This is a genomic window from Moraxella oblonga NBRC 102422, from assembly GCF_001598275.1.
GTDB lineage: Bacteria > Pseudomonadota > Gammaproteobacteria > Pseudomonadales > Moraxellaceae > Moraxella > Moraxella oblonga.
This window is the reverse complement of sequence record NZ_BCYQ01000007.1, coordinates 1-96,980: the sequence shown is the minus strand read 5'-3', so window position 1 is coordinate 96,980 and position 96,980 is coordinate 1. Positions and strand designations below refer to the sequence as shown.

Annotated in this window: 100 protein-coding genes, 1 tRNA gene and 1 pseudogene; 40 read left to right on the top strand and 62 right to left on the bottom strand. The window is 42.2% G+C overall.

From position 1 onward, the window contains the following. Positions 1 to 80 precede the first annotated feature (80 nt). Together MOB01S_RS02445 and rpsU are read left to right on the top strand one after the other, a co-directional pair. Positions 81 to 995 carry a DUF808 domain-containing protein gene (locus MOB01S_RS02445; RefSeq protein ID WP_066801043.1) on the top strand — a complete coding sequence of 305 codons (915 nt, stop codon included), beginning with the start codon at positions 81 to 83 and terminating at the stop codon, positions 993 to 995. A gap of 143 nt (positions 996 to 1,138) precedes the next feature. Beyond that, positions 1,139 to 1,354: a 30S ribosomal protein S21 gene (gene rpsU / locus MOB01S_RS02440; RefSeq protein ID WP_066801040.1), complete on the top strand. Its 216-nt coding sequence runs from the start codon at positions 1,139 to 1,141 to the stop codon at positions 1,352 to 1,354. A gap of 100 nt (positions 1,355 to 1,454) precedes the next feature. Here rpsU and MOB01S_RS02435 read toward each other — a convergent pair whose 3' ends face one another. Then, on the bottom strand, positions 1,455 to 2,636 hold the full coding sequence (locus tag MOB01S_RS02435) for a D-alanyl-D-alanine carboxypeptidase family protein (protein WP_245639983.1): 1,182 nt from the start codon (positions 2,634 to 2,636) through the stop codon (positions 1,455 to 1,457). 437 nt (positions 2,637 to 3,073) lie between these two features. Between MOB01S_RS02435 and MOB01S_RS02430 the strand changes: the two genes are divergently transcribed. Continuing rightward, positions 3,074 to 3,712 (top strand): response regulator, encoded by a 639-nt coding sequence (locus MOB01S_RS02430; RefSeq protein ID WP_066801037.1) that lies wholly within the window; start codon positions 3,074 to 3,076, stop codon positions 3,710 to 3,712. Positions 3,713 to 3,717: 5 nt separating this feature from the next. Continuing rightward, complete coding sequence (locus MOB01S_RS02425; protein ID WP_066801034.1) at positions 3,718 to 5,379, top strand: sensor histidine kinase; 1,662 nt, start codon at positions 3,718 to 3,720, stop codon at positions 5,377 to 5,379. A 23-nt stretch (positions 5,380 to 5,402) separates the two neighbouring features. Here MOB01S_RS02425 and MOB01S_RS02420 read toward each other — a convergent pair whose 3' ends face one another. Together MOB01S_RS02420 and MOB01S_RS02415 are read right to left on the bottom strand one after the other, a co-directional pair. Next, positions 5,403 to 5,594, bottom strand: coding sequence for a hypothetical protein (locus tag MOB01S_RS02420; protein WP_066801029.1), 192 nt, complete (start codon positions 5,592 to 5,594; stop codon positions 5,403 to 5,405). Continuing rightward, positions 5,587 to 6,570 carry a DUF4062 domain-containing protein gene (locus tag MOB01S_RS02415; RefSeq protein WP_066801026.1) on the bottom strand — a complete coding sequence of 328 codons (984 nt, stop codon included), beginning with the start codon at positions 6,568 to 6,570 and terminating at the stop codon, positions 5,587 to 5,589. Before MOB01S_RS02415 ends, MOB01S_RS02420 begins: the two co-directional genes overlap by 8 nt. Before the next feature lie 282 nt (positions 6,571 to 6,852). Between MOB01S_RS02415 and trhP the strand changes: the two genes are divergently transcribed. From trhP to MOB01S_RS02380, 7 genes are all read left to right on the top strand, one after another. Beyond that, positions 6,853 to 8,295: a prephenate-dependent tRNA uridine(34) hydroxylase TrhP gene (trhP, locus tag MOB01S_RS02410; RefSeq protein WP_066801023.1), complete on the top strand. Its 1,443-nt coding sequence runs from the start codon at positions 6,853 to 6,855 to the stop codon at positions 8,293 to 8,295. Positions 8,296 to 8,311: 16 nt separating this feature from the next. After that, on the top strand, positions 8,312 to 9,478 hold the full coding sequence (locus tag MOB01S_RS02405; RefSeq protein WP_066801020.1) for a hypothetical protein: 1,167 nt from the start codon (positions 8,312 to 8,314) through the stop codon (positions 9,476 to 9,478). Between the two features lie 19 nt (positions 9,479 to 9,497). Beyond that, a complete protein-coding gene (locus tag MOB01S_RS02400; protein WP_066801018.1) occupies positions 9,498 to 9,797 on the top strand; it encodes a hypothetical protein in 300 nt (99 codons plus the stop codon). Continuing rightward, positions 9,787 to 10,116 carry a hypothetical protein gene (locus MOB01S_RS02395; RefSeq protein WP_157073870.1) on the top strand — a complete coding sequence of 110 codons (330 nt, stop codon included), beginning with the start codon at positions 9,787 to 9,789 and terminating at the stop codon, positions 10,114 to 10,116. Before MOB01S_RS02400 ends, MOB01S_RS02395 begins: the two co-directional genes overlap by 11 nt. 138 nt (positions 10,117 to 10,254) lie before the next feature. Next, positions 10,255 to 10,596, top strand: a complete 342-nt coding sequence (locus MOB01S_RS02390; RefSeq protein ID WP_066801014.1) for a tetratricopeptide repeat protein — start codon at positions 10,255 to 10,257, stop codon at positions 10,594 to 10,596. Further along, positions 10,568 to 11,368, top strand: a complete 801-nt coding sequence (locus tag MOB01S_RS02385) for a hypothetical protein (RefSeq protein WP_066801012.1) — start codon at positions 10,568 to 10,570, stop codon at positions 11,366 to 11,368. The genes MOB01S_RS02390 and MOB01S_RS02385 overlap by 29 nt, the downstream gene beginning before the upstream one ends. A 78-nt stretch (positions 11,369 to 11,446) precedes the next feature. Next, entirely contained in the window at positions 11,447 to 12,217 is a 771-nt protein-coding gene (locus MOB01S_RS02380) for a TrmH family RNA methyltransferase (RefSeq protein ID WP_066801004.1), read from the top strand. Between the two features lie 46 nt (positions 12,218 to 12,263). On the opposite strand, the gene MOB01S_RS02375 is transcribed toward MOB01S_RS02380, so the two are convergent. Further along, the gene (locus tag MOB01S_RS02375; RefSeq protein WP_066801002.1) at positions 12,264 to 12,749 is read right to left on the bottom strand and encodes a hypothetical protein; all 486 of its coding nucleotides are present in this window, start codon (positions 12,747 to 12,749) and stop codon (positions 12,264 to 12,266) included. Positions 12,750 to 12,869: 120 nt separating this feature from the next. Between MOB01S_RS02375 and MOB01S_RS02370 the strand changes: the two genes are divergently transcribed. Then, entirely contained in the window at positions 12,870 to 13,271 is a 402-nt protein-coding gene (locus tag MOB01S_RS02370; RefSeq protein ID WP_066801000.1) for a helix-turn-helix domain-containing protein, read from the top strand. 8 nt (positions 13,272 to 13,279) lie between these two features. On the opposite strand, the gene uvrC is transcribed toward MOB01S_RS02370, so the two are convergent. From uvrC to rpsP, 5 genes are all read right to left on the bottom strand, one after another. Then, on the bottom strand, positions 13,280 to 15,106 hold the full coding sequence (uvrC, locus tag MOB01S_RS02365; RefSeq protein WP_066800998.1) for an excinuclease ABC subunit UvrC: 1,827 nt from the start codon (positions 15,104 to 15,106) through the stop codon (positions 13,280 to 13,282). A 262-nt stretch (positions 15,107 to 15,368) separates the two neighbouring features. Beyond that, complete coding sequence (rplS, locus tag MOB01S_RS02360) at positions 15,369 to 15,737, bottom strand: 50S ribosomal protein L19 (RefSeq protein WP_066800996.1); 369 nt, start codon at positions 15,735 to 15,737, stop codon at positions 15,369 to 15,371. 146 nt (positions 15,738 to 15,883) lie between these two features. Beyond that, a complete protein-coding gene (trmD, locus tag MOB01S_RS02355) occupies positions 15,884 to 16,639 on the bottom strand; it encodes a tRNA (guanosine(37)-N1)-methyltransferase TrmD (RefSeq protein ID WP_066800988.1) in 756 nt (251 codons plus the stop codon). Then, on the bottom strand, positions 16,639 to 17,166 hold the full coding sequence (rimM, locus tag MOB01S_RS02350; RefSeq protein WP_066801067.1) for a ribosome maturation factor RimM: 528 nt from the start codon (positions 17,164 to 17,166) through the stop codon (positions 16,639 to 16,641). Before rimM ends, trmD begins: the two co-directional genes overlap by 1 nt. 78 nt (positions 17,167 to 17,244) lie before the next feature. Continuing rightward, positions 17,245 to 17,487 carry a 30S ribosomal protein S16 gene (gene rpsP, locus MOB01S_RS02345; RefSeq protein ID WP_066801065.1) on the bottom strand — a complete coding sequence of 81 codons (243 nt, stop codon included), beginning with the start codon at positions 17,485 to 17,487 and terminating at the stop codon, positions 17,245 to 17,247. Between the two features lie 177 nt (positions 17,488 to 17,664). Between rpsP and MOB01S_RS02340 the strand changes: the two genes are divergently transcribed. Next, entirely contained in the window at positions 17,665 to 19,050 is a 1,386-nt protein-coding gene (locus tag MOB01S_RS02340; protein WP_066800986.1) for an ATP-binding protein, read from the top strand. Between the two features lie 8 nt (positions 19,051 to 19,058). Here MOB01S_RS02340 and MOB01S_RS02335 read toward each other — a convergent pair whose 3' ends face one another. From MOB01S_RS02335 to MOB01S_RS02275, 13 genes are all read right to left on the bottom strand, one after another. Then, on the bottom strand, positions 19,059 to 19,241 hold the full coding sequence (locus tag MOB01S_RS02335) for a hypothetical protein (protein WP_066800984.1): 183 nt from the start codon (positions 19,239 to 19,241) through the stop codon (positions 19,059 to 19,061). 84 nt (positions 19,242 to 19,325) lie between these two features. Then, positions 19,326 to 21,008, bottom strand: a complete 1,683-nt coding sequence (locus MOB01S_RS02330; protein WP_066800982.1) for an ATP-binding protein — start codon at positions 21,006 to 21,008, stop codon at positions 19,326 to 19,328. 90 nt (positions 21,009 to 21,098) lie between these two features. Further along, positions 21,099 to 21,818, bottom strand: a complete 720-nt coding sequence (locus tag MOB01S_RS02325; protein WP_066800979.1) for a response regulator — start codon at positions 21,816 to 21,818, stop codon at positions 21,099 to 21,101. A 34-nt stretch (positions 21,819 to 21,852) separates the two neighbouring features. After that, the gene (locus tag MOB01S_RS02320) at positions 21,853 to 22,269 is read right to left on the bottom strand and encodes a F0F1 ATP synthase subunit epsilon (RefSeq protein WP_066800976.1); all 417 of its coding nucleotides are present in this window, start codon (positions 22,267 to 22,269) and stop codon (positions 21,853 to 21,855) included. A gap of 95 nt (positions 22,270 to 22,364) precedes the next feature. Continuing rightward, entirely contained in the window at positions 22,365 to 23,789 is a 1,425-nt protein-coding gene (gene atpD, locus MOB01S_RS02315) for a F0F1 ATP synthase subunit beta (RefSeq protein WP_066800974.1), read from the bottom strand. 37 nt (positions 23,790 to 23,826) lie between these two features. Further along, on the bottom strand, positions 23,827 to 24,699 hold the full coding sequence (atpG, locus tag MOB01S_RS02310; protein WP_066800972.1) for a F0F1 ATP synthase subunit gamma: 873 nt from the start codon (positions 24,697 to 24,699) through the stop codon (positions 23,827 to 23,829). A gap of 70 nt (positions 24,700 to 24,769) precedes the next feature. After that, positions 24,770 to 26,314 (bottom strand): F0F1 ATP synthase subunit alpha, encoded by a 1,545-nt coding sequence (atpA, locus tag MOB01S_RS02305; protein WP_066800970.1) that lies wholly within the window; start codon positions 26,312 to 26,314, stop codon positions 24,770 to 24,772. Between the two features lie 32 nt (positions 26,315 to 26,346). Continuing rightward, a complete protein-coding gene (locus MOB01S_RS02300; RefSeq protein WP_066800967.1) occupies positions 26,347 to 26,895 on the bottom strand; it encodes a F0F1 ATP synthase subunit delta in 549 nt (182 codons plus the stop codon). 12 nt (positions 26,896 to 26,907) lie between these two features. Continuing rightward, complete coding sequence (locus tag MOB01S_RS02295; RefSeq protein ID WP_066800965.1) at positions 26,908 to 27,378, bottom strand: F0F1 ATP synthase subunit B; 471 nt, start codon at positions 27,376 to 27,378, stop codon at positions 26,908 to 26,910. 90 nt (positions 27,379 to 27,468) lie between these two features. After that, on the bottom strand, positions 27,469 to 27,717 hold the full coding sequence (gene atpE, locus MOB01S_RS02290; RefSeq protein WP_066800963.1) for a F0F1 ATP synthase subunit C: 249 nt from the start codon (positions 27,715 to 27,717) through the stop codon (positions 27,469 to 27,471). Positions 27,718 to 27,774: 57 nt separating this feature from the next. Next, entirely contained in the window at positions 27,775 to 28,644 is an 870-nt protein-coding gene (gene atpB / locus MOB01S_RS02285) for a F0F1 ATP synthase subunit A (RefSeq protein WP_066800960.1), read from the bottom strand. A 265-nt stretch (positions 28,645 to 28,909) separates the two neighbouring features. After that, the gene (locus MOB01S_RS02280; RefSeq protein ID WP_066800957.1) at positions 28,910 to 29,305 is read right to left on the bottom strand and encodes an ATP synthase subunit I; all 396 of its coding nucleotides are present in this window, start codon (positions 29,303 to 29,305) and stop codon (positions 28,910 to 28,912) included. Between the two features lie 166 nt (positions 29,306 to 29,471). Next, the gene (locus MOB01S_RS02275; RefSeq protein WP_245639982.1) at positions 29,472 to 30,320 is read right to left on the bottom strand and encodes a metal ABC transporter solute-binding protein, Zn/Mn family; all 849 of its coding nucleotides are present in this window, start codon (positions 30,318 to 30,320) and stop codon (positions 29,472 to 29,474) included. Between the two features lie 131 nt (positions 30,321 to 30,451). Between MOB01S_RS02275 and MOB01S_RS02270 the strand changes: the two genes are divergently transcribed. From MOB01S_RS02270 to gluQRS, 8 genes are all read left to right on the top strand, one after another. Next, complete coding sequence (locus MOB01S_RS02270) at positions 30,452 to 30,958, top strand: Fur family transcriptional regulator (protein WP_066800952.1); 507 nt, start codon at positions 30,452 to 30,454, stop codon at positions 30,956 to 30,958. Then, entirely contained in the window at positions 30,945 to 31,691 is a 747-nt protein-coding gene (locus MOB01S_RS02265; protein WP_066800950.1) for a metal ABC transporter ATP-binding protein, read from the top strand. The genes MOB01S_RS02270 and MOB01S_RS02265 overlap by 14 nt, the downstream gene beginning before the upstream one ends. Positions 31,692 to 31,701: 10 nt before the next feature. Next, positions 31,702 to 32,502 carry a metal ABC transporter permease gene (locus MOB01S_RS02260; RefSeq protein ID WP_066800948.1) on the top strand — a complete coding sequence of 267 codons (801 nt, stop codon included), beginning with the start codon at positions 31,702 to 31,704 and terminating at the stop codon, positions 32,500 to 32,502. A 41-nt stretch (positions 32,503 to 32,543) separates the two neighbouring features. After that, complete coding sequence (locus tag MOB01S_RS02255; RefSeq protein ID WP_066800945.1) at positions 32,544 to 33,134, top strand: SMI1/KNR4 family protein; 591 nt, start codon at positions 32,544 to 32,546, stop codon at positions 33,132 to 33,134. A gap of 50 nt (positions 33,135 to 33,184) precedes the next feature. Further along, positions 33,185 to 33,712: a hypothetical protein gene (locus tag MOB01S_RS02250; RefSeq protein WP_066800942.1), complete on the top strand. Its 528-nt coding sequence runs from the start codon at positions 33,185 to 33,187 to the stop codon at positions 33,710 to 33,712. Between the two features lie 67 nt (positions 33,713 to 33,779). Further along, positions 33,780 to 34,580: a metallophosphoesterase gene (locus tag MOB01S_RS02245; RefSeq protein WP_066801063.1), complete on the top strand. Its 801-nt coding sequence runs from the start codon at positions 33,780 to 33,782 to the stop codon at positions 34,578 to 34,580. Between the two features lie 85 nt (positions 34,581 to 34,665). After that, positions 34,666 to 35,082 (top strand): RNA polymerase-binding protein DksA, encoded by a 417-nt coding sequence (gene dksA / locus MOB01S_RS02240; protein ID WP_066800939.1) that lies wholly within the window; start codon positions 34,666 to 34,668, stop codon positions 35,080 to 35,082. After that, on the top strand, positions 35,083 to 36,009 hold the full coding sequence (gene gluQRS, locus MOB01S_RS02235; RefSeq protein WP_066800936.1) for a tRNA glutamyl-Q(34) synthetase GluQRS: 927 nt from the start codon (positions 35,083 to 35,085) through the stop codon (positions 36,007 to 36,009). Positions 36,010 to 36,039: 30 nt separating this feature from the next. Here the strand turns inward: gluQRS and MOB01S_RS02230 are convergent, their stop codons facing one another. From MOB01S_RS02230 to murD, 4 genes are all read right to left on the bottom strand, one after another. Next, entirely contained in the window at positions 36,040 to 36,303 is a 264-nt protein-coding gene (locus tag MOB01S_RS02230) for a type II toxin-antitoxin system RelE/ParE family toxin (protein WP_157073869.1), read from the bottom strand. A 47-nt stretch (positions 36,304 to 36,350) separates the two neighbouring features. Continuing rightward, a complete protein-coding gene (locus MOB01S_RS02225; protein ID WP_066800930.1) occupies positions 36,351 to 36,659 on the bottom strand; it encodes a hypothetical protein in 309 nt (102 codons plus the stop codon). 87 nt (positions 36,660 to 36,746) lie between these two features. Then, a complete protein-coding gene (locus MOB01S_RS02220) occupies positions 36,747 to 37,916 on the bottom strand; it encodes an FtsW/RodA/SpoVE family cell cycle protein (RefSeq protein ID WP_084349577.1) in 1,170 nt (389 codons plus the stop codon). Between the two features lie 132 nt (positions 37,917 to 38,048). Next, positions 38,049 to 39,437 carry a UDP-N-acetylmuramoyl-L-alanine--D-glutamate ligase gene (gene murD / locus MOB01S_RS02215; protein ID WP_066800927.1) on the bottom strand — a complete coding sequence of 463 codons (1,389 nt, stop codon included), beginning with the start codon at positions 39,435 to 39,437 and terminating at the stop codon, positions 38,049 to 38,051. Positions 39,438 to 39,554: 117 nt separating this feature from the next. On the opposite strand from murD, the gene glnK reads away from it, so the two are divergent. Next, positions 39,555 to 39,893: a P-II family nitrogen regulator gene (gene glnK / locus MOB01S_RS02210; protein WP_066800925.1), complete on the top strand. Its 339-nt coding sequence runs from the start codon at positions 39,555 to 39,557 to the stop codon at positions 39,891 to 39,893. 43 nt (positions 39,894 to 39,936) lie between these two features. On the opposite strand, the gene MOB01S_RS02205 is transcribed toward glnK, so the two are convergent. Beyond that, the gene (locus tag MOB01S_RS02205; RefSeq protein WP_066800923.1) at positions 39,937 to 40,581 is read right to left on the bottom strand and encodes a hypothetical protein; all 645 of its coding nucleotides are present in this window, start codon (positions 40,579 to 40,581) and stop codon (positions 39,937 to 39,939) included. A gap of 148 nt (positions 40,582 to 40,729) precedes the next feature. Here MOB01S_RS02205 and MOB01S_RS02200 point away from each other — a divergent pair, with 148 nt between their 5' ends. Further along, positions 40,730 to 40,951 (top strand): DUF2788 domain-containing protein, encoded by a 222-nt coding sequence (locus MOB01S_RS02200; protein ID WP_066800921.1) that lies wholly within the window; start codon positions 40,730 to 40,732, stop codon positions 40,949 to 40,951. Positions 40,952 to 40,998: 47 nt separating this feature from the next. Here the strand turns inward: MOB01S_RS02200 and cmoB are convergent, their stop codons facing one another. The 14 genes and pseudogenes from cmoB to MOB01S_RS02130 all read right to left on the bottom strand — a co-directional run bounded on the left by cmoB (position 40,999) and on the right by MOB01S_RS02130 (position 52,581). Beyond that, the gene (gene cmoB / locus MOB01S_RS02195) at positions 40,999 to 42,021 is read right to left on the bottom strand and encodes a tRNA 5-methoxyuridine(34)/uridine 5-oxyacetic acid(34) synthase CmoB (RefSeq protein WP_066800918.1); all 1,023 of its coding nucleotides are present in this window, start codon (positions 42,019 to 42,021) and stop codon (positions 40,999 to 41,001) included. Positions 42,022 to 42,034: 13 nt separating this feature from the next. Next, positions 42,035 to 42,463 carry a type II toxin-antitoxin system VapC family toxin gene (locus MOB01S_RS02190; protein WP_066800915.1) on the bottom strand — a complete coding sequence of 143 codons (429 nt, stop codon included), beginning with the start codon at positions 42,461 to 42,463 and terminating at the stop codon, positions 42,035 to 42,037. Next, positions 42,464 to 42,712, bottom strand: a complete 249-nt coding sequence (locus MOB01S_RS02185; protein ID WP_066800912.1) for a hypothetical protein — start codon at positions 42,710 to 42,712, stop codon at positions 42,464 to 42,466. A gap of 23 nt (positions 42,713 to 42,735) precedes the next feature. Continuing rightward, positions 42,736 to 43,290 carry a TIGR00645 family protein gene (locus MOB01S_RS02180; protein WP_066800909.1) on the bottom strand — a complete coding sequence of 185 codons (555 nt, stop codon included), beginning with the start codon at positions 43,288 to 43,290 and terminating at the stop codon, positions 42,736 to 42,738. A 29-nt stretch (positions 43,291 to 43,319) separates the two neighbouring features. Further along, positions 43,320 to 44,177, bottom strand: coding sequence for a metallophosphoesterase family protein (locus MOB01S_RS02175; RefSeq protein WP_066800906.1), 858 nt, complete (start codon positions 44,175 to 44,177; stop codon positions 43,320 to 43,322). 10 nt (positions 44,178 to 44,187) lie between these two features. After that, a pseudogene (locus MOB01S_RS02170) lies at positions 44,188 to 44,340 on the bottom strand (carboxy-S-adenosyl-L-methionine synthase CmoA); the annotation flags it as partial. Between the two features lie 60 nt (positions 44,341 to 44,400). Further along, positions 44,401 to 45,846 carry a DUF58 domain-containing protein gene (locus MOB01S_RS02165; protein ID WP_066800899.1) on the bottom strand — a complete coding sequence of 482 codons (1,446 nt, stop codon included), beginning with the start codon at positions 45,844 to 45,846 and terminating at the stop codon, positions 44,401 to 44,403. 2 nt (positions 45,847 to 45,848) lie between these two features. After that, positions 45,849 to 46,823 (bottom strand): AAA family ATPase, encoded by a 975-nt coding sequence (locus tag MOB01S_RS02160; RefSeq protein WP_066800896.1) that lies wholly within the window; start codon positions 46,821 to 46,823, stop codon positions 45,849 to 45,851. Positions 46,824 to 46,952: 129 nt separating this feature from the next. Next, positions 46,953 to 48,437 (bottom strand): hypothetical protein, encoded by a 1,485-nt coding sequence (locus MOB01S_RS02155; protein WP_218016062.1) that lies wholly within the window; start codon positions 48,435 to 48,437, stop codon positions 46,953 to 46,955. Beyond that, positions 48,437 to 49,300, bottom strand: a complete 864-nt coding sequence (locus MOB01S_RS02150) for a DUF4129 domain-containing protein (protein WP_066800892.1) — start codon at positions 49,298 to 49,300, stop codon at positions 48,437 to 48,439. The genes MOB01S_RS02155 and MOB01S_RS02150 overlap by 1 nt, the downstream gene beginning before the upstream one ends. Beyond that, positions 49,293 to 50,219: a hypothetical protein gene (locus MOB01S_RS02145; protein WP_066800890.1), complete on the bottom strand. Its 927-nt coding sequence runs from the start codon at positions 50,217 to 50,219 to the stop codon at positions 49,293 to 49,295. Before MOB01S_RS02145 ends, MOB01S_RS02150 begins: the two co-directional genes overlap by 8 nt. Then, complete coding sequence (locus tag MOB01S_RS02140) at positions 50,206 to 51,270, bottom strand: stage II sporulation protein M (protein ID WP_066800883.1); 1,065 nt, start codon at positions 51,268 to 51,270, stop codon at positions 50,206 to 50,208. The genes MOB01S_RS02145 and MOB01S_RS02140 overlap by 14 nt, the downstream gene beginning before the upstream one ends. A gap of 7 nt (positions 51,271 to 51,277) precedes the next feature. Continuing rightward, on the bottom strand, positions 51,278 to 51,961 hold the full coding sequence (locus MOB01S_RS02135) for an RDD family protein (protein WP_066800881.1): 684 nt from the start codon (positions 51,959 to 51,961) through the stop codon (positions 51,278 to 51,280). Beyond that, positions 51,958 to 52,581 (bottom strand): DUF805 domain-containing protein, encoded by a 624-nt coding sequence (locus MOB01S_RS02130; RefSeq protein WP_066800879.1) that lies wholly within the window; start codon positions 52,579 to 52,581, stop codon positions 51,958 to 51,960. The genes MOB01S_RS02135 and MOB01S_RS02130 overlap by 4 nt, the downstream gene beginning before the upstream one ends. Before the next feature lie 184 nt (positions 52,582 to 52,765). On the opposite strand from MOB01S_RS02130, the gene mutY reads away from it, so the two are divergent. Next, on the top strand, positions 52,766 to 53,914 hold the full coding sequence (gene mutY / locus MOB01S_RS02125; protein WP_066800877.1) for an A/G-specific adenine glycosylase: 1,149 nt from the start codon (positions 52,766 to 52,768) through the stop codon (positions 53,912 to 53,914). An 8-nt stretch (positions 53,915 to 53,922) separates the two neighbouring features. On the opposite strand, the gene MOB01S_RS02120 is transcribed toward mutY, so the two are convergent. Further along, positions 53,923 to 54,819, bottom strand: a complete 897-nt coding sequence (locus MOB01S_RS02120; RefSeq protein WP_066800875.1) for a polyprenyl synthetase family protein — start codon at positions 54,817 to 54,819, stop codon at positions 53,923 to 53,925. A gap of 187 nt (positions 54,820 to 55,006) precedes the next feature. Here MOB01S_RS02120 and MOB01S_RS02115 point away from each other — a divergent pair. After that, a tRNA-Phe gene (locus MOB01S_RS02115) sits at positions 55,007 to 55,082 on the top strand. A 424-nt stretch (positions 55,083 to 55,506) separates the two neighbouring features. Here the strand turns inward: MOB01S_RS02115 and MOB01S_RS02105 are convergent. The 6 genes from MOB01S_RS02105 to MOB01S_RS02075 all read right to left on the bottom strand — a co-directional run bounded on the left by MOB01S_RS02105 (position 55,507) and on the right by MOB01S_RS02075 (position 62,039). Then, a complete protein-coding gene (locus MOB01S_RS02105; RefSeq protein ID WP_066800871.1) occupies positions 55,507 to 55,833 on the bottom strand; it encodes a hypothetical protein in 327 nt (108 codons plus the stop codon). Positions 55,834 to 56,070: 237 nt separating this feature from the next. Beyond that, a complete protein-coding gene (gene rho, locus MOB01S_RS02100) occupies positions 56,071 to 57,342 on the bottom strand; it encodes a transcription termination factor Rho (protein ID WP_066800869.1) in 1,272 nt (423 codons plus the stop codon). A gap of 205 nt (positions 57,343 to 57,547) precedes the next feature. Beyond that, the gene (locus MOB01S_RS02095) at positions 57,548 to 58,357 is read right to left on the bottom strand and encodes an acetyl-CoA carboxylase carboxyltransferase subunit alpha (RefSeq protein WP_439646411.1); all 810 of its coding nucleotides are present in this window, start codon (positions 58,355 to 58,357) and stop codon (positions 57,548 to 57,550) included. Between the two features lie 515 nt (positions 58,358 to 58,872). Next, positions 58,873 to 60,417 (bottom strand): exopolyphosphatase, encoded by a 1,545-nt coding sequence (ppx, locus tag MOB01S_RS02085; protein ID WP_439646413.1) that lies wholly within the window; start codon positions 60,415 to 60,417, stop codon positions 58,873 to 58,875. A 126-nt stretch (positions 60,418 to 60,543) separates the two neighbouring features. Continuing rightward, on the bottom strand, positions 60,544 to 61,050 hold the full coding sequence (locus MOB01S_RS02080) for a hypothetical protein (protein ID WP_157073868.1): 507 nt from the start codon (positions 61,048 to 61,050) through the stop codon (positions 60,544 to 60,546). Further along, positions 61,047 to 62,039, bottom strand: coding sequence for an RluA family pseudouridine synthase (locus MOB01S_RS02075; protein ID WP_066800862.1), 993 nt, complete (start codon positions 62,037 to 62,039; stop codon positions 61,047 to 61,049). The genes MOB01S_RS02080 and MOB01S_RS02075 overlap by 4 nt, the downstream gene beginning before the upstream one ends. A gap of 504 nt (positions 62,040 to 62,543) precedes the next feature. Between MOB01S_RS02075 and MOB01S_RS02070 the strand changes: the two genes are divergently transcribed. Then, complete coding sequence (locus MOB01S_RS02070) at positions 62,544 to 66,125, top strand: Rne/Rng family ribonuclease (protein WP_066800859.1); 3,582 nt, start codon at positions 62,544 to 62,546, stop codon at positions 66,123 to 66,125. Between the two features lie 226 nt (positions 66,126 to 66,351). On the opposite strand, the gene MOB01S_RS02065 is transcribed toward MOB01S_RS02070, so the two are convergent. The 10 genes from MOB01S_RS02065 to MOB01S_RS02020 all read right to left on the bottom strand — a co-directional run bounded on the left by MOB01S_RS02065 (position 66,352) and on the right by MOB01S_RS02020 (position 80,033). Then, complete coding sequence (locus MOB01S_RS02065; RefSeq protein ID WP_066800856.1) at positions 66,352 to 66,573, bottom strand: HP1242/YdcH family protein; 222 nt, start codon at positions 66,571 to 66,573, stop codon at positions 66,352 to 66,354. A gap of 171 nt (positions 66,574 to 66,744) precedes the next feature. Continuing rightward, positions 66,745 to 67,263, bottom strand: coding sequence for a cytochrome b (locus MOB01S_RS02060; protein WP_066800853.1), 519 nt, complete (start codon positions 67,261 to 67,263; stop codon positions 66,745 to 66,747). Between the two features lie 104 nt (positions 67,264 to 67,367). Beyond that, positions 67,368 to 67,880 carry a hypothetical protein gene (locus tag MOB01S_RS02055; protein WP_066800851.1) on the bottom strand — a complete coding sequence of 171 codons (513 nt, stop codon included), beginning with the start codon at positions 67,878 to 67,880 and terminating at the stop codon, positions 67,368 to 67,370. A 55-nt stretch (positions 67,881 to 67,935) separates the two neighbouring features. Further along, the gene (locus MOB01S_RS02050; protein WP_245639980.1) at positions 67,936 to 68,901 is read right to left on the bottom strand and encodes a chemotaxis protein CheB; all 966 of its coding nucleotides are present in this window, start codon (positions 68,899 to 68,901) and stop codon (positions 67,936 to 67,938) included. 3 nt (positions 68,902 to 68,904) lie between these two features. Then, positions 68,905 to 75,585 (bottom strand): Hpt domain-containing protein, encoded by a 6,681-nt coding sequence (locus MOB01S_RS02045; protein ID WP_066800841.1) that lies wholly within the window; start codon positions 75,583 to 75,585, stop codon positions 68,905 to 68,907. A 74-nt stretch (positions 75,586 to 75,659) separates the two neighbouring features. Continuing rightward, positions 75,660 to 76,508, bottom strand: a complete 849-nt coding sequence (locus tag MOB01S_RS02040) for a CheR family methyltransferase (RefSeq protein ID WP_066800838.1) — start codon at positions 76,506 to 76,508, stop codon at positions 75,660 to 75,662. 69 nt (positions 76,509 to 76,577) lie between these two features. Beyond that, the gene (locus MOB01S_RS02035) at positions 76,578 to 78,629 is read right to left on the bottom strand and encodes a methyl-accepting chemotaxis protein (RefSeq protein ID WP_245639979.1); all 2,052 of its coding nucleotides are present in this window, start codon (positions 78,627 to 78,629) and stop codon (positions 76,578 to 76,580) included. Positions 78,630 to 78,733: 104 nt separating this feature from the next. Beyond that, positions 78,734 to 79,264, bottom strand: coding sequence for a chemotaxis protein CheW (locus MOB01S_RS02030; RefSeq protein ID WP_066800835.1), 531 nt, complete (start codon positions 79,262 to 79,264; stop codon positions 78,734 to 78,736). 3 nt (positions 79,265 to 79,267) lie between these two features. Continuing rightward, a complete protein-coding gene (locus tag MOB01S_RS02025; RefSeq protein WP_066800832.1) occupies positions 79,268 to 79,630 on the bottom strand; it encodes a response regulator in 363 nt (120 codons plus the stop codon). 55 nt (positions 79,631 to 79,685) lie between these two features. Then, positions 79,686 to 80,033 (bottom strand): response regulator, encoded by a 348-nt coding sequence (locus MOB01S_RS02020; protein ID WP_439646412.1) that lies wholly within the window; start codon positions 80,031 to 80,033, stop codon positions 79,686 to 79,688. Between the two features lie 299 nt (positions 80,034 to 80,332). On the opposite strand from MOB01S_RS02020, the gene MOB01S_RS02015 reads away from it, so the two are divergent. The 8 genes from MOB01S_RS02015 (at position 80,333) to MOB01S_RS01980 (ending at position 88,670) form a co-directional block, all read left to right on the top strand. Next, entirely contained in the window at positions 80,333 to 81,454 is a 1,122-nt protein-coding gene (locus MOB01S_RS02015; RefSeq protein WP_066800828.1) for an efflux RND transporter periplasmic adaptor subunit, read from the top strand. Positions 81,455 to 81,622: 168 nt separating this feature from the next. Further along, a complete protein-coding gene (locus MOB01S_RS02010; RefSeq protein WP_066800826.1) occupies positions 81,623 to 82,345 on the top strand; it encodes a response regulator transcription factor in 723 nt (240 codons plus the stop codon). Between the two features lie 56 nt (positions 82,346 to 82,401). After that, entirely contained in the window at positions 82,402 to 84,000 is a 1,599-nt protein-coding gene (locus MOB01S_RS02005; protein WP_066800824.1) for a sensor histidine kinase, read from the top strand. A 54-nt stretch (positions 84,001 to 84,054) separates the two neighbouring features. Beyond that, positions 84,055 to 85,098, top strand: a complete 1,044-nt coding sequence (gene metN / locus MOB01S_RS02000) for a methionine ABC transporter ATP-binding protein MetN (RefSeq protein ID WP_066800821.1) — start codon at positions 84,055 to 84,057, stop codon at positions 85,096 to 85,098. Further along, positions 85,091 to 85,777: a methionine ABC transporter permease gene (locus tag MOB01S_RS01995; protein ID WP_218016061.1), complete on the top strand. Its 687-nt coding sequence runs from the start codon at positions 85,091 to 85,093 to the stop codon at positions 85,775 to 85,777. The genes metN and MOB01S_RS01995 overlap by 8 nt, the downstream gene beginning before the upstream one ends. Before the next feature lie 88 nt (positions 85,778 to 85,865). Next, positions 85,866 to 86,321 (top strand): inner membrane protein YiaA, encoded by a 456-nt coding sequence (yiaA, locus tag MOB01S_RS01990; RefSeq protein WP_066800820.1) that lies wholly within the window; start codon positions 85,866 to 85,868, stop codon positions 86,319 to 86,321. A 58-nt stretch (positions 86,322 to 86,379) separates the two neighbouring features. After that, complete coding sequence (locus tag MOB01S_RS01985) at positions 86,380 to 87,252, top strand: MetQ/NlpA family lipoprotein (protein ID WP_066800818.1); 873 nt, start codon at positions 86,380 to 86,382, stop codon at positions 87,250 to 87,252. A 77-nt stretch (positions 87,253 to 87,329) separates the two neighbouring features. Beyond that, positions 87,330 to 88,670, top strand: coding sequence for an FAD-dependent oxidoreductase (locus MOB01S_RS01980; RefSeq protein WP_066800816.1), 1,341 nt, complete (start codon positions 87,330 to 87,332; stop codon positions 88,668 to 88,670). Positions 88,671 to 88,721: 51 nt separating this feature from the next. Here MOB01S_RS01980 and MOB01S_RS01975 read toward each other — a convergent pair whose 3' ends face one another. From MOB01S_RS01975 to serB, 4 genes are all read right to left on the bottom strand, one after another. Then, positions 88,722 to 88,901 (bottom strand): hypothetical protein, encoded by a 180-nt coding sequence (locus MOB01S_RS01975; RefSeq protein ID WP_066800814.1) that lies wholly within the window; start codon positions 88,899 to 88,901, stop codon positions 88,722 to 88,724. Between the two features lie 141 nt (positions 88,902 to 89,042). Then, entirely contained in the window at positions 89,043 to 90,158 is a 1,116-nt protein-coding gene (locus MOB01S_RS01970) for an acyl-CoA dehydrogenase family protein (protein WP_066800811.1), read from the bottom strand. A gap of 31 nt (positions 90,159 to 90,189) precedes the next feature. Continuing rightward, positions 90,190 to 90,681, bottom strand: coding sequence for a hypothetical protein (locus tag MOB01S_RS01965; protein WP_066800809.1), 492 nt, complete (start codon positions 90,679 to 90,681; stop codon positions 90,190 to 90,192). A 16-nt stretch (positions 90,682 to 90,697) separates the two neighbouring features. Beyond that, the gene (gene serB / locus MOB01S_RS01960) at positions 90,698 to 91,873 is read right to left on the bottom strand and encodes a phosphoserine phosphatase SerB (protein WP_066800805.1); all 1,176 of its coding nucleotides are present in this window, start codon (positions 91,871 to 91,873) and stop codon (positions 90,698 to 90,700) included. A gap of 222 nt (positions 91,874 to 92,095) precedes the next feature. Here serB and MOB01S_RS01955 point away from each other — a divergent pair, with 222 nt between their 5' ends. The 6 genes from MOB01S_RS01955 (at position 92,096) to bioB (ending at position 96,909) form a co-directional block, all read left to right on the top strand. Continuing rightward, a complete protein-coding gene (locus MOB01S_RS01955; RefSeq protein WP_157073867.1) occupies positions 92,096 to 93,358 on the top strand; it encodes a hypothetical protein in 1,263 nt (420 codons plus the stop codon). Positions 93,359 to 93,439: 81 nt separating this feature from the next. Continuing rightward, the gene (locus MOB01S_RS01950) at positions 93,440 to 93,655 is read left to right on the top strand and encodes a PA3496 family putative envelope integrity protein (protein WP_066800798.1); all 216 of its coding nucleotides are present in this window, start codon (positions 93,440 to 93,442) and stop codon (positions 93,653 to 93,655) included. Between the two features lie 94 nt (positions 93,656 to 93,749). Continuing rightward, a complete protein-coding gene (locus tag MOB01S_RS01945; protein ID WP_066800795.1) occupies positions 93,750 to 94,271 on the top strand; it encodes a YecA/YgfB family protein in 522 nt (173 codons plus the stop codon). Positions 94,272 to 94,397: 126 nt separating this feature from the next. Beyond that, complete coding sequence (locus MOB01S_RS01940; RefSeq protein ID WP_066800792.1) at positions 94,398 to 95,000, top strand: OmpW/AlkL family protein; 603 nt, start codon at positions 94,398 to 94,400, stop codon at positions 94,998 to 95,000. 398 nt (positions 95,001 to 95,398) lie between these two features. After that, the gene (locus MOB01S_RS01935) at positions 95,399 to 95,776 is read left to right on the top strand and encodes a roadblock/LC7 domain-containing protein (RefSeq protein WP_066800788.1); all 378 of its coding nucleotides are present in this window, start codon (positions 95,399 to 95,401) and stop codon (positions 95,774 to 95,776) included. Positions 95,777 to 95,889: 113 nt separating this feature from the next. After that, the gene (gene bioB / locus MOB01S_RS01930; RefSeq protein ID WP_066800785.1) at positions 95,890 to 96,909 is read left to right on the top strand and encodes a biotin synthase BioB; all 1,020 of its coding nucleotides are present in this window, start codon (positions 95,890 to 95,892) and stop codon (positions 96,907 to 96,909) included. Positions 96,910 to 96,980: the final 71 nt, after the last annotated feature.

Here is a 96,980-nt window from a genome sequence, read left to right as displayed (position 1 = left end):
CACCTTATTTTTAATTGTAAACACACCACCAATTTGCCGATTTTGTGATAAAATTGGCAAAATTACTACAAATACACCTCATGACAAGTTTACTAATTCTCTTAGATGACATCGCCACTGTACTTGATGATGTTTCTATTTTAACCAAAGTCGCCGCCAAAAAAACCGCAGGCGTATTGGGTGATGATTTGGCTCTCAACGCCCAACAAGTAGCAGGCGTGCGTGCTGACCGAGAGTTGGCGGTGGTGTGGGCGGTCGCCAAAGGTTCTTTTGTCAATAAACTCATCTTGGTACCCACCGCACTTGTCATTAGTGCCATAGCCCCCATACTCATCACGCCACTACTTATGGTGGGTGGTGCTTTTTTATGTTTTGAAGGCTCTGAAAAAGTTTTGCACCAATTCGCCCCAAAACTTCTACCCCACGACTTAGATGATGAAGAAGCACACCAAGCACGCCTAGAAGCCAATGCCGAAGGGGTTAACCTTGCCGAACTTGAAAAAGACAAAATCAAAGGGGCAATTCGTACCGATTTTATTTTATCCGCCGAAATCGTTGTCATTTCACTTGGCACCATGACCAATGCCAACTTAATGACCAAAACATTCTCTTTGTCCGCCATTGCCATCATCATGACGGTGGGTGTTTATGGTTTGGTTGCACTCATTGTCAAAATGGACGATGTTGGCTATCATTTGGCAAACAAGCCCAATGCTGGCAGTCAAAAAATGGGGCATTTACTTCTTGCCTTCGCCCCAAAACTCATGAAATTTTTATCCATTGCTGGTACGCTTGCTATGTTTTTGGTGGGTGGTGGCATTTTGGTACATGGCATTGGTATACTTCACCATCAAGCAGAACATTTGGCACATTTATCAGGTGTATTTGGTAGCCTAACCGAAAACCTATATAATGGTTTGGTTGGCTTTATTGCAGGTTGCTTGATTGTGGCGGTGGTGGTCATGTTCCAAAAATTAAAACATAAAAAACATTGATACATCAAGTTTTTTTTGATATAATTTTGTGGTTTTTTCAAACATTCCTTCCAATCTGAGCTGATGCCTACGCCCAAGACCGTACCAGCTTTATAATAATACAGCCAGATTGATGTAAACTTTGTCTTGTATTGGAGTTAATTATGCCTTTAGTTAAGGTTAAAGAAAACGAACCAGTGGATATTGCCATCCGCCGTTTCAAGCGTGCTTGCGAAAAAGCAGGTGTTTTGGCTGACGTACGTAAAAAAGAATTTTACGAAAAACCCACCCAAGAACGTAAACGCAAAAAAGCAGCCGCTGTTAAGCGTTATAAGAAAAAAGTATGGCGTGAACAAGTTCGTACTGTTCGTAAATACTAATCCATACACCTTAAATGCCCAACTCATCAGTTGGGCATTTTTTTACAAAAAACCAATAAAAAACACCCACCGATGACGATGGGCGTTTTGGTGTTTAAAATTAATGCAAATAGGCAAGTTGGGTCAAAATATTCTCAGCATCATTCCAACGGTTGTTTGAGGCACTCGCTCCAAGCAATACCACCACCGCAGGACGGTTGTTGACATGAGTTTCCATAACCACACAATAGCCTGCTTCACGAATGTAGCCAGTTTTTGATGCACCAATCGGATAACTGCCAGAACGCACTAGGCGGTTGGTGTTATTGGCTTTATAAGTACGACCACCCGAATTGTAGTTGTTGATATAAAAGTCATAATTTGGGGCAGTTGAGAACGTACGAATGGTTTGGTACTGCGGATAACTGTTGATGGCTTGCATCATTTTGACGAGGTCAGAAGCTGATGAAACGTTGCGAGGGTTTAGACCAGATGAATCAGAAAAACTGGTTTGGGTCATGCCCAAGCTATACGCTTTTTGGTTCATGGCACTAATAAAGGCATCATAACCACCCGGATAAGTACGAGCCAACGCTTTGGCGGCTGGGTTTTCTGACTTCATTAGCATCATCAAAATAAACTCAGCACGAGTCAAACGGTCGCCTGCACGCAAATTGGTACTCGCCTGCTTTGCACCCACAAGGTCAGATGAGATGAGTGTAATCTCCTCATTCATGTTTAGACCTGCGTCCATAAGCACCATTGCGGTCATCATCTTGGTGATGGAGGCGATAGAGCGTTTGGTGTTGATGTTTTTTTCGTAAATGGGCTGACCTGTTTGCAAATCATACACCGCAACTGCTGATGAGTTGGTGCTTAATGCCAAACGCTCAAAACTTGAAGCGTGCTGTGAATAGTTGGCATAATTGTTGGTTTGCTGACCATAATTTTGGGTTTGGTATGGCTGATTGTTGTAACTTGGATTATTGTATTGGGTGTTATAACCTGTGCCATACTGCTGTTGGTATTGTACTGCTTGTTGTTGGTATTGCTGAAATTGAGCTTGGGTTTGGTGTGCCTGTTCGGTAGAACCTGCCTGAATGGATACTTGACGCACCTCTTTCACAGGTACAGCTTGCATATTGCTGGCATCGCCTTTGCCGATATAAATGACTTTTTGTTGGCTATTATCCACCAAAAACGCATGAGCATTTGATACTGACATAGCAGTCAATACAGTCGCACTTAGTGTGCCCAAAGCACGTTTAGTGAATTGAGTTTGAGTTGTGGTGTTTCGTTTCATCGTAATCCCCTTATACTTCATACGATTGGTTCACTGTTAGGATTGCATGGCAATCCGCTCAAATGTGTTGATTTTTACTGTTTAGTATCAATTTAAAAACTTAAACCACTTTAACCGACAAAACCAAACACGCCAGTATTATCCACCTATATGATATTGTAGGCTGACATACTGTCTATTGTAACATATTATTTTTGCTCATTTGTTGCCAAAAACCCAAAAAAGCACACTGTTTTGTAAGGATTTATTTTTACCACATTCAGTAACATTTAAGCAACCTTTGACAATCACAAGCAAAATTTTACTTATTAGCGTATCTTAAAATTATAGTACAAATGTATCGTAATTTATACACCGTTTATAGGATTTTTTTTGATGTTTTGGCACTTTTTCGTAGCTTGTGGTAAAATTAACAAAAATAGAACACAGAGAAACCGATGACGATACAAGTGCTGGTCGCTGATGACCATGATTTAGTGCGAATGGGCATTGTGCGTATGCTGGACGATGACCCCGAGATTCAAGTAATCGCCGAGGCCAACTGTGGCGAAACAACCATTTCTCGTACCAAGCAGTGCAAGCCAGATGTGGTTCTGCTTGATGTCAATATGCCAAATGTCAACGGTGTAGAAGCCACCAAACGCATCAAACAATTTGATAACAACATCAAAATTCTTGCTGTATCTAGCCTATCTGCCGAGCCTTATCCTTCTTTACTTCTCAAAGCAGGTGTAAGTGGCTATATTACCAAAGGCACGCCGATTGATGAGATGATTAAGGCCATCAAAAAGGTATATGGTGGTGGTAACTATTTTAGCCACGAGATTGCTGATGTGCTTGCCAAGAATGTCCTAGACGACCACAAAAATCCCCTAGACAGTTTGTCCGAACGTGAAAAACAAGTGCTCATCATGGTGGTAAATTGTCAAAGCACCCAAGAAATCGCCGACCAACTTTTTGTTAGCGTCAAAACTGTCAATACCTATCGCTATCGCATTTTTGAAAAATTGGGTGTAGACAGCGATGTCAAACTCACCCACCTTGCCATGCGTTATGGGCTAATTCAAACTGGCTAGCACCCATGTACACCCCACACGACATTTACCGCTACATTGCAAACAGCGTGAAAACTTCATGGTTTTTGTTTGCCAACGTCGCACAAGAATCCCTCGCCTCGGACACTCGTGTTCGTCAGGTGGGCTTGACGTACAGTATTTATCGGTTGACCATCGCCATATTTTTGTTGCTTGCCAGTGCTGCACTTAGCAAGTCTACAGATGTCTCGCCCCCTAGTGTCTTTGAGTTGGTGTTGGTGGGTGCTTATGTGGCATTGAGCTTGGTATTGTTGACATTATTTTATCTACTGCCTAAGCGTGCTCGCCATCAATTATTGTTTGGTTTTGTATTAGACATTGTGGTTTTGGCATTTTACAACAACCACAGCCCCATCAGCCATCTACAAATCGCCCTATTGTACATGATTACGATTTCGGCCAGCTTTATGCTATTGCCGTTGTCGTGGACAACACCACTCATGCTGTTTGTACTGTCTACCATCACTTACCAAAAAACTTTTCACAACAACCAAGACAGTCTTAGCAACCATGACTACTGGCTATTGATGATATGCTTGGTGGCGGTAGGATTTTTAAGTTGGTCCATCTCTCAACGTTTGACCGCTGCCGAAATCGCCATCATCAAACACACCCAAGAGTTAGAAAAACTAAACCTACTTAACCGCACTGTCGTCAAAAATATGGTCAATGGCGTGTTGGTTATTGATACTGACCGCAACATCATCATGCTAAACAAGTCTGCCGAAAACCTACTTCGCCTCCCCTTTGATGCTGACAAATGCGACACGCCTGCCACACTCACCGAAGTAGCTCGCTTTCTTGCCAAAGAACACCGAGAATTACTCCAATGGTATCGCACCATTGACCCAGAAATTCCTGCCACACTCCATTATCAGCTCACCCCTGACCACAACAGCTTATCCGACCGCCTACGCATCAACAACAAACCACTTTATAGTCATGGGCAACTACTTATCATCGAGGACATCAACCGTGAACAAAGCCACGCCCAGATGATGAAATTGGCAAGTTTGGGCGAGTTATCCGCCAGCATCGCCCACGAAATCAGAAATCCACTAGGAGCCATAAGCCAAGCCAGTCAACTCCTATTAGAAACTGCTGACGAGACAGACATCAACAAAGAGTTTTATGAGATTATTTTCAACCAAACTAGACGTGTCAATAACATCATTGAAGACGTGCTTAGCCTATCACGTCAAGAAGCCCCCAACCAAAAAGTCATCGAACTCAAATCATGGTTTGGCAATTTTGTAACCCAGCACTATCCCAAAGCACTCATTGACATCATCGCCCCAAAACCAATCACCATTTATTTTGACCCCAACCATCTAGAACAAATCATGGTCAATCTGATGAACAATGCCCTACGCCATACCATTCATTTGTTTGGTGAGGCAGACGTAACCATCATGATTAGCAAAAAAGGTGAGACGGTATTTATTGATGTGATAGACAATGGCGAAGGCGTACCAGAGTCAGACATTCCCATGCTTTTTAATCCTTTTTTTACAACCAGCAAAAAAGGCACAGGGCTAGGGCTGTACCTTTCTCAATCGTTTAGTGAAGCAAACAACGCCAAAATCCGCTATCTAAAAATTAACGATAAAAGCTGTTTTCGTTTGATTGTGTTACATCACAATCCCTAAACCGACACATGACATATTACCATTTACCAATCATCATCTTCTTTATCATCGTCCCAGTTGGCATAAGTTTTGGCAGGGTCAATACCTTGTGATTTTAGATAAGCCACCTGCTCCTCCAAAGTACGTTTTTTGTCGGCTTGGTGCATGGTGTGCTGTAACTGTGAAAAGTGCTCATCATCTACATCAACCAAAGGATTGCTTTTTATATCAATCATTTACCCCTCTCCCTTGCGTTTGTTTGATATCATCGCTGACAATCCACAACATATTTGAACCGGGCGATACAATCCACCCTGCTGATTGCAATTCAGCTTTGACTCGAGCTAATTCTGTTTTTTTAATCTGATGACGGCTGATGGCGTGGGATTTGGGGTGCTGAACCATAATCATCTCATCAACTTGATGTTTATCAATCAACTCATTAAGACAACGAGACAAGCCCTGCTCTGAAAATGGCAGTTTTAACTCCTCCAACGCCTGCAATATTCGCCTCCATGTCAAGGTAAACACAAATTCCACCTCAATGAGCGTCCCACCCTCAAACACGTGAGCGGTGCAATCTAGCGACACTTCATCATCTAAGGATATCAAAGAAGGCGTGGCTGACAAATCAAGGTCGATTTTGTGGTTGGATAAAATCCCTTCAAACAACTCAATGTCTAACGTTTCTACTGAATTTTTGACAATTTCAATGGCGGTCTTGGCATCAACGGCAGTACGTTCACGTTCATAAGAATTCCATTTTTGAGCAGGCAAATCTAGATTATCAAACGCCAATGTTAATACTTGTTTTAACCCAGTATGCGAACCAAAACTAATGGTGTGCGACTGTTGGTTTTGAATGGAGTTTATCAAATCTGCCAAATGGCGATTTCTGGTATTGGTCAAATCTTGACTAACAAAAATCAACATGGGCTTTTGTTTGGTTTTGGCGTTGGTATAAGTCAGATGAAGCTGACTAACCCCAGATTGATTGACTTGACCGTATTCTTGTCCAATGATGAACACCACCAAATCACACTCATTCACACAACGACGGCTATAACTGGCAGACTCCTGCCCCACCACAAGCAAATCTCGGGTAATAAATGCTCTATCTTCTAAAAATATTGACAAATCGTCCTGAGCTGTCTGTATGCTCACGTCATCAGGAACACAGGCAAGATGGATATGATAACGGCTGTCCGACACACAACACCCCAAAGATGTGAATAATCACAAAACACAGATAAAATATTAGGCATTATAAATAATTTTTTTGAAAAAAAAAAGACATTTGTATGAAAATTGAACATTTTTAAAAAAAAATTTTTAAGAGTTTGTTTCAACAAATAACCAATAAGTACATTATTAATGTATAATTAAATATGTTAATGATAATCATTTATATTTTTAAGTAACAAAACAATCATCAAACCTCTGCCAAATATTTGTTATAATAGTAAGTTTAGAATAAAATTCAGAGCCATCATCATGAGCCAAACCTCAACCCAACTCACCAAAAAACCCGAACTTTTATGCCCTGCTGGTACTTTTAAAAATATGCAATATGCCTTTGCCTATGGGGCGGACGCTGTTTATGCTGGACAAGCAAGATATTCTTTGCGTGTGAGAAATAATGATTTTGATGAAGAGAATTTGCGTAAAGGAATTGAATATGCCCATTCATTGGGCAAACAATTTTATGTTGTGGTCAATATCCAAGCCCACAATGCCAAATTAAAAACCTTTATTGAAGACATTCGCCCTGTCATTGAAATGAAACCAGACGCTTTAATTATGTCGGACGCTGGAATGATTATGATGGTGCGAGAGCATTTTCCCCATCAAGTCATTCATCTATCGGTACAAGCCAATGCGGTAAACTGGGCAACAGTCAAATTTTGGCAAACGATGGGCATTAGCCGTGTCATTGTTAGCCGAGAATTGTCATTAAAAGAAATTGAACAAATTATCAATGAAGTCCCTGATATGGAAATTGAGGTTTTTGTGCACGGGGCTTTGTGTATGGCGTATTCAGGTCGCTGTTTATTGTCAGGCTATATTAATAAACGAGATGCCAATCAAGGCACTTGTACCAATGCTTGCCGTTGGTCTTATAATACTTATAAAGCGGTGGAAAATGAAACAGGCGATATTGTGCCAGCCACTGCCGATAATATGTCTAATGCACAAATTTTTATCCCAACTCAAAATGAAAATAGCATTGCCAATGTTAATTTAAATGGCGATGTTGTGATGGGCGATGATTATGTAGAAAAGCCGTCCGATGAAGTGGTGCTCATAGAAGAACAAGGTCGCAAAGGCGAATTGATGGCAATGTATGAAGATGAGCACGGCACTTATATTATGAATTCAAAAGATTTAAGGGCGGTGGAATTAGTCCCAGACTTAACCAAAATGGGCGTGCATTCTTTAAAAATTGAAGGGCGAACCAAATCGCATTATTATGTTGCCAGAACCGCCCAAGTTTATAGAAAGGCGATTGATGATGCTTATGAAGGCAAAGAATTTGATACAAGTTTAATTAGTGCTTTGGACGGTCTTGCCAATAGAGGTTATACCGAAGGTTTTTTAAGACGGCATATCCATTCTGATTATCAAAATTATGAATATGGCTCATCAAAAACCGACCATCAGCAATTTGTGGCGGAAGTGGAAAGTATTAGTGATGAGCGATTAACGCTTAACATCAAAAATAAACTAATGGTGGGCGATGAAATTGAAATTATGACCCCACAAGGCAATATCATCTATACTCTTGATAAAATGTGGGATAAAAAGGGCAATGAAATAGAGGGGGCATTAGGTTCTGGTTGGGTGTGTCAAATTGCCAATCCTTTTAAAGAAATGTCGCCTGATGTCTTAAAATTTGCCCTTGTGATGAAAAAGGTAGATGAGCCGATTTTTACTTGATATGAGGAAATGAATAATGAATTTGATATTCTCACCCAACATAACTGACTTGGAAAAAGAAATTTGTCAAAAATACTGGGAGTTGGATAAAGAAAATAATTTTATCCATACTGCAAAAGATTTGTGCCAAGAATATCAAATCAACAATACTCAACTGTCCAAAACCTTGGAAAGATGTTGCTTGGTTCACTCAGATACCATTCAATGTCCAAAATGCCTTTCTCCTTATGTTTTTAAAAACAGAACAGATTTTAAAAACACCAAAAATACCAGCAGTACTACTTGTCGTCAATGTATTCAAGAAGAAATACAAAAACGACAGCAAGAACAACATCGCCTAGAACTAAAAAGATACCAGTATCTTTGTGATAGTGCAGATAGTTTTTTGAGCAAAGAATTGAATTATGACGATTTAACATTCTTGGATAAGTTGTATTTATTATCACTCATTAAAATGTGCATTAGTGAAGACCTATCGTATTTAGATTCTGTAACATCAAGACTCAATCAAAAATTAACACCAAGTCAAGATTTTAGTGCAGAGCTTTTAAAGCACCTATATCATAACAATTTAATACAAATTAGCCCAGACAGCACAAAAGAATCTATTGATTGGAGAGAGAATCAAGTTGATGGATTTAGCTTTTATTTAGAAAGGGTCAGATGGATTATCCCAAATTTTAATGGGTTGCGTACAAATGAGTTTATAGAAAAATTAGAAAAAGACATTAAAAATTCAATAAATGATACAGAAAATCATCAAGCATTGTATGATATTTTCAAAAGGTCAGCATTGGAAGAATGCTTATCTTATTTGACTTATAAAATCAATGAATACAACCTTAATTTTTCAGCAGGTGAGAAAACAAGGTATGTTTTTAATAAAATATTAAACGATTATGCTGTCAGCCAAGTTTATTATTTCATTGATAAAGGGTGTCGTGATGCTGTTGCAAATTATTCAAAAGGCACATATAGTAAAAAACATGCTTCTAATACAATAATTGGCTCAATTGAAAGATTGTCAGAGAGAGCAACGCTAGAAAATTGGCAGATAAAATCTTGGAATAGAATAAAAGAACTACCGCAATCTTATCTAAGTATTGTTATTTTTGATTTAATATTAAATAAGAAAGATGGTGGTTTTAATTTTTCATTAAATGAATTGGTATTATTTTCTTGATCAATAAGAAGGAGTTAATATGAATATTAATTCTAACACCAATATCAATGCAAAGCAGTTATACACTACTTTGCAGAATAATAGCGTTTTTATTAAAAAACAAAATAGCGATGATGTTGCCAAAGTTAAGCTAGAATTGGATTATTCTACTTTTATGCAGTTACAAGAATTGTTATCCGATTTGTCGCCAAAAAACCCAAAAACCTTATATGATGCTTGTATGGAATATCAGGCAATCGGTGATATGGATTTTGATGTTCCTGAATTTAAAGATTTGCCACCAGATGTTAGTGAATTGGAAACTTTGTTTGATGATTGATTATTTTATATCCACTTATTATACCATAAAAGATAATCTATTTATCACGATATTTGTTTTTTCTTTTTTGGTTATTTTGTATTTTATTGTGGATTTTTATAATTTTGTTATCATTGGACTACCAGTTCTTGTTGCTTATATTTTTGCTATTATTCAATCCTCTGCTACTGGTGCTGGTCTATTTATGGTTTTTATGTTTTTACCGCATTATATTGTTGAATTTTATGTATCAAAAACAGTGTCACCAACAACCATTTGCGGAGAAATTTCAAATATTAGACTTGTTTCGGACGGTCGTTCATCAAAAGAAGTTTTTTGACTTAAATTATCAAGATAAGATTCACACCTTTAATAAAGATAAATACGATAGATTTAGGGTAAGTGATAAAATATGTGTTCAATATCATCTGGCTTTTAATAATAGAAGATTTAATGTAAAGGTTTTAAAAGAAACAAAATGACTGAATTAGAAACTTTACTAAACCTAGAAAAACAAACCCCCAATGACGATAAATTATTGTCCAAAATTGCCTTTTATTATTTAAAAAATCCTAATGGCAATAAAGAGTTGGAGTATTTTAAAAAAGCCTATGAAGTCAATCCAAACATTAAAAATACTCATAATTATGCGTTTTGGGCGTATTATGAATATGGGGAGGATGAATTGGCTTTGAGTTTGTTTCAAGAATTGATAGATAAAAATCCTAAATCGTTTTATCCTTATATGGCTTATACCAATCTTTTGTTGAAAAAAATCAGATTACAGCAATATGGCAAATATCGTTTCAGTAGAAAATAACTCTGATTTAATTATTGAATTACATAAAAAATCCCTAGAAAAATTTAAAAGTTTGCCAAAAAATTGCCAACAAAGTCATTGTTATGAATTGGTTTATATTTATAATAATTTAGCAAATCTTTATACACTAAATTTTGATTATAGGCTAGCCAGCCGTTATTATGATGATGCTCTAAGTGAGCTTTACGATTGTTATCTAAATAAAGATAATTTATCTATTGATAGCAATCAGCTTGATGAGTGCCAATATAGAATAAATTTAAATAAAATATATTTATATTTATTGATGGACGATAAAAAGAAAGCAAAAATATCTTTGGAAACTGCTCGCCAATGTAAAAATTGCGATATGTTAGATATTGCCCACATGTATGCTTTAATGGGTGAAAGCCGAAAGTGTTATGATTTGTGCAAATATGAAAATTATATTGATACAAGTTTTTCTTGGATTTGGTCTGCCATTTGTAATGTTGACCCAGATTTTTTGTATAGCCAAATTGATGGAGACAAAAAACAAGCACAAGAAATTATTTTGGATTATCAGCAAGAATTGGAATGTTGCAATGATGAAAAGAGAAAACTCAAAATTCAAGAACATATTGATTACCACACCAACCGTTTAGAAGGTTTGGATATTTGGAAATATCATATATCCATACCAAGCACAAGTTTAGAAATGGAGTGTCGTTCAAATTTACATTATTTCTACAAATGCTATTTATTTGGTTGTGAGTCATGTGGTAATTTGATTGAGGATAATTTTATGTTATAATAATATCAATATCAAATTGATAATCAATAAAACACCCCAACCCATTCATCAATCACATTTACAAAACAGTACATCATCATGATTATTACCAGCAAAGAAAATCCCTTAATTAAAACAGTATCAGCCTTACTCAACGACCCAAAAAAACGCAAAAAAATAGGGCAAACGGTAATTGAAGGCACGCATTTATTGGACGCTTATTTAAAGACAAATAAAATGCCAATCACTGTCATTGTCAGCGAGAGTGGATTGGCAAATCAAGAAATTCAAGATTTGCTCAAAAGGTTAAATAAAAACCCCATTATCATTAACAATAATTTATATAAAAACATTCGCACACTTGGCGAAAGTTTACCCATCATGGCGATGATTGAAATACCCAACTTGACACTAAATCAAACCATCGATACAGATTGTTTGGTTATCAATGGCATTCAAGATACGGGCAATCTTGGCACACTATTTCGCACGGCAAGTGCCACAGGCTTTGAGACGGTGATTTGCACCACAGGCACGGCTCATGCCTACAACCCCAAAACCTTGCGAGCAAGTATGGGGGCGAATTTTAGTTTACAAATTTATGAAAATGTGGCGATTGACAAAATTTTTGAATTTATTCAAGTGCCACTTTACGCCACAACTTCTCATGCAGACGGACTGATTTATCACAAAGATTTGACCGCACCGCTTGCCCTGATTATGGGACATGAGGGACAAGGCGTGGATAAAATTTTGCTAGAAAAATGCACGCCCCTAACCCTACCCCAATATGGCGAGGAGAGTTTAAATGTCGGCGTGGCAGGCTCGGTGTGTTTGTATGAGATTTTAAGACAGAGAAGGTTTGCTTGATAAAAAAATCATCGCCCTATTAGAGCGATGATTTTAAGAATAATGACTATAGGTCGCTACTGTTGTATGCTGACATACACGCTTTCACGCTTCGTTTCCAAGATTCGCCACCGCTAAACACATCATCAACAACCCATTTACCGCCTTCGCTAACCACTTTAAAGACAGCAATTTCACGTCCATGTCCAGCAGACCACTCCGCTCTCACTCTACCATCTGACAGAACTTGGTAATTGATGCTTTTGTAAATATTGGAATAATAACCAACCGATGCGTCCTGAGTGTCAAACACAAGACCGTGTGAATCTACACAACCCATCTCTCCATCAGGCACAGAAAATTTTTCAAACTCACGCACGTCAGTGATTAAGTCATTGAAATCAAATGATAAAAATTTACGAAAACCAGCAGAATCGTAACTGGCACGATTTCTCAGCTCATACTCCGCCAAATTTTTCACCGCAGAAATCTTAGCAGAATCATTAGCATACGCCCCTTGTGTGGCAAGGATAGCAAGAGCTGAAACACCCAATACGGTCAGAAATTTTTTTCATAAAACACCTTTAAACTAAAAATCCGTTTGCTAATTATGCCAAAAATAGGTATATTAGACAAACTCAAATCCGACAATCACCCACCCAAAAAGTAGAATATGCACACTTATGACAAAATTCGCACACTCAGAGAACAAAAACAGCTTACCCAAGAAGACGTGGCGGAACGCTTATTTATGTCGGTAAGTGGATATTCTAAAATTGAGCGTGGCGAAACTCGTTTAAACATGGAACGATTGGAACAAATTGCTGATGTGTTGGATATTGATATTTTGGAATTGATTTCAAAAAGTGAAGGCAATGTGATTTATGCGTTAAATTCAGGCTACCACAATTTTCAAAACACCATCTACCACAATGCTGAAAGTTACCAATCCGAAATCGACCGCCTCAATCTCATCATCACCCACAAGGACGAATTGCTCGCCCAAAAGGAGCAAGAAAATCAGCGTTTGCAAGATTTGATTGACAAGCTCACACAATCTTTGGTGAACAAATAAGCACCAACCTACCCATGCAACGCCCCATAAATCGTCCGTGCCAGTACTTTGCCAATACCTTTGACTTGGGCGATTTCTTGCTCGGACGCACCAAGCAGTTGCTGTATTCCCCCAAAATGAGCCAGTAGGTCTCGCCTACGTTTTGCCCCCAGATTGGGGATAACTTCTAGCACTGATGAGCCACGAGCCTTGTCTCGCTTTTTACGGTGAGCCGTGATGGCAAAACGATGAGCCTCGTCTCTAATATGCATGATGAGATGTAGGGCTTTATGGTCGGCAGGCAAATCAATGGGTTCATGGTTGATAAAATGCAATACTTCTAGCCCTGCCTTTCGCCCCTCTCCTTTTGCCACACTCACAAGCAAAGTATCATCAAGTTTACCAAGCTCTCCTAGCACCTCTTTGGCGACATTTAGTTGCCCCTTACCGCCATCTATCAATAACAAATCAGGCACATCGTGCTTGGCATACCGTCTTGTCAACACCTGTCTCATCGCCCCATAATCATCACCTCCTGTGATGTCATGTATGGCATATTGACGATAATCCCTACGTCTTGTTCCACCGCCATCAAACACCACACATGACCCCACTGCCATCTCACCCATCGTATGACTGATGTCAAAGCATTCAATACGGTCAATCGCCATCGCTTTATCTGACACCAATGATAATACTCGTTGCAAGGCAACAAATCGCTCATTTAATTCATAAAAATCAGACAATTTGGCATTTAGGGCGTTTTTAGCATTCATCATCGCCAATTGTTGCCATTCACGGCGATGTTTTTGAACGTTGATTTTGATGGTGGTTTTTTTACCAAATTGTTCGCTTAGCAACAAGCCAATCGTGTCTTTTTCATTAATATCTTGATTGATAATGATTTCATTTGGCAAATCATCACTCACATCCAAATAAAAGGACAACAAAAACCGCCCCAAACGCTCTTGTAATACACCAAAAATTTCCACATCATCTACAAAATAATTTTTACCGCCCAACACCTTGCCACCACGCACCGTCAGCACATGCACAACCGTCAAGCCATGCTGTTCATCTATCGCAAACACATCAGCACTACTATCATCACCCACCAAATACACCGCTTGTTGGGCGGTAATGTCTGTCAACATGGCGAGGCGGTCTCGGTAAAATACCGCTTTTTCAAACTGCAAATTTTCGGCAGATTCGTGCATTTTTTGGGACAGTAACTCTTGTAACTGCGAAGATTTACCCTCCAAAAAAGCCATAGCCTCAGCCACTGCCTCATCATATGCCACCTTATCAATCAAACCAACACAAGGGGCACTGCACCGCTTGATTTGATATTCTAGACAGGGGCGTTTGGCAGTAGCAAAAACATGATTATTGCAATTTCTTAGCATAAATAGCTTTTGTAATAACAACAGAGCCTCTTTGGCACTGCCAGATGAAGGATAAGGACCAAAAAAGCGACCCTCGCCATGATTACCCTTCCCACGCCCAATACCCACATAAGGGAATTTATCTTTGGAAATAAAGACATACAGATAGGATTTATCGTCTCTTAAAATGACATTATAGGGCGGTCGGTGTTGTTTGATGAGATTTTGTTCAAGGAGCAATGCCTCACTCTCACCTCGTGTGATAACCACTTCAATATCACAAATGCGTGCCACCAACGCTCGTGTTTTTGGGTGGTCTATGGTTTTGACAAAGTAGCTACTGACACGGTTTTTTAGGGATTTGGCTTTACCCACATACAAAATCTCGCCTGATTTGCCCAGCATTTGATAGACACCAGGGAGATTGGGGAGATTTTTGAGCAGTTGGGTGATGTGGCTAGATTGAGTCATGAGAGATGGCGGTGAAAATTTATACTTAATTCACATCAAAATCACACAAAAACCGTTCACCCTAAGCTAAAACTTTGGGTGAGGCGGTTTTTCGTTATGGTTTTACAAACTTACCATCAACAAAAAACCTTTGTTTGTTTTTGAATAGAATTTACTATATGACTGAAAATTTATGAATAAATGAGGTGGATTTGGCATTTTGCAAACTTGTCCTAGTAAGCAAAAAACCCCACCAAACGGCAGGGTTCTTGTCAAAAAAACATTAGGCTTCTTTTTTGAAGTTAAGTTTTTCTTTGATACGAGCAGACTTACCAGAACGATCACGTAGGTAGTAAAGTTTGGCACGGCGTACATCACCACGGCGTTTAACCTCGATGCTACCAATGATTGGTGAGTGCAATTGGAATGCACGCTCAACACCTACACCGCTAGAAATTTTACGCACGGTGAACGATGAGTTAAGACCACGATTACGCTTAGCGATAACCACGCCCTCAAATGCTTGTAGACGCTCTTTGTCGCCCTCTTGAACACGCACTTTAACCACAACAGTGTCGCCGGGGGCAAAGCTTGGGTGTTCTTTTAGTTGAGAATTTTCAATGTGTTGAACTAATGGGTGTTTGTTGCTCATGGCATACTACTCCAATACATGACATAGGCTTGATACCTTTATTTGTGGCTTAAAGGTCGCATATCATTGTTAATGTTATTGAATAACATATTCAATCAAATTTCCGAGCCACACGGACATAAAGATTGGCTATTATACCCAAACAATCACGTTTTATCAAGCTCTTTTAGCCACTTCGCTTGCTCTTTGGTGGGGCTAAATTTCGCCCACAAATCAGGGCGGTGGGTCTTGGTGCGTTTGACTTGCTCCAAAAACCGCCATTTGGCGATGTTGGCATGATGTCCTGTTAGTAGCACCTCTGGTACTTTTTTATTCTTAAAAATCAATGGCTTGGTATAATGCGGACAATCAAGCAATCCATCTACAAAACTGTCTTGGTCTGCCGATGCTTCATTCATCACATCAGGCAGTCGGCGTATCACACTGTCAGCAAGCACCATCGCAGGAAGCTCCCCCCCTGTCAGCACATAATCCCCAATGGAAATCTGGCTATCCACATAACACTCAATCAGCCGCTCATCAACCCCCTCATACCGTCCACACAGCAATATCATGCCATCAAACTTGACATGAGCCAAAACAGTCTCCTCATCTAGGGTTTGACCTTGTGGTGATAGATAAATGACAGGGCAAGTAGGATTTGCGATACCATGTTTGGCAAAATACTCAACCGCCAAGGCTTTGGTATGCAAAATCGCCTTTTCTAAGGGTTCTGCCATCATTACCATGCCCGGCCCACCACCAAAAGGACGCTCATCAATCCGCCGATAGTTATCAGTAGCAAAATCTCGTGGATTAATGGTGTGTATCACCACTTGACCACGTTCCACCGCTCGCCCTGTGATGCCAAATGACAATGCCTCAAACATCTGTGGCATGATGCTAATGAACGCCAAAAACATCAGTAATCACGACCCCATGCCACAAGCATGGTCTGATTGGATAAATCCACATTCAGTACAATACTAGTATGCCAAGGAATGAGTCTCTCTTCGCCATCAATACTGTCTTTGGTGGGCTTGACGCTGATGATTTCATGAGCAGATGTTTCAAACATTTCTTTAATCACCCCCAGATTATCGCCCTCCTCATTAATGACAGTAAGCCCCACCAAATCCGACCAATAATACTCATCATCATCAAGTTTGGGCAGGTTGGATTTATCCACCCAGATGGTTGTGCCATTCATGGTTTCAGCAACATTACGGTCAGCAATCTCTTTAAAACTTGCCACAAGCCCCGACCCCTGCTCACGCCAATCAGTCACAGTTAGAGGTTTAAAACCTGTGGCGGTTTTCATGTACCAATTTGGCATATCAAAAATGTCAGCACGGTTATCGGTATCGCTAAATACCCAAAGCCAGCCTTTGATGCCATAGGGTTTTTTTAGGGTGGCAATTTTGATGAGTGAGTCAGGTGTTGGAGTCATAATTTTTTTTAAATAAAAAGTTAAAAATAACAAAATCGGTTTATGTTACCACAAACCGATTTAGGCAATGCTTCAAAATTACTTTTGAGCTTGTTTAACAAGCTGTACAATACGGTCAGTAGGTTTAGCACCTTTGGCAATCCAAGCATTGTAACTGTCTAGGTCAATGCGAAAAGACTCTTCTTGACCACGAGCCAAAGGGTTAAAAAAACCAATCTTTTGGATATGACGACCATCACGAGGAGCACGTTTGTCAGCCACAACGATTTGGTAAAATGGGCGTTTTTTTGCACCGCCACGAGCCATACGAATCACTACCATGATAACTCTCTTTAAAACTTGAAAATTAAAATTTAAAAATGCAAGATAAGTCATTTGGTTGCCGTGTGAGGATAAGCCGTTGGCAATACCAAACCTTAAATGGTTATTTTAACAAAAATATTCATCAAAATCAACGTCAATTTGTGTTAAAATGATACAAAAATTGGGGCATTCATCATGAAAAAACGCTATGAACTATGGCTGTTACGTTTTCGTCATCGCCTAAACTCAAACACTTGGCAAACGGTCATGATGATTGGCTTTATCGTCATGATAAGTGTCATGTTGTCCATTTGGTTATTTTGGCGAAGTCTATACCTGCCAGAGATAAAAAATCACGCCAATTATCTTGCCAGTGAACTTGATTTTTTGGATAAGGCTAGACAACAATTTGTCAATGACCCTGATAACCTTGCTTGGTTTTATGCACACAACCACATACAGGTTATTGATAATCCTGATGATTTTCCTGTGGTTAATGATAAAATCATCGCTGACTTTTTTACAGATATTTTTGCCAAACAAGTCTCGGACAGGCTAGGTCGCCCCATCAAAGTCTATTTTAAATTCAAGCCCACACCTCGCCTATGGATACAAGATAGCAAACACCCCAATGTTTGGCTACTTGAACCTGTTACTTATTATTCACAGTATAGTGCCAGCTTGTTTGTGCTATTTGGGCTTGGCTTGCCATTTTTGACAATTACTACCATTTTTATTTTGGTACGCCGTGCCAACCGCCCACTCAAACAGCTTGAACGCATTGCCACCGACTACATCAACCTTGGACATGCCACCACCCTCCCCACGCACACAGGCTCAAACGAAATTCGTAAGGTAAATACAGCTTTTAACCGCTTATTTTACACCCTTTCCCAATCCCAAAAAGAACGTGCCATCATGCTTGCTGGTATCAGTCATGATTTGCGTACACCACTCACCCGCATGAGACTGACTGCTGAAATGCTTGGTGATGAGTTTTTTAGAGAAGGCTTGGTATTAGATATAGAGGATATGGATGCCATCTTGGAGCAGTTCATTTCTTTTATGAAGGACGGTTCGGACGAAGCAGTAAAGACGGTCAATTTAGACACCATTTTTCATGAAATCATGGTGCAGTTTGGCGATGTGAAGTTTATCTACGAAAACACGGTCAATCAAGAAGTGTTGGTACGCCCTCTTTCCATAAAACGCCTTATTACCAATCTTGTCAATAACGCTGTTCGTTATGGGCGTGAACCAATACATCTGATTGCCAAAATACTGCCACCCAACATAGACGAAGTGGACAACAATATCGCAAGCCTAATGATTGGCGTCAAAGACGAAGGGGATGGCGTGGCAGATGATGAAATAGAACGCATCATGCAACCTTTTGAGCGAGGAGAAACCGCCCGCACCACACAAGGCAGTGGGCTTGGGCTTGCCATCGTAGAGAGGATTGTTCGGCTTCATCATGGCAAAGTACACGCCCAAAACCACCCAGAGGGTGGGCTTTTGGTATCTGTTATCATGCCACTCATCACACCCAATGAGGACAACATCTTAGAAGACCAAACCTAACCACCACATCAAGGCGACTTTGAGCCGATTTCGGGCGGTAATTGACTGGTCGTATTTGTAAATGCAATAGATGATTTTAATGCAGATCGATGCTCTTGGACGCTTTCGGACTCACTCTCCCTTTTTAAAAATAAAGAATAACCCAAAAACACACCATTTAATAATAACAACCCAGCAAATAGATAGGGCATACCACCTCTCCCATTAAATCAAGCTTAATACTTATGGTTACTATATTAACACAAAATCTGACTTTTATACACCAAGCCATGATTTTATTTTGATAAGAGTTTTTTCTCGCTTTTTTCTTGGGTTAATTTATCCGCCAAAACAGTAACGCCCACTTGTTTGACAGGCCATGTCATTTTAAAATGAGCCCCACGCAGGCTTGGGCTTTCACCCACACTCATGTTACCCCCAAACCAAAAAGCAATCCTTGATACGATAGACAACCCAAGCCCATACCCTCCAGAAGCACGAGTACGGCTGTCATCAAGGCGAGCAAAAGGAATAAAGACTTTTTCACGATCAGCCTTTGGAATGCCCTGCCCATCATCTTCAACACTGACAAATGCCACACCTTTTTTGACACCTGCACTGATGATGATGGTACTGTTGGCATAACGCAGAGCATTACCTGCCAGATTTTGCACCACGCGATGCAGATAACGTCTGTCCGCCATTGCCACCACTTTAGATGAAGGTGCATTGATTTTGATTGTAATGGACTTGCCAAGTGCATTTGTTTCTCGCTCAACCTGTTCTAAAAGCTCACGTAAGTTCACCATCTCCCAATCCATCTTTGGCGAGCCTTCTTCTAATTTGGCATAAGTCAAGATTTCATCAATAAGTTCATTTAACGACTCAATATCTTTGTCAATCTGTTCACGCTGACTTTGGCGAAATTCATAATCATCTTCGTCCGCCAGCATATCCACCGCAAAACGAATGCGTGCCACAGGCGTACGAAGCTCATGAGATACTGCCCGAGTTAGCTCTCGTTGGGATTCTATTAGTCGTTTGATGTGTTTTGTCATGGCGTTAAAAGTTGATGAAAGCCGTGCAATATCATCACGCCCCACCACCTGCACACTCGTATCAAGCTCCCCTTTGGCAACTCTATCCACGCCAGCTTGTAGCAGTTGCAACCGTCTTTCCAATGGAAAAATCAAGGCATACACCCCCAAACTGATTAAAAGCAAACTAATCAGTACCACACTTGCCACAAGATTTAGAGGGAAATAATTAAAAATCGGTACAGGTCCCACCACAATCGCCGAATCCTTGACATCAGAAGCGATGATGACCGAAATGCTAGGTTCTTGGGTGTTGACACTGTCTTTAAAAAAAATCACAGGCTCATTTTTAATCAGTTTGGCAATTTGGTCAGAATCAAGCCCCACCCTTTCAATCAATTCCATACTGACCGAATAGCCATTTTTTTTACTCAAAAAAGCCAATCGCTCCTGCTTGGCACTCAATGTAGGATAATAGGACAAATCATCAAGCAAAAACATCGTCATTGCACGCACTTGACGTTCGCCCACACGCCCCACTTTTACCCACAACACCTGTTCGTTGTTAATACTCTGATATACCAACGATTCATGCGTTTTGGCATTATAGCGCACCACTGATTTTTCTTCGGATAGGCGTTTTAACTCTCTAGCTTTAAAACCAACTTCCTCTATTGATGACACATAAAATGGCGACCCAAAAACCTTACCCGCTCCTTCAAGCCATGCACGTTTTTGATCGGCAGTGGTTTGTTTGGCAACTCCTTGCCCTATCAAATAAAAAACGCCAGTCGCCACTGATTCACGATAGGATTGAATACGTTCTTGGTTAATTGTATCCACAAAAAGATAAGCAAAAAAAGCCACTGACAAACACACCAGTAGCAATCCAGAATAGATACGAAAAAAAATACTGCGTTCAGTAAAAGAAAAAATCGCCATAAATAAATATTACCCACAAAAAAAGTCGGTTTTAAGCCGACTTTTATTATAACACATAAAAACAACTGCCATCTTATATCAAGATGATGATTAACCCTCTTTAACAAAGAGATAACCTTTACTTCGTACAGTCTTGATGCGTTTTGGATTTTCTGGGTCATCGCCGATTTTTGGGCGAATGCGAGAAATACGAACATCAATGGAGCGGTCTTGCCCATCATATTCAATACCACGCAAGCGTTCAAAAATATCTTCACGAGACAAAATCTTGCCAGCGTTGGAAGCCAAAAGCCATAGCAAATCGTATTCAGCACTGGTAAAATCTACAAGCTCATCATTTAAAGTTACTGAACGACCGCCATTATCAATCACCAAATCACCAAATTCCAGACGTTGTGGTGTATCATCAACAGGAGCAGATTCAGAACGGCGAAGTAATGCACGAATACGAGCCAAAAGCACACGAGGTTGGGCAGGTTTTGCAACATAATCATCTGCCCCCATTTCAAGTCCCAACACCTGATCCATATCTTCAGTGCGAGCCGTTAACATTAAAATTGGTTGAGCATAATGCGGACGCACTTCGCGACACACGGTCAAACCATCAGAGCCAGGAAGCATGACATCAAGAACCACCAAATCAGGCTGTTCACTGATAATACGGCGAATGGCACGAGTACCGTCTGTCTCAATCGCCACATCCAAACCATTACGTCTAAGATAATCTTGGGTCAATATCGCCAATCGCTCATCATCTTCAACAATGAGAATGCGTGGTATGTCTTCTTTTTCTGGGGTAGTGCTTGTCATATTTATCCTTAGCCACCAATACCTTATCTAACCATTAAGCACGATTTTTAAATTTACGAATTGTTTGAAGTTGTGCCACTGTTTCTGCCAGCGATGCCAATGCAGCACTGGTATCTATGTTGGCACTCTGATTGGCAAGTGCTTGTTCAGCATGGCGACGTGCTTCAGCGATTTTGGATTCATCTAAGTTACTGGCATGTTCTGCTTCATCTGCCAATACTGTAACAAGATGTGGTTGAACTTCCAACACACCACCTTTTACATAAATAACTTCATCAGTATCTTGATTGGTTTTTAAATGCATAGGACCTGGTTTAAGTAAGGTGATTAACGGCATATGTCCTGCCAAAATCCCCAACTCACCATCACATCCTGAGGCAACCAATACTTTGATATCACCAGAATACAATTCTTCTCTGGCACTAACCACTCGGCATTTAAATGTTGCCATTACTCACTCCAAGATTTATAATCAAATCATTTTATATATTTAAAAAACACAAACCATCTCAAAACAGGGTGGCATTACCACCCTGTCTTATGACATTAAGCACTTGCCAACTTTTCAGCTTTTGCAATGGCTTCATCAATACTACCAACCATATAGAATGCTTGCTCTGGCATATGATCATATTCACCATCAATGATGGCCTTAAAGCCAGCAATCGTATCCTTAAGTGCTACATATTTACCAGGTGAACCTGTAAATACTTCGGCAACGTGGAAAGGTTGTGATAGGAAACGCTGAATCTTACGAGCACGATACACCACCAACTTATCTTCTTCGGACAATTCATCCATACCCAAGATGGCAATAATGTCTTTTAACTCTTTGTAGCGTTGTAGTACCATTTGCACACCACGTGCAACATTATAATGCTCTTCGCCAATAACTTGTGGGTCAAGCTGACGAGAAGTAGAATCTAGCGGATCCACCGCAGGATAAATACCTTGTGATGCGATATCACGGCTTAGTACGACGGTTGCGTCCAAGTGAGCAAAAGTGGTTGCAGGGCTTGGGTCGGTCAAGTCGTCCGCAGGCACATAAACAGCTTGCACCGAAGTAATAGAGCCAGATTGGGTGGAGGTAATACGCTCTTGCAATGCACCCATTTCTTCCGCCAAAGTTGGCTGATAACCTACTGCCGATGGCATACGACCCAAAAGGGCTGATACTTCGGTACCTGCTAGGGTATAACGGTAAATGTTGTCAACAAACAACAGAACATCACGACCCTTGCCAGTAGCTTCATCTTTTTCGTCACGGAAGTATTCTGCCATGGTCAAACCAGTCAAAGCCACACGCAAACGGTTTCCTGGTGGTTCATTCATCTGACCGTAAACCATTGCTACTTTTGATTTGGTGAAGTCTTCGGTATTAACAACGCCTGCTTCTTGCATTTCGTGATAAAAGTCGTTTCCTTCACGAGTCCGCTCACCAACCCCAGCAAATACAGAAAGACCTGAGTGTTTTAGGGCGATGTTATTGATAAGCTCCATCATATTAACGGTTTTACCAACACCAGCACCACCAAACAAACCAACCTTACCCCCCTTAGCAAATGGGCATAGCAAGTCAATAACCTTGATACCAGTTTCCAAAAGCTCAGTTGAGTTAGACTGCTCATCATAGCTTGGCGCATCACGGTGGATAGACCATTTTTGCTCAGCATTCACAGGACCAGCTTCATCAATTGGGCGACCAAGCACGTCCATAATACGACCCAAAGTCGCCTTACCTACTGGCACAGAAATCGGTGCACCAGAATTGGATACAGACAAGCCACGCTTCAAGCCCTCAGTTGAACCCATGGCGATGGTACGAACCACACCATCACCAAGTTGTTGTTGAACTTCTAAAGTGGTTTCTGTACCGTCCACTTGTAAGGCGTCAAAAATTTGTGGGACTTGACCACGTTCAAATTCAACGTCAATCACCGCACCAATAATCTGCACAATACGACCGCTCATTGCGTTCTCCTATAAATCATTATTTGGCTAAATTAGATTACGAAACAGCGGCAGCACCGCCAACGATTTCCGAAATTTCTCGGGTAATCGCCGCTTGACGCAATTTGTTATAAACCAACTGTAACTCTTTAATTAAATTACCTGCATTATCTGTCGCCGCTTTCATGGCAACCATACGAGCAGACTGTTCAGAAGCGATATTTTCAAGCACCGCTTGATAAACGATGGTCTCAATATAACGTACCATCAAGCTATCAATCAATGTCTTGGTATCAGGCTCATAGATATAATCCCAACCATGAGAAGCTTGTTTGGTATCTTCTAGTGAACCCTCTGGCAAAGGTACAAGCTGAGAAACCACAGGTTTTTGCACCATTGCATTGATAAACTGATTGTAAACTAAATAGATACGATCTAAACGCCCTTCGTTATATTCGTTAAGCATAACCTGCACAGGCACACTCAACTGCTCATAATTTGGGCTGTCGCCATAATCTGTTAATGTTGAATTAACCTTGCCACCAAAATTCTTAAAAAAACTCACCCCTTTTGAACCAATTGCAGCAAATTCTACTTCCACAGATTGTTCTTGGTAACTTTTTACAGATTTTAGTAGGTTTTTAAATAAGTTAATGTTCAAACCACCTGCCAAACCACGATCCGATGTGATGACAATAAAACCTACACGATTCACAGGACGGCTGACCATATAAGGATGTTTATAATCAGATTGTGCTTGTACCAAATGTGCAATCACGCGGTGCATACTTTCTGCATAAGGACGACCCATCTCCATGCGTTCTTGGGCACGACGCATTTTACTGGCAGCGACCATCTGCATGGCACGAGTGATTTTTTGAGTGCTTTTAATACTGGTTACTTTTGCACGTATTTCTTTTAAGCTTGCCATAATTATTCCAATACTGGACTTATGTTAAATGGGTTTATGGTGTATTAGAAGCTAATACACCATATTGCTTTTAGTAGCTGTGCGACGCTTTGAAAGATTCAATTGCTGATTTTAGACGACCTTCAATGTCGTCGTTGTAATTAGCAGTTTCATCAATCTCAGTCATCAAAGCACTGTGATCATTACGCAAATAACGTAGCAATGCTTCTTCAAACGCACCAACTTTCTCCACATCTACATCTGCCAAATAACCTTCGTTAGATGCGTAGATGACTGCTGCTTGGTCAGCGATAGACATTGGAGCGTATTGCTTTTGCTTCATCAATTCAGTAACACGTTTACCATGTTCTAGCTGTTGTTTGGTTGCATCATCAAGGTCAGATGCAAACTGGGCAAAAGCTGCAAGTTCACGATATTGAGCTAGAGCTGTACGGATACCGCCCGAAAGTTTTTTGATGATTTTCGTTTGGGCAGCACCACCAACACGAGATACTGAAATACCAGCGTTCACCGCGGGGCGAATACCTGAGTTAAATAGGTTAGATTCTAGGAAAATCTGACCATCAGTAATAGAAATTACGTTGGTTGGTACAAATGCTGATACGTCACCTGCTTGGGTTTCAATGATGGGTAGAGCAGTCAACGAACCTGTTTTGCCTTTCACCGCACCATCAGTAAATGCTTCTACATAATCAGCATTGACACGAGAGGCACGCTCTAATAGGCGAGAGTGTAGGTAGAAGACATCGCCTGGATAGGCTTCACGTCCTGGTGGACGGCGTAGTAGCAAGGAGATTTGACGATAAGCAACCGCTTGTTTTGATAAATCATCATAAACAATCAGAGCATCTTGACCACGGTCACGGAAGTATTCGCCCATTGTACAGCCAGAATAAGGGGCAATGTATTGTAAAGCAGCAGGTTCAGAAGCAGAAGCAACTACCACAGTAGTATAAGCCAATGCACCTGTCTCTTCTAGTTTACGCACCACGTTGGCAATGGTAGAACGTTTTTGACCGATTGCCACATACACACACTTAATGCCAGAATCTTTTTGGGCGATGATGGCATCAATCGCCATAGCGGTCTTACCCGTTTGACGGTCACCAATGATAAGCTCACGCTGACCACGACCGATAGGAATCATGGTATCAACGGCTTTATAACCAGTCATCACAGGCTCATCAACGGATTGACGTGCAATAACACCAGGGGCGATTTTTTCAACCTTATCAGTCAATTTAGCATTGATAGGACCTTTACCATCAATGGGGTTACCCAGCGCATCTACGACACGACCCAAAAGTTCAGGACCAACTGGTACTTCTAAAATACGACCCGTACAGAAAGCTTTTTGACCTTCTTGTAGGCTTAGATAGTCACCCAATACGACTGCACCGACCGAATCTTGTTCTAGGTTAAGTGCCATACCATAGACACCACCTTCAAATTCAATCATCTCACCATACATGGCTTCTTCTAGACCATGAATTTGTACAATACCATCAGACACACTGACGATAACGCCCTCAGTTTTTGCAGTTGCGCCTACGTCAAGGTCTTGAATACGTTGCTTAATCAGATTGCTGATTTCAGCTGGATTCAATTGTTGCATTGCCTTGTTTCCTATTATTTAGACAGCCACACTTATACAGTGAGCTGAGTCTTTAATTGTTTTAACTTGCCACGCACTGAGCCATCGGTAAACTTATCGCCCACTTTAATGGTTGCACCACCCAACAAATCAGGATTCACTTCCTCGTGCAAAATCACAATCGCACCTGTGGAAATCGCCAAACGTTCTTGTAGGGTTTTGCGTTGAGCGTCAGTTAAGGGGTAGGCTGATGTAACGTAAGCGTCAACCTGTTTTAGCTCTTGTGATTTTAGCTTACTGTAATGAATACAAATTTCTGGCAACAATGCCAACCTGTCATGCTCTGACAGCTGACTGGCAAAATTACCAAAAGCTTTCAAATCACCAATCTTAGATTGTGATGAATACACGTCAATCAACAGACTGGCTTTTTTTGTTGCGGAAATGGCTGGATTACTGAGCAATGATACAAATTCTTTATCACTCACAACATTGCTTGCAATCAACAAAAAGTTGTCCCAATCGTTTATTGCGTTATGTTCTTTAGCATAGTCAAACGCAGCTTTTGCGTATGGTCTTGCTAAGGTAGATAGTTCAGCCATGATATCCTCTAATTACAGCTTCGCTGCCAACTGTTCTAGCATGCTGGCGTGTTTTTGTTCATCAACATTATCTTCTAAAATCTTTTCTGCCCCAAGCACTGCAAGACTCGCCACTTGTGAACGCAGTTGCTCACGAGTCTGTGCAATCTCTTGTTCAATGGCTGTATGAGCCGCTTGAATAATGCGTTCGCCTTCTAGACGAGCTTGCTCTTTGGCATCTTCAATCATTTGGTTGGCAGTTTTGTTTGCCTTGTCAATGATGGCGGCAGCCTCAGATTTTGCAGCAGCAAATTCAGCCTCTACTTTTTGTTCGGCAGAAGCTAGGTCTGCTTTTGCTTTCTCAGCAGCATTTAAGCCTTCTTCGATTTTGCGTTGACGCTCGTTAATCGCTCCGATGAGTGGTGGCCATACGAACTTCATGCAGAACCACACGAAAATCGCAAACGCAATCATCTGACCGATAATGGTAGAATTAATATTCATCCAACACCTCGTTGTTAGTGAAAGTCAGGTTTCACTTCCGGTCGGTGATAAACATCAACCGACAAGAAATGAACGTCAAACCAAACTTCATTAGCCAGCGAATGGGTTAGCGAACAATAGTAGCATGGCGATACCAACACCAATCATCGGTACAGCATCTAGAAGACCTGCCACGATGAACATTTTGGTTTGAAGTTGTGAAGCAAGCTCTGGCTGACGAGCAGTACTTTCTAAGAATTTACCGCCAAGAATAGCAAAGCCAATACCAGTTGCCAAAGCACCCAAACCGATAAGAATAGCCACAGCAAGAAGTGTGTACTGAGCAATAACTGGATCCATGATGTCTCCTTAAATGACCTATTGAAGGGGTTAGAGTTTAAAAAGTTTAAGTTTAAATTAGTGATCTGATGTCTGAGAGATGAGCGATAGATAAACAATCGTCAACATCATGAACACAAACGCTTGTAGCGTAATTACTAAAATATGGAAGATTGCCCATGGGGTAGATAACATCCACTGTGCCCAAAATGGCATCAAGGCAATCAAGATAAAGATAAGTTCACCTGCATACATGTTACCAAACAAACGCAGACCAAGCGAGATGGGTTTGGCAATCAAAGTTACAGTTTCTAGAACCAAGTTAACAGGGATTAAAATCGCTTGCAACAATGGGTTTTTAGCACTAAATGGGTGTAAGGTAAACTCAGCGATAAAACCGCCCACGCCTTTATATTTAAGACCAAAACCAATAATTAGTAGTAACACACAAAATGCCATACCAAGTGTGATGTTTGGGTCGGTGCTAGGCACAATTTTAAAATAAACATGGTGTGGGTCGTGTCCCATAAGACCGCCAATCCATTGAGCGGTGGCAGGAATGAAATCAATGGGAATCAAATCCATCAAGTTCATCAAGAAAATCCACACAAAAATTGTCAATGATAATGGAGCGATAAGCTTAGATGGTCCATTGTAGGACTCACGGACACTGTTATCCACAAATTCAACAATCATCTCAATAAAGGCTTGCAGTTTGGTAGGTACACCTGATGTGGCTTTACGTCCAACTTTATAGAACAAAGCACAAAAGAAAATACCCAATCCCACCGACCAAAGCATTGAATCCAAATGAATAGCACTAAAACCCATTTCGGAGGCTTCTTGGGCGGTGTGTGCTACTTTACAGCCATGTTCTGGATGGCAACCATACGTCCAGTTGGTCAAATGGTGAGCAATGTATTCTGAAGAGTTGTGTTCGCCTGCCATAGTAAGCTCTTATTCATGAGGACGCATTTAGAAAAACACGCCTAAATAACCATTAATTTTAAATATCTTAATAAACACAATCTAAAAAATCAATTAAAATACAAAAAAATTTTAATAATTTTATCATCAAAAATTGTGTCTATAACACCCGTGTATCTTACTTTACCAAAAGCAATATGTAAAGAGAAAATGTGTTTTTCTTACCGAATTTTTGCAATTTTTTTTCAAAAGTGAGTATTATGCCACTTTTGTAAATACAAAATAATTACAAAAATCGCCACATCACCACAATATGTGTTATTTGCATGACAAGATAACCAACCACCACTAACAAGGCGATGATAGGTTTGATAAAAACAAAAATCAATGCAAAGCCCATCAATGTGGCAAGCCATTTTACCATCTGACCCAAATACATGTTAAGCATGATGGCTTGACGTACCTTCGCCCCTGTTTTTTGGTAGGCAATAAAAGTAAAAGTAGATTGTGTTATATAAGAAAGCAACACACCCATGCTAAAACTTTTTGCACTCAACAAACCTACACCCACAACCATATCAACAGCGATGGCAATCACAATCCATGCCAACACTATCCAGCTTTGTTGCTTCTGCAAAGCAAAAATCCGTGCTTGCTGGTTTTGCCGTGCAGGTTTTGTCATCAGTTACTCTACTTTTGGTAAATCGGTTCATTATAAAAAGTTTTTGGGCAACTGGCAAGGACTATTTATTTAAAAATAACTAACATTTTTAAATAAAATACCGGTTTGCTGATTGATAAATTTAAAAAATCTCATCGCATTTGGCAAATAATTCATTTTTATCAAATTATCGTCCTACACAGCGATTGACATCTTGTGCCAATTTTTGCCAGACCGCCACAAAGTCCTTGCCATCTGACATGTCTTCTTGGGCAACAAGCACGCTTGTGTTGCCCAGTTTATTGATGATGCCTGCCGAAACGTTGCCTTGTGATAGCAGACACATATGAGTGCTGGGTCGGGTAGTAGTTAAATGTCTGATTTGACTTGCTTTTGGTGATAAATGGTGGTCGGGGGTCAGCCCACCTGCAAAGCGAATTTTGACAAAGTTTTCTAAATATTGATACGAATCATGATACGCCCAATAAGACATAGTTTTTTGGTTTGCCATATCCAAGACCGCCTTATCCATGCGTTCGGCAAATTTTTTGGCATTGGCGTGATATAGCTCTTTTTTAGTGGGATTGGCGTGGGTGTGTATTACCGCCAATGCTCGCACAATGGCTTTGGCATTGTTTGGGTCTAGCCAGATGTGTGGGTCAAAGGTGTTTGGGCGAGGTGTGCCGTCCAACTCCCGAAGTGGCAAACGGTGAAACGCCTTGAAACGGTATAGTGAAATGGCATTGGGCGCTAAATTTAGTTGACTGACTAGATTTTGTTCTAACTCTTGCCCAAACCACACCACAAACTGACTGTCTTTGATGAGTTTGACCCCACTTGGCGACAAACTGCCATGATGACCAACATCACCAGCCGACAATAGAACTTGGGCTGGTGTGTCGCCTTCGGTAACGGCATTGGATAAAAGTGCTAATGGATAATTACTAACCGTTACTGTACCTGCTTGCACCGCAGTTGCCAAAAAAAGAATGCTTAGGCATGCTATTTTTTTTGTCAAATTGTTCAATTTCATCATCTTGTTACTCATCATTTGGCATAAAATTTGCAAGATTATATCATAATTTGCCGATGATGATAGGATTTGTCCTAATTTTTAGTTATAAAATAACATCATTGCCCAAATGTCATTTTTTGTTAAGGTACTCCATGAATCACAACCACGCCTGCCATTGCGACCACCACCACAATGTCCACCAACACCACAACATCGCCGAACGTATGCAAGATGCCAAAGCCCATTGCGAAGCTCGGGGGGTACGTTTTACGCCTTTACGTGAAGAAGTGTACAACTTGATTTTAGAAGCAAAAAAACCGCTTGGGGCATACGATTTGATTAGTGCCTTACAAAGCAGTCGCCATTCATCAGGAGCAAAAAACAAAAATATCGCTCCACCAACCATTTACCGCTCACTAGAATTTTTACTTAACGAGGGGCTAATACACCAACTAAGCTCCATGAACGCTTATGTGCCATGTTGCCACCCTCGTTCACAGCATGTTGCTGCCTTTTTAATTTGCCAAAAATGCGACAGTGTAGAAGAATGCTCCAACGTTCCTGTAGACGGCATCACCGAATTTGCCAAAAATGATGCAGGTTTTGAGATTGAGCGTGCCGTCATTGAACTCAAAGGCGTATGCCGTGCCTGTCGCTAAATCGCCCACACAAGATGCTTTATTAATCCTAGACAACGTCAGTTTTCATATTGGTTCACAAAAAATCCTAACAGACGTGTCGCTTACGATTAATAAGGGTGAAATGGTGAGTTTGATAGGTCCAAATGGAGCAGGCAAGTCCACACTTGTCAAGCTGATTTTGGGCTTAAACAAACCCACCACAGGGCGAATTGATAACCGCACAGGCGTGATAAGCTATGTCCCCCAAAAATTTAGCGTACCAACCATTTTACCTTTGCGTGTCAAAGATTTAATCGCCCAAGCGAGCCCCAAGCGTTTGTCTAGCGATGAACGTGCGTTTGTGCTGGATAAATTGATACTCGCCCCCCTACTTGACCGCCAAATTCATCATTTATCAGGGGGAGAAACCCAAAGAGTACTCATGGCTCGGGCATTGCTTGACAAACCCAACTTACTTATCCTAGACGAACCCATGCAAGGGCTTGACCCTGATAGCGAAGAGTTGCTTTATGCGTTTATTGATGGCTTGCCACCATTTTTGGCATGTGCCATGCTCGTTGTCTCACATGATTTGCATTGGGTAATGAAAGGCACACGGCGAGTGGTCTGCCTAAACAAACACGTCTGCTGTCAAGGCGTGCCGTCCGACATCGCTCACCTGCCAGAGTTTGTGGCACTTTTTGGACAATACCATACAAACCACCAAAGCCCCTATATTCACCACCACGACCATTGTCAGCATACGCACTAATTTGATATTCATGAATGATTGGCTACCGATTATCGCTCCTGCTTGGATAGCAGGCTCACTGCTTGCCCTACTCTCTGCCCCACTTGGCTGTCTGGTATTGTGGAGACGTATGGCGTTTTTTGCCGACACGCTTTCTCATGGAGCATTGCTTGGGGTGGCGGTAGGAGCATGGCTGTCTATCCCTGCTGATGTGGGTGTGGGCGTAGTGAGTGTGTTGGTTGTGGTAGCACTCATGCTATTACAAGACAAACGCCTACCCAATGATGCCACACTGTCAGTCATGGCGGTGTCGCTTTTATGCTTGGGACTTTTGACACTCACCCAGCTCACCCAGCAACAAGCCAATGTGCTAGGTTTTTTATTTGGTAGCCTTCTTGACATGGATTGGAAAGATTTGCCACGCCTTATTGTCATGGTGGTTGTAGGGCTTGGTTTTTTGGGTTGGATTTGGCAAAAACAAGTAAAACTTGCCACCTCAGAAGCCCTAGCCATCATCACAGGGGTCAACCCCAAAACACAACAGCTCTTTTTTATGGGGCTTTTGGCAGGCTTTTGTGCGGTGGCACTTCAAGCAGTAGGGAGTTTGCTCATCACAGGGCTACTTGTCCTACCTGCACTCATCGCTCGCCTGCTTGCCCATTCACCCGCCCAAATGGTCATCTTTGCCATCATCATCGCCCAAATCGCCGTAACAACAGGTGTATGGGGGAGCGTGTGGCTAGATGTACAAACAGGGCTTGCCATTGTCATGACATTGGCGGTGGGGTTTTTTGGGGTGTTTGGGGTGGGAAAGGTGTTTGGCAAATCATGACATTTTAATAAAATCCATTCACATCTTTTGGAAAAATCAATATGCAACAAATCTTTAACCGCATTCACGCCCAATTTGCTCGTTTAAAAGAATATCATCAAAGTGATGTTGATTTATCTTTTAATGACGGTGCAAGTGATGATGATTTTGCTAAATTAGAAAAGGTGTTGGGTTTTGCCTTGCCTAATGAATTTAAAGAAATCTATCGTATCCATAATGGCTCAGATAATAATGGCGTTTTTATTGATGAAGTTTGGTTTTCCATTGATAATATTATCAGTGAATATCAAGTTTGGATAGACTTATATAATGGCGGTCATTTTAAAGATGACGAAAATAATGATTATGGTTGTGAACCTGAAAATGACGAAATCAAATCCAATTTTTGGTTTAATCCAAAATGGATACCATTAACAGGAAATGGTTGTGGTGATAGCAAAATGATTGACCTTGACCCAAGTAACACTGGCACAGTTGGACAAATCATTCAAATGTGGCATGACGAACCAAGTCGCACATTGGAAGCCACTTCTTTAAAAGCCTTATTTGAAAAATTTGCCACCGATTTGGAAAATGATGAATATATTATTCACCCAGAATATGAAGGTATTGTTCGGGCTGATGAGGTATAGATTTTGAATAATTCGGTGCGTATTACGCACCAAAATTTGGAGATTTTTAAATGTTTATGCCGACCTATTTAACTTCTTTTACACAAAATAGCACAGTTAAAGACGAAACAATTACTTGTTTTGATTTAATTGCAAGTAATGGAAAAGATAAATTTATCATTGAGTATTATGGCGAATTTTTATCTGATGATGATAAAGTAATTGTACAAACTGATTTTGCTCCACAATTAGTTATTGCTATTGAACCAGTCAGCAATGAAAGAATTGTTTTATTTGACGGCACAGAATACGGCTATAACGCAATGTTTTGTGATGAATATAGCAATCAACAAATAGAAAATCGCCCATTAGTCAAATTGAGCGATGATTTGTATTCTGTTAAATTTGAAATATTCTATGGTATTGATTATGTTGAAGAAAAAGAAGATTTTATCAATGATAATGGTGAAATTGAATTGATAAATGGAGAAATTATCAATTTTGAAACCTTGCAAAACAATGGTTTTGATGCATTGGTAATTAATTTAATTGATAATAATGGAAGAGAGTTTGAGATTGTCAATGAAGAATTAGCTTAATTTAATTGGAAATCTGGTTAAAACGGTGCATAATACGCACCCTACTTTTTATCAACCAATTTTAAACATGATAACTTACCCCACCTACTTATCCGCCCCCCATGATTTTATCATCGCCCAAATCAGCGATTTGCATTTATCAAAGCATGACGAACATAGTTTTGATAAATTTTTATCGGTGCTAGATTTGGCTTTGACCCACAAGCCTAATTTATTATTACTGACAGGCGATTTGGTTAATGACGGCGTGGGAGAGATTTATGATTGGCTGTTTGATGTATTAAAAAATACAAACATTCCCTTTTTATGTCTGGCAGGCAACCATGACGTTACGCATGAGATTGGACATGATTTGCCTTTTGATGAGCGGACATTTTTACCCATACCAGCCGATGAGCGACTCATAAAAAATCATCGCCTACTGATTGAGCTACCCCACACTACTTGGCAGATTTTGGCGGTCAATTCTGCGGTAAACGGGCAAATTTATGGACAACTTGATGATAAAAATTTAGACTTCTTAAAGACAAATGTCGCACACAACCTACCCACCCTCATCGCCCTACACCACCACCCTACCTCTGTCGGCTCGGCGTGGATAGATGCACATATATTAAAAAACCATGATAAGTTTTGGCAGGTGCTAGCCCACACCCTGCACCCACCTCACATCATCTGTGGTCATGTTCATCAAGCACACATTTTACCAAATACTCACGGCACGCTTTATACCTGCCCTGCCACATCAAGGCAGTTTACCCCCCACCAAGATAAATTTGGGATAGATACACTAGCAAGTGGATTTCGCTTGGTGAGATTGCATGATAATGGAAAATTGGACACACAAATTTATCGCCTAATGTCATAAAACACCAATTTTTTTATGATTTTACTTGAAAAAATCAGCCAAGCCCCCATTTATCACCAAATTTTTTGCTTTTTAAGGACGACACATGGCAGATGCCACTTTTACGCCTTACATTCCCGCCAAAGACGAAGAATATATGTCTGATGCACAGCTTGACCATTTTCGCAATATTTTGGTGAATTGGAAAACCGAACTACTAACCGAAGCTGAACGCACCAAAGACTACATCAACGAAGAAACAGGAGCAATGGCGGACATTAATGACCGTGCCACCCAAGAAGAAGAGTTTGCCCTTGCCCTACGCACCCGTGACCGTGAGCGTAAACTGGTGCGTAAGATTGAAAAATCGCTTGCCGAAATTGAGTCTGGTGATTATGGTTACTGCGAAACTTGTGGTACAGAGATTGGACTAAAACGCCTAGAAGCTCGCCCCACCGCCACCCAATGCATTGACTGCAAAACCATGTCCGAAATGAAAGAAAAACAAAATCACGGACACTAAATGAGCCAGCGTACGCCCATAGGTCGCTTTGCTCCGTCTCCCACAGGGCATCTGCATTTGGGGTCGCTTACGACTGCGTTGGCAAGTTACTGCCACATCAAATCTTTGGGCGGTCGTTGGCTTATACGTATTGAAGATGTAGATGTGGAGCGGTGTAAGCCGACATACACCACATCTATATTGCAAGATTTGGAAAATCTAGGCTTACATACAGATGGTGAGATATTACTTCAATCAACTCGCACTGCCATTTATGAAGAATACTTAAATAGGTTATCAAGTCTAACTTATCATTGCACCTGCTCTCGCAAAGACTTATCCAATGATTGCATTCCTGCGATGAGCTTTTATGATTTAAACATCAAAGATTTAAATCTTGCTCCCATTTATCCACGCCGATGCCTACATAAAGCACTGACTCACAACAAAATCCGCCTATGTCTGCCTGATGTATTGACTGCCTTTTATGATGGTATTCAGGGGGTGATTTGGGACAACCCTGCCAGAAGTCTTGGAGACGTGGTCGCCAAACGCCAAAACAACATAATCAACTACATTATCGCTTGTACCATAGATGATGGTTTGCAAAACATCAGTCACATCATGCGTGGGCTTGACATCATGCCAATGACGGTCGCTCAACTTTTTATCGCCAAAACCTGTGGACTGCCCATGCCTGATTATTTTTATCATCTGCCCCTACTGATGAACGCCGATGGGCAAAAACTCTCCAAACAAAACTTAGCCACCCCCATTGACACCAGTACGCCTGATAAAGTGAGCGACCTGCTTTTTACTGCTTTGAGCCTACTTTGCCAAAATCCACCGCCAGAACTGCAAAAAGAGAAGCCCAACACGATACTTGTGTGGGCGGTGGAAAATTGGGATAATACACCGCTTAGGGGGGCGGTGTTGGGGGTGAGGTGAGTTAAATGCCAAAAAGTCCTGCGACTGTTTTTAGTCATGGGCATTTCTTAAAAACTCAGGTTCAAGTTCTTTAACGTGACGTATGGTTTGCATGATGATGACGTCTTGAACTTCATCATAAGAATACAAAGTAACATAACCATATTTGCCCCATTTTATCGTGAGCTGTCTTAGGTTTGGCAAGGCGTCATTCGGCACGGTTTTGCCAATTTTGGGGAGGGTTGAAAGCACCTCAATTTTATCCAACATCACTTGCATGGCTTTGGCAACCTTGTGCGGTGCACTTTCTTGCAAAAATCCTTGCAACCTTTAAAAATCTTGCCCAATACACTAGATATAAATTATTTGTGGCATACAGGTGGCTTCTCATTGGGGTTGGCAACCAAAAACTCTACCCACGCTCTCATCTCATGGTGTGTGGTGTGTAGCTTCGTGGATTGATAATGTTCGTTGGCTTGCACCGCTTTGGCAACAAACTGGGCAAACATCAGTTCTTTGACTCGCTCCTCGATGATTCTTTCTTTTTCGTGTAGCGTCATCACTTCCAAAATCACACGTCCCTGCCGTGTGATACTCACAGGTTGCGTCATGGAGACATCTGTTAATCTGCCAAAATTTTGCTTGGCTTCGGTGGCGGTAAATGTCAGCATTATGCACCCCATTTAAATAAAAAAATATCTATTTTGTCCATTATAGATAAAATAGACAAAAAAACCAGCCTCACGACTGGTTTTTGTTTAATAATCCCTATTTTTGGTTTGTTCATAAATTCTATCACTATCTTTATCAGCTCGCAAAATCATCGCAATCATCATCATTGCCATAAGCATGGACGAACCCCCAAAACTATAAAACGGCAGTGTCAAACCTTTGGTTGGCAAGATTCCCATGTTCATGCCTGCATTAATCAGCACTTGCCCAAAAATCACCACCCCAAAACCAAACACCATGTAGCTTAGGCGTAGCTGACGGCGTTTTAGGGCAGTATAACTGATACACATGATGCTGATAACAATCAACGCTTCAAGCAAAAGCACAAACGCCACACCCAAAAACCCAAGCTCCTCACCTGTTACCGCTAGGATAAAATCGGTATGAGCTTCTGGCAAATGCGAAAGTTTTTGGACACTGTTACCATAACCCACACCGTCAATCTCCCCTCGCCCAAAGGCAATCAAACTTCTAGCAAGCTGATAATCGGTGTCTTGAATGTCATCAAAAGGATCCCAAAACGACATGAGTCGCTCTTTACGATAATCCGATGCCAAAAGCCCAAACACAAGTGCAGGGATAAACACCGCCGCCACAAGCGACAGATAATGCTGTAACGGCACGCCACTCACAAACAAAATAATACTGGCTGTCGCCACAATCACCGCCACCGAACCGTAGTCAGGTTGCCACAAAATCAGTCCCACGATTGGCAAATACCAAATAATCAATCGCCAACCCATTAAAATACTGGCTCGCACTTCTGCAGAACGTCTAACCACATAATCTGAAATAACAAGCACCATCAAAAGTTTGGCAAATTCGGCAGTCTGAAAATTAAACACCCCAAAGTTTAGCCAGCGCTGTGAGCCATTGATAACATCACCAAATGCCAATGTCAGCATCAACAACAAAACCACCATCAGCCAAGCTAGCATGACAAGCGGAAAATTAAAATACAGTTTTAATGGAATTTTGTACATCATAAATCCTGCCACCATCGCCACGATGATGTAGGTGAACTGAGACCAAAAAAAGGTCATGGCAGGCAAACCCTTTGACAAAGCAAATGGTACGGACGCCGATGCAATCATCGCAAGGCTTAGCGTCAATAAGGTTAGCAAACTCACCAAAATCACGGTGCGTGGTTTTGGCAAATAAGGTGACTGGGTGATTTTTTGTAAAAAACTAAACATAATACGGCGTGATAATCAAAATGGGGTGATTGGCAAAAACAACCAAACGTATTATTATAAACCACTTTTAAAAAAATAAGGGCAACTTTTGCCCCTATTTTGATATTTTTGGTTTGATATTTTTGGTTTTTGTTAATTTGTCCATTGTTTGACAAATTCCACAAATTTGTCGCCCCGCTCACCATAATTTTTAAACTGGTCAAGACTGGCACAGGCAGGCGACAGTAGCACAACTTTGGCACAGCTTTGGTAGGCTTGCTCTACCGCTTTGTCCAATGTAAATACTTTGTGAGTGCGATTGGCAAGCTCATCATCACTGATAAAGACATCATATATCAACTTGGCATCTTGCCCAATGAGATAAATACTGTCAGCAAAAGTGCGAGCAAATGGCACAAGCTCGGTAAAATCTTGCCCCTTGCCCTGCCCACCCAAAATCAATGCCAGCGACTTTTCACCATACACCGCCCCCAATCCATCAATGGCAGAAATGGTTGCACCTATGTTTGTGCCTTTGGAATCATTAAAATACACCTTACCATTCACATCAGCCACAAACTCACAGCGATGAGGCAAACCTTTAAATGTCCGCAAAACATCAAGCATGGCAGTCATGTCAAGCCCAACTGCATGACCCAATGCCAACGCTGACAACGCATTTAGCAGGTTGTGTTTGCCTTTAATCAAAATTTCGTCAGCCAACAGGAGTTTTTGCCCATTATGGCACAGATGTATCTTTTCACCCTGCTCGCCATGTTCACCTTTTAAACAAAATTCTGCCGAAAAACCTTCGCCAATCTCACCGCTTGTACTTATCATGGTGGCGTGTTTGGGTAAATGAGCGATACAAGTGCGAGCAAGCTCCTTATCATCTAGCCACACCACCGCATTTTTCACATCATCAAAAATCCGTAACTTTTGAGCCAAATAGCCTACCATGTCGCCATGGCGGTCTAGGTGGTCGGCAGAGAGATTTAGAATGGTTGCCACATCCGCCCCAAGTCCACTCATCATTTCAAGCTGAAAACTAGACAGTTCTAGCACCACCATATCTATGCCGTCAATGGCAAGCAAATCAAGAGCAGGCGTGCCGATGTTGCCCCCCACACCGACTGTTTTGCCAGATTTGGTTGCCATAAGTCCTACCAGCGTGGTTACGGTAGATTTGGCATTTGAACCTGTAATGGCGATGATGGGTGTGTGTGTGCCACGTTGTTTATCTCTTTCTTTTAAATTTTCAATAAACACTTGTACATCACTCACCACACTCACACCGTGTTTTATTGCATTGGCAACAGCAGGTGTGGCAGGGTCAATACCCGGACTGATGACAATCCTATCAGCTTTTAAAAGTATGTCGCCATCAATCCCCCCAAAATATGTCTGTACACCTTGTGGCAATTTATCAGCAAGAGGTGGGAAATTACCGTCCGTAACCGCCACATCATGCCCCTGTTTTACCAAAAAATTCACCGCCGACAGTCCAGAACCACCAAGCCCAACCACCGCATAATTTGCCATACTCTACCTTTATTTTAACAATGATGAAATCTATTCTATCAGAATTGCCCTGCCTGTTGTTGGATTTTTGCTAAAATTATCCTATAATAATCCTAGCCAACCATCATAAGGATTTTTATGAAACTTGTTACAGCCATCATCAAACCCTTCAAATTAGATGACGTGCGTGAGGCATTGTCCGACATTGGTATCAATGGCATTACCATGACCGAAGTCAAAGGGTTTGGTCGCCAAAAAGGACACACCGAGATGTATCGTGGGGCAGAATACGTGGTGGATTTTTTACCAAAAATCAAACTAGAAATTGCCTGTTCAGACAATGACGTGGAGCAAGTAATTGACGTGATTATCAATACCGCCAACACAGGCAAAATCGGAGACGGCAAGATTTTTGTAACCACGCTTGAACAAGTGATTCGTATTCGCACAGGTGAGACAGGCGAAAATGCCCTATAAATTGACATACAAAAGGCGACATCACATCGCCTTTTACCTTTTATTACTTTTTATCTTCTACCACGATGGCGTTGATGCCATTTTGGTGTAGGGTTTGGCGTACATCATATGCCGACTCTTTACTCATCGGGGCAGAGACGATTTGTACGCTTTCGCCATCATCGGTTTGGTAATGTACCACTTTGACATCCATCACCCCAAGCATCATCAAATCCGTCACCAATTTATCCACATCACCAACATCTTCAATATCTCTTACTTTGACCACATAGCGTTTGGTGGGCGTGGCTTGGGCAGGCTCGGCTGGGTCGTCATAGGTAGCATTTTCTTCCACAATCTCAATATCGCCATCTTCTTGGGGAATGTCGGCAGGTGGTGGCACAGTTTTGGTCTCTGTTGGTTTTTGTTCACCAAGTCCAGCACCGCCTCCCTTAAATTCTCGCTTGGGTAAAATTTCATAAAATTCATATTCATTTTTTTGAGGCGTTTGTGGTACAGGTGCAATTTCGGCGGGTGGATTGACCTCCACTTCTTTTCTAAATCCATCAAACAACGGCGACATATATAAAAATACCCCCACCATCACCGCAATCACCGCCCCCACAAACATCCAAAACAAACTAAGTAGCCCAGAACGTGTGCGAGCTTCGGTATCACGGTGTATCGGTTGTTTGTAGCGTTTGGACATCATAACCCCTTATCAAATCATCAACTCAAAATTTCTATTGTAACAATTTTTTGGGCATTTTTGGTAAAATTCACTCATAATTTTAACAATTTTTTCAATCTGGCTTTTGTGGTACAATATCCCCATCAGAATCATTAGGAAAATTGTCATGCTCATCGCCATTTCCGAAGAAGTCGTACTCAAATTGGGTCTGTATGGCTTGCTCCCCCTATTCATCGGTTTTTTATTTTTTATCATGTGGGACATCGCCAAAAAATCCAATGCAGGTCGTGCAGGTACGTTTTGGATTTTTGTGGCATTGGGCATGGGATTTTTTGGCTTTCTTGCCAAACTCGTCATTGAATGGGTGCTTGGCAAATGGTTTATTTAAACAACCCACCTTTAAAATCATCATTCACCCAATATCCAAAATTAAACTCATCTTTTAGCAATCATCACCGCTCGTTTTGGGCGTGGATAACCTTCGATGGTTTTGCTGTTGTCATTGGGGTTCAAAAAGTCCGCCAAAGAATGATAGTCCATCCACGCCGTTGCCCTTTGTTCATCGCTCGTTGTGATATTGACATCAACGCACTTAATCTCTTTAAAACCCACCTTTTGTAGCCACAAGGTCAAAGCAGGCACAGAAGGCAAACAATAGACATTATTCATCATTGCATATCGCTCTTTTGGCACAAGCACAGTGGTTTCATCACCGTCCACAATCAAAGTTTCCAATATCAGCTCGCCCCCCTTTACCAATTGATTTTTTAATTGTTCCAAACATTCAAAAGGCGATTTGCGATGATAAAGAACCCCCATACAAAACACACTGTGAAATAATTCACTTTTTGGTAATTGTTCAAGCCCGACAGGCATAAAATGAATATGATTTAAAATAGGATTTGGATTATGACCGCCAAGCAGTTTTTTAATTGCCATAAACTGATAATAAAATAAGCAAGAAGGGTCAATGACAATAACCGTTTTGGCACCCTCGCCAAGCATTCTAAAACCGTGATAACCCGAACCACCGCCAACATCAAGCACTCGTTTATCTTTTAAAGGGCTAATATAAGGCAGTACCCGATTCCATTTAAAATCACTTCGCCATTCGGTGTCAATATGAATATGATGAGTGTCATTACCAAAATAAAACCCACCCTTTCGCCACGGCATTAAGGTTTTTAATAAGGCTTCACTCTTTTTTAATTTATTTATATCAAAATCAATATGGGCACTAATGTTGTTTTGTGTTAAATCAATGCCATTGACATTAAATAATGGCAATTTATCCACTGCCGATTCAAAATAAGTGGCATTGGCGTATCGTTCTTTGTTTTTGATATGGGCTATCCATTCTGGCAATTGTTTTAACCAGTCATTTACAATAGGATATTTTTGACTTAATGTCAAAAACTCTAAATATAATGCTTGTTCGGCTTGAAAAATACTGTTCATTGTCTTTTATTTTTTATGATAAGGGTTGAAATTCAAAGGGGTTGATATACTTTACACCAGTATCCTCAATATGTTTGACATTGCGAGTTACCAACACCAAATCAAATACAATGGCAGTAGCACAAAGCTGTTTATCAATGGGATTGTGGGGATTTTTTGCCATTAGATTGCCCCAGACTTTGGCACACTGCTCGTCAAATACCAAACTGCGTTCAGCAATTAAAGGCAGGTTATTATTATACCAATTTCTCAATCTTTGTGCCTGCAAAAAATCATTTCTATTATTTAATTTTTCAATACCAAATTCTATTTCGCCAATTGTAATGATACTTAAATAACCTTTCAATTGATTGGCTTGCACATAATTAAAAAATGCCACTACATTGGGATTTTTATCTCTTTTTACCAATTCACTAATATAATTATTATCATACAAATACATTCATTCACTCCAATCAATTTCACGCATTGGTTGTTCTGGCATATCAAAAAAATCATCTTCCAAATCCAAATCCAAACTTGATAATGCCAATAATGCTTCTTCTAAGTTATTTGGTTTATCATTTTTTATAACCAACTTTTGATTTTCAATGGTTTGCTTAACCAAAAAAGGTGTGCCACTTTCTATGGCTAAGCGTTGAAAGACTTCCAATAAGCTTGGAGAAACATTTTCTGCGGTAAAAGTTATCATAAGTCACTCCTTTTAATTGATATTTAATGACTAGAAACATTATGCAATAATTTATCGGTATAAGCAATGGCAATGGTAGATGCCAAAAATCCCAAATGTAGTAGCAATTGCCATTTCATTGTCGTTTCACTTATATTATCAGCATTGATAAAAGTTTGTAATAAATGAATACTAGAAATACTAATAATCGCCATTGACAGTTTGACTTTTAATACAGATGCATTAACATGATTTAGCCATTCTGGTTGGTCGGGGTGATGATCAATATTTAAACGAGAAACAAAAGTTTCATAACCACCCACCACCACCATCACAAGCAAATTGGCAATCATCACCACATCAATTAAGCCAAGCACTGCCAGCATAATCTGTGTTTCGCCCATTTGCCCTAAATTTACCATCAAATGCCAAAGCGACTTTAAAAATTTATAAGCATAAATGCCTTGAACAATAATAAGTCCCAAATAAATGGGTAATTGTAGCCAGCGACTGGCAAATATCACTTTGGCAAAAATGCTTTGGCGACTTTGAATGCCAAGACTGCTATTTTCTAAATGCTCTTTATTTAAATTTTCCATATATTCTCTTAATATAAATCATTAATATTTTACATATAATGCCAAGTATTTTTCATAAAACCAATAATGTCTTTTAATGGCACTTTTTCAATGACAATCTTATCACCAGACTTTTCTAGAATAATCATACAACCTTCTGATAATTTACCCTCTTGATTAAATTCTAACTCTTTGATTTTAACCGATTGAGTAACGCCATTGTCCGCCATTTCAATCCCAAATGGTTCGCCTGTATGCCCATAAAAATGATAGGAAAAAGCAATGTTATTTAAAGTTTCTCTTATTTCAGATGAGCCATAGCCACGAATACTTTCGCTGGGTTTGTCGTGTGTGATTAAAATATCAAAATCTTGTTTGCTTTTAAATAATTCTTTTAAGGTGTGATATTCATAATCTTGAATAAACTGACTGTCTTTTCGCCCTTTTTTATCGCCAATTCTACCAATGCCAACCAATGAAAGTTGGTCATTGCCATTATTTAAAATAATAGGAACGCCCGTTCGCATTACCCATACTTTTTGATAACAATCAATAGAAAAATGGGTTTGATTGTTTAATTCGGCTTGTTTTTCCAAATTATCCAAAAATAAATGGTCTTCGTGATTGCCACGCACACACAACATTTTAACATTTAAATGATTTAAAAATTGCTCAATCTCTTTATGATTTTGACAAAACTGTCTTAAAAAACCAAGTTCATCAGGGTCATTTTTGGCGTGCCTTAAAGTAGCTTTATCCATTGTATTTTTGTTTGGAAATGCCCCCATATCGCCACATTGGATAATATGGTCAATGGTTTTGCCTGTTATTTGTTGGTAGTGATGTACCAATTTAAAGGGCAATAAAAATTTACCGTGAATGTCGGCAAATAGTGCAATTCGTATCATTTTAGCTCTTTTATTTAAACGCCACCATTGACATAAAATTTAAAAATTTAAACCAAGTCAAACTGCGTTCAAAACCTGCCTCATTAAGACGATGAAAGTGGGTATATTCATCATCGGTAATCAGCACATTTTCTAAGGCGTTTCGTTTGCCACTGATTTCTAACACACCAATACAAATACGTATTTTTGTCATTGCAACTCACAAACATCAGCCAAAACAAAATCACGCCACGCCCCATTTTTTCACCGCCCAATAAGCATCAATGAGCCTATGGGGCAACTCTTGGGGTGTGCAACCCACCACCATAGCTCTTGTTTTGGCAGACAATTCGGCATTATGCTGTTTTTGGGTATAAACATGCGAAAATACGCCATGATAGGTCAAAGCATCGTCCACATTATCAAAGTCATCGCCCAGTTTGGTCATCAAGTCTTGCTCTGCCAAATTTGCCACAATCACCCGATGTTTTTGGCTCAAAAGCTGAATCGCCCCCACGATTTCATCGTTGCTTTGGGTGCGAATGTTGGTGATAAAAATGATGAGGCTGCGGCGTTTTTGGGTGGCAAGTGCGGTTTTGGCTACTGCCATATAATCTGGGGCATTGGTAGAGGCGGTCAAATCAAAACTTTGATTGAGCAAATAACTGATGACACCCCCTCCTTTTTTTGGTAAGGCGATTTTGTCAGATACCGCTCCAAAACTGACAAAACCCGTTGAATCGCCTTGTTCGTTGGCAACTTGGGCAAGTAGAAGCATGGCATTAAGTGCCATGTCCAAATGACTGGCATTGTCGCCCTTATCATGAGTGAGTGTGGTATCATCATCAAACTGCACATGACGCATATGCTGTCCACAGTCAAGCAAAAATAAAATTTCTTGGTCAGCTTCGTCTTGATATTCTTTGGTCATCAACCGTTGGTGGCGTGAAGTTGCCTTCCAATCTATCTGACGGATACTATCGCCGTCCGCATAAGCTCGGATTTGGTGAAAATCCTGCCCTTGTCCTTTACGTCTTTTTTTGATAATGCCCATGATGGCACTATGGCGACTTATGGCGGTCAAATGACCTTGTAGCACCGCCCTAAAATTGGCAAGCACTCGCACGTCTTTAATCCCTTCTATGTCTGTCATGGGTGTGTGGTGGTATTTGATAAGCAATCCAAGCGGAGTAGTCAATCGCCAATCCACCCCACCAAATAACCCAAAACCACGCTCATGGGCATACACATCATAGCTCACCACAAGCTCACCTTGTTCTTTGGATAATTCACCAAGTAAAAAAGTCATGGGCAAACTGTCAATTTTGGTGTTTGATGGCACAAAATCCACCACCTCACAACGAAAATTTGCCATAAAATCCGCCACGTCTGCCCCATAAAAAGACAAGGATACCACCGAGCGTTCATTAACGGGCAAATTATTAAGAAGTGTACGTGTAATCACCACATCATGTACAGCACGATAGGCTAAAAAAAGCCGTATGTATTCATACATCAACACACCCAAAAATACCACACCCACCAAAAGCCACGCCCATACTGCCATGCCAAGCACCGCCCAGCCGTCAAGGTGTGATGACAACTGCAACATCATCATGACAAACGTCCACCCAAACAGAATCATTGCTGTTTTTGGGTGTGTTCGTACCATAAAGTCTGCCCAAGCCATGCTCATACTCGTGGGGCAGAAACGTGACTTAAAAGCTGTTCGATGACTTGCTCTATCGCCAGCCCATCAATCATAAAATCTGCACTAAGCCGAATGCGATGACGAAGCACGTCCACCGCCACATAACGCACATCATCAGGCACGGCATAGGCTCGCCCATTCATCACCGCACAGGCTTTGGCACAGCGGAGCAAAGCCATGCCTGCACGCACGCCTGCTCCCATGTCAATCCCTGCAAAATCACGACTCAATCTCACAATGTCAAGGGCATATTGCACCACTCGCTCATCAACACCCACAAAGGAGACGATTTTTTGTAATTGGAGCAGTCGCTGGGGCGACAGTACCGCAGACACTTTGGATAAATCAAGCGTATCGCCCACTCGTCCTGTGATAAGCTCGGATAACAATCGTTTTTCTTCATGGGCGGTTGGATAATTCATGAATACATTCATTAAAAATCTATCAAGCTGTGCTTCTGGAAGAGGGTAAGTACCCTCTTGTTCAATAGGGTTTTGCGTCGCCACACAGATAAAAGGCTTGGGCAGAGCGTGCGTTTGCCCTTCAATGGTAACTTGCCCCTCTTGCATGGCTTCTAGGAGTGCTGATTGGGTTTTGGCAGGTGCTCTATTAATCTCGTCCGCTAGGAGCAGATGACAAAACACCGCCCCTTTACGGGTTTTCCATTGCCCTGTTTGCATGTCATACAACGTATGTCCCGTAACGTCTGACGGCATCAAATCGGGGGTAAACTGAATCCGCCCAAATTCACCACTGACTGCTGATGAGAGTGCTTTGACCAATAAAGTTTTGCCCAAACCCGGCACGCCTTCTAGCAATACATGACCACCTGCCAAAAGACAAATGATAAGTTTGTTAATCACGTCTGTTTGCCCAATGACGGCTTTTTGGATTTCGCCAATGAGTGCATCAATCTCTTGTTTGGCAAGGGGGATATGTTCACTAATGTTTGTCATGATGTTTTTTCCTAAAAATATGGAGCATTATTAATTCATGGTGTGTTTAAAGAAAACCGTTCGCCCCAAATGTCAAAGAGCGGTTGTTGCTTTTGTGGTTTGATACACTCGCCATGCACAAAAACCAAATCATTGTGCAAAATGCGTTGCCAATACTTTAAAGCTTTGACTAATGCGTAAAAATTCCTGCTCACTTTGCCAATCTGCGTACAAAGCATCATGGATAAGCCCTGCTGATAACCCTGTTTTTTGGCTTAATATCGCCACCAAATCATCTTTGTTACTGATGTGTTCTTTGGCACAGATGAGCCTTAGGAGCATTTGGCGGTTCTGGGTGAGTAGTCCCTCACCTGCATCTGTTGCCCACAAATACCGCCCCACTTGAGCAAAAAAGTTGATGATGTTACGCCCTGTATCGGTTTGGTAAGTTTGCACCGCCCCAAATTGTCTAGGCAAGGCAAGCAAAGTCGCCCCAATCGTCAAAAATAACCCCACCATCGCATAAGATAGATACCGCCCCAACAGCTCAAAAAAGCCATCACTTCGCACATCAGGCACAAAATACACCGTACGGTCAGCCACGAGCCGTAGGAGCAGTTCGCCATGCTCTTTGAGCAAAATACCTCCTCCATAGCCATGCATTTGGGCAGAATCTGTGCCAATGAGCAAGCTCCAATCACTGTTTGGGGTGACAGCTGTGGATACTGAGGTTTTTTGTTGATGAACTTGTACCACATCAGGGTTTAAAAATATCTTGTTGCTTGACAGTACCGTCAATCGCCCCTGACCCACTTGAGCATCAAAAATGGCATTATCAGGGTCAAAAAGTATCGGCTTGCCGTTTTCCCAAGCATTTTTTTGGTTTAGGTCAGCTTTTAGTATGGCATGGTTTTCAGCGGTCAAAGTCGTGCCAGCCAATGACACATCGTAGCCCTGCTCGCTTTTTTGTCGCCAGTCGTGATTGATGAGTGTGGCTTGATATTTACCAAAAAAATCATCCGCCACAAAATGCCCAAGTTTACTATAATAATCCACCCCATTCACCATCACAAGCTCATCGCCCATGCGTAGGGGTGTAACCATTTTTTCCATTTTCATGTTGGCATTATCAAAGCCGTCTTGGGCTTGTTTGTTATGTTTGATATATTTGATGCCGATGTGGTTTAGGAGTGGATTTTGGGTTTTGGTGTAATAGCTTTCATCGTCTTTGTCAGCATCATAGGGCAGTACCGTTTCGCTAAATACCACCAAATGACCGCCCGATGATACCCATGCCATCATCTCATCCAGTTTGGACTCACGCTCTTCGGTGAGTTTATAAATCATCACTACGTTGCCAGACGATGATGTCAAATCACCAAATACCGTATCTAGCCTAGTCAGTTCACCTTTGCTTTGAAAGGCATAAGTGTCGCCCCCTGCTTTTTGAATGAGCTGTTGGGCGGTGTAATAGCGGTTTTGACGAACTTCGCTTTTGGGGATATATTGTACGCCATAATCCACCTTGTGATGATTGGCAAAAAACCACCATGCATATAGCCCTGCCAACACCGCCCCGACCGCCACGATGATGATAAACCATTTATCCACCTTGACACTTTCTTTTATCATCATTACCCCCGTTGTCCGTACAATGCCGACCAAGATTGGGCAAGCTCAAAGACTTGATGACCGTTGCCATCTGCCAGTTGGGGGGCAAATTTTTGCCCATAAGCACATATCCGCCACAACGCCACCAATTTAGCAAAATAAGCAGACTCTTGGGGACTGGCAGGGCTTTTGGCAAGTAACCATGCACATTCATCTTCGGTTTGGTGTTTATCAATGGCGAGGGCGTGATGAGCATTCAGCTCTCTAAGCGTCCCTCGATACAGTACTGACAAGGCAAGTAAATATTCGCTTTTTTGCAACAATTTTTGCACATACGCCACCAACTCATCAGTTGGTGGTAGCTCCGCCCATACGTCTTGGGCAATGTGAGGAACATGGTCAATTTGGGGCGTGCGTTTTTTCATGATTGGGGCAAGTTTTTCCACCCATGACAGCCAATAATCCCTTGTGCGATATAGCCACCACGCCAACAACACCAAAAATAAAATCGCAATCGTCTTACCAAACACGCCCACATGCTTACTTAGTGTAAATACACTCTGAATAAGCTTTGCTAACCAATTCAAATCTATATCTGCATGCTCATCAGACACTGGCTTGGGGGGGTCGTTATACACCCACTTTGTCTGATGAATGGTGCGACTGTATGACTCATCGGTGATGATGTCGCTTAACATGATGTGGACGTTTTGCGTTGCTTTTTGTGTATGATTTTGCTTGCCAGTATCCATATCAGCTGGCTTAACTTGGTCAGAAACAGGGGCAGACGTGGTAAAGTTACTGCTATTGGCAAAACTTGACTGAATTAAACCTTGCCCCAAGCATAGACAGATGCTAACAAGCAACACTTTTTTAACATCATTCATGCAACTCACTCCGCTTCTTGGCTTGTGATTGGTAGCGGTAAGCCAGTTTACGAAACACCAGCTCAATGTCCCAACCCTCCAAAAGACTGCGTTTGCACAGATACATCACAAATCCACTCGCCACATAAAAAGGAGCAAGCAATGCCACCGCAAAAAGATATGCCCACACCACCATCACCATAAACACTGTCATTGGCAACCCGTCTTCCACACGCACGCTGATGACAGTATCAAGCAAAATCATACCACACACCGCCAACACAACTTCGGCCACCATAAAAAACAACCCATGCAAATGTATCGCCCCTGACTGGTTGCGAGTGAGGGTTTTTAGGCGAGATTTTAGGAATTTTCCTGATTGGTTTTCTAGTAGATACACGGGCATACTCATCATGCGTTGTAGGCTGATACGCCCACGCAAATACCCAAAACCCAAGCCTTTAAATTCATCAGACAAATCGTTAATTTGGTAGTCTTTATCAAATAATTTTTGGCTAAGGTATAACAAAAGCGGACGTTCAAACAAAGGCTTACTGATAAAAATCAAACCCATCACTAGCAACATCTTAGCTTGATCGTCCACATCAAGTATGGCAAATATCAGCATACTAACGATAGAAATCAATGTATGCCAAAATATCCCTTTTCTAAAAAATTTTGGCAATTTGATTGATACAAAATAGGCATAAGCACCCCCATAAACAACCCCAAACGCCGTGTCTATAAATGTTTTGTCGGACAACCCATTTATGGTAAAAACAAGCAACGGTAAGACGCACACTCCCCCAAAGCTCACACAAGCACGCCACCACAACCGCCACAAATCCCCATAATATGTGCGAGCCACCGCCATACCCAAATCCATCGCTTGATAAGCGGTAAGCGGTTTGATATTAACGGTGAGTTTATCTAAATTCATGCGTGCGTCCTGCCTTGATGAGATAAATCGCAATTAGCGTCCACAGTCCAAACGCCACCACATATTTGACCACAGGCGGTATGGCAGATGATGACGACCAAAACGCCTCAACGAACGCCGCCAAAAACGTCATGATGACCGCCCCCATAAGTAGCTGAACACTCTCTATGCCAGCAACTTTTAGAGCATCTTTGCGAGTGTAGGGGGCAGGAGCAACCACCCCCAAACCAAGTCGCAACCCTGCCATGATAGCAATCACCACACCCATAAGCTCAAATGAACCATGTCCGACCACAAACTGCCAAAAAGTCTCGCCAAACCCCATACCTGTCAGATGCCCTGCCACCGCACCGATAACCACACTGTTATAAAGCCCCCACAAAATCGTCCCAATCCCTGCAAAAATCCCCAAACCATACATGCCCAAATCAATACTGATGTTATTTTTGATGTAATGCCCAAACATCATCAAATCGGTATCACTTGCCCTGTCAGCATCTCGTCCGATGTGGTTGTTGGCGGGGTCGTACATGGACTCCATCATGGCAACTTGACTGTTGTCCATTATGCTATAAATCAACTCATCATTGACATAGCACGCCACACCCATGATAAGTAGTGGCAAATAAAAAATCCCAAACGACACCCAAAAAAGCGTTTGGTATTGGCGAACTCTATTTGGAAAAGTAAAAAATACAAAATTGAGCAGTCCACTACGATTGGACGGTTTTGCTCCATAAATTAGCTCATGCCCTGCCATCACTCGCTCATGTAGAGCTTGGACGAGCATGGGACTATAATGGCGTTGTTTGGCAAGGGCATAATGCCCACAAATCTCACGGTAGAGCTGAACAAGCGGATAATTATCCATTTTTTTGGGCTTTTTGATTTTGCCTGTTTTGGGGTGGTTTTTTTGGCTTTGATGAATGGGAGTCAAAGACACGCCCATCTCTTGGCACAGCTCATCAAAACGTTGCCATACTAAGCCATAACGCCCCACAAAGGTACTTTGTTTGACCGCCACAAAATCCTTGATATGATGTTTTGCCATGTATCACCTATTTGTCTTTACCAATAATGGCATTGGCATAAGCCATGATGTCATTGGTGCATTGGGTGGGGCTTGTTTGCCCTGTCAGAGGCGATAAAATCATGGAAAGTTCTTCTTTTCTGGCTTGGGGCAACTCATCAATCCGTTCAGCAAATGCCAAAATCGCCTGTTGCTCGTCAAAATAAAGCGGAATTTTGGGGGTTTTTGGGCTGACATCTTTGATGTTCATTTCACCGATTTTGTCATGTCCATAGACTACCATCGTGCCTGCCACCATATCGCCAAGTCTTTTACTTTTACTGTTAAATAATATGGCAATGAGTGCAGTCAAAAAGAAAAATGGCAAATCAGCAAAACGCAAGACATTACGAATCATAGAAGCCTGCCAACCGACATTCATGCCATCATCGGTACATACTCTTAGGTTAAACTTTTTTTTGCCAATCGTCTGACCACCACGATATACCTCAAACAACACCATATAAAACCAATCCAACACAAAGTACAAAATCAGCAAAATCGCCCACCCTGATGCTCCCAAAAACACCAACACCATGTTTGCCAACGTAAATACCGCCCCTCGTATCAGCATATCAATGAGCCACGCTCCCGCTCGGGGCACTACCCCTGCTGGCGTGAGCGAGAGCGTTACACCCTCTGGTGTGTCTTGGTTGGCAGTGTTATCTATCATTGGACTTTTTGAGCCTCTTCAATCATTTGTTGGATTTGGGCTTCTTGGGCTCTCTCAACATAACTTTGGTACGCTGGCAAGGCAATCGCTGCTATAATCCCAAGCCCCGCCACAAATGCAAGTGGCAACACCAATGCCAGTATAGTCATCAGTGTACTAGGTGGCTCAGCAGGCGCTCCGTAGTCGTTCACTCCTTCATCACCACGAGCAAAAGACAGATAAATCCACAGCAAAATACCAACAATCGGCACAAGATACAACAGTGATATCCAACCTGTTTTGTTCAAATCGTTGAGTCTGCGAATGCTAGGAGCGAAGTTAATATACACCATGCTTGCCCACAACACCACTATCACAGGAATACCCAAAACAGTAGCAACACTCTCGCCCAACATGGGGATTAAAATCGCACTCAATATCCCCAATACGAACATCGCAACCATCGCACACAGCACCAACATCATGGTATAGGCAAAAAAGCGAACTCGTCCGATACGACCACTGGCTTTATAAAAAGGTGTGGTATCATACTCAAAATACTCATCATCATATGACATATCCGCAGTCGGTGCCGAATAAGGGTTATGCTCATTTGAGTTTTGTGGGAAATGAACACTCATAATACAATTATCCTAATACAACTTAACCAAAAACTTGACAAAAATTGGAAAACAACTATAACACATTTTTATACTGGTGTCAGTATTTTAAAAATCCGCAATTGAAAAAATGTGATGATAATACTCATGAAATTTTGGCATTTAACCCCATAATGATTTTTTGACAAAATATAGACACGATGAAATGAACACCACAACTTTCGCCCCACGTCTCTTAGATTGGTTTGTTATGCACGGTCGCCATGATTTGCCTTGGCAATACCATCACCAAACAGTCGCCGATATTTATGCCGTTTGGTTATCTGAAATCATGCTCCAACAAACCCAAGTTGCTACGGTTATTGGTTATTTTAAACGGTTTATTGACCGATTTCCTACCGTACAGGATTTGGCAAATGCAGAATGGGACGAAGTAGCGACATTGTGGGCAGGGCTTGGTTATTATGCTCGTGCCAAAAACCTACACAAAGGAGCCAAACAGGTTGCTCATTATCTCAACGTACATGGGCATTTCCCCCAAACAGTTGATGAATGGCAAAAAGTGCATGGCGTAGGACGCAGTACCGCAGGGGCGATTGTGGCTATGGGTGTGCGTGAGCGTGGAGTGATTTGCGATGGCAATGTCAAGCGAGTGCTGACACGCTGGGCAGGCATTGATGGCGACATCACCAAAAGTGCAACTGACCGACAACTATGGGAACTTGCCGACACACTCACTCCCACACTTGATAGTGGCAAATTTGCCCAAGCGATGATGGATTTGGGGGCAACTGTCTGCACACGCACACGCCCCACCTGCGCCACTTGCCCGTTATCTGCCGACTGTACCGCATATATTCACGGCAACCCTACTGCCTACCCCGTCAAAAATAAAAAAAGCGAAAAACCCCATCGCCTTTCGCTCGTTTTTGCTTTTTGTTTTAATGATAAGCTATTGTGGCTAAAACGCAAAAATACCCACACCACCATCTGGGAGGGTTTGTATTGCTTACCTATATTGACTGTTGGCAATGATAAAATAACCCCACCCAAAGATTTATCCACCGCCCAAAACCTACATGACAAACTACCACCCACCCACCAAAGTAGTCTTGCTGAATGTCAGATTTTTGAGTTATTACCAAACCAACATTTACATATTAAAAAAACCATAAAACACACCCTCACTCACTTTCATTGGCATCTATCACTGGTACAATATGAAGTGAACGAACAGTCATATCACACCATAAATCATGCCCTACAAGCGATGAATGTGGATTTTGTTTGGCAAACGGGCATGGACGGCTTGGGTGTGCCAAAGGCTATGGTCAAACTTTTAGACCAATCATGACAAACCTGTCAATATCCCCTTTTTTGTAGCCAATCCACCATTTGTAACAGTAGATTATTTTCACCCAAATCCACCACATACCCTCTTGCCTGTTCAAACAGCTCATCAGCATAAGCATGGGCTGTATCCACACCCAAAAGTTTGACGTAGGTGGATTTATCCAGTTTGTCATCACTGCCAGCAGGTTTGCCAAGCGTTTTTGTATCCGCCACGACATCTAGCACATCGTCTTGTACTTGATAGGCCAACCCAATCAACTGTGCGTATTTTTCAAGTTTCACCATCAGCTCATCAGAAGCACCACCACACACCGCCCCCATAAGCACGCTGGCTGTGATTAATGCACCTGTTTTGTCTTTATGAATGTTTTCAAGCTCACTTTGGGTGAGTGATTTTTTTTCACCATTCAAATCTGCCTGCTGACCTGCCACCATACGCCGAGCATTGGGTGATAATATTTTCAACAAACGAACACACACGCCATCATCAACATCACCCAGCCCAAAGTTACCGCCCAATACCTCAAAAGCCAACGACTGCAACACATCACCCACAAGCATGGCAACCGCCTCACCATAGACCACATGGCAGGTTAGTTTGCCACGTCTTAGCTCATCATCGTCCATACATGGCAAATCATCATGAACAAGTGAATAACTATGAATACACTCAACCGCCAACATCGCACGGCGTACCATAGACCCCATTTTAGTTTGACCGACTGCCAAAAATGTCGCCAACACCAAAAGCGGTCGCACCCTCTTGCCACCGTTGGATGCCGCATAACGACTCGCCTCATCCAGAGGGCTTGGCAAATCAACACCATCAAACATCATCATAAAGTCAGCATCAAGCTGTGAAATAACCAGCTCTTGTACGTTTTTTAAATTATTTTTATCAAACATGATTTTGCCCAAATTACCCAAATAGAGAGACTATCATACCCCAAAACACCCAATTTTTGGGTAAAATTTATGGCAAAACCAAAAATTATGCCCATTTTTTAAAAAATTTATAAATTTTTAACCAAAAGCACTTGCAAAGTTTGAAAAATACGCTATAATACGCACCACTTAGTTAATGAAACTAACTGGCGCGGTAGCTCAGTCGGGAGAGCAACGGATTGAAAATCCGTGTGTCGGCAGTTCGATCCTGCCCCACGCCACCATATTATGAAAAGCACCCAAATTTTGGGTGCTTTTTTAATTTTAACTAAAAAGCCCAACTTCGCCCCACCAAAATTTAATACCATTTTAAGCTCAAATGACAATCACCTCTACAAATTAGGATATTGTTTTGCATTTATGATAAATTTAAAGTCCAGCAAAAGTTTTTTGTTTGTGGCAAGTTTATCAAACCATCATATATACCAACCCAACTTCAAAATTGTTATGGTTTTCGTTCGTGGCAAGTTTATCAAACCATAACAAAAAAAAACCGCCTCACCCAAAGGCTTAGCTTGGGGTGAACGGTTTTTGTACCAGTTTTTAGGTTCGTTTAGTATATATCACAATTTAGACATCACGCCCTAGCACACAAAAAATAAAAGAGCCATTGTAGGCTCTTTTATTTGCATAATTTGCACTAAGCGATTATTTGCCTTCAGCTTTTGGAGCTTCTGCGGTAGCTTCGGCTACAGGTGCGTCAGCAGCAGCTTGAGCTTCTGCATTGGCTTCGCCAGCAGGTTGAGCGGCAGCTTCACCTTCGGCTGCAGGTTGGGCAGTAGCTTCGCCAGCAGGTTGAGCGGCAGCTTCACCTTCGGCTGCAGGTTGGGCAGTGTTTTCAGCAGGTACTTGCTCAGCAGGTTGGGTAGCAGTTTCAGGTTTTGGCTCAGCAGGTGCTTGCTCAGCAGGCTTAGAACATGCAGTCAAAACTAGTGATGCAGCAAGTAGAGAAGAAAGGACTAAATTAGCTTTCATTGGATAGCTCCATAAATAAAATAGGTAACAGTTTTATTTGTTATAATTTGATTTTAAAAACCAAGATTAGCAACATACTAAACTGTGGTGCGGATTATACAGGAATGTGTTTTTTACATACAAGTGATTTTTGGTAAAACCTTACATTAAAAATGTAACAAAATGTTAAAAACACAATGCCCATTATCTCAATAATAACATAAACTCATCAAAAAAACAAATAAAAAACCTGCACTTTTAGGTGTTTTGTGATTTTTTGGTCATGTTACTAAAAAATTCATCATTAGTTTTGGCTTCTTTGAGACGTTCAAGCAAAAACTCTGTTGCTTGATAATCGTCCATAGGTTGCAAAAGCTTGCGAAGCACCCACACCTTACGGAGCATTTCTTCGTCTATAAGACGCTCTTCACGGCGAGTACTGGATTTTTTGATGTTAATGGCGGGGAATACTCGTCTTTCGGCAAGTTCACGTTCTAGGGTAACTTCTTGGTTGCCAGTGCCTTTAAATTCTTCAAAAATCACACCGTCCATCTTAGAGCCTGTATCGGTCAAGGCAGTGCTGATAATCGTCAAGCTTCCGCCTTCTTCCACGTTACGAGCCGCCCCAAAAAAACGTTTTGGGCGTTCTAAAGCGTTGGCATCAACACCACCTGTCAAAACCTTGCCACTTGAAGGGATTACGGTATTATAAGCACGAGCAAGGCGTGTGATACTATCAAGCAAAATTACCACATCTTGTTTATGTTCAACAAGACGCTTGGCTTTTTCAATCACCATTTCGGCAACTTGGATATGACGAGTGGGCGGCTCATCAAAAGTAGAGGCAACCACCTCACCACGCACAGTGCGTTGCATTTCGGTAACCTCTTCTGGGCGTTCGTCAATGAGCAGTACAATCAGATAGCACTCTGGGTGATTTTTGGCAATCGCTTGGGCGATGTTTTGTAAAAGTACAGTCTTACCCGCTTTGGGTGGGGCAACGATGATGGAACGCTGACCCTTACCAATCGGAGCAATCAAATCAATCACACGCCCCGTCAAATCTTCGGTCGTACCATTGCCAACTTCTAGGCGTAACTGCTGGGTAGGAAAAAGCGGTGTTAAATTCTCAAAAATCAACTTATGGCGTGAGCGGTCTGGCGTATCAAAATTGATTTCGCTGACCTTTAATAAAGCAAAATAACGCTCAGAATCTTTGGGCGGACGAATTTGCCCTGCGATAGAGTCGCCTGTTTGGAGGTTGAAACGGCGAATTTGGCTGGGCGACACATAAATGTCGTCAGGTCCTGCCAAATAAGATCCCTCTGATGACCGCAAAAATCCAAATCCATCGGGCAAAATCTCCAACACCCCATCACCATAAATAGGCTCGCCGTTGTGGGCGTGGGTTTTTAAAATAGCAAAAATAATGTCTTGTTTACGGCTACGAGCCATATTTTCAAGCCCCATGACTTGGGCGATGGCAAGTAACTCACCTACGGACTTGCGTTTTAATTCGGTTAAATTCATAAAAAGGCTGACCATATACACAAATGTGCAAGTGGAAATGATGTGAAAAAAGGGGATAAGAAAAAGAAAAAGCAGACGATTGCCTACTTTTGTCAATGATAAAAGATAAACCCCGCATTTGTCAAGTAATTTTTATGCCAATATGTCAATTATGTACATTTTACAACAAACAACGAGTTTATCTTTATCATCACAAAGGCATGATTCATAGAGAGATTGTTGAATTAAATTTCATCAACCTATCATAGCGACCGCTTAGTAAATCATTTTTACCCAAAGTTTCAAGCTCATCTAGTTGACTGGTTAATAACGCTTTTAAATTTGCCATAACCACATGAGACTCAACATGACCACCAGAGCCTTCGTCCACCACCTCGTCAATCAAACCTAGCTGATGTAGGTTGTCAGCTGACAGTTTGAGTGCTTCGGAAGCTTCGGGAGCTTTATCCGCCGTTTTCCATAGGATAGATGCACAGCCTTCGGGGGAGATGACCGAATAAATGCTATTTTGGAGCATATTGACCTTGTCCGCCACACCGATTGCGAGTGCCCCACCAGAACCACCCTCACCGATGACGGTGGCGATGATTGGGGTGTTTAGACTGCTAAATACCGCAATGGATTTGGCAATGGCTTCCGCCTGCCCACGTTCCTCTGCACCCACACCCGGATATGCACCCGGTGTGTCAATAAAGGTCAAAACAGGCAAGCCAAATCGCTCCGCCATCTGCACAAGTCTGATGACCTTACGATACCCCTCTGGACTTGCCATGCCAAAATTATGAGTAATCCGCTCACGAGTGTTACGCCCACGGTGCTGACCGATAACCATGACAGGCTTACCATCAAAACGAGCAAGACCGCCCAAAATCGCACGGTCATCACCAAAAGCACGGTCGCCGTGCAACTCATCAAATTCACTAAACAGCGTATTGACATAATCTAAAAAAAGTGGGCGGTCAGCATGGCGAGCCAGTTTGACTCGCTCCCAGACTTGGTTAATGGTTTGGGTCATAAATTTTCCTTATAATCTATACAAATGTAAACTTAGATAGTTTAGCATATTTTTTGGGGTTTGGGAAATTTTTAGGGTTCGTCCCACGCTCGCCCATTGATGTAATTTTTCTTGGCAAAAGGAAAATGGGTGGCGGTGGGGTCTTGTTGGAGCATTTTTACCATGTTGCCAATTATCCAAATGCAACCTTAGGGCTTTTGGAAACATATTTTTCATGTTGATGTTCAAAATAATAAGTCGCCCCCATGTTGCAAACACTACCACTGTCATAATGGGTCAAAAACACCCAATCGTCATTAACTCATCTGATGTTGCACCCCTAGCACCCAACAAACACTCAACCATGCTATCGGTACAATCATCAACACACCGCAAATTTGCCAAGCATCTTGCACAAATTTGTCATATTACTCTGCAAGTTACTTCCTGCTTGCATTTTCACGTATGATAATAAATGACAAGGGAATGCTTTACGGCTTGGTATGTCGTCATTGCTCTGATATGCGGTTATGGATTTACCCCACCACCGACAGTTTAACCCCCCATTTGGCAAATTGAGCAACATCTTCATTAAGCTGGCTAACAATCAATTCTTTGTGCAAACCATCGCCCAAAGTGATTTGCCAATGGTCTTTATTTTTTCCCATGATTGATAGGTAAATGGGAGCGGATTTTATGGTGCGTGATTGATTGGCGGTAACGGCAAGGCGTAAAATCAGACACAGATAGACAAGTTTGCGACCGCCCAAGTTTTCGGTGATTTCTAAATTTTCAGGTTTTAATTTACGTCTATGATTTAGGGCAATCTGAGCCATGCTCGCCTGCCCTGTCTGAGCAAAACCTGCAATGTCCGAAAATTCAAGCAAATACGCACTATGACGCTGATAGTTGCTATGCCCCACCGCAAGCCCAATCTCGTGTAGGTTGGATGCCCTACGAAGCAAATCACGGTCTTCATCATCAAAACCAAGCACATCACGCACCGCATCAAACAGTCGCCCAACTGTCGCCATGACACGCCCTGCCTGCTTAATATCCACCGAATAACGCTGTGCCAGTGCTGATACAGAGCGGTCTCGCACATCTTCGTTGCCAAGCCTACCCAATATGTCATACATCACACCTTCACGCAATGCCCCATCAGAATAATACAACTCTTCAATGCCCAAGGTCTGCATGATTGCATAAAGTTCAGCAAAGCCTGCTGGAAACACAGCCTGACGGTGTGCTTTAACTCCTTCAAATTCAATTTTGTCAACATTGCCAAGTTTAATCAAGTGTTTTTTGAGTTTTGCCATGCCATCAAGCGTGATGCGTTCGCCCGCCCAACCCAACTCTTGCAAAACCAATCGCACCGCCTTAGCCGTGCCAGACGAAGCAATGACATTATCCCAACCCACTTTTTTATAACGTTTGGTGATAGATAGCAGTTCGGTGGCGGTAGCGGTCATGGCTTGGTCAAAGGCTTTTTCACTAATACGCCCATCAGCAAAAAATTTGCGTGTGAATGACACACAGCCCATTTGCAAGCTTTCCATCTCAATCGGCTCAAAACCTTGTCCAATGATAAACTCTGTACTACCCCCGCCAATATCAATAACAAGGCGTTTATCAGTACTGGCATTAGAATGCGACACACCCAAATAAATCAGGCGAGCCTCTTCACGCCCCGCAATCACCTCAATGGGTTTTGGCAAAAAAGTGTTGGCACGGCGGATAAACTCGCCTGCATTAACCGCTTTACGCAGGGCATTGGTCGCCACGATGCGTAAACGGTCATGAGCAATCTCACTAACATGGGGTAAAAACCGTTTCAAGCACTCAATCCCACGCTCCATCGCCTCCTCTGACAGAATATTATTTTCATCAAGTCCTGCCCCAAGTTGGACTTTTTCGGAGATACTGGCGATACGGCGTACCTCGCCATGGTCAAGCCGAGCAATCGCCAAATGAAAACTGTTTGACCCCAAATCTATCGCCCCCAAAAGTTCATCACGGGACAATCCTGTCTCAAAAATGGATTTGGCAATCGCTTCGTGGCGGGCGGTGGTGTCTATCATCACGGGTTTCATGGCATTCTCAAATTAAATAAATGGCAATACTGTAAAATAAAATCGCCAAATTGTCTAGGGGATTTTTGATGGTCATCAAGGGATATTTCCATCAAACTTGACTGACTTTATTCATTACTGATTTTGCACACAAGGTCTTTTATCATCTTTTTGATAATACACTGCATTGGCAGACTGACGGTCAACCACCGTCAAACAGTCATTGATAACACCCTCATCACCATCACGCACCGCCACATAAAACTCATACTTATGACTCACATAACTGCTACCACCGCCTTCACCACCACCGCCAACCAACCAAATGCCGTAGGCTTTTTCATCCTCATGAAACTGCCCTGAATGACTAAGCCGAATGCGTGTCGGTGACAACCGCTCAATGTCTAAATAGCGATTGGCCTCAAATTGTAAAAAAATATACCCTTTCCATACGCCTGCCACCTCTACATCTACCTGATAAGGCTTGCCCGCCACCGCATCAGGCAAATAATAAGTATAACGATGAGCAGGTGGGTCATCACGCTCATAGGTCAATGACACACCCACAAGTAGCCCTGCCATAAACAGCCCGATACAGCTTACAGGCTCATCATTCAGCTTTTTTAAAAACCGCCTTATCACAGTTTACCTTCTGTCAGCTTTTGCATGTCCTTTGGCAAATCTGCCACAAATTCACGCTCATCAAAACGGATTTTGTGGGCGTGCAAACAAAGCCTTGCCACACTTGGAGCAGGTTGTTTTAGATATTTATCATCACCCAAAAGTGCGTGCCCGACACTTGCTAGATGGACACGAATTTGGTGGGTGCGACCTGTTTTTGGGCTTGCCTTGACAAGGCTGATTGTTTGACCGTCTAATTTAAACACCCTTAAAACCTCAATCAGCGTTTCGGACGGCTTGCCCTCTTTGTCCACTTTGACACGCCTTTCGCCATTTGCCAAACTGTATTTTAATAAGGGCTTGTCAATTTTGCCACGCTTGCCAAGCGTCTGGCTAACATCGCCTACACACAGGCACAAATAATCCTTAAAAATGGTTTTTTGGCGAAATTTGTCTTGTAAGTCTTTGAGTGTACTTCGTTTTTTGGCAATGAGCAAAAGCCCTGATGTATCTTTGTCAATACGGTGAATGAGTTCCAGATAGTTTTTGCCTGTTGCCACTCGCATCGCTTCAATGACCCCAAAGCTCTCGCCAGAACCACCGTGTACTGCCATACCGTGCGGTTTGTTTAGCACAATCAAACCTTCATTTTCAAAAATAATCCGTGATAACAAGCCTTTGGCAAACTCATCAGAAACCAAAGGCTTATCACGCACACTAAGACGAATGGGGGCAACTCGCACCACATCGCCTGTATAGACACGGTCGTGTGGTTTACAGCGTTTTTTGTTGATACGGATTTCGTCATCTCGGATAAGTTTGTACAGGTGCGAACGGGGCAAACCTTTGAGCCGTGAGAGCAAAAAATTATCAATCCGTTGCCCATCTTGGTTGGGCGTTACGCTGATAAAATTGACTTTGGCAAAATCGGCAATGACATCGTCCGCCGATTGCGATTTTTGGGGTTTGGGAGCAGACTTTGGTGTAAGTTTTCGGTGAAGTTTTGACATAATGTGTAAATTTTAAAAATTTTGATAGGAAAATTGGGGCAAATCTGTTATAGTTTAGCACGTTGCCACGTAAAGTGATGAGAAAAGTACAAATTTTACCAAAAATGGTTAATTGTTTAAAAAATTTGTATGATAGTTGAATTTTAATACATTTTATCAATCATAGGCAACCCACGACATTTTTTTATTTTGCACATCAAAGTGCGTAAGAGTTTTTACCAAACCCACACAAAAGCACAAGACAAACACTGCTTTTGGAGAATTGGCGGTTTGGTATCATCGGTGCAAGCGGTGATATAGATGATATTTTAGAGAGATTTTGTTCCTCTCAACCAATTTTTAGGCGTTGAACTGATTTGGTAGGATTACCAAATGGGTTTTGTATTTCATGTATGATTTTTAGCCAATCTATTGGCAAACGACTTTTATTAAAAACCCAACCATTTGTCTAAAATAGGCAACGCCCATCTTACCACTTTGATGTTTACTTTTTTAAGGAACATCATGAAACGCATTCTTATTAACGCCACACACAACGAAGAAATTCGTGTGGCACTATGCAAAGACAACCACCTGTACGATTTTGACCTAGAAAATCGCACTCGTGAACAAAAAAAAGCCAATATCTACAAAGGGCACGTTACTCGTGTTGAGCCGTCTTTGGAAGCGGTTTTTGTGGAGTATGGCTCAACTCGTCAAGGCTTTTTGCCCTTACGAGAAATCGCCCCTGAATATCTAAGAGGCAATCCACGCAATGATAACATTCGTGAACTTATCAAAGAGGGCGATGAGGTCATTATCCAAATTGAAAAAGAAGAACGTGGCAACAAAGGTGCCGCAGTCTCTACCTACATCTCGCTTGCTGGTCGTTATTTGGTACTTATGCCAAACAACCAAAAAGCAGGTGGCATCAGCCGTCAAATTTCTGGCAAAGTCCGTGAAGAGATGAAACAAATCATCGCCAGCCTCTCCATACCCCAAGGCATGAGCATTATTGTGCGTACAGCAGGGATTGGCAAAGGTTTCGATGATTTGCAAAACGACTTAAATCACCTGCTTGATATCTGGTCATCTATCCTAGAACAAAACCGCACTCGCCCAAGCCCCTGCCTTGTCCACCAAGAAGCAGGCGTGGTTACTCGGGCGGTGCGTGATTATTTGCGAGATGATATTGGCGAGATTTGGATTGATAGCGAAAACGCCTACAACGAAGCCGCCAATTTCATCGCTTCGGTCATGCCAAACCAAATGGGCAAACTACGCAAATACACCGATTATGAGCCACTTTTTGTACGTTTTGGCATTGAACGTCAGATTGAAAGTGCTTATCAGCGTGAAGTTCGCTTGCCATCTGGCGGTTCAATCGTCATTGACCAAACCGAAGCTCTTGTTTCTATTGACATTAACTCTGCCAAATCCACCAAAGGCTCCGATGTTGCCGAAACTGCTTATCATACCAATCTAGAAGCTGCCGATGAAATCGCTCGCCAACTGCGTTTAAGGGATATGGGTGGTCTGATTGTCATTGATTTTATTGATATGGCAGACCCCAATCATCAAAAAGAAGTGGAAAAACGCCTAATTGATGCCACACGCCACGACAGGGCAAGGGTGCAGTTTGCCGAAATTTCCAAATTTGGCTTGATGGAAATGAGTCGTCAAAGATTGCGTCCGTCCCTAGAAGAAGCCACAGGCTATCTATGCCCTCGTTGCCATGGTAATGGTATGATTAGAGATTTACGCTCGCTTGCCTTATCTATTATGCGACAAATTGAACAAATCGCCCTCCAAGAGCGTGTGGGTGAAATCCAAGTGGAAGTACCCATTGAGGTATCAGCGTTTTTACTCAACGAAAAACGTGAAAGTCTGGTGTATTTGGAACAAGATTCTGGTGTGCGTGTTACCATCTTGCCACACGCTCACCTAGAAAGCCCCAATTTTAGCCTACATTTCAACCCAGACGGTTTTGCTCCATCAAGCTATGAACGTGTCGTAGATGCCGAAGAGCGTGAGTCTGTGGATCGTGGCTATGAAGTAAACTGGCAAACCAAACACGAAGATACCCCCCAATCAGGCAGTCGCTGGCAACAAGCCGACAGCCACAACAAAACTGGCACTGACAAACCCAAATCCAAAAAGACCAATAACGAAACACCTGCCCAACCCCAAGCAGTTGCATGGCTATCCAACCTGTTTGCCCCAAAACCCCAAGCTCGCCTAGCCCATGATTTTGGTAGCAATGACGTAGCATCAGCGATTGAAGCATTGGTGAATAGCGGTGCAAGCAGTTTGGGCTCGTTTGGTAATGTTGCACCCTTAGCTGACAAAATCAACGATAACAAACCCAAACCCAAAAAAGTCCAAAAAGTAGAGCCTGAAAAATCCGAACGTCACAAGGACGACAAAACCGAAAAAGCCCAAAAAGTAGAAAAAACTCAAAAAGCAAAACCTACTGAAAAAGTAGACAAAGACGACAAAAAGTACCCAAAACGTGAAGCAAGTTCACAACGCTCTGCTCGTGGTGAAATCGTGCGTGGTGAAACCTTAGAACCAAAAGCAGAGCAACCCAAAGCGGACAAAGCCCAAAAAACAAAACCTGCTGACAAAGACAACACAGAAAAAGCAAAAAAAGCAGATACTGCCCAAAAAGCACCACGCCAAATCACCAATCCTGATGAAGTTGTGGTACATATCAGTACGGTTGAAGAAGTACAAATTCCTACTCGCACAGTGCATTTGTCGCTTGATGATAGCAAACCCAAACAGGTTGCCAAAACCAACGATGGTATTAATGATAAGTCAGAAATGGCAATCAACACCCAGAGTGTTGCAGATACAAGTACCACCATCGCTACTGAGTCTGACACCACCGAACCTGTGAACAAACACGCCAATGAGACGGACACCCAAACGCAAGACACCACCAAAATCGTGGAAAATACAAGCGTTGAGTCTGTTATGGCAGACGAAATGGCAGTGAACGAAACCATCATTGATGATTTAACAACCAGCCATACGGTGATTGATGATGTTATTGCCAATGATGAACAAACCACCACTCATGACCATCGCAGTCATGATGACAAACCAACCAACCACGAACAACCCACCCAGCAGGCTACACCCACAAAAGTCAGACCTGCCCTACCCAAGCTGGTCGCCCCAACTTTTGATGTAGATTATCTGTCAAGAGTACAGGCATTGGCAAGCGAGCAAGGGCGTGCAATAAACGATCCTAGAGTGATAGCAAGCCTTGCTACTACTCCTGTTGTACCTACCATCACAGGAACAGCAGGTGAGTTTGTCCGTGCCATGCTAGGCGATACAGTAGGTGATGAGACTTTTGTGGAAAGATTTGTGCTTGCCATGAATGCCTTCAACAACGACAAAAATACGCCTGTTGCCACAGCATTTGACTTTACCAACTATGGCTTTGCTCCGCTTAGTGGCGAATATTTGGATGCTTTTGCTTATTATGTAGAGCCTCTTGGTCAATTTGGTGTGCCGCAGGGCAAAACTGCCGTTATCCCAAGCCCCATTGGTGAGCGTGCCATCAACGACCCCAGAGGTCAGTATGTGCCTGTTGAAACAGTTGTCAAAACATCTGAGGAATCAGCCACCGAACCGCCTACTCAAAATACGGTAGGTCATAGTGGTGAGCCTGCACCCACCCCAACAACTGATGATGCTAGCGAACCTGCCAATAACATAGACAGCTTCATTGATAGCACCCTAGAATCTATGGACAAGATGTTTGATTCGGCAGAGTCTGCCATTGAGTCTTTGGTACACACCCTAGAAGAAATCATCAAGCCTGCCGAAAAAAAGAGTAAAAAAGACAAAGTCAGTAGCTACAAAGACATGATAGAAAATGTCTCAGGTCAGTTATTGCCACCCACAGGGATTTTGAGTTTGGTTGCTCCCAAAAAACCCAAAACTGCCAAACCCAAAACCCCAAAAGCCACCAAAACCACCAACCGTAAAATCACCCAAAAAGCACAAAATGCCCAAGTGGTTAAAAAAACCAAAACCACTGACAGCATTGATGATAATGGCAACGATACGCCCAAAACTGCTGATGAGTGATGAATGACAAAAAAATAGCCATAGCAATATGGCTATTTTTATTTGTATGGTAAATTCCACTCAAAAACAAACAAAAGATTTTTTGTGCGTGGCGAACTTGTCAAACCATAAAAAAACCGCTTTACCCTTCAACAGGCTCAGGGCAAACGGTTTTTTTGTATGATTTTGATGTGGATTGAATATAAAAAAAACGCAAGCGATAACACTTGCGTTTGGAGCAACCTAATTAGGCTTTGGTTAAAAGATATTGATAAAGCTCATCTTTTAGAGCCAGTTTTTTGCGTTTTAGACCTTCAATTTCTTCGGCACGGCTAACAGAAGCTACTGGGTCTTTTTCTAGGTTATCAATCTGGGTATCAAGTTCGTTATGCTCATCAAAAAGTTTGATAAAATGCAAATCATTATCAGTTTTTAGTTGAGTGATGAGTTCACGGTACTCTGGGAACATAAAAATTCTCCTAATTATCAATAAGTTAATAATACCAATAACAACAACCATACCCAACATCATCATTGATACAATCATCATTTGGTATGTTTGTATCTTAACAAGAATTGATATGATAAGCAAGTGAAATTATCTATTTTGCGTGCTTTTTGTATGATTTTTGATGGGGCATTATTTCATTCTAGCGATAAGATTATCTTTCATTACAAATTGATGGTACAACGCTCCAACCACGTGAGCCACCACCAAAAATCCTAACACATAAAACATCGCCCCTGTATGAATGCCATTCATGAGTTTTGCCATTTCTCTATCAATACCCACCATGCTTGGAATATTAAACAATCCAAACACACTCACGCCACGACCCCCATACATACTCATAAGCATGCCTGTGATGGGCATGGCAAGCATGGCAAGATACAGCCCCAAATGCGTCAGATGTGCCACACCTATTTGCCATTTTGGCATGGGTGGATGTGGTGGTGCTTTACTAACAAAGCGGTTGGCAATCCGCAACACCGTCCAAATCAAAAAGCTCGCCCCAAGCGACTTGTGTAAACCGATATAATCTTCTCCCTGCTCAATGGCGACCCACGCCCCCACGATGAGCAAAGCCCCTACCCAGTGAAAAATGCGGGTGGCAAGCGTATATTTGCCAGAACTGGGGTTGGCGGTTGATGTTGTCATAAAAACTCCAAAAAAAAAGAACATCAAATAAAATTAAAAAACTTCGTTAATGATAACGAAGTTTGTCGTTAAATACAGCGGTAATTTTGTGATGATTGGTAACATTAACCATCCAAATCCACCAAATGATGCACAATCAAATCCAAATCAGGCACAACATACAACTCACCAGCAACCTCTACTGCTTGGTACAGATAGTTATCATGCTGACTTTGCACTGTTGGCAAAGCAGGCATACTAAGCTTCATGAGAGACATTTCTTCTTCGTTTAACTCCACATCTTTTACATCAGAAATACGCAGTCTAAGGTTAGTAACCTCGCCTGTGGTTTGTAGTGCCAAACGGTGAACATCGGTATTACCCTCCAAAATCACCAATTTATCTGCTGGAATTTCTTTGGGAATCAAATGATATACCGCCACTTCTTGGGCTTGATCACCATGTTTCCACAAATATGTCCAAATCCGCTCTTCATAATGCTCAATATTTAGTATTAATGCAGTTGGTACAAGCCAGTCTGGCTGACCAATAGCAGGTATGATACTAATGTCCAACATACCGTTATCTGCTGTCAACAGACTGACCGCTTCAAAGCTGTGTTTTTGTATTTGTTTCATGTTGTTTTTCCATGCCTGACTAATTTTACATTGATGTCAATGCGTGATTTGACAATTAAATACCCACATAACGAACTGTACGAAGCATATGGTTGATGCGTTGAGCAAGCTCCAAAGGCGACCCCACAAATTGACAAAAACCCGAATCAATCATTGCTTGGGGTTGGCTGGCACAACCGCTACTTTCTGGGCTTTGTGCCCACAGATGGCTACGGTTTGGCAAAATACTATCAATATATTGAGAGCCATCATTGCCCATGCCCGAAAAGATGATACTAATCAAACTGCTCCCAAACACATCGCTGACATTTTTGAGGATTGAGCCAATACAAGGTTGATATTCACCCAACCAAGGTTTATCAAGCAATAGCACTCGCCCTTCACTATCACAGACAATTTGTTTGTCAATCGGTGCAATCAAACAATGCCCTGTACGCAGACTTTGGTTGGCGGTAATCACTTGACAACGCCATTCATTATGACGCATCAACACTCTGGGCAAAGCATGAATCATATTAGCATCAAAATGATGTGCTAGTAGCAAAGCAATGGGCAAATCTGGCGAGATGTTATCCAAAAAAACTTTTAACGCATCAGGACCACCCATAGACGCACCCAAAAACAGCACATATTTCCAAGGCTTGTGTTCAGGTGCTTTTGCTTTTTTAAATTTGGGTAAATCCAAACTGTCACTAAGTCGTCTAAGCAAAATATTTTGCCATTTACGATACATTTGCATGTTGTTGAGGTTGGGGGCTTCCCCAAAACCAATCAACACTTCCTTGGGGCGATAAACATCAATGCGTTGTTGTAGTTCAGCATCAAGCGGAGCATCAATCAGCCACACCAAATCATCACTGAGTTTATCACGACCCAAGCCACCAAGTTGAGTAGGTTCATAACACCCTATCACATCAAAACCAAACTCACGAAGCGTATCATCAAACGCCAAGCGTTGATTGCGTTCGTCCGCCACCACGATGAATGAAGCGGGATTTGGCATTGCCTGAGTGATATTCACAGCTTATTCAACCTCGCCCGTCAAGCCAAGTAATTTATTGATATTAGCCAACAAATCAATCTCTTGGAACGGTTTGCCCATGTATTCGTTCACACCAATTTCAAAGGCACGCTCACGGTGCTTCTCACCTGTACGAGATGTAATCATGATGATGGGCAATTCTTGTAAGCGGTTATTGTGACGCACTTGTGTTGCCACTTCAAAACCGTCCATACGAGGCATCTCAATATCAAGAAGCATCAAATCAGGCAAGGTATCTTGTAAAATCTCAATGGCATCAATACCATCTTTGGCAACCACCACATCAAAGCCTTGACGTTCAAGGAAACGAGAAGTAACCTTACGCACCGTAACAGAGTCGTCCACCACCATGATAAGTCTGCGACGGTTGATGGCTTTTTTCTCTGTCTTGGCAAGACGAACTTGGGGCATACGCATGAGTGCCAGTAAGTCCAAAATGAGCATGACCGAACCATCACCCATAATGGTTGCTGCTGAAATACCAGACAAGCGAGACAGCTGACGACCAAGTGGCTTAACCACAACCTCAATACGAGAACCAACAATTTCATCTACTTGGAGTGCTAATGCCTGTTCGGTAGCGGTCTTGATGATGATGACAGGCAAACTGATGCTGGTAACCATTTCGTTGTTGAAATGATGACCTGACAAAATTTCGTTAAGATAACGCACACGATAGTTTTTACCATCAATATCAAGGTTCATATCACCAGATTGATGATAGTTAAATAGCCTACGAGAATCTACCTGTACCACACGCTCAATCTGTACAAGTGGAACAGCATACTGACGCTCACCCACACGCACAATGAGTGCATCTGATACCGTTACCATGAGTGGTACACGGATGATAAAGCGAGAACCTTGACCAAATTCGGATTCTACTGACACCGAACCACCCAGCTGACGAATCTCAGTACGCACAACGTCCATGCCCACACCACGACCAGAGATTTGGGTGATTTTGTTGGTGGTAGATAGACCTGCGTTAAAGATGTACTGCATGATGTCATAATCAGACAGCTCTTCGTCCTCACGAATCAAGCCCTGACTGATGGCTTTATTACGTACCGCTTCTACGTTTACGCCTGCACCATCATCGGATAGCAAGATAATCATCTCACTACCTTCACGTTGGATTTCAAGTGTGATATGACCCATATAGGGCTTGCCAAGCTCTGCACGGCGGTCTGGCGACTCAATACCATGGTCCACCGCATTACGAAGCATATGCTCAAGTGGCGAAGTGATGTGTTCTAGAATGCTTCTGTCTAGTTCGCCATCAGCATTTACCACCGTCAAATCAACATTTTTACCAAGCTCGCCTGCTGTCTGACGCACGATACGTTGTAGTCGTGGCGTTAGACGTGAGAACGGTACCATACGAGAGTGCATGAGACTGTCTTGGAGTTCGTTTTGAGTACGAGACAGTTGTAGGAGCAAGTTTTCGCCATCTCGGGTTTTTTCTAGCATGGTTGCCTTAATGTCAAGCAAGTCCGATGCTGATTCTGCAAGCGATTTGGACAACTGGTTCAACGATGAGTATTGGTCCATCTCCAATGGGTCAAAACCCACATCCATCATCATTGAGTCATCAATCTGTGCCAAAATTTGTTCTTCTAGCTCATTATCCATACGGCGTAGCTGATCCGCCAAACGCTGTACCGTAACCCCCATTTCCTCAATACTGGCAGTCAAACTTGCCATATTCATGTCAATACGAGCACGGTTAATCGCTGCCTCACCTGACAAGTTAATCATACGCTCCATCAGCGATGCCGACACACGAATCATTTCAGCGTTGGCGGTAGTTTCCACACTCTCACCAAATACACCTTTTAAAGGTGGCATACGGCTGATGTCACGAGTGCTACGATTACTTTCTAGATAAGCTTTGTATTGGGCAACAACCTTAGCCTCGTGTTCAAGCGACACGATTGGCACAGAAGTCAGGCTGTCAGGGTTTTCGGTAAAGGTTTGTAGAGCCTCAATCAACAGAACTGGGCGAGGTGGGTTGAGTTTTTCAACCAACAGACCCACCGCATTACTAATCCAGTCATGGCAAGCAAACAATAGGTTGGCAACCATACGAGTAGCAGGACGGCGACGACTACCAAGCATCTCATAGACCGTTTCCATTTCGTGTGCCAAATCCGCCATGCCATTGGCAGATACCATGCGAGCACCACCTTTGATGGTGTGGAGCTTGCGTTGTAACGACTGCAAACTTGCGACGTCTGAGGTGTTGTTACGGAAAGCAGCAAAATCCTCGCCACTACTTTCAGCAAGCTCTTTGGTCTCTTCTAGGAACACCATCAAGATATCATTATCAGGTAGTGTGCCACCCCATGATTCTAAAATATACTGCTCAAACTGTTTGTTTTCATCAAGCTCATCAACCACTTCAACAACAGGCTTGGCAGTCTTTTTACTTTCGTCTTCAAAAACAGGAATGCGAATAGATACACCCGATGGCACTTCACCCGCTTCTAAGTATTGACGTAAGTCTTCAATCGTTTCATCAACAAAAAAGGATTGCTTGGTTTTTTTGACAGAATCCAACTGCAATGACAACACATCTTGGACACGTTGCATGGTAGATAGCCAATCGTGATTGACCGCCATACGACCATCAACAAAACGCTCGTATACGCTTTCTGCTTCGTGCGTCAAATCACCAATGCTACTAATGCCTGCCAGTCTTGCACCACCCTTGATGGTGTGTAGATGACGTTGTAATGCTTTGAGTAATTCAGTATTTTCTGGTGCACTTCGCCATTCGGCAAAGGTGGTGGTAATGATGGCATCAAGCTCGCTCGCCTCTTCTAAGAAGATTTGTAGAAGCTCATCATCAGTATCCACTCTCTCATAGCGGACTTGTGTAACGACTTGCGATTCTGTACTTTGCTCTTTTAAGCTCTTGCCAAGCTCAGCATAATACACTTCTTTTTCGCTGGTGAGACTGTGTAAGCGAGACAACAGCTCTTTGTTTAGGCGTAGCGACATACTGCCAGCCAACGAGTCAAACAAGCCAATCAACTGATGATGCACCGCAAGCAGTGCATCAAGGAACACATCATCTTTGGCTTGTTCTGGGTGCTCTGCCATCAACTCATAAGCTGACTTTAAGGTAGCAAGCAGGCTTTGGAATTTTGGCAAATCATGTGTACGCTCGGATAAAACCTCAATATCATGAAGCTGAATCTGGGCATATAGCGAAATCTCTTCATGGTCCTTATCTACTACTTCTTCTAGTTCAAGCTCTGCATCTAGCAAGGTATCAATACCATCAATCAACACGCTGATGTTTTGACCGCTTTCTTGCTCTGCTTCAAATAAAACCTCAAACTCTTGTGCACCCTCATCAAGCTCGTAGGATACCTGCTCAGTAGAACCGCCCTGATATGCGTGAATATGCGTCTCAATCAACCCAACAGCGTTACTTAGCACTTGTAGATGGCTATCGGTCATCATCGTATCGTGATGTTGCAAGCTTTGTAGACCATGCTCAATCATGGCACTAACTTCACCAATCTTGACAAATGGTGATAAACCAGTCGCCCCACGCAAAGTGTGGAATACTCGCACAACTTCATCATTGACCGCTACCGCCACATCAGGCATGGCTTGGTTTTGTACCAAAAATTGTTTGACCACCTCAATCAAATCCTTGGCTTCCTCAACAAAGATTTGACAGAGTTTATCTTCTTCTTCGGTTTGGGCGGTTTGGATTACTGTGCCAGAAATGATTGCTTCAGCTTCTTGGAAAGAGTTAAGTGCGGTCGCACTTAGTTTATCATCAACTGGCTCTTCTGGCTTAGTAGGTGCTACTTCCTCTTCTGCTGGCACGCCACCAAAATCAACAATCTCACGATAATCAAACTCTTCACCCAAGCCACGACTATAAGCATGAGCGGCAGCCGTCCATAAAACAACTTTTTCTGGATAATCTGATGATTCGTTTTCAAAAATCTTAACCAGACTCCCAAAATTGTCCAACACATCAAACACCAACGCTTTGATGCCATCATTGACCACGATGGTTTTATCAATAATGCGGTTAAACATATTTTCAACCGCCCACGCAAGCTCGCCAAGCGTGGTCGCACCCACCATACGCCCAGAGCCTTTGAGTGTATGGAAGCCACGTCTAACGTCAGTCAGCAATTGTGCGTTGCCATCAAGTCGCCATTGGTTGAATTTTGGTCTGATATCTTGTAAAACTTCGTCCGCTTCTTCAATGAAGATTTCTTTGATGTCTTCATCAACTTCGCCCACCGCAGATGCGACAGGCTCACGGGCTTGGGCGATAAACGGCTCCAACACTTCCAATGGCAAGCGAACTGGCTTGGCTTCTTCCGCCACTTCATCAGTCGCATCCTCTGTCGGCTGAACTTCACTGACTTGCTCCACCTCTGGCACAGCAAACAGACCTTCATCAATCGCCCTACCCGCCAAAATGTTGCTTGCTCTTAGCACTACACTGGCATTATCTACACTGGGTGGATTACCTTGTGCAAAATCCTTCACCATGATGGGAGTCATGTCTGCCATGTCCGATACAAGTTTGGCAACATCAGGCGTTACGGCTACCGTACCATCTAGCACACGGTTGAGCATATTTTCAATCGCCCAAGCTGTCTCACCAAGTTGTAAGGCTCCCACCATACGCCCAGAGCCTTTGAGCGTGTGGAAATTACGGCGAATTTCTTTTAGAATTTTAAAATCACTGATGTCCGCTTGCCATTTTGGTAGATTGTCTAGCATTTCAGCCATGACTTCGTCAGCTTCTTCAATGAAAATCTCACGAAACTCTTCGTCATGACTCAAATCATCGTTAGGCAAACTTGCCTTGATTGCCAAATACGTCTCACCCAACACCAAAGGCATCGGTGGCACATCACTTGTAGGTGTACTCTGAACTGGTGTTTCTACAACATTTTCGTCTATTTCATCTGCTTCATCATCAATCTCATTGATTGCACTGCCTTCCTCTACAACCACAGATGTCGGTTCATATTTGCCTTGGTCATCATAAACCGTTACAACTTCATGCTCTTTGGCAACCTCAGCCTCAATCTCAAACACCTCAACTGCATCATCTTGGGCTTGCTCTAACAATGCCACCGACTCATCAATGTAGGTAGAAGTTTTTTGTAAAAACGACTCATCCAAAATCTCTTGTGCCAAATTGTCCAAAAAGATTTCAAATGATGATAAGGCATCAGCCACCTTATAGCTAAGTTGCCAACTGATTTTTTCAAGGGCATGCGTACGCAATAACGAAAACAGATTGGCGGTTTTTTTGGTTAAATCTGATGCTTGTGGCAAACCCATTTCATCAAAGTTAAACACCAAACGTTCAAACACGCTGTCGGCTGGCAAATCATCTATGTTTTTGCTGTGCAGATAATCAGTAAATTCGCTTTTGATGTCCTCAATCAAAATCCGCACTTCACGCAGGGCATCTTTATTTTGGGCTTCTGCGGGGGTTGTTACCGAACCAACTTTGGAAGAAATCGCCTGATAAGCATCGCTCATCATGACGTACAAATCTTGGAGCTGGGTGCTAAGTTGCCATTGGAGTCCTGCAAACGCTTCGGCATTTTCGCTGGCATTTTTGACATCTACCACAATCTGCTCAACATAAGAAGCATAGAACGTCCAACCACGATTCATCAGACGTTTTTGCAATTCTTCAAGCATGGCGTGATTGATGTCGCCATCAGACAAAGAATAGATGAGCCTTTCTAAGGCGGACAACACATAAGGGAAAAATGCCTTATCATCAGGCACACGACCGCCAACATCGCTAATAATGTCTTTGGCATTATCGCTTAATTTGCCCAGTCTGGTCAGGTTGATGTAGATATTGATGAATAGATTTTCAAGCGAAACGACATGGCTTGTTTGGGTATCGTCATATTCCCAAACATAATCATCGCCAATTTTTTCTAACAACTCTAAGGTGGTGGTCGGTAAAGGGTCATTAAATGCCAGATTGTGAATCCACAGTCCAACCATCAGCCACAGTTTTTGCCAATCGCCCACACCTTGCGATGCCAATGTCTGAGTAATATCAAAAAGCTGGGTAAAAACTTCGCTGTTGGTCTGGTCATCGTCATGTTCTTGAATACGTGCCACCAATAAATGCCACTCATTTTCAAGCTCTGGCAATACCACCATGTCTGAATATGGCGTATCCGAAAATGGCAAAGAGATGTGATGGCTAAATTTTTTGGTCAAATCAATCGCATCAATCTCTGTCGTCAAGCCACGTGTAATGTCAGGATTGGTTGTTTTTAAAATATCAACCAACTGACAAATTCGCCAATCAAGCACTTCATGACGTTCCAAGTCAGTTATGGCGTAGTGATTGATTTCGTGTTGCAACAATTTACTGGCAAACAACACTTCGGTTAAAAGTTCTGTATCTTTTGCACTATCCACATACAAAGCAAGTGAATGAATCAGTTTTGCCAAATCTGCAAACTTGGGCAAATTTGCCATCGTAAGCACGCCACTGATGGACTGATACTCTGTGGCAATGTACGACATTTTTGCCAACAAGTCATCAGTCTGACCATGCAATACATTAAGCTGTTCATTGAGTGGTGCAATTAGCCATTCCAAAGTAACTAATTCATTAGGCTCATGGTTCATTTGCTTTTCCTAATCTAATGGCAAACGCCATTTTATCTCACTTAATACAATACAATCACGAAGTCTTTTGTATTTTAATGCTCTATTTTTTGCCACGCATTGACAAAAATGTTGTCCACTCTTTTCATTTTTGGATGTTGCCAAAACATCACTTCGCTTGGTGCAAGCACCAAATAACCACCGACATCTAAATGCTGAACAAAATAATTTAAAATGTCTCTTTGGTCAAACTTACGAAAATAAATCAACACATTTTGGCATAAAATGATATTTTGCAAAGGCAAATCAAGCGGGGGTTTTAAAAACAAATTTTGCCAAAAAAAATGGCATTGCTTGGTGATTTTTTGGGATACTTGCCATACTTTTGGTTGCCCAAGCACAAATTCTTGTTCTGGATTATCCACCTTGACCTGTTGCAAATAATGGCGATAACGCATTGGTACGCCCTTGATGTCTTTGTCAAGATATTGGGCGGTTTGAGCAGATTTGAGAGACTTTTGACTCAAATCCGAACCCGACACGATATATGACGCTGGCTCTGACACACTGTCGCTAATCATCTGCATGCCCATTGCCACCGAATATACCTCTTGACCTGCCGAACAACCTGCACTCCACACCCTAAAATCACGAAGTATGGGCGTTCTTTTTTGGTTTAGGCGATGCTCATCATACTTTTTAAGTACAAAATCTACCGATTCTTGATGTCTAAAAAAGCGGGTTTCAGAAATCAACAGTCTATCAAACAACAACTGTTCAATCTCTTTATCACGACATACTTGTATGTACAGATAATTAACATCGGTTTCCAATGATTTGGCGACAGATTCAATGGTGTATTCTAACCAACTTTGCTGTGATGGTGGCAACACAAAACCACAACGCCTCTCAACATATTCTTGCCATGCGGATAAATTTATCAAGCTTGTATCCTTGTTGTGGTTGGTTGTTTCATATACCGTAAAATCACACTACAATACCGCTTATTGGGTTTATAGCTTTTGCTCAATAAACACATCATCATCTGACAACTTAAAGCCAGATACAGACTCTTGCAAGGCAGCCGCCATCTCATTTAGACGACCCACCGAGCGAGCGGTTGCCATCGTACCTGATGAGGTTTGAGAGGTAATGTCTTGGATAATGTTCATCGTACTAGAGATATGACCTGCTGATGTCGCTTGCTGACGAGCAGCGTTTGAGATGTTTTGAATCAAATCTGCCAACGTGTGTGATACGGTCTGTACTTCGTCTAGTGCCTCACCTGCGTCTTTGGCAAGTTTTGCACCTTTTACAACCTCAGCAGTAGTTTGTTCCATTGAGGATACCGCTTCGTTGGTGTCCGCCTGAATCGTCTTAACAAGCGTTTCAATCTGACGAGTTGCGGCTGCTGAACGTTCCGCAAGACGCTGAACCTCGTCCGCAACAACCGCAAAACCACGACCTGCTTCACCCGCCATCGATGCTTGAATCGCAGCATTCAAGGCTAGAATGTTGGTTTGGTCAGCAATGTCATTAATCAATCCAATGATATCACCAATCTCTTGTGATGATTCACCCAGACGTTTAATACGCTTGGAGGTTTCTTGGATTTGGTTACGAATGGTGTTCATGCCCTCAATAGAACGCTGCACAACGTCCGCACCATTTTGACCGATAACAACCGCACGCTGAGCAACTGCTGCTGATTCGGAGGCGTTGGCTGATACTTGGTCAATAGACACCGCCATTTCATTAATCGCTGCCGACACACCTGCAATCTCTTGGGCTTGGTGTTCGGAGGCTTCGGCAAGTTCTACCGCCGTCATCTGGGTTTGTTGTGAGGATTGGGCAACTCGGTCAGCAGTGGTGTTAATGGCAAGTACCAACTGACGCAGCTGGTCAATCGCAAAGTTTACAGAGTCAGCAATCGCCCCCGTAAAGTCCTCAGATACAGTAGCATTAACAGTCAAGTCACCTTCCGCCAAGTCGCCAAGCAATCTCAAAATCGCCATTTGTGAACGTTCGTTATCCTCTTGGATTTGTCTGGCACGTGCTGACTCTTGCTCCATTTCTTGACGCTGACGCATGGTCTCTTTTTCACTGATGAGACGCTCGGCATCACTACGTTGTTTAAAGAGTTGGAACAACGCTAGAACCACTGCCAACAGACCAATAAGCAGCAAAATGGCAGGAATCAAAATACTCTTTTGGCTGATGATGCCTCTATCCACATTTGCTAGTCTTTGCTGGGTCAGACTTGCCAAATCACTCAACTCTTGGGCGGATTGGCGAGATTGAATGGCAGGATTGCTTAGATTGACCAACTGAGAAATCACAGGGGCAATCATCTGCTGATAAGTGCGGTCTACATTTTGGAGTGCTGGCGTTACGTTGCCAAAAGCGTTTTGTTGTTTGACTAATGTGTTGGCAAACTCGGCAACCTGAGCTTTAAAATTCTCAGGGTTGGCGTCTGTTGTTGTGGTCAAATCCTCAATGGATTGGCTGATTTTTTCTAGTCTTAGCACCTGAGCTTGAATCTCACGCACTGTAGTAGCAGGCATTCGGTAGGTTACAACTTGATCGGTGATTTGGGCATAATAATCCTGCATTTGTGCAGTAGCGTCTTTGACCTGCTTTTGGACATCTTGTAAAGCATTAACATCATTTTGGTGTTTGACAATATAATCCACACTGGATTTTTTGGCTTGCCATTGCGTACTGATTTCGTCAAATATGTCGCCACTACCAATCAATGCACCTTTTTGTAAACGAGTTAAAGCCCCTTCGTAGCTTTGGACATCGTTGGCAAGTTTGGTATAAGCGGATTTAGTAACTTCAAAATCCCGTGAAAATGTCGCATCATTGACACTTTTGACGATATTGGCGGAGCTGACTTCCAATTGGTTTACATCACTTAGGTAATCAGTAACCCTAAGTAAAGACACCACCAGCCAAACCAAGCTGATTGTAGAAATGACGCCAAACAAAACCAGCACAATCCACCATTTTCTCTCATCGGCAGTTTGCGGTATTGCTGTCAATGCTGTATTGGCATTACTCATTGTACTTTTCCTTTAAAATGCAACAACCAAATATCGCCAAAGGCGGTTTTGGATTGAATCAATAATTTAAAAATCTTGCGTATTATCACACAATCAACCAACAACTAATTTATCGCGGCATTTAAATAATCAGCATTGGCAAATAATAAAGATGGCATGACCACAAACCACTCCTTACCATCTTTAACGAAAACCCCATGATTGTATGGAGCAAATGGTGAATCTTCGGGCAAGGCACGAGCTTCGTAGTCTGATGCGGTGAATTGGAGCATGCCTAGCACTTGGTCTACCAAAATACCCGAAAACACACCATCTTGGTCTACCACCATGACTTTACGGCTTTTTAGGCGTTGCCTACTTTCCAAACTCAAAAATTTCGCCAAGTCCACCAAAGGGAGCAGACGACCACGTACGTTCGCCACACCCAAAAGCCAAGGCTTGGTTAAAGGAATGGGGGTCAGCTCTGGCAGAGCCAAAATCTCCGACACTTCCCCCATAGGTGCAACAAACCGCTCACCTGCGATTTCAAACGCCACCCCAAACCATTGTGTAAAGTCCGCATCATGCCGACCTGTCGCACGTGCTTTGGCAAGGTCAGCCAGACGCAATAGCTCAATAAAGCCCGAAGAAGCCACGTTTTACTCCATTACCGCACGAATCACTCGCATTAAATCATCTTCATTAACAGGCTTGGTCAAATACTCTTTTGCACCTTGACGCTTGCCCCAAACACGGTCAGTCTCTTGATCTTTGGTACTGGCAATCACCACAGGGATATGAGCTGTCGCTCTGTCTCTGGTGATTTTGCGGGTTGCTTGAAAGCCATTCATCTCAGGCATAACAATGTCCATCAAGATGACATCGGGTAGCTCTTGTACTGCTTTGGCATAACCATCGTGTCCATTGTAAGCTTCGATGACTTCAAAGCCATATTTTGTCAAGATTTCACGAAATCGTGTCATCTCTACTGGTGAATCATCAATAACCAATATCTTAGACATTATTATTCTCTCCGATTATATGATTTGGTGATTTACAAAAATCACATAACCCAAATTAGCGATAGCGGCTAATGGTTGCAAACAAATCTTCTTTACTAAATGGTTTGGTCAAGTACTCATTTGAACCAACGATACGTCCACGAGCTTTGTCAAACAGACCATCTTTTGAGGATAGCATGATGACAGGTTTTTGGGCGTATTCTGGGTGGTTTTTGACCATAGAACAAGTTTGGTAGCCATCAAGGCGTGGCATCATGATGTCTACAAAAATAATGTCAGGGTTGCTTTCTACGATTTTTGAGAGAGCATCAAAACCATCAACCGCTGTGATAACTTCACAACCTTCTTTTTGGAGCAGAGCTTCGGCAGTACGGCGAATGGTTTTAGAGTCGTCAATAATCATGACTTTTAGACCGGCAAATTCACTCACAAGATATTTCCTCATGTTTGAAAGATTTACCAAACCACATAGATTTGGTAAAGGTGTGTGGTAAAACGAGATTAAAAGTTGGTTTTTAGTTAATAAAAGCCTAACTTGCTTTTTATCACATTTGGGCAAAATTTACCAGTATTTTTTGATAAATCTAAGATTGAATGGTATAAAAAACAAGCCAGTCTTAATAAGTGGACTAAAATTTGGCTATTATAGCAAACTTTTGGGCAAAATATGGTAATATAACAAATTTCTTACACATTTTTCTTATGTTTCGTTTGATATTTGTCTTATTTTTGTGGTGTTTGACCGCCTGCCAGCCTGCCACTGTCAAGGTTACAGACCTTGACAGTTTTGACAACCAATCCAAACGAGATGGTCTGGTACATGGCAATCTCAAAATACTACCCCCAACCGACCAAGACAACGCCAAAATCACCATAGATAACCAATCCATCACACTCACCAAAGCACACATTTTGGGCATAAAATCCGAACTGTATCAGCCCAGCTTTCGCTTAGAAGGTGTCATTTCCCCCATCAACCAAAGCGATGTACTATTACCAGAAACCGCAAGTCTAAACACACTCTATGTCAAAATTGGCGATGTGGTTGAGATGGGCGACAAATTAGCTTTATTTTATCATAACACATTCATCAATCACAGTCCGTACACTCAAAGTGTAGATGACGAACATGGCGACAAAGACGATGTCATAAAAAACATTCATCAAACCAAATCCACCATCACACAAAGAGCCGTACCAATCCTAAGCACACACACTGGACGTGTACACACCATTTATTTGCACAACCAAGGGCAAACTTACCCCAAAGACACACCCATCATCAGCATCATTGATGACAGCCAACTCAAATTCATCAGTGTGTTACCTCATGATTTTAAAGAGTATTTGAGTATAGGTAGTGCGGTCAATTTTAACACCGACAATGCCAAAACATTCAGTGGGCAGATAGAGCAGGTTGTGCCTGATCCGCTCATCGCCAACACCCTAAATGTCCATGTCGTTATCAAACCCAGCGAAATCCAAAAAGCACAGCTTACGCTTGGCGAACGAGTGAGCGGTCATGTCAATTATGGACAAAAAAGTGTTGGCGTGCTTGTGCCTGCATTTGCTATTTTTGATGACAAATTAGAACCGATGGATTTGAGTGATTTACAACACCCTCCTTTCAAGCCTGCTACGCCTATTCACGCTCAGATGTGGGTCATCAAACAAGACGAACGCCTATACCTTACGCCCATTCAAGTCATTCAATACCACCCCCAAAGCGACCATTATCTCATACACGGTGTCAGTTTGACAGGGCTTGTGGTACTGGCAGATTTACCAAAAACTGCACAAGGAAAAAAGGTGCGACTTAAATAACCCGATGACAACGTTCATAGCAACATTATTTACAAAACTTTTGTAAACTGACGATAAAATGGGAAAAATTCTCACAATTTTTTTAATTAAATAACAATTTAACCCTTGCCAAATCTAGCAAATGTTGGCAAGATATAGCATTCTTAACCTAACATTAGGCAAAACTTTATGAGCAAACAGATTTTGTTGATTGAAGATGACCCAGATTTGGCGGAGCTTATCAGTGATTATCTGAGTATGAACTACTATACCGTACATCACGCCTCCACTGCCCAAGAAGGACTTGATTTATTGGAAGCCAAAGAGCGAGACATTAGCTTGATGATATTGGACTTGATGCTTCCTGACATGGACGGTATGCAGGTATGTCAAAAAGTGCGTGGCTCAAAAAACAATCAAATCAACAAAGTCCCCATTGTCATGCTCACCGCCAAAGGCGACACCACCGACCGTGTATTAGGACTTGAAATGGGGGCAGATGACTATATCGCCAAGCCCTTTGAACCACGTGAACTGCTTGCTCGTATCCGTGCGGTGCTACGCCGTCATGAGACTCCCAACCAAGCTGACACCAACTCAGGCAGTCTAACCTTTGGACGTTTGACAGTATTTCCTGACAGCCACGAAGTTACCATTGATGACAAACTGGTGCGTCTAACCACCCATCAATTCCAACTTTTGCATTATTTTGCTACCCATGCTGGCAAAGTGCTAAACCGTGAACAGCTCTGGCAAGCCATGCCAAACGATGACAGCTCTGACAACATTGACCGTGCCATTGATGTACATATCTCACGCCTTAGAGCATTAATTGAGGACAATCCTCGCCAACCCAAACGCATCATCACCGTGCGTGGTGTCGGCTATCAATTTGCCACCGACCAACTATAACACAACCAACAGGGGGTTTTGCCCCCTGCCTTTCTTTTGCTTAATTAAAATCACTCATGAAAGACGGTCATTCTCCAAAAACCGCCCAAAGCTTTGGTATGCACTCGCTATTTGCTCAACTTTTTACCAATGTATTTTTGGCATTGATTATTTTTGCGTTGGCAATGGTTTTGCTCGCCCAAATCGTCCATCACAACTCCGACAGCGTCCAAACCAAATCGCTTGCCACCCAAGTTTTGACCCAGATTGAACCCTTTTTAATAGAAGCCAACCAACAAAGTGCCGAAGGCAATCACTTACAAAGCCGTTTTACCTTGGCAGTTGTCAAAAAAACTTTTGATATTTTTGATGAAAGTCTCAACGCCAAAATCGGTCTTTACAACTCACAAGGTCGGCTCATCGTCCAAACCCAAAACAGCGACCTACCCCCCGAATTACGCCAAAAGCCATCATGGTTTTCAGAAATCGCCCCTGCACTCATTGGCATGAGTCCTCGCCACACCATCATGGCAAGCGATACAGGCTATCTGATTTGGTACGAAAGTCGCAACCCGCCAAAAGAACCGCCCTTTATGGGACTGCTAAACCTATTTACAGGTACCTTGTTACTGCTGATTATCATGTCGGCAGTGCTATGGTGGATCGCTCACAGCATCACATGGCGAATCAATGAGCTTAGTCAGCAGATGGCAAAAATGGGTGAAGGTGATTTTAGCGTGCGAGTAAGTGAACATGGCAATGACGAAATCACTGTACTGGCTCATGGTTTTAACCAATCCGCCCAAAAAATAGAACGACTCATCAATGCCAATAGTCTACTTCTTGCCCATGCCAGTCATGAGTTTCGCACACCCATCACTCGCATTCGCTTACAAATCGAGATGATGGATATGTTGGCAAACAAACTTGATGATGTTGATAAAGCCAAATTTGACAAAAGAGCGGTCGCCATCAATCGTGATTTGACAGGGTTAAATGAGCTTGTAGAGAGTATTTTGCTTGTCAGTCGCCTAGACGCAGGGCACGCCCTACAAAATGCTGAACAAGTTGATTTGTACGAACTCATCAAGAACGAATGTCAACATTATCCACAAGCAACTTTGTTTGCCGAGCCTGTCAAAATGATGGCTCAACCCAAGCTCCTAACTCATCTGGTACGCAATCTTCTCAACAACGCCATGATTCATGGCACGCCCCCCATCACCGTCTATCTATACCACGCCATGACGATGGAGCAAGCCACACTTATCCCAAGCAGTCTGACCGACATTGCTAGCCAAATAGACAACACCAAACCAAAACGCAATAAGGATAATGACAACGAAGCCACCGTCAAAAATAGCTTCTTAAAACGCATGAATTTTAAAAAGGGCAAAAACACCCCCAAAGAATTAGAACCCAACTTTGCAGTGCTGGCAGTGATAGACGAAGGGGCAGGCATTCCTGTGGACAAACGTGAGGATATTTTTAGTCCCTTTGTTCGCCTAAAACAGGAGAAAAAAGGTTCAGGACTTGGGTTATCGCTTGTTGCCCAAATCGTAGAAGCACATGGTGGCAATATCAGTACCGATACATGGGAAAACAAAACCCGCTTTTTGGTGGTGTTACCCATCAAAGCAAAAAATACCGCCCCCCAAGCCCAAAAAACGGAGTAATCAACCTCATCATTTCATGGTATAATGACTAATTTTCCCAAATTTATACCACTTATGATAACTCTAACAGACGTTAGCAAAACTTTTATTACCAAAAAAGACGGTAAAACCCACGAGTTCACCGCCGTAAAGTCCACCAATTTAACCATAGAAAAGGGAGAGATTTTTGGCATCATTGGCTCATCAGGGGCAGGCAAATCCACGCTGATTCGCTGTGTCAACCTCCTAGAACGTCCCACCACAGGGAAAGTGTTGGTTGATGGTATTGATTTGATGACCCTAGACAACGCAGGTCTTATCAATGCAAGACGCAACATTGGCATGATTTTTCAGCAGTTTAACTTACTTAACTCTCGCACCGTATTTGACAATATCGCCCTACCTCTTGAACTTACTCACACCCCCAAAGAAACCATCACCCAAAAAGTAAACGAACTTTTGGCACTCGTAGGCTTGTCTGACCGCCATCACGCCTATCCGTCCAGTTTGTCAGGCGGTCAAAAACAACGCGTTGCCATCGCTCGTGCCTTAGCCACAAGCCCCAAAGTCCTACTGTGCGATGAAGCAACTTCTGCCCTAGACCCCGCCACGACTGGGGCAATTTTGGATTTGTTAAAAAAAATCAACAAAGAGCTTGATGTTACCATCTTACTCATCACACACGAAATGGATGTGGTCAAACGCATTTGTGATAAAGTAGCAGTGATTGACAAAGGCGAACTCATTGAGCAAGGCACGGTAGGGCAGATTTTTGCCAATCCCATCACCAATCTTGCCAAAAACTTTATTCGCTCAACTTTTCACATTAGCCTACCTGATAAATTCTTGCAGACCCTAAGCCCCACTCAAACGATTGACACATACCCTGTAATACGTTTTGAGTTTACAGGCAATTCGGTGGACAGCCCTTTATTTTCACAGGCAACCTCCCAGTTTGATGTTGCGTTCAATATCTTAACATCACAAATGGACTATGTGGGCGGTGTCAAGTTTGGCATCACCATCGCTCAAATGATTGGCAACACGCACGCCTGCGATGAAGCATTGGCATTTTTAACCCAACATCATGTAGATACGGAGGTGCTTGGCTATGCATGATATATACCAAGATTTTTTAGGGCAGATAACACCACAAATGTGGAAAATGGTCGCCAAGTCCACCCATGAGACCATCTATATGGGATTGGCAAGCACCGCCATCTCCGTACTGGTGGGATTACCGCTTGGATTTTTGGCGTTTTTGACAGGCAAAGGGCAGATTTTGGCAAATAAACCACTTTTTGTCTTACTTGATGCCCTCATTAACATCGGTCGTTCTGTGCCATTTATCATTTTACTCATCATTTTATTACCTTTTACTCGTATGATTGTCGGAACGACACTTGGCACAACTGCCGCCATCGTACCACTTGCCATCACCGCCATTCCTTTTGTGGCAAGGCTAAGTGCCAACGCCCTAGCCGAAATCCCCACAGGTCTTACCGAATCAGCTCACGCTATGGGAGCGACCAACTGGCAAATCATCAGCAAATACTATCTGCCAGAAAGTCTACCCATACTCATCAACGCCATCACACTTACCCTCGTCTCACTCATTGGCTATTCGGCGATGGCAGGCGTGGTCGGTGGGGGTGGTCTTGGCAATCTTGCCATCAGCTATGGCGAACATCGTGGCATGGTTTATGTCAAATGGATAGCCACCATCATCATCGTGGCGATTGTGATGATTTGTCAAAAGATAGGAGATATGTTGGCACAGCGTTTTGACCACAGATAACACTTATTCACAAAACATAACAAATACCCAAACATCGCCCTTTGGCATTATGATAAAATACCCAAAAGACACTTTTTAAGGATTAATGATGACAAATAGACCAACTTCGGCCTATATCGGGGCATCTTGGGCGGTTTTGGGTGTGGGCGTACTTGGGTTTCTAATCGGACTTTGGAATGCCCAAATGATGCTCAACGAGAAGGGTTATTATTTTACAGTGTTGCTTTTGGGTCTTTATTCTGCCATCAGTCTACAAAAAGTAGTAAGAGATAAAGAAGAAAATATCCCTGTGTCTGGACTGTATTATATGCTCAGCTGGGCGGTGCTGATTGTGGCGGTGATACTTGTGAGTGTTGGACTTTGGAATGCTACGCTGTTGCCGAGTGAAAAAGGCTTTTATGGCATGGCATTTTGCCTAAGTTTGTTTGCCGTCATCACCATTCAAAAGAACATCAGAGACCTAAAAAATGCCGACAGTCTAACCAACAAAATGGCATTTTATGAACCCATACACAACAATCACGATACATTTGATGAAAATTGATTGAATAATAAAAAAGAGTATGTTTTAATAAAGTGTTTTTATTTTTATGAGACTTACCATGACTTTTAACAAATTATTTGGCACAACTGCCCTAGCCTCTGCCTTGTTTTTGGTTGGTTGTGGTGGCGACAAACAGCCTGCCCAAACCGAAACCAAGACAGAAACCAAAACTGAAACTACCGCTGTCGCTTGCCCACCATCTGACCCAAACAAAATCAAAGTGGGCGTGATGAGTGGTCCTGAACATAAAGTTGCCGAAGTGGCTGCCAAAGTCGCCCAAGAAAAATACGGCTTGACGGTAGAATACGTAGAGTTTAATGACTACGCCCTACCCAACACCGCCGTCTCAAAATGCGACCTAGATGCCAACGCCATGCAACACAAGCCCTACCTTGATAAAGACAGTCAAGAGAAAAAACTTGACAACCTTGTCATCGTAGGCAACACTTTTGTCTATCCATTGGCTGGTTACTCCAAAAAAATCAAAGTCATCAGCGAACTTAAAGACGGTGCAGTCGTGGCTGTGCCAAACGACCCTTCAAACTTGGCTCGTGCTTTGATTTTGCTTGAAAAGCAAGGTCTTATCAAACTCAAAGACAACACCAATCTTTTCTCAACTTCACTTGATATTGTTGAAAACCCCAAAAACCTACAAATCAAAGAGGTGGACACCTCTGTCGCCGCTCGTGCGTTAGATGATGTGGATTTGGCGGTGGTAAACAATACCTATGCTGGGCAGGTTGGCTTAACTGCCAAAGACGGTGTTTTTGTTGAGGATAAAGACTCACCCTATGTCAACATCATCGTAGCTCGCACCGACAACAAAGACTCCGATGCTGTCAAAAACTTCGTTCAAGCCTACCAATCTGACGAAGTAGAAGCCGAAGCCAAAGCCCAATTTCAAGAAGACGGTGTGGTTAAAGGCTGGTAATCAACCTTAGGGTAACAACTGTTACCCTTTTTTAACTTAACATAAACCATCATTTGATTTGCAGTTTCAAATAAATCATGACTGACAAAAACACCCCATTTAGAAAATTCATCTGCCGTGCCTGCGGTTATATCTATGATGAAGCATTGGGCGACCCAGAAGACGGTTTGCCTGCTGGCACACGTTTTGAGGACATTCCTGACGACTGGGAATGCCCTCTATGCGGTGTTAAGAAAAGCGACTTTGAACCCTACGAAGAGCCAAACGAAACCATCACACATACCGTATTTGACCGCAACCAAAAAGGCATTGTTGTCATCGGAGCAGGTCTTGCAGGTTGGGCAGTGGTTGACGCCATTCGCACACTTGACAAAGACGTGAGCATCACACTCATCAGTAGCGACAGTGCTGACCGCTATCACAAGCCCATGCTCTCTGTTGCCTTCTCACAGGGCAAAACTCGCACGGATTTGGTACGCATGACAGGCGAACAGTCTGCCCAAGAAAAATCCATCACACTACTGGCTCACACTTTCGTAACCAACATTGATAGCCACACCAAAACCCTATCCACCACTCGTGGACAAGTCCAATATGACAAATTGGTGCTTGCCATCGGTGCCAGCCCTGCTTATCCACCCACCATTGACAAAGACAAAGCGTGGCACATCAACCATCTGGATAAATTTAGCGATTTACAAAACAAACTCAACCCAAATTCACGCATTGCCATCGTAGGGGCGGGCATGGTAGGGGTGGAGCTTGCCGAAGATTTGGTCAATGCAGGTCATCAAGTTAGCCTGATTGATATCAATCCACACCCGCTATTCGCCATTTTACCCAAAATTGCCAGTCAAAGACTACTCAACGCTCTACAAAATCTAGGCATTAACTGGCTTGGATTTAGCATGATTCAGGGCGTATCAGTCAACGATAAGGGTTATGAGATTGCCCTGCTTGATTGTGATACACAAACTATCACGCCTTTATGTTTTGATAAAGTTATCGTTGCCACAGGACTGATGGTTGATGAAAGATTGCCAAGCCGTGCGGGCGTAGATTTTGACAAACGTACAGGCATCGCAGTCAATCCCACCACCCTACAAACCAGCGTTGCTGACATTTATGCATTGGGCGACTGTATTGGTATTGACGGTATGCCTTGTCGCTATGTTGCTCCCCACCGTCCACAGGCAACCGCCATCGCCCATGAAGTGCTAGGACTGCCCCATGACGGCTATGCCCACACTCCACCCATGATACGCCTAAAAAATAAAAGCCTAAGCATTACCATCAATGGCAACCCTAAGGCAGATGGCGATTGGCAAATCATCAAAGATGATGCAGGCGAGCTGGTTTTGCATTTATCCGAAAACGGACAAATCATCGCCAAAGCCACCATCAAAACACCTGTATGACATAAAAAATACCGCTCCAATTGAGCGGTATTTCGTTGGTGTATTGTGCCATTATGATTTGGGGCGTTCAAATCCTTTTGCCTTCATACACGCATCAAAAGCAGCGCGGTTGGTGTTGGCATCAGCCATTGCTTGACATTCACGCATGGCTTGCTCAGCATTGCTTGGCTTGTCATTAGCATACGCCATACACGCCAATGTCATGACACAAAGGGACAATACATATTTCATGACCATTCTCCGATGAGGTTGTGAAATTTGACTTTATTATTCAATAAGTAATTTCATTGTAACGACTTATTATTACCATGATATTTCTATATGGTAATAATATGTAAATTTATCATAACATTGCGTACAAACGTTCAAATTTTAAATAAAAAACTCAATCGGCTTCACTTGTGGCTCTCCCATCAGTTGATGAGATAGATAGCGAATGTGCTTGATGGCAGGGGTTACAATCGCCACAAAATGAGCTTCACGCACACGGCGTTGAGGACTGGCACTCATGACATAACCTTTTGCTCCTTGATGAAGTAATGCTGACTGGGTGGCTTTTAGGGCAAGTAATGCTCCCTGTTCACGCACGCTTAGCACGTCCAAAAAGAAATCCTTGTGCGTTTCAAAGGGTGTTTTGGCAAGGGCAATGGTTTTTGCCACCAATCTATCTAGCTCAACCGACAATGTGCCTGCTTGATCTTCCAAAAAGGCGTTGCTCACCGCCGTGCCTTGCTTGATATCATCAATTGCCCCCATAATGACCCCAGCCCCAATACCCATTTGCATAAGTACAAATGCTCCACGAATGCGAGTGATGAAGTCCTTGCAGGGGCTGGCGATGATTTGGCTTGCCTGTACGACATAGTTATTAAGCTCAATGCGTAACGTACCAGAGCCTTGCATGCCACTAAAATCAGGGCATTCATGTAGTTGCCATTGCCCCATTCTATCATCATCAAAACTTAGCACAAAAAACACTTCGTCATCAGCACCATCTATCTTGGCAACCGCACCACAATACTGACGGGGAGCGATATGGCTAATCCAAGGGAGTGTACCAGACACCACATAACCACCATCACAAGGTTTGGCGGTCAAAATCATTGGCTCAATTTTCGCCCACGACTTCATGGGGTTGGACAATGCCGTTCCTCCAAACGTATCAGCCACTTTGTGTGTATCAAGCAACGATTTTAAGGAAGTATTTTGCGACTGATCAAGATAAAGCCCCATGACCTGATGACACCATGTTACAAAAGCACTCGTCCCACACACACGTCCCACATTGGCATTTGCCAAAATCGCCAAATCAAAACGGTTGTCATATTCGTTCAAATGTGGTGCAAACAACCCTGCTTTACCCAGTTTTTCCAATTCCATCAATGGATAATAACCTTGGTCAATCTCCATTACTTTGGGAGCAAGGTACGTGTTGGCAAGACTTGTGATGTTATCTAAAAACTGCGTTTGGTCATTAAAATGAAACATGTACTTTCCTTTAAACTTGGTGAGATAACTGTTACTTTTTTAAGATTCTTTTTGCTTTTTTAAGGTAGGGTTTGACTTTATCCACATAAGGCTCGTATTTTTTGGGTGTGGCAACGGCATATTTGGCAAGGCTTGCAAACCACATCACCAGCTTATAGTCGCCCGTTACCACAACATCGCCATCTTGGATAGCACTCATCAAACTTGCCAAATCGCCCTTTGCCAAAAGTTTTGCCCCTGCCAACGATTCTTTAAAAGCAATGGTCAAATCCGCCTCTTTGGGTTTTCCGCTTGCCTGCCCAAAACGACCATCTTGAAAACGATAATAGCGTGCCATGCCATCGCTTTGAAACAAAATGGCGATGTTTTTATCAGCGATGATTTTGTTAAATTTTTCGTCATTATGATTATCAAGCCACGCCAATCTTAGCCCAAGACCGTACAGCATGGCATCTAATGGGTCAGTGTTGACATTGATGATTGGCAGTTTGATGTTTGGTAGTTTGATGTTTGACAATTTCATCACGATTTCCTAAGACTTATACTTTATCAAAACGCTGACCCATCGCATACAGCACACCTTCTAGCCCTGTGATGTTTACCGCTACATCTGCACGAGCCTGTACGATAGGTTTGGCATGATAGGCAACACCGATGTTGCTAATGTCCATCATTGGCAAATCATTCGCCCCATCACCCACACACACCACCTGTCCCATGTCAAGACCCAGCTTGCGAGCAACCGATTTGACGATAATGGCTTTTTGTTTGCCATCAATGATATTGGTATCAATCTCGCCAAGCAAACTGTCTCCATCGGTCAGCAAAGGATTGGCATAATATTCATCAATGCCAAGCGTGGTGGCGACATATTTGGCAAATGGCACAAAACCACCCGACACCAAGACGGTATGACAACCATGAGCTTTTAGGGCTTGAATAAGCGTAAAAGCTCCTTTTTGGAAGGTGATATGATTGGCAATGATGTCATCAACCACGTCCACACTCACGCCTTTTAGCAGTGCTACCCTTTGGGCAAAACTTTGGGCAAAATCAATCTCACCCCGCATGGCACGCTCGGTAATGTGTGCCACTTCGTCCGATACACCGCACATTTTGGCAAGCTCTACAATAACCTCTTGCTCAATAAGTGTAGAATCCATATCAAAACATACAAGTTTTGGGGTTTGTAGCAACTGAGCAATGGATAAAAGATGCACATCCACACAAGTACGTTTTTCTTTTGGCAAATCCTCTATGATTTGTCCATGCTCATCAACCCCAAATGAGGAGCAGGCAGGTTTGATTTGTTTTTTAAGATAAACCGTCAACTGTTCGTCAATGATATGAGCAACCGCATCACGTCTTTGGGAGGTCATCTCTTTGTTGTCGGTGGGTAAAAGCAAATAACGATGTACCGACACATCAGACATCGTCTCGTCCGTCTCAATCTTGTGAGCATTGGCTTTGGCAACTTCATCATCATACACAATTTTGATTTGCCAGCCAATTTGGGTATCCACCCACGCCTGCACCGCTTCATCAACAGAAAAATGAGCTTCTTTTGCTTGGTTGTTGACCACAACCACCACCGCAAAAATCGGCAATTGCATTAAAATCTTGCCATCAGCATTTGCAGGCAACAGGTGAGCTACTTGGTCTAAGGCGTTTTGCCATGCCTGACTGTTATTGGGTAGAGCATAAACGTTTGTCATCATTCAATCCATTTTTGTGTTTAAAAAGTGCTATTAAAAATAAATATCAGTATATTTTACCATGAACACCAATACTAAGCCTATTGTAACATTTTGGCAAACTGTCTGCATCAGTTGCGTGAGATTATTTTAAAAAAATGATATTTTCTCATTAATATATTTTGTGTATTTTTAGATGAAATGATAAAATTATCACCCCACAATTACAAAACATAAAACGCCATGACTTACTCTGCTCCACGACAAGGACATTTTGCCATGATTATCTTGGCAAGTCTGTTTTTGCACTTGTTATTTTTTGTCATCAGTCAAGATTACAAACTGTCCGAACATTACAAAAAAAGTGCAGAGCAAGAAATGACATGGCTCACCGAAGAGCTTATCGCCCCACTTAGCACAATGGATAGGGTGAGTATGAGTGTCATTGCTGACCGATATATCAAGCATGACACGCTAGAATTTGTGGGCATTTATGATGACAAAGAAACACTCATCGTCCCAGTCGGACAAGAGACCAACAACGGTCATCGCCAAAAACACACCCTAACATCTGGCAACAAAGTCTTGGGGCATATCGTTATCCAGACACCAACTGTCAGTCGTGCCAAAATCATCTCCGAAAACTGGGTGTTTTTTTTGAGTGTACTGACATTGCACATCATCATTTGGCTTATCTATGGTTATTTTGCTCGTCCAGATGAAGCCTTGACCGATGAGATTGCCAATGATGTGCGTGATCGTTTGCTTGCCAATGGCATTTTGTCGCCCCATTTACAGATTGATACCAAACATGACATTACCCCCAAAACCGACAAACCACTCAAAGTGGGTGATCTTATCAAACCAAATTTGGACAAAATCACCCCAACGGATAAAAAAGCAACCACCCCAGAACACCAAGAAAATGAGCATACCACCATTTTGGTACAGCTCAACTTTGAAGACCCTAACAGCTTACTTGGCACACTAGGCGTACACAACAAATCCGCCTATTTTGCCTTATGCGAACAACTCCTTACCAAAGCCACCAAAGAATTGCTAGCATTGCCTTTACTGGCAGGTGTGGTTGTAGACAACGTCAGCCCCTATACTGACACAGGCACAACCATCACCCTAAAAGCCACCAACGACCAAGCCAAAGTTGCCACAGCGTCTGTCATGCTTGCCAAACTTATGCTCATGCTCAACCAAATCGTCTATGACAAACACCGTGAATTAAAACGCTTTTGTTTACCAATCCGAGCGTTGGTCAGCGATATTCATCAAAAAGACGCCATTGTGGCCGTTGCCAAAAAACACCGTGAAAACCCACTCATTCTCATCAGCGAACCAACCTTAGTACGACTTGCCAAACACATTGAAATGGGCAAACTGTTAGACCCCTTGACAGTGGGTGAACGTGAAAGTCGCCACATCAAAAAGGTGAGTGAATCCATCAGCACACATTTACAAACTGTGCGTGATACTGTACTGTTATCTGAATAAAAAACACTTGACAAATTGACCAATAACCTTTATAAGGGGTTTAAAGTTTTAATGATATTTTACACAAATTAAGGAGCTATCATGAGCGGTCTTGATGATGATTTTGATGACGACCATTTTGATGATGATGCCGATGCCGAACTTGCAGACGAAGGCAAAACCAAACCACTTGAAAAACGTCTCAAAATTGACGCACTACTTGAAGAACAACGCCTCAACAAACTCAAACGAGCCCTAGAAGACGAAGATGATTTTGCTGAGTTTGATGACGATTTTGACGATGATTTTGATGATTAATTTTCATGACTAAGTTTTTATGATGTCATTTTGACAGCTTGACTTAGTATGGTTTTATTGACTATCAATACAAACCCTTTTTATGAGAAATTGCATGACCAAAGACGAATTATTAGATTACCTAGATTCTGACGCCAACGAATTTGGGCTTGATGCCATCGCTTCGCATGGATTTTTGACTGCTACCGTAGTCGGCAAACCCTCACCCAACTGGCTTTCTGCCTTTTTTGAAGGCAATGATAAAAAAGTGCCAGATACCATCAAACACGCCCTCACCGCATGGAAAAATGAGCTTTATGACACCCTAAAAGCCGAAGAACCCATCGAGCTACCTTTTGACGCTAGCGAAGAAGCGATTGACTTTGGCGAAGATAGTGATTTGACAGCGTGGGCAATTGGCTTTGTTGATGCAATGTACGCAGATGAAGATGTTGATTGGTTTGATGACCCCGAAACCGAAGAAGAAGTAGCAACGTTGACATTACCCATGATTATGCTCTCTGGCATTGATGAAGAGATGAACGATGTACAAGATGAAGAAATTCTTGTTCAGATGGTCAATGCCCTAGAAGACAACATCACCGAGCTTTTTTTACTGTTTCACACTGATGATTAATATAATTAATATAAATCATACAAAACAAATTTGCAGTTACACTCTTAGCGGAGTATAATACACATTGGCAACTGTTGCCAAATACCTAATTTAGGTAAACAACATAAATAAATAAAGGTATATCCCATGTTTAAAAAACTTCTTCTTGTGGCAGGTGTTGTTGCTGTTGCCAGCAGTGCGTCAGCAAACCTAACTTTTAAAGCAGGTGTTGGCTATCTTGACCCAACCGCTGACAAAGACATCAACACTAACTTGACAAAAGCCGAAGTTAGCAGTGAAGCTGCTTTGCTACCATCTTTTGATTATCGTTTTGGTACTAGCCCATTCTCTGCCGAATTACTGCTTGCTACACCATTTGAGCACACCGTAAAAGTTGGTGACGACAAAACAGAAATTGCCAAATTTAAACACTTGCCACCCACCGTTACTTTCAAATACAACACCCCAGAGTTTGCTGGCGGCGTAAGTGCTAACGTTGGTGTTGGTGCTACTGTACTTGTGCCATACGAAGAGTATCTAACTGATGGCACCAAACTAAAAGCTGACACTACTGTTGCTCCTGCTGCCCAAGTTGGTATCAGCTACTCACCCAAAAAATCTCCATGGGGCGTGTTTGCAGACGTGCGTTATGTGGATTTGAAAACCGATCTTAAACTAGACGGTAACAAAATCGGTGAGCTAGAAGTCAACCCAATCGTTTATAGCATTGGTGTTAGCCACAAATTCTAATCTTAGCCGATAAAAAAGCCTCCACATTTGGGGGCTTTTTTGATTAAATAAATACTTCTTAAAAACCAAATACCCTTCATTAGTTATCAGACCCACCATATCATTTTAATAAAAATTAAATTATAAGATATATTGATAAGTTGGGTTATATTATAATTAAATTTTTGATAAATAATGAATTATTTTACAAAAAAATTCTTGCATTAATAAAAAGATAAGCGTATGATACGGACAAAAGAGCTATTGATTTTTTAAAAAATAGATATTGATTTTTATAAAAAAATTAAATTAATCCAATAACTAATTTTTATCACTCTTAATCTCCACAAAAACCGTTTGCCATACAATAACCAATTATGAAGCAAGCTTACAACAACAATCCCACTTAGGAGCGTCCTATGAATGTCAATCGTTTAGAAAAAGTCCTTTACCAATTACACATTGATTCTTTGGAAATCGAGTCGTCCGCTCTTATTTCACAAGATGGTTTGACACTTGTTTCCCAACTCAAAAAAGGCGTAAACGAAGACCATATCGGTGCGATGAGTGCCGCTATTTTGTCAGTTGGCAACCGCATGATTGAAAATTTAGCACACAGTAGCCCAAACAGCATCATGATTCAAAGTAATGCAGGCTATGTCATCGTAACCGCCGTAACCGATGAACTGTTGCTAACTGTCATGGCTCGCCCTGATTCTAAGTTGGGCATGGTTTTTCACGACATCAAAACCGCCGCCAACTCCGCCAGAGAAATCATACATGACATTGGATTATAAAACATCAAAAACGTGGTTTTTACCACGTTTTTTTTATTCGCAATTTTCAACAAAAACACTTGTAAACACATAAAAAAATCATTAAAATGAACTTTTTGGATTAAAAAATTATCATGTCAAACATCAGCCGTCAGGACATCGCTCACCTTTTTGACTTACCGCTTATGGATTTGCTAATGCAAGCCCAAACCATCCACCGTCAAAACTTCCCTGCCAATGAAGTGCAAATTTCAACCCTACTTTCCATCAAAACAGGCAACTGCCCAGAGGATTGTGGTTATTGTAGTCAGTCAGGTCATCACAGGGATAAGGTGGGGCTTAGCCCAGAAAAACTGATTGCCATTGAAAAGGTGGTGCGTGAAGCCAAACGAGCCAAAGCCAATGGCTCCTCTCGTTTTTGTATGGGGGCGGCGTGGAAACACCCACACGACAAGGATTTGCCCTATTTGACCACACTCATTAGTGAGGTTAAGGCACTTGGAATGGAGACTTGTATGACTTTGGGAATGCTTAGCCTCCATCAAGCCCAAACCCTTGCCAATGCTGGTCTTGACTATTATAACCACAATCTTGATACCTCTCGTGCTTATTATGATAGCGTTACCACCACCAGAACCTATGATGAGCGTTTGCAGACGCTAGATTATGTCAGACAAGCTGGGATTAATGTCTGTTCAGGTTCTATTGTGGGAATGGGCGAAAGCCGTCAAGACCGTATAGACTGGATTTATGAGCTAACCCAAATGCCCATACCGCCACAGTCCATTCCTGTTAATTTGTTAGTTCCCATCAAGGGAACACCGCTTGGCGATAAAGTCTTAGAAGAAGGACGATTGTCCACCATTGAATGGATTAGAACGATTGCCGTCACACGAATCTGTTGTCCCAAAAGCGTGGTTCGGCTCTCTGCTGGACGAGAAAGTCTTACAGACGGTGAACAGGCGTTGGCATTTATGGCAGGGGCAAATTCATTCTTTTATGGCGACAAACTTTTGACCACCGCCAATTCATCAATGAGTAATGACGACCATTTGATGAAAGAGCTGGGCTTGACTGCCAAGCGTGCCAGCCCCAAAGTGGTGCAAATTACCGATGTGATGAGCAAACAAGTTGATGAATTGGTGGTGGCATAAATCAACACAAATCATCATTAATCTTTGTGGCGTACCGTGTTGTAGCAAGCGGTACGCCAGATTTTTAGATT

Excerpts from the sequence above, each read along its gene's own strand:
- MOB01S_RS02445 (WP_066801043.1), top strand. The coding sequence starts at position 81 with ATGACAAGTTTACTAATTCTCTTAGATGACATCGCCACTGTACTTGAT.
- rpsU (WP_066801040.1), top strand. The coding sequence starts at position 1,139 with ATGCCTTTAGTTAAGGTTAAAGAAAACGAACCAGTGGATATTGCCATC.
- MOB01S_RS02435 (WP_245639983.1), bottom strand. The coding sequence starts at position 2,636 with ATGAAACGAAACACCACAACTCAAACTCAATTCACTAAACGTGCTTTG.
- MOB01S_RS02430 (WP_066801037.1), top strand. The coding sequence starts at position 3,074 with ATGACGATACAAGTGCTGGTCGCTGATGACCATGATTTAGTGCGAATG.
- MOB01S_RS02425 (WP_066801034.1), top strand. The coding sequence starts at position 3,718 with ATGTACACCCCACACGACATTTACCGCTACATTGCAAACAGCGTGAAA.
- MOB01S_RS02420 (WP_066801029.1), bottom strand. The coding sequence starts at position 5,594 with ATGATTGATATAAAAAGCAATCCTTTGGTTGATGTAGATGATGAGCAC.
- trhP (WP_066801023.1), top strand. The coding sequence starts at position 6,853 with ATGAGCCAAACCTCAACCCAACTCACCAAAAAACCCGAACTTTTATGC.
- MOB01S_RS02405 (WP_066801020.1), top strand. The coding sequence starts at position 8,312 with ATGAATTTGATATTCTCACCCAACATAACTGACTTGGAAAAAGAAATT.
- MOB01S_RS02400 (WP_066801018.1), top strand. The coding sequence starts at position 9,498 with ATGAATATTAATTCTAACACCAATATCAATGCAAAGCAGTTATACACT.
- MOB01S_RS02390 (WP_066801014.1), top strand. The coding sequence starts at position 10,255 with ATGACTGAATTAGAAACTTTACTAAACCTAGAAAAACAAACCCCCAAT.
- MOB01S_RS02385 (WP_066801012.1), top strand. The coding sequence starts at position 10,568 with ATGGCAAATATCGTTTCAGTAGAAAATAACTCTGATTTAATTATTGAA.
- MOB01S_RS02380 (WP_066801004.1), top strand. The coding sequence starts at position 11,447 with ATGATTATTACCAGCAAAGAAAATCCCTTAATTAAAACAGTATCAGCC.
- MOB01S_RS02370 (WP_066801000.1), top strand. The coding sequence starts at position 12,870 with ATGCACACTTATGACAAAATTCGCACACTCAGAGAACAAAAACAGCTT.
- uvrC (WP_066800998.1), bottom strand. The coding sequence starts at position 15,106 with ATGACTCAATCTAGCCACATCACCCAACTGCTCAAAAATCTCCCCAAT.
- rplS (WP_066800996.1), bottom strand. The coding sequence starts at position 15,737 with ATGAGCAACAAACACCCATTAGTTCAACACATTGAAAATTCTCAACTA.
- trmD (WP_066800988.1), bottom strand. The coding sequence starts at position 16,639 with ATGTTTTTGGCGTTCATTAGCATCATGCCACAGATGTTTGAGGCATTG.
- rimM (WP_066801067.1), bottom strand. The coding sequence starts at position 17,166 with ATGACTCCAACACCTGACTCACTCATCAAAATTGCCACCCTAAAAAAA.
- rpsP (WP_066801065.1), bottom strand. The coding sequence starts at position 17,487 with ATGGTAGTGATTCGTATGGCTCGTGGCGGTGCAAAAAAACGCCCATTT.
- MOB01S_RS02340 (WP_066800986.1), top strand. The coding sequence starts at position 17,665 with ATGAAAAAACGCTATGAACTATGGCTGTTACGTTTTCGTCATCGCCTA.
- MOB01S_RS02335 (WP_066800984.1), bottom strand. The coding sequence starts at position 19,241 with ATGCCCTATCTATTTGCTGGGTTGTTATTATTAAATGGTGTGTTTTTG.
- MOB01S_RS02330 (WP_066800982.1), bottom strand. The coding sequence starts at position 21,008 with ATGGCGATTTTTTCTTTTACTGAACGCAGTATTTTTTTTCGTATCTAT.
- MOB01S_RS02325 (WP_066800979.1), bottom strand. The coding sequence starts at position 21,818 with ATGACAAGCACTACCCCAGAAAAAGAAGACATACCACGCATTCTCATT.
- MOB01S_RS02320 (WP_066800976.1), bottom strand. The coding sequence starts at position 22,269 with ATGGCAACATTTAAATGCCGAGTGGTTAGTGCCAGAGAAGAATTGTAT.
- atpD (WP_066800974.1), bottom strand. The coding sequence starts at position 23,789 with ATGAGCGGTCGTATTGTGCAGATTATTGGTGCGGTGATTGACGTTGAA.
- atpG (WP_066800972.1), bottom strand. The coding sequence starts at position 24,699 with ATGGCAAGCTTAAAAGAAATACGTGCAAAAGTAACCAGTATTAAAAGC.
- atpA (WP_066800970.1), bottom strand. The coding sequence starts at position 26,314 with ATGCAACAATTGAATCCAGCTGAAATCAGCAATCTGATTAAGCAACGT.
- MOB01S_RS02300 (WP_066800967.1), bottom strand. The coding sequence starts at position 26,895 with ATGGCTGAACTATCTACCTTAGCAAGACCATACGCAAAAGCTGCGTTT.
- MOB01S_RS02295 (WP_066800965.1), bottom strand. The coding sequence starts at position 27,378 with ATGAATATTAATTCTACCATTATCGGTCAGATGATTGCGTTTGCGATT.
- atpE (WP_066800963.1), bottom strand. The coding sequence starts at position 27,717 with ATGGATCCAGTTATTGCTCAGTACACACTTCTTGCTGTGGCTATTCTT.
- atpB (WP_066800960.1), bottom strand. The coding sequence starts at position 28,644 with ATGGCAGGCGAACACAACTCTTCAGAATACATTGCTCACCATTTGACC.
- MOB01S_RS02280 (WP_066800957.1), bottom strand. The coding sequence starts at position 29,305 with ATGACAAAACCTGCACGGCAAAACCAGCAAGCACGGATTTTTGCTTTG.
- MOB01S_RS02275 (WP_245639982.1), bottom strand. The coding sequence starts at position 30,320 with ATGATGAAATTGAACAATTTGACAAAAAAAATAGCATGCCTAAGCATT.
- MOB01S_RS02270 (WP_066800952.1), top strand. The coding sequence starts at position 30,452 with ATGAATCACAACCACGCCTGCCATTGCGACCACCACCACAATGTCCAC.
- MOB01S_RS02260 (WP_066800948.1), top strand. The coding sequence starts at position 31,702 with ATGAATGATTGGCTACCGATTATCGCTCCTGCTTGGATAGCAGGCTCA.
- MOB01S_RS02255 (WP_066800945.1), top strand. The coding sequence starts at position 32,544 with ATGCAACAAATCTTTAACCGCATTCACGCCCAATTTGCTCGTTTAAAA.
- MOB01S_RS02250 (WP_066800942.1), top strand. The coding sequence starts at position 33,185 with ATGTTTATGCCGACCTATTTAACTTCTTTTACACAAAATAGCACAGTT.
- MOB01S_RS02245 (WP_066801063.1), top strand. The coding sequence starts at position 33,780 with ATGATAACTTACCCCACCTACTTATCCGCCCCCCATGATTTTATCATC.
- dksA (WP_066800939.1), top strand. The coding sequence starts at position 34,666 with ATGGCAGATGCCACTTTTACGCCTTACATTCCCGCCAAAGACGAAGAA.
- gluQRS (WP_066800936.1), top strand. The coding sequence starts at position 35,083 with ATGAGCCAGCGTACGCCCATAGGTCGCTTTGCTCCGTCTCCCACAGGG.
- MOB01S_RS02225 (WP_066800930.1), bottom strand. The coding sequence starts at position 36,659 with ATGCTGACATTTACCGCCACCGAAGCCAAGCAAAATTTTGGCAGATTA.
- MOB01S_RS02220 (WP_084349577.1), bottom strand. The coding sequence starts at position 37,916 with ATGTTTAGTTTTTTACAAAAAATCACCCAGTCACCTTATTTGCCAAAA.
- murD (WP_066800927.1), bottom strand. The coding sequence starts at position 39,437 with ATGGCAAATTATGCGGTGGTTGGGCTTGGTGGTTCTGGACTGTCGGCG.
- glnK (WP_066800925.1), top strand. The coding sequence starts at position 39,555 with ATGAAACTTGTTACAGCCATCATCAAACCCTTCAAATTAGATGACGTG.
- MOB01S_RS02205 (WP_066800923.1), bottom strand. The coding sequence starts at position 40,581 with ATGTCCAAACGCTACAAACAACCGATACACCGTGATACCGAAGCTCGC.
- MOB01S_RS02200 (WP_066800921.1), top strand. The coding sequence starts at position 40,730 with ATGCTCATCGCCATTTCCGAAGAAGTCGTACTCAAATTGGGTCTGTAT.
- cmoB (WP_066800918.1), bottom strand. The coding sequence starts at position 42,021 with ATGAACAGTATTTTTCAAGCCGAACAAGCATTATATTTAGAGTTTTTG.
- MOB01S_RS02190 (WP_066800915.1), bottom strand. The coding sequence starts at position 42,463 with ATGTATTTGTATGATAATAATTATATTAGTGAATTGGTAAAAAGAGAT.
- MOB01S_RS02185 (WP_066800912.1), bottom strand. The coding sequence starts at position 42,712 with ATGATAACTTTTACCGCAGAAAATGTTTCTCCAAGCTTATTGGAAGTC.
- MOB01S_RS02180 (WP_066800909.1), bottom strand. The coding sequence starts at position 43,290 with ATGGAAAATTTAAATAAAGAGCATTTAGAAAATAGCAGTCTTGGCATT.
- MOB01S_RS02175 (WP_066800906.1), bottom strand. The coding sequence starts at position 44,177 with ATGATACGAATTGCACTATTTGCCGACATTCACGGTAAATTTTTATTG.
- MOB01S_RS02165 (WP_066800899.1), bottom strand. The coding sequence starts at position 45,846 with ATGGCTTGGGCAGACTTTATGGTACGAACACACCCAAAAACAGCAATG.
- MOB01S_RS02160 (WP_066800896.1), bottom strand. The coding sequence starts at position 46,823 with ATGACAAACATTAGTGAACATATCCCCCTTGCCAAACAAGAGATTGAT.
- MOB01S_RS02155 (WP_218016062.1), bottom strand. The coding sequence starts at position 48,437 with ATGATGATAAAAGAAAGTGTCAAGGTGGATAAATGGTTTATCATCATC.
- MOB01S_RS02150 (WP_066800892.1), bottom strand. The coding sequence starts at position 49,300 with ATGAATGATGTTAAAAAAGTGTTGCTTGTTAGCATCTGTCTATGCTTG.
- MOB01S_RS02145 (WP_066800890.1), bottom strand. The coding sequence starts at position 50,219 with ATGAATTTAGATAAACTCACCGTTAATATCAAACCGCTTACCGCTTAT.
- MOB01S_RS02140 (WP_066800883.1), bottom strand. The coding sequence starts at position 51,270 with ATGGCAAAACATCATATCAAGGATTTTGTGGCGGTCAAACAAAGTACC.
- MOB01S_RS02135 (WP_066800881.1), bottom strand. The coding sequence starts at position 51,961 with ATGATAGATAACACTGCCAACCAAGACACACCAGAGGGTGTAACGCTC.
- MOB01S_RS02130 (WP_066800879.1), bottom strand. The coding sequence starts at position 52,581 with ATGAGTGTTCATTTCCCACAAAACTCAAATGAGCATAACCCTTATTCG.
- mutY (WP_066800877.1), top strand. The coding sequence starts at position 52,766 with ATGAACACCACAACTTTCGCCCCACGTCTCTTAGATTGGTTTGTTATG.
- MOB01S_RS02120 (WP_066800875.1), bottom strand. The coding sequence starts at position 54,819 with ATGTTTGATAAAAATAATTTAAAAAACGTACAAGAGCTGGTTATTTCA.
- MOB01S_RS02105 (WP_066800871.1), bottom strand. The coding sequence starts at position 55,833 with ATGAAAGCTAATTTAGTCCTTTCTTCTCTACTTGCTGCATCACTAGTT.
- rho (WP_066800869.1), bottom strand. The coding sequence starts at position 57,342 with ATGAATTTAACCGAATTAAAACGCAAGTCCGTAGGTGAGTTACTTGCC.
- MOB01S_RS02095 (WP_439646411.1), bottom strand. The coding sequence starts at position 58,357 with ATGACCCAAACCATTAACCAAGTCTGGGAGCGAGTCAAACTGGCTCGC.
- ppx (WP_439646413.1), bottom strand. The coding sequence starts at position 60,417 with ATGATAGACACCACCGCCCGCCACGAAGCGATTGCCAAATCCATTTTT.
- MOB01S_RS02075 (WP_066800862.1), bottom strand. The coding sequence starts at position 62,039 with ATGTCAAAACTTCACCGAAAACTTACACCAAAGTCTGCTCCCAAACCC.
- MOB01S_RS02070 (WP_066800859.1), top strand. The coding sequence starts at position 62,544 with ATGAAACGCATTCTTATTAACGCCACACACAACGAAGAAATTCGTGTG.
- MOB01S_RS02065 (WP_066800856.1), bottom strand. The coding sequence starts at position 66,573 with ATGTTCCCAGAGTACCGTGAACTCATCACTCAACTAAAAACTGATAAT.
- MOB01S_RS02060 (WP_066800853.1), bottom strand. The coding sequence starts at position 67,263 with ATGACAACATCAACCGCCAACCCCAGTTCTGGCAAATATACGCTTGCC.
- MOB01S_RS02055 (WP_066800851.1), bottom strand. The coding sequence starts at position 67,880 with ATGAAACAAATACAAAAACACAGCTTTGAAGCGGTCAGTCTGTTGACA.
- MOB01S_RS02045 (WP_066800841.1), bottom strand. The coding sequence starts at position 75,585 with ATGAACCATGAGCCTAATGAATTAGTTACTTTGGAATGGCTAATTGCA.
- MOB01S_RS02035 (WP_245639979.1), bottom strand. The coding sequence starts at position 78,629 with ATGAGTAATGCCAATACAGCATTGACAGCAATACCGCAAACTGCCGAT.
- MOB01S_RS02025 (WP_066800832.1), bottom strand. The coding sequence starts at position 79,630 with ATGTCTAAGATATTGGTTATTGATGATTCACCAGTAGAGATGACACGA.
- MOB01S_RS02020 (WP_439646412.1), bottom strand. The coding sequence starts at position 80,033 with ATGATTATTGACGACTCTAAAACCATTCGCCGTACTGCCGAAGCTCTG.
- MOB01S_RS02015 (WP_066800828.1), top strand. The coding sequence starts at position 80,333 with ATGTTTCGTTTGATATTTGTCTTATTTTTGTGGTGTTTGACCGCCTGC.
- MOB01S_RS02010 (WP_066800826.1), top strand. The coding sequence starts at position 81,623 with ATGAGCAAACAGATTTTGTTGATTGAAGATGACCCAGATTTGGCGGAG.
- MOB01S_RS02005 (WP_066800824.1), top strand. The coding sequence starts at position 82,402 with ATGAAAGACGGTCATTCTCCAAAAACCGCCCAAAGCTTTGGTATGCAC.
- metN (WP_066800821.1), top strand. The coding sequence starts at position 84,055 with ATGATAACTCTAACAGACGTTAGCAAAACTTTTATTACCAAAAAAGAC.
- MOB01S_RS01995 (WP_218016061.1), top strand. The coding sequence starts at position 85,091 with ATGCATGATATATACCAAGATTTTTTAGGGCAGATAACACCACAAATG.
- yiaA (WP_066800820.1), top strand. The coding sequence starts at position 85,866 with ATGACAAATAGACCAACTTCGGCCTATATCGGGGCATCTTGGGCGGTT.
- MOB01S_RS01985 (WP_066800818.1), top strand. The coding sequence starts at position 86,380 with ATGACTTTTAACAAATTATTTGGCACAACTGCCCTAGCCTCTGCCTTG.
- MOB01S_RS01980 (WP_066800816.1), top strand. The coding sequence starts at position 87,330 with ATGACTGACAAAAACACCCCATTTAGAAAATTCATCTGCCGTGCCTGC.
- MOB01S_RS01975 (WP_066800814.1), bottom strand. The coding sequence starts at position 88,901 with ATGAAATATGTATTGTCCCTTTGTGTCATGACATTGGCGTGTATGGCG.
- MOB01S_RS01970 (WP_066800811.1), bottom strand. The coding sequence starts at position 90,158 with ATGTTTCATTTTAATGACCAAACGCAGTTTTTAGATAACATCACAAGT.
- MOB01S_RS01965 (WP_066800809.1), bottom strand. The coding sequence starts at position 90,681 with ATGAAATTGTCAAACATCAAACTACCAAACATCAAACTGCCAATCATC.
- serB (WP_066800805.1), bottom strand. The coding sequence starts at position 91,873 with ATGACAAACGTTTATGCTCTACCCAATAACAGTCAGGCATGGCAAAAC.
- MOB01S_RS01955 (WP_157073867.1), top strand. The coding sequence starts at position 92,096 with ATGACTTACTCTGCTCCACGACAAGGACATTTTGCCATGATTATCTTG.
- MOB01S_RS01950 (WP_066800798.1), top strand. The coding sequence starts at position 93,440 with ATGAGCGGTCTTGATGATGATTTTGATGACGACCATTTTGATGATGAT.
- MOB01S_RS01945 (WP_066800795.1), top strand. The coding sequence starts at position 93,750 with ATGACCAAAGACGAATTATTAGATTACCTAGATTCTGACGCCAACGAA.
- MOB01S_RS01940 (WP_066800792.1), top strand. The coding sequence starts at position 94,398 with ATGTTTAAAAAACTTCTTCTTGTGGCAGGTGTTGTTGCTGTTGCCAGC.
- MOB01S_RS01935 (WP_066800788.1), top strand. The coding sequence starts at position 95,399 with ATGAATGTCAATCGTTTAGAAAAAGTCCTTTACCAATTACACATTGAT.
- bioB (WP_066800785.1), top strand. The coding sequence starts at position 95,890 with ATGTCAAACATCAGCCGTCAGGACATCGCTCACCTTTTTGACTTACCG.